Source organism: Paenibacillus methanolicus, from assembly GCF_008124765.1.
Lineage (GTDB): Bacteria > Bacillota > Bacilli > Paenibacillales > Paenibacillaceae > Paenibacillus_Z > Paenibacillus_Z methanolicus.
The window spans coordinates 634,385-738,075 of the sequence record NZ_VNHS01000003.1 but is presented as its reverse complement, the minus strand read 5'-3'; the positions used below and the strand labels follow the sequence as shown (position 1 = coordinate 738,075).

The 103,691-nt window shown below is 54.1% G+C and carries 72 protein-coding genes and 1 pseudogene (1 of these 73 cut by a window edge); 60 read left to right on the top strand and 13 right to left on the bottom strand.

Translation table 11 applies throughout. The features are described 5' to 3' along the window. Both BCM02_RS11625 and BCM02_RS11620 read right to left on the bottom strand, forming a co-directional pair. Nucleotides 1-965: IS1182 family transposase (locus BCM02_RS11625; protein ID WP_246183335.1), on the bottom strand; the 965-nt coding region annotated here is incomplete at its 3' end. 681 nt (nt 966-1,646) lie between these two features. Then, the gene (locus BCM02_RS11620; RefSeq protein ID WP_148929208.1) at nt 1,647-3,893 is read right to left on the bottom strand and encodes an AraC family transcriptional regulator; all 2,247 of its coding nucleotides are present in this window, start codon (nt 3,891-3,893) and stop codon (nt 1,647-1,649) included. A gap of 239 nt (nt 3,894-4,132) precedes the next feature. Between BCM02_RS11620 and BCM02_RS11615 the strand changes: the two genes are divergently transcribed. The 7 genes and pseudogenes from BCM02_RS11615 (at nt 4,133) to BCM02_RS36470 (ending at nt 18,190) form a co-directional block, all read left to right on the top strand. Then, on the top strand, nt 4,133-5,023 hold the full coding sequence (locus tag BCM02_RS11615; protein ID WP_148929207.1) for a carbohydrate ABC transporter permease: 891 nt from the start codon (nt 4,133-4,135) through the stop codon (nt 5,021-5,023). A gap of 62 nt (nt 5,024-5,085) precedes the next feature. Then, nucleotides 5,086-6,654 (top strand): ABC transporter substrate-binding protein, encoded by a 1,569-nt coding sequence (locus tag BCM02_RS11610; protein ID WP_187434160.1) that lies wholly within the window; start codon nt 5,086-5,088, stop codon nt 6,652-6,654. Between the two features lie 76 nt (nt 6,655-6,730). After that, nucleotides 6,731-7,651 carry an ABC transporter permease gene (locus BCM02_RS11605; protein ID WP_342791303.1) on the top strand — a complete coding sequence of 307 codons (921 nt, stop codon included), beginning with the start codon at nt 6,731-6,733 and terminating at the stop codon, nt 7,649-7,651. Between the two features lie 119 nt (nt 7,652-7,770). After that, nucleotides 7,771-14,910: a DUF4962 domain-containing protein gene (locus tag BCM02_RS11600; RefSeq protein WP_187434159.1), complete on the top strand. Its 7,140-nt coding sequence runs from the start codon at nt 7,771-7,773 to the stop codon at nt 14,908-14,910. A gap of 500 nt (nt 14,911-15,410) precedes the next feature. After that, a complete protein-coding gene (locus BCM02_RS11595) occupies nt 15,411-16,076 on the top strand; it encodes a TetR/AcrR family transcriptional regulator (protein WP_148929204.1) in 666 nt (221 codons plus the stop codon). A gap of 113 nt (nt 16,077-16,189) precedes the next feature. Then, nucleotides 16,190-16,891, top strand: a complete 702-nt coding sequence (locus BCM02_RS11590; RefSeq protein WP_148929203.1) for a pentapeptide repeat-containing protein — start codon at nt 16,190-16,192, stop codon at nt 16,889-16,891. Between the two features lie 130 nt (nt 16,892-17,021). After that, a pseudogene (locus BCM02_RS36470) lies at nt 17,022-18,190 on the top strand (serine hydrolase domain-containing protein). A gap of 712 nt (nt 18,191-18,902) precedes the next feature. On the opposite strand, the gene BCM02_RS11580 reads toward BCM02_RS36470, so the two are convergent. The 3 genes from BCM02_RS11580 to BCM02_RS11570 all read right to left on the bottom strand — a co-directional run bounded on the left by BCM02_RS11580 (nt 18,903) and on the right by BCM02_RS11570 (nt 22,193). Further along, a complete protein-coding gene (locus BCM02_RS11580) occupies nt 18,903-19,751 on the bottom strand; it encodes an alpha/beta hydrolase (protein ID WP_246183334.1) in 849 nt (282 codons plus the stop codon). Nucleotides 19,752-19,832: 81 nt separating this feature from the next. Continuing rightward, nucleotides 19,833-20,990 (bottom strand): alpha/beta hydrolase-fold protein, encoded by a 1,158-nt coding sequence (locus BCM02_RS11575; RefSeq protein ID WP_148929201.1) that lies wholly within the window; start codon nt 20,988-20,990, stop codon nt 19,833-19,835. Nucleotides 20,991-21,164: 174 nt separating this feature from the next. Further along, nucleotides 21,165-22,193, bottom strand: coding sequence for a LacI family DNA-binding transcriptional regulator (locus BCM02_RS11570; RefSeq protein WP_148929200.1), 1,029 nt, complete (start codon nt 22,191-22,193; stop codon nt 21,165-21,167). Between the two features lie 288 nt (nt 22,194-22,481). Here BCM02_RS11570 and BCM02_RS11565 point away from each other — a divergent pair, with 288 nt between their 5' ends. The 15 genes from BCM02_RS11565 to BCM02_RS11495 all read left to right on the top strand — a co-directional run bounded on the left by BCM02_RS11565 (nt 22,482) and on the right by BCM02_RS11495 (nt 47,052). After that, on the top strand, nt 22,482-24,179 hold the full coding sequence (locus tag BCM02_RS11565; RefSeq protein WP_148929275.1) for an RICIN domain-containing protein: 1,698 nt from the start codon (nt 22,482-22,484) through the stop codon (nt 24,177-24,179). A gap of 211 nt (nt 24,180-24,390) precedes the next feature. After that, a complete protein-coding gene (locus BCM02_RS11560) occupies nt 24,391-25,398 on the top strand; it encodes a glycoside hydrolase family 43 protein (RefSeq protein WP_148929199.1) in 1,008 nt (335 codons plus the stop codon). A 697-nt stretch (nt 25,399-26,095) separates the two neighbouring features. Then, the gene (locus tag BCM02_RS11555) at nt 26,096-27,736 is read left to right on the top strand and encodes an extracellular solute-binding protein (protein WP_246183333.1); all 1,641 of its coding nucleotides are present in this window, start codon (nt 26,096-26,098) and stop codon (nt 27,734-27,736) included. A gap of 47 nt (nt 27,737-27,783) precedes the next feature. Next, nucleotides 27,784-29,532 carry a sensor histidine kinase gene (locus BCM02_RS11550; protein WP_246183332.1) on the top strand — a complete coding sequence of 583 codons (1,749 nt, stop codon included), beginning with the start codon at nt 27,784-27,786 and terminating at the stop codon, nt 29,530-29,532. Then, a complete protein-coding gene (locus BCM02_RS11545) occupies nt 29,525-31,156 on the top strand; it encodes a response regulator transcription factor (protein WP_148929197.1) in 1,632 nt (543 codons plus the stop codon). Before BCM02_RS11550 ends, BCM02_RS11545 begins: the two co-directional genes overlap by 8 nt. A 180-nt stretch (nt 31,157-31,336) precedes the next feature. Beyond that, on the top strand, nt 31,337-32,779 hold the full coding sequence (locus tag BCM02_RS11540; RefSeq protein ID WP_148929196.1) for a glycoside hydrolase family 43 protein: 1,443 nt from the start codon (nt 31,337-31,339) through the stop codon (nt 32,777-32,779). Nucleotides 32,780-32,872: 93 nt separating this feature from the next. Beyond that, nucleotides 32,873-33,835, top strand: coding sequence for a hypothetical protein (locus BCM02_RS11535; protein ID WP_148929195.1), 963 nt, complete (start codon nt 32,873-32,875; stop codon nt 33,833-33,835). A gap of 803 nt (nt 33,836-34,638) precedes the next feature. Continuing rightward, nucleotides 34,639-36,171, top strand: coding sequence for a glycoside hydrolase family 43 protein (locus BCM02_RS11530; RefSeq protein WP_148929194.1), 1,533 nt, complete (start codon nt 34,639-34,641; stop codon nt 36,169-36,171). A gap of 409 nt (nt 36,172-36,580) precedes the next feature. Continuing rightward, entirely contained in the window at nt 36,581-37,315 is a 735-nt protein-coding gene (locus BCM02_RS11525) for an ABC transporter ATP-binding protein (protein ID WP_148929273.1), read from the top strand. Beyond that, the gene (locus tag BCM02_RS11520) at nt 37,278-38,333 is read left to right on the top strand and encodes an efflux RND transporter periplasmic adaptor subunit (RefSeq protein WP_148929193.1); all 1,056 of its coding nucleotides are present in this window, start codon (nt 37,278-37,280) and stop codon (nt 38,331-38,333) included. Before BCM02_RS11525 ends, BCM02_RS11520 begins: the two co-directional genes overlap by 38 nt. 68 nt (nt 38,334-38,401) lie before the next feature. Further along, the gene (locus tag BCM02_RS11515; protein WP_148929192.1) at nt 38,402-41,269 is read left to right on the top strand and encodes an ABC transporter permease; all 2,868 of its coding nucleotides are present in this window, start codon (nt 38,402-38,404) and stop codon (nt 41,267-41,269) included. A 3-nt stretch (nt 41,270-41,272) separates the two neighbouring features. Then, a complete protein-coding gene (locus BCM02_RS11510; RefSeq protein ID WP_148929191.1) occupies nt 41,273-42,154 on the top strand; it encodes an ABC transporter ATP-binding protein in 882 nt (293 codons plus the stop codon). Nucleotides 42,155-42,330: 176 nt separating this feature from the next. Further along, nucleotides 42,331-45,009 carry an endo-1,4-beta-xylanase gene (locus BCM02_RS11505; RefSeq protein WP_148929190.1) on the top strand — a complete coding sequence of 893 codons (2,679 nt, stop codon included), beginning with the start codon at nt 42,331-42,333 and terminating at the stop codon, nt 45,007-45,009. A 71-nt stretch (nt 45,010-45,080) separates the two neighbouring features. Beyond that, nucleotides 45,081-46,091, top strand: a complete 1,011-nt coding sequence (locus BCM02_RS11500; protein WP_246183331.1) for an endo-1,4-beta-xylanase — start codon at nt 45,081-45,083, stop codon at nt 46,089-46,091. Nucleotides 46,092-46,293: 202 nt separating this feature from the next. Beyond that, nucleotides 46,294-47,052, top strand: coding sequence for an SDR family oxidoreductase (locus BCM02_RS11495; RefSeq protein WP_148929189.1), 759 nt, complete (start codon nt 46,294-46,296; stop codon nt 47,050-47,052). 56 nt (nt 47,053-47,108) lie between these two features. Here BCM02_RS11495 and BCM02_RS11490 read toward each other — a convergent pair whose 3' ends face one another. Continuing rightward, nucleotides 47,109-47,492 carry a MerR family transcriptional regulator gene (locus BCM02_RS11490; protein ID WP_148929188.1) on the bottom strand — a complete coding sequence of 128 codons (384 nt, stop codon included), beginning with the start codon at nt 47,490-47,492 and terminating at the stop codon, nt 47,109-47,111. A 96-nt stretch (nt 47,493-47,588) separates the two neighbouring features. Here BCM02_RS11490 and BCM02_RS11485 point away from each other — a divergent pair, with 96 nt between their 5' ends. The 22 genes from BCM02_RS11485 to BCM02_RS11380 all read left to right on the top strand — a co-directional run bounded on the left by BCM02_RS11485 (nt 47,589) and on the right by BCM02_RS11380 (nt 73,579). After that, on the top strand, nt 47,589-48,548 hold the full coding sequence (locus BCM02_RS11485; RefSeq protein WP_148929187.1) for an NAD(P)-dependent oxidoreductase: 960 nt from the start codon (nt 47,589-47,591) through the stop codon (nt 48,546-48,548). Between the two features lie 236 nt (nt 48,549-48,784). Next, nucleotides 48,785-50,977, top strand: a complete 2,193-nt coding sequence (locus BCM02_RS11480; protein ID WP_148929186.1) for an ABC transporter ATP-binding protein — start codon at nt 48,785-48,787, stop codon at nt 50,975-50,977. Next, nucleotides 50,977-51,474, top strand: coding sequence for a DUF1854 domain-containing protein (locus BCM02_RS11475; RefSeq protein WP_148929185.1), 498 nt, complete (start codon nt 50,977-50,979; stop codon nt 51,472-51,474). Before BCM02_RS11480 ends, BCM02_RS11475 begins: the two co-directional genes overlap by 1 nt. A gap of 158 nt (nt 51,475-51,632) precedes the next feature. Beyond that, nucleotides 51,633-53,252 (top strand): sigma-70 family RNA polymerase sigma factor, encoded by a 1,620-nt coding sequence (locus BCM02_RS11470; protein ID WP_148929184.1) that lies wholly within the window; start codon nt 51,633-51,635, stop codon nt 53,250-53,252. Nucleotides 53,253-53,352: 100 nt separating this feature from the next. Continuing rightward, nucleotides 53,353-53,775: an HIT family protein gene (locus BCM02_RS11465; protein ID WP_148929183.1), complete on the top strand. Its 423-nt coding sequence runs from the start codon at nt 53,353-53,355 to the stop codon at nt 53,773-53,775. Between the two features lie 192 nt (nt 53,776-53,967). After that, a complete protein-coding gene (locus BCM02_RS11460) occupies nt 53,968-54,723 on the top strand; it encodes an IclR family transcriptional regulator (protein ID WP_148929182.1) in 756 nt (251 codons plus the stop codon). Nucleotides 54,724-54,820: 97 nt separating this feature from the next. Then, a complete protein-coding gene (locus BCM02_RS11455; RefSeq protein WP_148929181.1) occupies nt 54,821-55,714 on the top strand; it encodes a fumarylacetoacetate hydrolase family protein in 894 nt (297 codons plus the stop codon). Between the two features lie 26 nt (nt 55,715-55,740). Continuing rightward, nucleotides 55,741-57,216, top strand: a complete 1,476-nt coding sequence (gene gucD, locus BCM02_RS11450; RefSeq protein ID WP_148929180.1) for an alpha-ketoglutaric semialdehyde dehydrogenase GucD — start codon at nt 55,741-55,743, stop codon at nt 57,214-57,216. Nucleotides 57,217-57,235: 19 nt separating this feature from the next. Further along, a complete protein-coding gene (locus BCM02_RS11445; RefSeq protein WP_148929179.1) occupies nt 57,236-59,260 on the top strand; it encodes a YjhG/YagF family D-xylonate dehydratase in 2,025 nt (674 codons plus the stop codon). 40 nt (nt 59,261-59,300) lie between these two features. Continuing rightward, a complete protein-coding gene (locus BCM02_RS11440) occupies nt 59,301-61,598 on the top strand; it encodes a glycoside hydrolase family 95 protein (protein ID WP_246183330.1) in 2,298 nt (765 codons plus the stop codon). 318 nt (nt 61,599-61,916) lie between these two features. Then, complete coding sequence (locus BCM02_RS11435; RefSeq protein WP_148929178.1) at nt 61,917-62,897, top strand: UDP-glucuronic acid decarboxylase family protein; 981 nt, start codon at nt 61,917-61,919, stop codon at nt 62,895-62,897. Between the two features lie 12 nt (nt 62,898-62,909). Further along, on the top strand, nt 62,910-63,161 hold the full coding sequence (locus BCM02_RS11430) for an acyl carrier protein (protein WP_148929177.1): 252 nt from the start codon (nt 62,910-62,912) through the stop codon (nt 63,159-63,161). Then, nucleotides 63,158-64,516 (top strand): ATP-grasp domain-containing protein, encoded by a 1,359-nt coding sequence (locus BCM02_RS11425; protein ID WP_148929176.1) that lies wholly within the window; start codon nt 63,158-63,160, stop codon nt 64,514-64,516. The genes BCM02_RS11430 and BCM02_RS11425 overlap by 4 nt, the downstream gene beginning before the upstream one ends. A 44-nt stretch (nt 64,517-64,560) precedes the next feature. Beyond that, nucleotides 64,561-65,676 carry a UDP-glucuronosyltransferase gene (locus BCM02_RS11420; protein ID WP_148929175.1) on the top strand — a complete coding sequence of 372 codons (1,116 nt, stop codon included), beginning with the start codon at nt 64,561-64,563 and terminating at the stop codon, nt 65,674-65,676. Nucleotides 65,677-65,703: 27 nt separating this feature from the next. Then, entirely contained in the window at nt 65,704-66,792 is a 1,089-nt protein-coding gene (locus BCM02_RS11415; RefSeq protein WP_148929174.1) for a radical SAM protein, read from the top strand. A gap of 132 nt (nt 66,793-66,924) precedes the next feature. Next, nucleotides 66,925-68,013 carry a radical SAM/SPASM domain-containing protein gene (locus tag BCM02_RS11410; RefSeq protein WP_246183329.1) on the top strand — a complete coding sequence of 363 codons (1,089 nt, stop codon included), beginning with the start codon at nt 66,925-66,927 and terminating at the stop codon, nt 68,011-68,013. A 32-nt stretch (nt 68,014-68,045) separates the two neighbouring features. Continuing rightward, entirely contained in the window at nt 68,046-69,050 is a 1,005-nt protein-coding gene (locus BCM02_RS11405; protein ID WP_148929172.1) for an ABC transporter ATP-binding protein, read from the top strand. Beyond that, nucleotides 69,028-69,837, top strand: a complete 810-nt coding sequence (locus BCM02_RS11400; RefSeq protein WP_187434158.1) for an ABC transporter permease — start codon at nt 69,028-69,030, stop codon at nt 69,835-69,837. The genes BCM02_RS11405 and BCM02_RS11400 overlap by 23 nt, the downstream gene beginning before the upstream one ends. Nucleotides 69,838-69,841: 4 nt before the next feature. Continuing rightward, nucleotides 69,842-70,654 carry an ABC transporter permease gene (locus BCM02_RS11395; RefSeq protein WP_148929170.1) on the top strand — a complete coding sequence of 271 codons (813 nt, stop codon included), beginning with the start codon at nt 69,842-69,844 and terminating at the stop codon, nt 70,652-70,654. A gap of 40 nt (nt 70,655-70,694) precedes the next feature. After that, nucleotides 70,695-71,552 (top strand): FkbM family methyltransferase, encoded by an 858-nt coding sequence (locus BCM02_RS11390; RefSeq protein ID WP_187434157.1) that lies wholly within the window; start codon nt 70,695-70,697, stop codon nt 71,550-71,552. A 22-nt stretch (nt 71,553-71,574) separates the two neighbouring features. Further along, nucleotides 71,575-72,528, top strand: coding sequence for a class I SAM-dependent methyltransferase (locus BCM02_RS11385; protein ID WP_187434156.1), 954 nt, complete (start codon nt 71,575-71,577; stop codon nt 72,526-72,528). Between the two features lie 10 nt (nt 72,529-72,538). Next, nucleotides 72,539-73,579 carry a hypothetical protein gene (locus BCM02_RS11380; RefSeq protein ID WP_148929167.1) on the top strand — a complete coding sequence of 347 codons (1,041 nt, stop codon included), beginning with the start codon at nt 72,539-72,541 and terminating at the stop codon, nt 73,577-73,579. A 185-nt stretch (nt 73,580-73,764) separates the two neighbouring features. Here BCM02_RS11380 and BCM02_RS11375 read toward each other — a convergent pair whose 3' ends face one another. From BCM02_RS11375 to BCM02_RS11350, 6 genes are all read right to left on the bottom strand, one after another. Continuing rightward, complete coding sequence (locus BCM02_RS11375) at nt 73,765-75,180, bottom strand: family 43 glycosylhydrolase (RefSeq protein ID WP_148929166.1); 1,416 nt, start codon at nt 75,178-75,180, stop codon at nt 73,765-73,767. Nucleotides 75,181-75,222: 42 nt separating this feature from the next. After that, nucleotides 75,223-76,131 carry a carbohydrate ABC transporter permease gene (locus tag BCM02_RS11370; protein ID WP_148929165.1) on the bottom strand — a complete coding sequence of 303 codons (909 nt, stop codon included), beginning with the start codon at nt 76,129-76,131 and terminating at the stop codon, nt 75,223-75,225. Nucleotides 76,132-76,149: 18 nt separating this feature from the next. After that, a complete protein-coding gene (locus BCM02_RS11365) occupies nt 76,150-77,109 on the bottom strand; it encodes an ABC transporter permease (RefSeq protein WP_246183328.1) in 960 nt (319 codons plus the stop codon). A 110-nt stretch (nt 77,110-77,219) separates the two neighbouring features. Continuing rightward, on the bottom strand, nt 77,220-78,923 hold the full coding sequence (locus BCM02_RS11360; RefSeq protein WP_246183327.1) for an ABC transporter substrate-binding protein: 1,704 nt from the start codon (nt 78,921-78,923) through the stop codon (nt 77,220-77,222). Between the two features lie 123 nt (nt 78,924-79,046). After that, nucleotides 79,047-80,792, bottom strand: coding sequence for a sensor histidine kinase (locus BCM02_RS11355; RefSeq protein ID WP_148929163.1), 1,746 nt, complete (start codon nt 80,790-80,792; stop codon nt 79,047-79,049). Between the two features lie 11 nt (nt 80,793-80,803). After that, complete coding sequence (locus BCM02_RS11350; protein WP_148929162.1) at nt 80,804-82,369, bottom strand: response regulator transcription factor; 1,566 nt, start codon at nt 82,367-82,369, stop codon at nt 80,804-80,806. 243 nt (nt 82,370-82,612) lie between these two features. Between BCM02_RS11350 and BCM02_RS11345 the strand changes: the two genes are divergently transcribed. The 5 genes from BCM02_RS11345 to BCM02_RS11325 all read left to right on the top strand — a co-directional run bounded on the left by BCM02_RS11345 (nt 82,613) and on the right by BCM02_RS11325 (nt 86,479). Beyond that, the gene (locus tag BCM02_RS11345; RefSeq protein ID WP_148929161.1) at nt 82,613-83,317 is read left to right on the top strand and encodes a phosphotransferase family protein; all 705 of its coding nucleotides are present in this window, start codon (nt 82,613-82,615) and stop codon (nt 83,315-83,317) included. 63 nt (nt 83,318-83,380) lie between these two features. Then, nucleotides 83,381-83,854: a hypothetical protein gene (locus tag BCM02_RS11340; RefSeq protein ID WP_148929160.1), complete on the top strand. Its 474-nt coding sequence runs from the start codon at nt 83,381-83,383 to the stop codon at nt 83,852-83,854. 263 nt (nt 83,855-84,117) lie between these two features. Next, nucleotides 84,118-85,128: a sigma-70 family RNA polymerase sigma factor gene (locus BCM02_RS11335; protein WP_187434155.1), complete on the top strand. Its 1,011-nt coding sequence runs from the start codon at nt 84,118-84,120 to the stop codon at nt 85,126-85,128. Nucleotides 85,129-85,288: 160 nt separating this feature from the next. Then, nucleotides 85,289-85,756 carry a GNAT family N-acetyltransferase gene (locus BCM02_RS11330; protein WP_148929158.1) on the top strand — a complete coding sequence of 156 codons (468 nt, stop codon included), beginning with the start codon at nt 85,289-85,291 and terminating at the stop codon, nt 85,754-85,756. A 66-nt stretch (nt 85,757-85,822) separates the two neighbouring features. After that, complete coding sequence (locus BCM02_RS11325; protein ID WP_148929269.1) at nt 85,823-86,479, top strand: hypothetical protein; 657 nt, start codon at nt 85,823-85,825, stop codon at nt 86,477-86,479. A gap of 123 nt (nt 86,480-86,602) precedes the next feature. On the opposite strand, the gene BCM02_RS11320 is transcribed toward BCM02_RS11325, so the two are convergent. Then, complete coding sequence (locus BCM02_RS11320; RefSeq protein ID WP_148929157.1) at nt 86,603-87,352, bottom strand: helix-turn-helix domain-containing protein; 750 nt, start codon at nt 87,350-87,352, stop codon at nt 86,603-86,605. 272 nt (nt 87,353-87,624) lie between these two features. Between BCM02_RS11320 and BCM02_RS11315 the strand changes: the two genes are divergently transcribed. From BCM02_RS11315 to BCM02_RS11265, 11 genes are all read left to right on the top strand, one after another. Continuing rightward, nucleotides 87,625-89,061 (top strand): extracellular solute-binding protein, encoded by a 1,437-nt coding sequence (locus BCM02_RS11315; RefSeq protein ID WP_246183326.1) that lies wholly within the window; start codon nt 87,625-87,627, stop codon nt 89,059-89,061. A 101-nt stretch (nt 89,062-89,162) separates the two neighbouring features. Next, nucleotides 89,163-92,054, top strand: a complete 2,892-nt coding sequence (locus BCM02_RS11310; protein WP_148929156.1) for an extracellular solute-binding protein — start codon at nt 89,163-89,165, stop codon at nt 92,052-92,054. A 17-nt stretch (nt 92,055-92,071) separates the two neighbouring features. Then, complete coding sequence (locus tag BCM02_RS11305; RefSeq protein ID WP_246183325.1) at nt 92,072-93,034, top strand: carbohydrate ABC transporter permease; 963 nt, start codon at nt 92,072-92,074, stop codon at nt 93,032-93,034. 15 nt (nt 93,035-93,049) lie between these two features. Continuing rightward, complete coding sequence (locus tag BCM02_RS11300; RefSeq protein ID WP_187434169.1) at nt 93,050-93,913, top strand: carbohydrate ABC transporter permease; 864 nt, start codon at nt 93,050-93,052, stop codon at nt 93,911-93,913. A 17-nt stretch (nt 93,914-93,930) separates the two neighbouring features. Beyond that, nucleotides 93,931-95,403 (top strand): NHL repeat-containing protein, encoded by a 1,473-nt coding sequence (locus BCM02_RS11295; RefSeq protein ID WP_148929266.1) that lies wholly within the window; start codon nt 93,931-93,933, stop codon nt 95,401-95,403. A 28-nt stretch (nt 95,404-95,431) separates the two neighbouring features. Further along, the gene (locus tag BCM02_RS11290; RefSeq protein WP_148929265.1) at nt 95,432-96,019 is read left to right on the top strand and encodes a YIP1 family protein; all 588 of its coding nucleotides are present in this window, start codon (nt 95,432-95,434) and stop codon (nt 96,017-96,019) included. Between the two features lie 16 nt (nt 96,020-96,035). Next, nucleotides 96,036-98,588, top strand: coding sequence for a DUF5696 domain-containing protein (locus BCM02_RS11285; protein WP_148929154.1), 2,553 nt, complete (start codon nt 96,036-96,038; stop codon nt 98,586-98,588). Further along, entirely contained in the window at nt 98,585-99,496 is a 912-nt protein-coding gene (locus BCM02_RS11280) for a carbohydrate ABC transporter permease (protein WP_148929153.1), read from the top strand. Before BCM02_RS11285 ends, BCM02_RS11280 begins: the two co-directional genes overlap by 4 nt. A gap of 16 nt (nt 99,497-99,512) precedes the next feature. Then, complete coding sequence (locus BCM02_RS11275) at nt 99,513-100,460, top strand: carbohydrate ABC transporter permease (protein ID WP_148929264.1); 948 nt, start codon at nt 99,513-99,515, stop codon at nt 100,458-100,460. Between the two features lie 248 nt (nt 100,461-100,708). Continuing rightward, on the top strand, nt 100,709-102,352 hold the full coding sequence (locus BCM02_RS11270; RefSeq protein ID WP_148929263.1) for an SGNH/GDSL hydrolase family protein: 1,644 nt from the start codon (nt 100,709-100,711) through the stop codon (nt 102,350-102,352). Between the two features lie 40 nt (nt 102,353-102,392). Continuing rightward, on the top strand, nt 102,393-103,691 hold the 5' portion of the coding sequence (locus BCM02_RS11265) for an alpha-glucuronidase family glycosyl hydrolase (RefSeq protein ID WP_148929152.1). The gene runs 765 nt beyond the window's last position; only the first 1,299 of its 2,064 coding nucleotides appear in the window; it begins with the start codon at nt 102,393-102,395; its stop codon lies off the right edge, out of view.

Sequence of the window (103,691 nt, the reverse complement as noted above, 5' to 3'; positions counted from 1 at the left end):
TCTTCTCCGCCATAGCCGGCGTCCGCAATGATTGTGCTAGGCAGTGCACCTAATGCGTGTTTCACTTTCTCCAGATGCGGCTTCAGGCATCTGGTATCCGTTGGACGCTGGTGAACGCTGTATCCCAGGATGAATTGGTTCTCGGTTCCGATCTGTACATTGTAGCCGGGTTTGAGCTGACCATTTCGCATATGGTCTTCTTTCATGCGCATGAAGGTGGCGTCTGGATCTGTTTTGCTGAAACTGTTGCGGCTCCCCAAGATGGTTTGCTGGGATTCGTACTTTTGGAGTCGCGGCAGCAGGTCTTTACGAAGGATGCGAACTGTTTTCTTGAGCGGCTTGTCCTTTGGTTTCGCTTCGAGTCGTTGTTCGAGCTGCTGCACCGCATGTTCCAGCTTCTCGCTCGTCATGTCTGCTGCTTCACCAAGCTCACTTAGATCCAGACCGCGGAGGACTTGGTCTTCCTGCTTCTCCGCTTCTTCGATGGTCGCGAACAAGGTCTGTACTTTCTCCTGCAGTTTCATTTTGTGTTTAATGACCGCCTTACCCCAGACGAAGGTGTAACGGTTCGCATTGGCTTCGATCTTGGTCCCATCGACGAAGTAATGCTCGAGTTTGACGTACTTGGCTTCGACGAGAAACTGAAGAACGGCGGTGAAAATGGATTCCAATACGTCTTTCATGCGCTCGGAACGAAAGCGATTAATGGTGCGGAAGTCTGGGCGCTGCCGCGCGGCCAGCCACATGAACATGATGTTCTCCCGAACAGCTTTAGCAATTTGGCGCGAGGAGTAAATCCGCTGCGTGTAGGCGTAGATGATGATCTTCGTCAGCATTTTGGGGTGGTAGCTGTCCCGACCGCCGCCGGGATAGGCCTTGGTGAAGAGGTTCATATTTAAGCGGTCGACCGCATCATTGACGATGCGAACGAGATGGTTTTGAGGGATATCTTCTTGCAAGTCCATTGGCAAGGACAGTTAGTCCATGGTATATTCTTTGTACAAAAGAAGCCTCTCCTTTGGTTGGATGGTTGGTGGTACTTCCATTCTAACAAGGACAGGCTTTTTTTGTTTTGAAATTTTGAGTGGTTACCTCAAACGGAGAGGTGAATGCTGCTTTCCCTTCCAGGGAACGCAAGCCAATCACCTTTGGTCGCATGATTCTGGAGAAGCGTCAGCGTTCGCCTTTGTGAGCGGATTCCTACCTTAGCCAAATACATTCAAGGAATCCGGGAACAACAGCGATCGGAAGAACATGCGACCGCGCAGTGGATACGGTAACCAAAGATGTTGTAAGAAAACGGGGGTGTCTCATCGTCATCATTTGATGACTTTTGGGACACCCCCTTTTTTTGTTGCACGATTGACTTGGATTAAAGGAATACTGCATGTGCATAAATATTCATCGGATGTATACTGAATTAACGAGCACTTACGTTTTTTTCTAATGAATTCGGGAATAAAGGCGTTGGCCTGCACCGCGATTGCCGCATTGACCGATGCGGCATGATCGAGACGGCGAAGGCCTAGCTGCAGGAGCGGCTTGCCGGCGCAGCATATGGTTGCCCGATTCCGAAGGAGAGCAACCGCCTAAGCTCCGGCCGCAGCGGGTGGGGTGAAATAAGATACGACAATTAACGAAATCATCTATTCACTCGCATTCTGGCGATATTCGGCTGGCGTAATCCCGGCATATTTTTTGAACACCTTATAGAAGTAGGTGCTTTGATTATAGCCGGTCCTCTGCGAGATCTCCTCAATCGAATGAGGCGTGGAGGCGAGCAGTTCCTTCGCCCGGACGATCCGGAATTCATTGACATAATCGGGGAGTGACTTATTGGTAATCTGCTTGAAGATACGCCCCAGATAGGCAGGGGACAGATCCAGGAGCTCTGCGATTTTGTTTAAGGATAATTCCCGGTCGGCATAATTCTGCTGAATGATTCGGTCAATGGAAGCGATCAAGCTGTCATGCTTGGCGCTTTTTTTGTCTTTGAAGCCGAAGCATAACTGATCGATCAACTCGCAGAAATGCATCCGAACCTCCTGCAGCGTCTCCAGCTTATGCATCTGATTGATGAACGCGCCAAAATCATAATCTGCTCTTCGGCCTGCGCTCTTGTCCATGTGGGCCGATATCGTACTGATCGAGAAGGCCAATTGGTTAAACAGCATGTTGTACGCGACGTAGGGGGAGGAGGTGACGGAATCCACGATTTCGCCGAACCATCGCTTCGACTCTGCTGCTTTACCCAGCTTAAGCGTCTCCAGCATGTTGCTCTCCAGCTGGGCGGGATAGATGAAGGGAGCCGGCGCGTCCGAACCATGCAGACGATTATGCAGGATACAACGATAGCCAACCATGAATTTCCATCCTAACTGCTGGTGGGCTTCTTTATACAAGTCGGATACTTCGGTCAGACGGTCACCAATTTGGCTAATGGAAGCAGAAATGGACAGATTGAGATAGTGCTCGACGGAATTCTGCACGTTATGTACGGCATCGATCAATGCATGTTCGTCCTGAAGACGCCCGTTCAGAAGTATAGCAATGCTCTTCTCATCGTCATCGATACATTCGCAGCGCCCCAGTCTGGTGAACCATTCGGATGCGATATTCATCACGCCATACTTGAGCAGCAGCCGGTCTTTATAGGGATACTGACGTGAAATCGAGTCGAAACGGTCGATAACGAAAAGGATAACCGCATAATCTCTGGCAGGATCCAGGGCGAGATCCAATTCCTGGAGCTCCTTCTCCAGATCATGAGGCTTCATATTCGCGCTATGATGCAGCAGCTGGCGCAGAAAATTCTGCTTCCATTTATCAAGATGAGTGTGCTTTTCTTTCATCAGCACGTTCAATCTGACGATGACCTTATCGATAGGCTTATACAGCGATTTCGACAGGAAGAAGGAAATGCCAAGCCCGATCAGCAGAATGACGAAGCAGATCAGAAGCACTGTATTCTTCATCGTCTCGATCTTTCCCAATATCGTCTCGTAAGGCAGCACCCGTATGAAGATCCAATTCGTGACCTCATGCTTCGAATAGACGACGAGCGATTTGACCCCTTCCACTTCATCGACAAAATAATCGGAGGCTTGACTGTCAGAGGCAGCCAACACCTTGTTCACATAGGGCTTATTCTGCAAATTAGCCAAGAAAGGCATCGTATCGGTGCTGGTGACCAGCGTACCCGCACTGTCAATGATAAACGTGGATCCAGTCTGATCTTTATCCAGGCTTAGGATCGCTTCCTTCATCCATCGCTCAGGGACGTTCAGGATGATGACATTGTCGAGCTCCTTGGATTGTCCCAGCAGATCGTAAAATACGAATGTATACACGTTGGCGGTTTTGGTGTCTTGGAAGGGAGTCTGAACAGGTATTGCCCGGGGAATAGGCGCAAGGCGTTTATAGCTGCTGAAGTTCTCGATCAGTTTGCGGGCGTCCCCATCATAGAAATCCTCGAAGCTTTGAACGGCATTGACATAGGAAGGGGTGGAGGCGTAGAACGTCTTCGAGCTCTTGCTGTAAAGGTAAATGGAATGGAAGAAATAGTTCACATTCAAGTAAGTATTGAGATGATTCAGAGCGGCGGTAATCTCCGCGCTCCCCGGCGAAGGATAATGCAGCAGCCGGTCGAAGCGAGGGTCCTCATAAAGCTGAAGCGCATAATTGGTGGAGTTCTCAATCATTGACTTGGCGCCGTAGCTCGTCTGGGACAAGCTGTTCTTCTCCGAAGCATATAGGTTCGATAAGGCGATCTTCTCGAAGCTGGAATAGAGCGTGAAGGACAAGGTGACGACGGTAAGGAGGATGCAAACGATGAGGGACAGAAAGATGCTGGCGTAGAGCCTGTTCGGTGCGCGGGCTGCAATCAATTTCATCCGTTATCCATGCTCCTTCGTTATGGAGAATCGATGTTGTCATTATTATAAAGAAATTTAGAAGAACGGGTAAGCCCATGTACAAAAAATGTAAAGCGGAGCAGATTCGTATAGCGGGATTCCACAAAAAAGCACAGCAGTTTCAACGGTTTTTGAAGTATACGGGGCGCGGGGCCGTCGTCTACTATGGGATTAGGAAACCGGTTGACCTGTACAACGCCATATCGACGGAGGGATCCATGAAGAGCAAGTTGACGTTAGAGAAAATGGGGTTCAATCTGGTCGGCTATCTGTTGATCATGTTGTTCGCGGCGATGTGTTTAATCCCCTTCCTTATGATTGCGGTCGGTTCCATAACCGAGGAGTCGCACATTATTAAGAACGGTTACAGCTTATTCCCGCAACGCTTTTCTTTGGATGCTTATCAGTTCATCTTCGATAATCCGCGGCAGATCGCATCCGCCTATCAGATCACGCTGCTCGTCACGGTCATAGGCACGTTAGCAGGGCTGTTCATAACGGCGATGACCGCTTATGTGCTGGGACGGAAAGACTTCACGTACCGGAATATGTTTGCCTTCTATTTCTTTTTCACCACGCTATTCTCGGGCGGACTTGTGCCTTGGTATATCCTGATCGTGAAGTACCTAGGGTGGAAGGATTCGCTGCTTGCCTTGATCGTGCCTTCTCTGTTGAATGTGTTCTACATCATTATTATGAGAAGCTTCATCAGCTCGACCATCCCTGATGCAATCAGCGAGTCGGCCAAGATGGATGGCGCGGGAGACTTCCGCATCTTCGTCTCCGTCATCTTGCCTCTGTCCAAGCCGGCGCTGGCTACAATCGGCCTGTTCATTGCCTTGAATTATTGGAATGATTGGTATCACGCCACGTTATTCATCAACAAAGAGCATCTGTATCCGCTGCAATATTTTCTTTACCAAGTGTTGAACAGCATGTCGTTCGCGAATGCCTCGGTTGCATCGCAAGGGGCGGTCGTCATGGAGACGCCGAAGGAGTCGTTCAAGCTGGCGATGACGGTTATTGCCACCGGGCCAATCGTGCTGCTGTATCCGTTTGTGCAGAAGTACTTTATTCAAGGCATTACGATCGGTTCGGTAAAAGGATGACCCCGGCTTCGGCCGCTCATCATACATGCGAGATCCAAGTAAAAAGGGGGCGGAATGGATCGATGAAACCTGTAAAGCTGCTGATGGTGCTTAGCTTAGCTCTGGTCATGTTTGCGGCAGGCTGTTCGAACAACGCGGAGAAGGAAAATGCACCGCCGGCATCGAGCGCCGACACCGGCAAAAGCACGAACACATCGTCTGAAGCGGGCAAGCCGGATATTAGCGAAGAAGTGAAGCTGAAGATGTACCTGGTTGGCGAACAGCCCAAAGATATAGGGCTTATCTACGATGAAATCAATAAGATGCTCAAACGCGATATCAATGCAACGGTCGAGCCTATTTTCCTCTCCTGGGGAGATTACCTGCAGAAGTACCCGCTGCTGTTCGCAACAGGCGAGGAATTTGACTTGGTGTTCTCCGCGAACTGGGTTAAATATGGCGAGCAGGCGTTGAAAGGCGCATACCTTGAGCTCACGCCGGAGCTGCTGAACACGTATGCTCCGCTGACGATGAAGGAAATGCCACCGGAGGCCTGGGAACAAGCAAAGGTGAAAGGCAAAATCTATATGGCTCCTGCCTCGACGAAGGACTTCTCGATGGCTGTCGTTGGCGTCAGAGGGGATTTACGGGAGAAGCACAACATCCCGCCGCTCAAAACGATCGACGATTTCGAGAAATATCTGGACGCCATAGCCAAGAATGAGCCGAATCTGGTTCCTTTTGATGAAGGAATCGGCGCCTATACCCTATACGATTTCATTGTCGGAACCGAATTTACGCCCAAGTACGTGATCGGTAATTCGCATGTGACGGTGGACTTGAAGGACGCCTCTGGCAAGCTGGTCGACATTGCGCAGACGCCGCAATATTTGGAATTCGCGAAGAAAATGGCCGATTGGAGCAAGAAGGGCTACTGGTCGCAGAATGCGATGCTTAACAAGACGCCGATCCCGGAATCTTTCCTGGCCGGGAAGAGCGCCTCGATGGCCGGCAATATTCAAAGTATGAGTCTGAATGTAACGGCTGCCAATCAGCAGCATCCGGAATGGAAGGTCGAGCTGTTTGATCTGTATAACGGTAAAGCGACTTACGTGAATCCGTACATCGGCAACGGCATGTCCATCAACGCGAATTCCAAGCATCCGGAACGAGCTTTGATGCTGCTCGATTTGCTGCGGAATAACGAGGCGTACTTCAATCTGACGACCTATGGCATCAAAGGCAAGCATTACGAATTGACATCCGATAACAAAGTGAAGGCGCTGGGCGGCACCGATTCCGGCTACAGAGTCGATGCTGGTTCGCCGTGGGGTTGGAGAACGCAAGGACTGATCAAGCCGCTTGCCGATGAACCCGATGAGGTTGCGGCGATTAAAGAAGCATGGACGAAAAGCGCGATTACGAATCCGCTGCTTAATTTCGTGCTCGATACGTCGAACATCAAGAATGAATTGGCCGCGATCAAGAATGTGAAGGACCAATACATGCTGCCCATTACGCTTGGCATCGTGAACGACCCGGTGGAGGCCGTGAACACGCTTAACGCCAAGTTTAAGGAAGCAGGCCTCGATAAGCTGAAGGTTGAAGCGCAGAGGCAGATCGATGAGTATCTGAAGAATGTGAAGAAATAGAGGGAACAAGGACGAGAGAGGCTGCAAGATCAACCAACAGTCGCTCTCGTTCTTTCGTTACTTAGGAGGCGTCCGTATGCGGATGAAGCGCATAGCGCACGATTTGCGGAAAAATCGCACGATGTACGTGATGATGCTGCCCGCTTTCGTATTCTTTCTCGTCTTTAGTTATTTCCCGATGGCGGGCATGATCGTGGCCTTCAAATCCTACACATATACGGATGGCATCTTCGGCAGTCCATGGGCAGGCTTCGAAAATTTCGAATTCTTCTTTCAATCCGGCAAAGCATGGCTGGTGACGAAGAATACGATCGTGTATAACGTGGTCTTCATGATTGTGAACAACGTGCTGGAAATTACGATTGCGGTGATTCTGTTCGAGCTGGCAGGCAAGGTGTTCAAAAAAATATTGCAGTCGGTGATCTTCCTCCCTTATTTCATTTCATGGGTGGTCGCCGGAGCCATCGTCTATAACTTCCTCAATTATGAGTTCGGCTCGATTAATACGCTGTTGAAGTCGCTCGGCTTCCCGCCGGTCAACTTTTATAATACGCCAGGCTTATGGCCGTATATCTTGGTCTTCTTCAGCGCTTGGAAGGCAGTTGGGTATGGCACCGTCATCTATCTGGCGAGCATCGCCGGCATTGATACGGAAATGTACGAGGCCGCCAAAATCGACGGTGCGAACGTGCTGCAGCGAATCTTCTATATTACCCTCCCGTCGATCGTCCCGACGATGATCGTCCTCCTGCTGCTCAAGGTCAGCCAAATTGCCAGAGGCGACTTCGGCCTGTTCTACCAGCTCATCGGGAATAACGGGCTGCTATACGACAAGACGGACATTATCGACACCTTCTCCTTCCGCTCGCTGCTGGATATGCAGGAATTCGGGATGGCTGCTGCGGTTGGCCTGTACCAGTCCGTGCTCTGCTTCCTGATCATTCTGATGACGAATGAAGCTGTGAAGCGGGTGAATAAGGAGAGCTCATTGTTCTAATCGAGGAAGGCGATGAGAGGGGGGATGCGCTGGAATTGTTACCTAGCGGCATGGAAGAAGAACCGGATTTGGGGGATGACCATTATTTGAATAGGAGTTGATCAGGGAAGATGACTGCCTTGTATTCAAATCGCCGGTTGGCGATGGTGATGGCGTTCATGTTGGTATTCAGCTGGTTTAGCGTGCTGCCATTACAACGTGCATCTGCAGCAGATGCAGATTGGCCTGCTTCGGTCTTGTCAGGGCTCAATATGCCGTTCGGGCCGACGGACTCCCTCACCACGACGCAGAACCCGCCTGACTTCAGATGGCCCTACATCAACGGGGCGGACAACTATCAGCTGCAGGTTAGCCGAAGCTCCACGATGGCGAGCGTCGCGTATGATCAACAGACGCAAGCCGTGAACTTCTACAATTTTAATGAAACGTTCGAGGCGGGCACCTGGTTTTGGCGTGTCCGTTATCACCAGCCGGATGGCGGCTGGTCGGCATGGAGCGATATTCGTAAATTCAGGATCGACGAGCAGAATGTCCCGTTCCTGGTTCCTCCTGTCGAAGAGTTGGTCGGCAACATCAGCCAGACACACCCCCGCATATGGACGAATTCAACGACGCTTGCTGAATTTCGGAACCTTCGCAACACGACCGGTCAAGCGGTGTTTCAGCGGATTAACCACTTGGTCAATACGGATGTGAACCTTTGCACACAGGATCCGACGAAGTGTGAGTTTGTCGAACCTACATTCCCGGTAACGCACACCCAAGAGGAATTCGTCGCCGCCGCATCGGCGCTGCGCAATTACACGGAGCCGCTGGCCAGCAAGATGCTGAATGCGTCGTTCATCTATTTGCTGACAGGCTCGCCGCAGGTCGGCCAATATGCGAAGGACCGGCTGCTCGATATCGCCAGCTGGGATCATGAAGGAGCGACGAGCTACGCGAACCAGGACCAGATTTACCGGCTCATCGCGCTCAATTCCGCGATCGCTTACGACTGGCTGTACGATATTCTCACCGAACAGGAGAAACAGACGGTCCTGGGCATGGTGAAGGAGCGTACGCAGACGATGGTGGATAAGCTCGTCGTGCAACACCCGATTCAGAAGAACCCGTATAACTCGCACGGCTGGACGGCGTTCGGCTTCATCGGGATCATCGCGACGGCATTGATCACGGACTTGGATGAAGCGGAGACGTGGTTTAAGCAAGTCGTTCCTGCGTATATCAATATCCTGCCTCCTTGGGGCGGCGAGAACGGAGGATGGTCGCAAGGCACTGGTTATTGGCAGTGGTCGTCAACGCTAAGCAAGCAGTTTACAGATGTCCTCCTGATTGCAAGCGGATTCAATTTGTACGATAAAGCTTTTTCCCGCAATGAAGGCCTTTATCCGCTGTACGCGTTCCCGAAAGGCAGTACGAAAGGGATATTCGGCCACGACAGCGAATATATCCCCGGCGCGCCAAGCGTGACGCTTCTTAACCGGCTTGCGCAAATGTACGGCGATCCCCGGCTGAAATGGGGGGCTGAAGCGATCGGGTCCGGCATGAATTCGGATCTCTACACGTATTTCTACGGGGATCAGAGCCTAGCTTCAAGACCGCCAGTGGACCTGCCGGACTCCAGATGGTTCCAGGATATCGGCCTCGTCACGATGCATTCCAATTTATACGATCCGGACCGGGTGTCGCTCTATTTCAAGTCGAGCCCATTCGGCACCTATAACCATAGCTTAGCGGATCAGAATGGCATCATCGTGAACGCCTTCGGTGAATCGCTTGCTGTCGAGAGCGGTTTCTATGACTACTACGATAGCCCACACGATAAGAATTTTGCGAAGCAGACGTTAGCGGCGAACGCGATTACGATCGATGGCAAGAAAGGCCAGCTGTACGACAATATCAATGCGGACGGCAAGATCATGAGCTTCGTCACGCACCCGGACTTTGACGCAGCAAGCGGCGATGCGGTCTCTGCCTACGGGGGTAAGCTGAACAAGGCGAACCGCAGCATTCTGTATGTCAGACCCGATATGTTTGTCGTGATCGATCAGCTGGAATCGGCGAACCCGGAAGGGTCGGAATTCGAATGGCGTCTGCATGCCGACGATGTGCTCGACATGGATGCCGATCAGGCCGGCGCGACGATCTGGAAGAGAGACGCGGGGCTGAAGGTTCGTTTCCAGGCGCCAGCTGGATTGCGGTCGACGCTTGAGGACAAATACTTGGACGCAAACGGCATTGAAAGGAAGCCGTATGAAAAGTCGGCTTTTGCGAATCGAAGCCAGCTGCACGCGGCTTTCATTACGCCGAAGACGCAAGCGACGACCTTCGTCTCCACCATGGAAGCCTTCAAGCGGGGGACGGATCCTCAGGACGTGTTGACGGAGAATCATGATGACTACACGAAGCTGACGTTTAGCGATGGAACCGTTGTATACGTTCGTTTGACTGCAGCGGGTGAAGTGGACACGGGCAGCCTGCAATTTGACGGGACAGCGGTGGCGATTAAAGGCAATTCCGCGGTGCTGCTCGAAGGAACCAAACTGACGAGGGATGGCAATGTGCTCATTCAGAGTTCCAGCCCGGCAACGGTGGCGTATGGCGGCGGAGATCTCTCCGTGTCAAGTTCATCGGATACGCAGGTTGAACTGTACGCGCCTGGAACATCTCATGTACGCCATACGGATGGATCGGATATCCCGCAGGGGGGATCGGTGTCAGAGGCAGTCGGCATGCGCGGCGTGCATTGGGACACAGCAGGCAGTAAGCTCGAACTCCACGTGGAGAAAGGCCAGCATGCGTTCAAGCTGAATGAGGTGACATTGCCGCAGCCGCTGGATCCTGTGTCGATTACAACCGAGATTGATGGTATCCAGAAACAGGTGACGCTGCAAGCGCACAGCGATAAGCAGGGGGTTGCTGTCGCTTGGGGTAAGCTTAACAACACAGCAGGCTTATATCGTGTAACGGAAGCGCCGGAAGGCTTTATTTTCGAGAAGCATGGCAGCCCGAAGGACGTCTATCTGGAGGCGAATGCCAGCATTATCATTCGCGGGCCTGTCGGCCCTGTTAAGCTGAGCAAAGTTGGCGGAAGCAATTCTACGCAGGCCGAGGTGTGGACGGACCCGGAAACGATGAGGAATACATTAGCCTTCAATTGGATCGAGGCCGAGACTGCGGTCGAAATGGACCCCGGGGTCAGCGTCTATTCAACAAGACCGTTCCTGTCCGGCGGGCAAGGTCTGGGCAACTGGACGCAAACGGGACAGAAGGTCCGATGGACCTTTAACGTGCCCAAAGCAGGTACCTACGATCTGGTGATGAAGTATGTCGCCTTCGGATTGAGTCCGGGGGAGGCTTCGGGCAGGAGTCTCATGGTCGGGAGCCAAGCAACGGCCTTCGAAGCTCCTCCGACCTTCGACTACGGGACGCAGCCGCAATATTGGCAAGGACTTCGCGTCAAGATCGGCCAGCAATTGGGGGCAGGACCTGTCGATATTACGATGTGGAACGACAAGGGAGGCATAAATCTAGACTGGATCGGCCTGATCGAGCGGAAAGCCGATGAGGTGCGTCCGACCACACCAGAGGATGTCCATATCGTTTCGCTGACGGACACATCGGCAACCATCGGCTGGAGCGCTTCGACAGATCAAGCAGCGGTGAAGGAATACATCGTGTATGTCGACGGCGTGAAGAACAAGACCGTTCCGAGCGAGGTGCAGACGGCAACCATAAGCGGTCTAGAGGCCGGCAAGAGCTATGCCATCACGGTCGAAGCGGTCGATACGAGCGACAATCGTTCCTTGGCAAGCGCGGTTCTCCAAGTGACGACGGAGGATGAGAATGCGCCTGTGTGGGAGGCGTCATCGGCGCTACTGCCTCAGCATCTATTCTCGGATACGGCTAGACTGACCTGGAGTCCCGCGACGGATAATTCGGGATCCGTGGCCTCGTATTCGGTTTATCGCAAGGACGGAGCGCAAGCCTCCTTCGTGAAGGTGGCAACGGTAAGCGGTACTGCGCAGGAGTATGATGCGACTGTTCTGCAGCCTGGCGGAACCTATACATTCCAAGTGCAGGCAACAGATGCGAAAGGCAATGAATCGGCGGATGGCCCGAGCAGAACGATCACGCTGCCCGCAGCTGGCGCAAGCGGCGAGTACTATGAGTCCTTCGACGACAAGGCGGAGGGGATCGTAACCAGCGGCAGCGGTTGGACGGTGAGCACGAATGCCCAAACTTCGGTGTCGGTCGTGCCAACCCCGGATTCCATCGGGAAGGCGCTGCAGCTGACAGACAACCACGACACGACAGATTACACCGAAAGTCCGATCGTTCTTCGAACGAATGCCGCGCTTAGCGGCAAGGTAACGTTCGAAACGAAATTCATGTTTAACAAAGTGAACAGTGACATCGGGAACTTCGAGATGTGGCTGCGCGGCTCCGGCAAGGATGTCGTGCGGTTGAACGGCTTCTCGGATGGTACGATCGGATTCTCGAAACCAGTCTCGGGGACGAATACGTCAGTCAAGATCCCGAATGCCAGCTTCCGGCTTCCGCGCGATCAGTGGATCAAACTCCGGATCGATCTGGATATGGAGGCGAAGTCCTACGATCTCACCATGCAGATGGACGCCTTCAAAACCGTGACCGGCGAAGTTGACGCCCCTGCCGTGCTTGATCGGGCAACAGGCACGTACACGGTAACCGGAATCCCGTTCTACAACAATAATACCTCCGTCTCGGAGATCAGTGCGTTCCGGTTCAGCACGTTCAACTATACGAGCAAATTCTTATTCGATTACGTCACGTTGCACAATGCTGCTCCGGTTGCGCCGACAGGACCGGTCTGGGGAGATGCGGCTGCGCTTCAGCCCGTTCATCTCTTCCCAAGCGCGGCAAGGCTGGCATGGGATCCGGCGACGGCTGCCACTGGCTCCGTAGCCTCGTATACGATCTATCGGCAGGACAGCGCGCAATCGTCCTTCGCGAAGGCGGCGGAAGTAGACGGCATTACGCATACCTATGACGCAACCGGCCTTGCGCCCGGAGGAACGTATACGTTCCGGGTTCAGGCGAAGGATGCACAGGGCACGGAAACGCTTGATGGTCCGAGCACGACAGTGACGCTGCCTGCCGCTGGCAGAAGCGGCGAATACTATGAATCGTTCGATAATTGGGCCGCCGGGAATGTGACGAATGGCAACGGCTGGGCGGTGAGCACGAACAGCGGGTCATCCGTGTCGGTCGTACCGTCGCCGGAAGGAACCGGCAACGTCCTGCAGCTGAACGATAATTATGCGTTATCGGATACCGATTCGACGGAAAGCCCTGTTGCGGCTAGGACGAATGCGGCGCTAAGCGGCAAGGTTTCGTTCGAGACGAGATTCATGTTCAATAAGGTATCCAGCGACATCCCTAATTTCGAGATCAAACTGCGCGGCGGCGGATCTGATCTTGTACGTTTCATCGCCTTCTCAGACGGTACATTCGGTTATTCGAAGATGAATGGAACGACGTCAACAGCAGTCAAAATCCCGAAAGCCGCCGGCATGGCGCTGCCGCGCGACCAGTGGATCAACCTTCGCATCGAGCTGGATACAGCCGCGAAGACGTATGATCTGATCATGCAGGCGGATGCCTTCAAGAGCTACACGGGCGCGGTAGATGCGCCAGGTATGTTGGATAAGGCAAGCGGCACATATCGCGTCAGTGGAATTCCGTTCTATACGAACACGGCGAGTGCTATCGATACCTTCCGCTTCGGATCGTACCGGTTTACGAGCAAGATATTGTTCGATTATATCGCGATTTACAAGAATACGCAGACGCCTGCCGCGGCTCCGGCAGACGCCGTCCTTACGGCGAACCAGACGGCGCCGACCAATACGGATGTCACGGTGGCGATTCAATATCCATCGGACGCGGCGATCAAGGAGTATAAGCTCGGCGCGAACGGCTCTTGGACGGCGTATACGGCGCCTATCGTCTTGACGGACAACACGACCGTCTATGCGAGAGGAACGTCTTCCGCAGGCGCGGTGTCCAATACGACGAGTTACACGGTGGGCAACATTGACCGTACTGCTCCAGTTACAACCCTTAGCGGATCACCTGCGCAGCCGGATGGCCCAAGCGGAACTTACGCAAGTCCGGTCACGATCACTTTGACGGCGAGCGACAGCTTATCCGGTGTAGCGAAGACGGAGATCAGCCAAGATAATGGGGTTACTTGGCAGAGCTATACGGCGCCAGTTACGTTCGGACAGAGCGGCACCTATACGCTGCTCTATAAGTCGACCGACCTGGCTGGCAACGTCGAGGCTCCGCGGCAGTTTGCTTTTACGCTGAATACGAATGTCGTCAAGGTACAGCTCAAGGACAGTCAAGGCCATCCGCTAAGCGGCGGCCAAGTCTCCTATTATGACGGAGGCTGGAAGGACTTCGGCATCACTGACGCTTCCGGTTCGGTAAGCAAGTCGCTGCCTCACAAGTCGTATACGTTCGCGATGACCTATGAAGGCGCAGCAAAGCAGATCGTGCAGGATACATCGGACAGCGCCGTCGTCAGCTTCCAGACGACGAACGTCAACGTGCAGTTGAAGGACAGTCAAGGCCATCCGATGGATCAAGGCGAGATCTCTTATTATGCGGGCGGCTGGCGAACGTTCGGAACGACGAGCGGCGGAGAGGCAAGCAAGGAGCTGCTGCCCGGCTCCTATACGTTCGCGATGACCTATGGGGGCGCGGTCAAGCAGATCGTGCAGGATATCACCGACAACGCCATTGTCAGCTTCCAGACGGTGAAGGTGAAGGTTCAGCTGAAAGACAGTCAAGGCAATCCGCTGGATCAAGGCGAGATCGCTTATTACGCCGGCGGCTGGCGAACGTTCGGAACGACGGGCGGGGGAGAGGCGGTCAAAGAGCTGCTGCCCGGTTCTTATACGTTCGCGATGACGTACGGAGGCGCGGTCATGCAGAAGGCGCAGGATATATCAGCTAACGCGAGCGCCATCGTCAGCTTCCAGACGGTGAAGGTGAAGGTTCAGCTGAAGGACAGTCAAGGCCACCCGCTGGACGGAGGCGAGGCTTCCTATTATGCGAGCGGCTGGCAGCCGATTGGCATGACAAGCGGCGGAGAGGCAAGCAAGGAGTTGTTGCCCGGCTCCTATACGTTCGCGATGACGTATGAGGGCGCGGTCAAGCAGATCGAGCAGAATATCGCTGCAAGTCCGGCGGTTTTGTTCCAGCAGTGAGTATATTGGCAAAAATGAATGGTCGATTTGTTTAACGAGTCAGCTTAAGGCTGGAGAAGCATAGGGGAGATTTCGGCATGAAATCTCCCTTCTTGCTAGAAGGAGAGCGTTCGATTGGCAGCATTGTTCTGGAGAAGCAGCTTGGCTGAAATCGAGTGCCGTCAGGCATATTCGGAGCATGCGGCCGGTTAACCGGGCATAAGGCAGGCAAGGCGATTACTGAATGTCGATATGCTGAACGTCAGCTTCATCTGTTATGTTCGTTTCGCGTGTGAGCGCTCGCCGTCGTCGCTTGTTTGTTGTCGGGTGACAAGAGCATATATGTTTAAAAGTCGCGGAAATGCGACTTTTTTTACCCCAACAAGGTTGATTCTCAATAATATGGTTATTCGTGAGGCGTCTTAGGTGCGATCTGCCCTGAACGGCTATCTGCTTACGCCCGAACACCCAAATCAATTATTTAATACATACCAACCGAACGTATGCAAGGGGAGAGACGAATGGCAAGTTATAAATATCCTGAAGAGACAATCAACCAAATCCTAACCGTAGCTCTTAACCTGTTCATTCAAAAAGGATACGAGCAGACATCCATTCAGGATATCATCAACGAGCTGGGCGGGCTGACAAAAGGTGCGATTTACTATCACTTCAAGTCGAAAGAGGAGATCTTGGAGGCCGTCACCAACCATTTGTTCAAAGGTGTTGACGAGATGCTGTCGGGTGTCCGGGACGACAAGGAGCTGAGCGGACTGGAAAAGCTTCGCAAAATTTCCCGCGTCTCTCTCGACAATCCCGCCCAAGACGAATTGGCATCGGTGGCACCGAACCTCTTGCGCAATCCGAAGATGCTGGCGGCACGGATCGAGAACATCATCCATAAAGCCGTACCCATCTACATCCAGCCCATTATCGAACAGGGTATGATAGACGGATCGATCCGAACCGAATACCCTAGGGAGCTTAGCGAGGTGCTGATGATTCTCGCCAACATATGGCTAAACCCGACGGTCATCCAAGCTTCGCCCGAGATGATGTTGCGCAAGTTAAGGTTTTTCGATGAAATATTGAAAGGCCTGGGGCTTGATCTGTTCGATGAACAAATGCTTCTACGACTCGAGGAATTGTTTCGTTTGTCAGCTAGAGAAGTCAGCAAAGAAACCTAAACTGCCGAAAAGGCAGCTTAATTTTAAGTCTATCCATACCGCCGGTTGGTATGAATGGGTGATCAAGGTTCAAACGTGTGTTAGAAAACCTATTATAAGGAGATGGGAATGCAATGAATCAGAAATTGACAATGACCACCCGCTCGTTGGAACCGCAAGTCGTGACCAACTTTAGCGGAAGCAGCCTGGCGAAGAGTGACTTAGCGGGCGTTACGGCCCATAAAGGACAGTTTAAGGGCAGCGCGCTCTACGGTTCCGACTTTTCGGGTGCGGATTTGACCGGCAGCACGTTTAAGAGAAGCGACGTACGCGAAGCCAACTTTGACGGCACGAATCTGACGGACTGCAATCTGTCTGCGCTTGACCTGACAAATGCAAGCTTCAATAAGACGATTCTTGTACGAACGAACTTCAGCAGCGCGAATCTTAACGGAGCCAAATTCACGGGCGTAAGGCTGACCGACGTCACGTTAACGACGACGGATCTTAAAAAAACGATATTTGAAGGCTGTTTGTTTGACATGGTTGACTTCAAGTACTCCGATCTGAGCGGGCAGCGTTTCGACGGACAGACGTTTATCGGCGTGAAGTTTGACAGAGCGGGATTAAGCAACGCTTCGTTCAAGGGCGCTACATTAAATAATGTTTCTTTCCACCCGGGGTTTACCTTTACTAAGAAGCACTATCGCATGATCAAAACGATCTGCTTTGACGGCGCGACGATGGATAAACTGACATTTGCTGCTCTCAAAGGCATGGATGCCAATTTGTCAAAAGTCACAGTCAAAAATCCAACAAGCAGCTCCAAGTGCTGAAAGGTGACATTTCGGAGTCGTCTATAGTGAAAGAACACAAGCGGATTCTTTGATAAAGGAAAACGCCAAGCGGGGAGAGAGTCTATTTAAAACAATAGGACTAATAAAAAAGTAAAGTGAGGGAAACGAAATGGAAAAGAAAACAACAGAAGATATTAGTTTGTCAGAAAATAGGAAAGAAAAAAGATCCGCTGCCGGGCAGGATCGCCCGGAGCTGCAGAAGGCCGTCCAGGAGATCGTCGATTCCGGTTTCCTCGGGGTGCAGCTGCGCGTGCACGATGAGCAGGGCGAGTGGGTCGGCAGCGCCGGGGTGAGCAGGCTGGGCGAGGCGGCGAAGCCGCCTACAAACGGGCACTTCCGGATAGGCAGCAACACCAAGACCTTCACCGCGACCGTGGTGCTGCAGTTGGTTGCCGAGGGCAGGATCGGGGTGGACGACCCGGTTGTTGACTACCTGCCCGCGTTCGGGCTGGACCGGCGGATCACGGTGCGGATGCTGCTGCAACACACCAGCGGGGTGTTCAACTACACCGGCGAGTACTACGAAGACGGGACGGTCGTGCCGGGGATCCCCTGGCAGGGCCAGGAGTAGGTAGACAACCGGTTCAAGACCTACCGGCCGGAGGAGCTGGTACGGCTGGCCTTGTCCAAGCCGGTGCGATTCGAGCCGGGAACGGACTGGAGCTATTCCAACACCAACTACGTGCTGGCCAGGCTGCTGATCGAGAAGGTCACCGGCAGCGCGCTCGCCGAGGAGATGCGCGGCTGATTCTGGGACCGCTTGGGCTGTCGGGTACCGTGGTACCAGACACCCAGCCGGAGATCCCCGGACCGCACGCTCACGCCTACTATCGGTACGAGGACGCCGGCGAGCAGAAGACGATCGACGTCACCCGCCAGAACCCCTCCTGGATCTCCACCGGCGGTGACATGATCTCGACCACCCAGGATCTCCACACGTTCATCTCCGCGCTATTGGGCGGCAAGCTCCTCCCGGCCCCGCTGCTGGCCGAGATGTGCAAGCCGCATCCCAAAATCCCCTATGGCTTGGGGGTGTTCGTGCAGGACGCCGGCCCGAACGGCGACGGTACCATCATCACTCACAACGGCGGCATTTCGGGCTACGCGGCACTGATGTACAGCACGCCCGACGGCAGCAAGACCCTGACCGCCTCCTTGAACTATGTGGACGACGTCGCAATGTCCCTGGCAGTGGCGTTCCAGAAGGCGACGCAGAGGCTTGTCGAAGAGGTGTTCGGCGGCGGGGCGGTTGACAAGGCCGAGCCGGCCAGTAAATAGAGCTGGGCACCGTGGCCCCGTACGCCTTGAGGCTGGACTCCTTCCGGTTGTGCATGGGGTAGAGCGCTCCCCGGGTTGACCAAGTTGAGTGAAATAACTGCTAATCCAGTGAATGACTCGGATCGGCAGTACGGATGTTCTACAATTTTACTTTTCTTAGCAGCATTTATTGTCCCGATAGTTGGTTTAATTGTGGAGGGGTCTTTGCATTAGTGATGAACCTAATAAACAAGATGTAGGAAAGGCTCTTCATTAATTGCCGCGTAAATCGCCGCATTTTATGTTATGGAATGAGGTTGGGATTTTGTGGATGTGATGTTGCTATCAAAAAGCTGGACCCGTCGCTCGAGGAAGTGTACAGCTTCGGTGTCGTACGGGAGGATGTGCGGGGAGAGCTGTTCGATGGCGCCACATGCGCCGTGTGCTATTGCAAGGTCGGCAGGGAATCGTACGAACGGATGAAGTCCAGAATCGAAGTGATTGAGCGTAATGAGCACCTAGTACAAATATAATCTTCTTGGCTTGTTCGGCATTCTGCTAGGAACTGAAGCCGAGCGAACCTTAAGAATCGAGTAGGCCAATGCCCAATCGCATAGGCCTACTCGATTTTGCCATGCAATTGACTTTGAGTTTTACAACGTCGTATTGCGTTTTGACTCCGCTCGAGTGTTTGAGAGCGAGTCCCAATATTTTTGAATTAAATCGAGCTCGACTACCTAAATATCCGCTGCGCAAACTGATACAGCCCGTTCTTCCAAACCGGCCAGTCGTGGCCGCCCGCTTCCTCCAGCCATAAATGAGGGACCTGCTTCTCCTTCAGGAAAGCCGTTGTCCGCTCGCTCACGAAGAGGAGATTGTCCGCGTCGCCGCATGAAATCCATAGTAGGTGGAGCGTCTTCGAGGCTTCATCCGCGTTAGGGAGCAGCTCGACGGGCTCAAGCGTGTTGGGAGCAGGGGAGAAGGCGCCGATCCAGGCGAACCGATCAAGATGGCGAAGACCGATATTCAGCGATTGGCCGCCTCCCATGGATAGTCCGGCAATCGCGCGGTTGTCGCGCTTCGTCAGGACGGGATAATTCGCTTCGATGTAAGGAATAAGATCGTTCAGCAAGTCGTCCTCGAATGTCGTGAATGCGGCAATCTTATCCTCGGCGAAGAGATCGCCTTCGGCACGGTCGTTCGCCATGGCTCGCCCGTTCGGGAAGACGACGATAACTTCGGCGAGATTCTTCTGCGCGTAGAGGTTGTCGAGAATGTGCTGAGGACTTCCGTTATTAAACCACTCCCGCTCATCGCCGCCAATGCCGTGAAGCAGGTACAGGACATTGTACGTTTTGTCTCTCGAGAAGCCGGGCGGCGTATAGACGAGAGCCTGACGCTTGGTTCCGACGGTCCCGGAATCGTAGGTAATCGCGTCGATCTTCCCCCGTGCAGTATCCGGTTGTTCTTGATCAAACCCGGTAGCCGGAGGCGCGATGCTCCCCGCGATTGCGGCTTCAACCGCGGCTTCCGACGAATGCGCGGCAGCCGGTTGTTGTTCTTCAGGCCATAATTGATTCACAAGGATCCCCCCAGCCGCAGCTACGCAGATGAATGCCGCGGCAATATAATAGATTCGCTTTTTCATGCCGATAGCCCCGTACTACGACCGAAAGACAAGCTGCAGGAACGCGCGCGCGCTTCGACGCCAGACGTGCCAGTCGTGACCGCCCGGACATGTGTACAAATGGCTGCGGATACCGATCTCAATCAGGCGCCGATGTTCGCGGACAATCGCCTCATACCAGTCTTCCTGCTCGCCCATGGCCAGGAAGAACAGCTTCACCTTGTCGTTGAAAGCTTCCGGGTGTTCGAACAACTCGCGATGATTGAACAGGCTGTCGGCTTTGTAATCCAGCATGCCGCTGAATAAACCGATCCAGGCGAAATCGTCGAGATGACGAAAGGTCGTCCGGAGGGTCTGGAAAGCCCCCATCGATAAGCCCGCCATCGCCCGGTGTTCGCGATCGGTCTTGACGCGGAAATGGCTCTCGATAAAAGGGATGCAATCTTCCATCAGGACGGCATCGAAATCGCCGGGGAGGAAGTTGCTCAATTCGCCATCTTGGAAAGCATAGCCGCTGTTCATGACGACGATCATCTCCTCGCATTGCCCGGAAGCGATCAGATTATCCAGGATGTAATTGATTTTGCCCTGCCAAATCCAGCCGGTCTCGTTCTCGCCGCCGCCATGCTGCAAATAAAGGACGGGATACGCGCGGTCGGTCTGCCGGTCATAGCCCGGCGGCGTATATACCCAGCAATTACGCGTCCGCCGCGTGACGGACGATTCATACAATTCCATTCGAATCGAACCGTGCGGCACGGGCTGAAGCAAGTAGAAATCGCTTTCATGATCAGGGACTTCGTAGAAGTTGATCGGTTGAAAACAGCCATAGCCATAAGGGGCGAGGGTACTTGTCGCCATCGCGCCGTTGACGAAATAGTGATGGTAATGGAACCCGGCCGGGATACCGGTTAACGTAACCGTCCAATAACCGTCCCCGCAAGGCGCGAGATCGTGCCGCGGACCGCCGAGATGCGCGACCTGAACCGATTGCGCATCCGGCGCAAAATAATGGAACACGACGTCGCCGTCCTCCGTAACCGACACCCCGGGCTTCTCCTCCACATACGGAACCTTGTTCAGCTCCGAATCCACCTGCGACCAATCCACCTTGCGGAGGATGGGATCAAAAAATAAAGCATGGGCATGAAGGGCTTGGTTCAGACGCAAATCGTTTCTCTCCAGCGTGGACATGAACGCGCCTCCTTTTAACTAAAACGTTTTAGCAAGATTAAGATAACGAATGGTTCCTGAATTTGTCAATAGAAAAAGCTGCTGTACGAAGTCGCGTACAGCAACTCTTATGGAGAAACACGCGCACGCCCGACGAAGCAAAGGAGAGTAATGGCCTTTTCACCGTATAGGAACCTACGGCAAGGGGGGACAGCTCTCGCGGAATACGAAAGGCGTCTCAAACCGCTCGGCATGCGGCGAATGAAGCTGGCCCTTCAGTATCCCCATCAGTAAGTCGACGCAAGCGCTCGCCATCGCTTCGACCGGCAGGATCAGCGAGGAGAGCGCGGGAAGAGTGAAACGCTCATGCTCGCTGTCTCCGTAAGTGACGATCTCCATCTCCTCCGGAATGCGGACGCCGGCCCGATGCAAGACCGGTAGCGCGCCAACGGCCATAATTCCATTGGGGAAGAACAAGGCGGTCGGAAGCTCGCTTGATTCGATGAGCGTGGAGGCAGCTTCTTGCCCGCCGAGCATGGACATCGGCACCTGGAAGTTGAACGCCTCCGGCAGTTCCAGGCCTAGCTCCCGGGCACGGTCCATAAATCCCGTTCTTCGGCTGGTTATCGAGACGGTCTGAGCGTCGGGGGCGATCATGCCGACGCGCTTATGGCCTTTGGCGGCGAACAACGCCGCCGTCTTACGGCCTGCTTCAACATCATCGACGTAGACCGAGCTGTAATTCGATAGCCGCCGATTAAAGACGACGATAGGCGATCGAATGCGGTTCTCCTCCAGAAACTGAATGTCGGAATCGGAAACCCCTGTCAAAATGACGCCGTTAAACAACTCGCCGGCGGTCAGCAAATTAGAAGCATGCAATTCGGATTGGCGGTAGGGCTGCACCATAACCTCGAATTCATGTTTGCCGAGCAGACTGTTCTGAATGCCGACGAAGAATCGGCCCAATAATTCGCTCGGAAAATCGGACGCCCAAAAAACCGCTATCGTCGGCACCCGATCCTGGCCGGATTTACGCAAGCGCCGGGCCGAAACATTCGGGCGGTAATCCAGCTCCCGCGCGGCTTGCAAAATTTTCTCTTCCGTTGCGGGCGAGATGCGAAGCTCTTTGGCCCTTCCGTTCAACACGAGCGATACGGTTCCGGCGGACACGCCGGCCAATTCCGCGATTTCCTTCAGACCTGCCATGAGAACCACAACCATTCTATGTAAACTCGTTCGAGCACTTTTGGGCGCCAAATCACTACTTGCTAGTATACCATTGCCACGCGGAAGAGACACGAAGCCGGCTAGCTCGATGAGCTGCTTGACTTACAAATCGTTCATGCTTAACGAGTTCATCGAACGACTAAACTTAAACCGGTCATGGATGCATAGTTCGACAGGTTGTCGACCCATCGCCCCTGCTATAAAATCTCAACTGTAAGCGCATTCAACATAGTGTTGTTTGCGTTTGCTATTCTAGATAATCGCGAAGGAGATGGTGGATTGATGAAGAGGTTTGGCATGGCGATCAAGCTGTTGCTGCTCATGGTGATGGTGGCATCGCCGCTGCTTGGCGCGGGTCCGGCCGAAGCGTGGACGGGCATGCCGATGTCCAAGCTGCACGTGAGCGGCAATCAGCTGGTGAACGGCAGCGGGCAGCCCGTGCTGCTGAGCGGTTGGCACCAGCCGACAGGGGCGTATTGGACGTATCAGAACAGCAGTTATTATTTGAACCAGCACGGCGGAAATCGGCATGCCGCGATTTTGGCATACTTGAAGGATATCACGGACACGTTCACGACCACGTCGGCGAAGTACGGCAACAACCACGGCTGGTATATGAACCAGGTTCGCCTGTTCATCGACCGGGAAGACATGGGCGATGTCGCGGCGGGAACGTATAATTTCGCGGGCTTGCAGGCCGTGACGCAGAACGTGATCATCCCGTATATCGCCTATGCCAAGACGAAAGGGCTGTACGTGACGCTTGGCCTTGATTTCACCCTGCAGAACAATCAGGCGACCACGCCAGCCAATTTGGACAAATTCAATCAGATTTGGGGCTATCTCGCCTCGCAGCCTGCCATCAAGAGCGCGGATAACGTCATGTTCGAGCTCGTCAACGAGCCGGTGTTGTCGTATGCGAACGGAGGGTGGGGCGGCAATCCGATCGAGTCCGATTTCGTCGCCCATTGGAACGCGCTGCGGGATTTCCAGAATTCCATGATCGCCACCATTCGGAGCAAGGGCGCGGACAATGTGATCTGGGCCGCGGGACTCGGCTGGGATCAATATTATCAGCTGTGCGCGACCAACCCGCTGACGGATCCGCTGAACAATGTCGGCTATTCGGTCCATTGGTATCCAGGCTACGGCGCGAATGACAATTATTCGGTGCTTCAGCAGCAGTGGGACGCGAATATTAAACCATGCGCCGACAATTATCCGATCAACATTACGGAGACGACTTGGTTTAAATGGAAGTCGGGGGATTCCGAGTATTGGAAACTGTTCGACGGAACCAATGCGGGCTTCGGCAAAAACACCAAGGCGATCTTCACGGCCGCGGGCAATGTCAGCATTGCCGTCCATATGAACGGATTCCTGCTCAATCCCGGCACGAGAAGCTCGTTCGCCGATCCGACGGCCGGCCTCATGTATGACGGCGATGCGACGAGAGACGGCATGGCCCGGTTCATCTTCGAGTGGTACTATGAGCGGGCGCAGTTCAACCCTTGGAACGGAGTTTGGAACGGGATCACGTCCGGAGCGACCTACAAACTGATTAACCGCGCGTCGGGCAAAGCCATCGACGTGCCTAGCGGACAGAACACCAACGGCTTGCAGCTGCAGCAGTGGACGGACAACAACGCAACCGCGCAGCGGTGGGTCGCGGATGATCTGGGGACTTATAACAATGTGTACCGGCTGCGGAGCGTCAGTTCCTCGGACAACAAAGTGATGGATGTGCGCAACGGGACGAAAAACAACGGCGAAGCGATTCAGCTTTGGTCCGATCTGAGCAATGCGGCGCAGAAATTCAGGCTGATCAAGCTGAGCAACGGGTATTGGAGCATCCTTAACGTGAACAGCAATAGAGCGGTTGAGGTCGCCGGATCCTCTACGGCGGACGGAGCGAAGCTCCAGCAGAATCTGTATCGCGGCGATTTCAACCAGCAGTGGCAATTAGTTAAGATTGAGTAGTAAGGTGCTAGAATACCCCGTTCCGGCTTGCCGGAGCGGGGTATTCGTATGCGGTGAAGAAGCGAAAAGATCTAAAATTTATAGGGTAAACATCTAAAGGTTGTGGGATTGTCTCATCGGTTCGCAAGCGCTACACTTTATCGAGAAGATTATCGCTATCACTCGGCGGAGGAGCGCGATAAGACCTCTAGCCTATAGGAGGCAATAGACAATGAATAACAGACCGAAACCAAATGAGCCGCTCGTGACGCATATTTTCACGGCTGACCCTTCCGCGCACGTCTTCGAGGGCAAGATCTATATCTACCCGTCGCACGATCTGGACCACGATGGCCCGGACAATGACAATGGTGACCAGTACGCGATGGAGGATTATCATATTCTGTCCATGGATGATTTCGATTCTCCCGTCGTCGACCATGGAGAAGCGCTGCATCTACGGGATATTCCGTGGGCTTCCAAGCAGTTGTGGGCGCCGGATGCCGCCTTCAAGAACAATACGTACTACCTGTTCTTCCCCGCGCGAGACCAAGATGGCATCTTCCGGATTGGCGTAGCTACGAGCGCATCGCCGAGCGGACCTTTCTCGCCGGAGCCTCATTACATCGAAGGAAGCTTCAGCATTGATCCGGCCGTATTCGTCGATGAAGACGATCAAGCTTATATGTATTTCGGCGGGCTGTGGGGAGGTCAACTGGAGAAGTGGCAGACCGGAAGCTTCGTGGCGGATGCGGCCGGTCCTGATCCCGGCGCGCCTGCGCTCGGCCCGCGCGTCGCGCGATTAAGCGAGGATATGCGCCGTTTTCAGGAAGAGCCGCTGGAGATTGCGATCATGGACGAGGATGGTCAACCGATCTTGGCCGGCGACGAGGATCGTCGTTATTTCGAGGGTCCATGGGTGCACAAATACAACGGGTGGTACTATTTATCCTACTCGACGGGGACAACGCATAAGCTCGTCTATGCGGTAAGCCGCGATCCCCTAGGGCCCTACACGTTTAAAGGCACCATCCTGACGCCCGTCATTGGCTGGACAACGCATCACTCCATCGTGGAGTTTGGTGGCAAGTGGTATCTCTTCTACCACGACTGTTCGCTCTCGGATGGCGTCAACCATAAACGGTGCGTGAAATTCGCGGAACTTCGCTATAACGAAGACGGTACGATTCAAACCATCGACCCTTATGCATCGTCGATCGAACCGGTCAAGCAAATATAATCGAATCGAACACAATCGGAAGGCTGCCGAACATGGCTGCCTTTCTTTTGTTGTTAAGGAAATTAGGATGTATTAGACTTGCTCATAAAGTAAAGCGTGTCCGCAAAAGCGGATGAAAGCGAAGGTCAGCACTCATGTAGCAAGAATGAATCAAACGAACAGAATACCGCTTCCAGGCTATGCGAATCAAACGAAGCTCGAAAAGAAGCTTTGTCCGACTGGACAAGAGCGGGTTAATTACGAAGGACACATCGGAGACGACCGCGTACCGAGTCACGCTAATTAGCAGCGTCCAAAGGTGACGTGGCCAAAGTTGACAGGCTTATGTCTTAAGACTGACATCAAAACCTACTGAAGCTTTGTCCGACAGGACAAAAGCGTGCCCCGCTCAAGCCCACCCGCCGACCGCGAACAATGGTGGCTGAACGAAGAAGGGAGTCCAGAGGGCGAAGCCCTTTGGTTCCCCTCAGCGGAGGGGGAAGGGGGAGGGAGGAGCATTGCAGCGGAGGGGGAAGGGGGAGGGCGTTCACGCAGCCCAAGAAGGAGATTCGGAATACGAATCGTATTTTAAGTAAAGAACGGGTAACGAAACAAAGAGATGCTTATTGTGCAGCAAGGCCGCAGCTTCCATAATGTAAGCATATCGCCTGCGGATATCATTCACTGAAATGGGGTTAACCTGTTGCGGTATCCTGTCATGAAGAAGGTCAAGCTCATGCTTGCCGCCTGTTTGTCCGTGCAGCTGCTGGTTGCATGCGATCATAACCATACGGAGGAAGAAGAGCAAGAGACCGCATATCCGGACACGGGGCTTAGCAAGTATGATCCGCCGATCGAGCTGACGTTCGTCAGAGAGGGCGAAGACGAGTTAATGAAAGCGCTGCCGGGCGAGACGGTCGCGGACAATAGATGGACGCGGCTTTATGAAGAGGCGCTCGGCATCAAGATCAAATATGATTGGGTCGAACAAGGCGATCTGTACAGGCAGAAACTGGGCGTCGCGTTAGCCTCGGGGAATATCCCGGATGTCGTCAAAGTCAATGCGGAGCAGCTGCGAACGCTCACCAACCAGGGCATGATTCAAGAGTTGACCGACGTGTTCGATACCTACGCTACGCCGCTGACCAAGAAGGTGCTAAGCGAGGAAGGAACGGGACCGTTCGATTCGGCGACGATCGACGGCAAACTGATGGCCATCCCGGACACGAGCTCTTCGATCGAGGGGGCGATGTTTCTATGGATACGCACCGATTGGTTGAATCGGCTCGGCTTGCAACCGCCCAGTACAATGGATGACGTATTGATGATTTCGAAAGCGTTTACAGAAAATGACCCGGATCAAAACGGCGTGGACGATACATACGGCCTCGCGCTTACGCAATATTTGTGGGATCCCGTAATGGGCATCGGCGGATTTATGGCCGGCTATGGCGCATCGCCTACGATGTGGATCAAAGATGCATCCGGCAAACTGGTCTACGGCGGCATTCAGCCCGAGGCGAAGTCGGCGCTGAAGGCGCTGCAAGAGATGTACCGGAGCGGTCAAATCGATGCCGATTTCGGCTTCAAGGATGGCGAGCAGGAAGGGAAATTAATTGCATCCGGCAAGCTCGGGATGTTCTATGGCGTGCAGTGGGGTTCGTTCGTCGCGCAATCCAGCCGCAAGGACGGCGCAATCGCGGCCGAGTGGCAGGCGTTCCCCATCGTCTCGGTTTCCGGCGAGAAGCCGAAGGTCCCGCTGCCGTTCAGCACTTATCAGTATTTGGCGGTCAAAAAAAGCTACGAGCATCCGGAAGCGCTCGTGAAGCTCATGAATTTGCATCTGGAGAAGAACTGGGGCGAAACGGCCGAATACGAAACGTACTACAGCACGCCGCAGCCGGTCTGGAAGTTGTCGCCCGTCACGCCGTATCCGCTCATGAAGAATTTGGAGGCTTTCCGCCAAGTAGAGGTAGCGCGCCGGACGGGAGATACCTCCCTATTAAAGGATGAAGCGAAAGCGATCCACAAAAACATCGAAGTCTATAAAGCCGGGGGCGCGGATCGCGAAACCGGCTGGGGCTGGGAACGGACCTATGGCCCGGAAGGCGCCTTCTCGGTGCTTGAACAATATATCGAGCATGACCAGCTGTCGTATGAAAGTTTCACCGGCCCGCCGACGGCAACGGTGATCGAGAAAGAAACGGTGCTTCGCAACCTACAAATCGAAGCGTTCCGAAATATCATCCTTGGCCGACCCATCGAAGAGTTCGACCGGTTTGCGGCAGAATGGCGCAAGCTGGGGGGCGATCAAATGACGGCGGAAGTCAATCAGGCGATGGTAAGCCGCAAACCTTGAATCATCAGAATCTCATCCAGGCATCAAGCAGCAACGGAGGCGTTTACTTGCTCAGATTCCCCGTTAATTCGTTTCGCAATACGATTTTCATCCGGTTAGTTCTAACCTACTTAATTGTCATCCTGCCGATCATCCTATTAGGCGTGTACTTGTATAACTGGAGCTACAAGAATGCAAGCCAGGAGATATCGCGGGCGACGCTGATGCAGCTGAATTACTATTTGGAGGACGTCAACCGCGAGATGGAATGGCTGGAGATCCAGCAGTATGATCTGCTTCAGGACAATGACCTGAACAAGCTCGCCATTACGTGGGAGATGATGGACAGCATCGAAAGAACGACGGGCATGAATTACTTGAAGCACCGGCTGACCTCCATCAAGAATAGCAGCCCTTATATCAAGGATGTGTTCATTCATCTACAGACCATTCGGAAGACCGTCTCGGCTGCCCATGACGTGAACGATTTCGACGAGGAGAGCTTCAGATATCTGAAAAGCGCGCTGGACAAGAAAGAAAGCCGGCTGCTGGTCTGGAATAACGCGCTTCATCTCAGCGCGGCGAAAGACAGCGGTAAGCGCGATAAGGATCCAATCTTCATCGTGCAGATCGAGCTGGACCCGGAGAAGCTGAAGGAATCGCTCGCGCAGCTCAACATGTATCCGGAAAGCGGATCGTTCCTCATTGTCGACAATGCAGGCTATACGCTCGCAAGCGATCGGCAGGCAGACGCGCTGATGCGGCAATATTTGAAGGCGGTCGAGCACGGCAAGGCCAGTACTTTATTGCTGGATCTGGAGGACGGCGTCTATCACTTTAACCGAGCCTACTCCGATAAATTAGGCGTATCCATCGTGACCTTCCTACCGGAGGAAACCGTCGGCAGACCGCTCAGCAAATTCGAGACGTGGGCCTGGTTGTTCGCCATTATGTCTTTCGTGGCGATCGTCATTTATGCATATTCGACATATCGTTTCGTACATAAACCGCTGCTGGTTCTCGTTCAAAGCTTCAGACGAATGGAAGGAGGTGCATTGGATATTCCGATCGAGCATGAACAGAAAGATGAATTCGGCTACTTGTATCATCGCTTCAACCACATGCTGAAGAAATTGCAGGCGCTGATCGATCAGGATTTCAAGCAGAAGCTGATGATGCAGAAGGCGGAGCTCAAGCAACTGCAGTCGCAAATCAATCCGCACTTCCTATACAATAGCTTCTTCATTCTCAATTCCTTGGCCAGAACCGGAGATACGGACCGGATCGAGCTGTTCACGAATATGCTTGGCGAATACTTCCGGTTCATCACGCGCAATAGCGAGGATAATGTCCTGTTGTCCGAGGAAGTCAAGCATTCCCGGATGTATACCGATATTCAGACGCTGCGGTTCTCCAGGCGGATCAAGGTCCGATTCGACGAGCTGCCGGCCGAAATGGCGAACATCCGGGTGCCCCGTCTCATCATTCAGCCGATTATCGAGAATGCCTATGAGCACAGCCTGGAGAAAATGGATGGCGAAGGCCAACTTCGCGTCACCTTCGAGCTGGATGAAGCGGAGGCGCGCATCATCGTGGAGAATAACGGAGTCGCCCTCGACGACGACCGGATCGATGCGTTAAGCAAGCGGCTGTCCAGCACGCCGGAATCGTTCGAGATGACGGGCATGATCAACATTCACAGGCGAATCGCGTTAACCTATGGCGAAGAGAGCGGTTTGTTTCTATCCAGAAGCGACCTTAAGGGGTTAAAGGTCGTCATTCGAATCAAGGCGAAGGAGGAGGATTGGATTGCTTAGGCTGCTCATCGTCGATGATGAAGATATCATTACGGATGGACTATTCGAGGTGTTCCACAAGTTGATGCCGGACAAACTGGACGTCTGCAAAGCTTATTCCGGCAAAGAAGCGCTCCAGTGGCTGCAGCGGACCCGGATCGATATCGTGCTGACGGATATTAGCATGCCGGGCATGAGCGGCCTTGAGCTGTCCGAAGAAATCCGGATGTACTGGCCACGGTGCAAGATCGTCTTCCTGACCGGCTACAGCGAATTCGATTACGCGTATCAAGCGATTCAAATGCAGAATGCCCGGTATTTGCTCAAGACGGAAGGCTATGGCAAAGTCACGGAGGTCGTGCAGGACGTCATCCGGGAGATTCACCACGGCACGCAGATGAGCGCGTTAGTCGAGCAGTCGTTGGAGCAGCGGTACGCGCTGGAATTCGCGGCGCAAGGCGACTATATCCGCCATCTGCTTCAGGAGAGCCATGTGCTTTGCCAAGACCGCGATGTCCTCGTGGACGAATTTCGCAAGCTGAACATGCCGTTGGAGCCGACGCTTCCGGTCGCGATGGTCAGCGCTCAGCTGGCCTACCCGGAAGGGACGACCTATTCCGAACGCAGCGAGATGGTGAGCCAGGCGAGAATGATCTGGAATTCGTATTTCTCGGGGCAGACCCGTCATATCGGCATCGTCGACAAGCATGGGGATTTGTTGTGGCTGCTGCAGCCTTCCGAGGAAGCGGAAGAGAAGTTCTACGGCCACCTGATCCGATATCTGCAAGGAACGCTGGAGCTTATATCCGAGACGTGCTTAGAATCGTTGAATCTGACGATCACCTTCATCATCGGCAGCTCGTCCTGCGAATGGGCTTCGATCACCAAGCAGGCCGAGCGCCTTCGCCAGCTGCAGCAGATGAAGCTGGCCGACGGACTGCCTCTGATTACGACCGATCGGATCGAGCGGGAGGTGCCTTCCGAACAGAAGGATACCGGCCGGATTGCCCAGAAGGCGGAGGTGCTGGCGGCGCACCTGGAAGCCGGCAAGCGAGAGCGATTTTACGAAACGCTGGCGGACATGACAGGCTGCATGCTCCATCCCTGCGCGAATGTGCAGCGAACGGTAGAAGCCTATTATTCCATTGCGCTCGTGCTGCTGTCCGCGATCAACCGCTCCGGGCTGCAAGAGCAGTTTGGGGATTACGGCAAGCTGATGCGTCTGGATGAGCACCCGTCTTTAAAGGAAGGGATTCATTATTTGAATCAGATTGCGGATCGCCTGTTCAGCTTCAAGCAACAGGACGAAGCCGAAAAAGCGACCTCGGTGATCGACCGGATCTGCCAATACATCGAAGCGCATTTGAGCGAGGATTTGTCCCTGGTTCGGCTGGCCGAAATCAATTACTTCAATCCGTCCTACCTATCCCGTTTCTTTAAACAGGAGAAGGGGATCAATTTATCGGAATATATCGATCAGTGTCGGCTTCGCCAAGCCAAGGAGCTGCTCAAGGCAAGCGAGCTGAAGGTTCGCGAGGTGTCCGTCTACGTGGGCTATGAAGCCGCGCATTCCTTCACGCGGTTCTTCAAGAAGGCGACCGGGATGACGCCGCAGGAATACCGGGATTCGTACCATGCGGGTTAGAAAGCGGAAGGGGACGACAGGTCAGAACCATACCAATGCCGACTGTCGTCTTCGCGGCCTACCCGGCTAATAAGACGGAGCGTTGCCCGGTCTTAAGGAAGAGCAAGAGGAAGCGGGTCTTCCTATTCTCTAAACCAAGTTTTCTCATGTTAATAGACATATATAAGGAGGAGTTTATTCATGAATCAAGCCAATCCGACCCCCTTCACCGCAGCGGTGGGCAAAATTCCGCACGCCGGCAACCCGCTCGTGTCCCACAAATTCGGTGCAGACCCTTATGCATTGGTCTTCGATGGACGCGTCTATCTGTATATGACGAACGATGTGCTGGAATATGATGCCGATGGCAACGTGAAGGACAATACCTATGGCAATATCAACAAAATCGGGGTCATCTCCTCCGACGATCTGGTGAACTGGACCGATCATGGCAACATCGTTGCGGCCGGACCGGAAGGGGCGGCGAAGTGGGCGACGCAATCGTGGGCGCCGGCGGCGGCACACAAGGTGATTGAAGGCAAGGATAGATTCTTCCTGTACTTCGCCAACAATGCGAGCGGCATCGGCGTGCTGACGAGCGACAGCCCGATCGGCCCATGGGTCGACCCGCTCGGCGAAGCGTTAATCTTGAGATCGACGCCGGGCGTCGAAGCGGTAACGTGGCTGTTTGATCCTGCCGTTCTGGTGGATGACGATGGGAGCGCCTATATTTACTTTGGCGGCGGGGTCCCCGAAGGAAAGGACGAGCGGCCCGATACGGCTCGCGTCATGCGGCTCGGCGACGATATGATCAGCGTGGTCGGCGAGGCCGTAACGATCCCGGCTCCTTATATGTTCGAGGATGCGGGCATCAATAAAGTCGGAGGGACTTATTACTATACATACTGCTCGAACTTCTTCAAAGGCGAGCGCGCGGAAGGCAGTCCGCCGGCAGGGGAAATCGCGTACATGACGAGCGATAATCCGATGGGCCCTTGGACGTACCACGGCTCGATCCTCAAAAATCCGGAGCGCTTCTTCGGCGTCGGCGGCAACAATCACCATGCCGTCTTCTCGTTCGGCGACGCTTGGTATATCGCCTACCATGCCCAGACGTTATCGAAAGCGCTCGGCGTATCGAACGGCTATCGTTCCACGCATCTGAATCAGGTCGTTTTCCACGACGGCGCGATCCTGGAGATTCAAGCGGATTATGAGGGCGTCCGGCAGACGAAGGATTTCGATCCGTACGTCCGCGCAGCGGCGGCAACGATGGCCTGGAGCGCGGGCGTGACGACGGAATCGATTGTTCGCGCCGGAGACCCGTCGAATTCCGTGCAGGCCGTGGCCGATATTGATAACGGGGACTGGATCGCGTTGTCCCGCGTGAATTTCGGCGCGGCGGGCGCCTCCTCGTTCCAAGCATCCTTCCTAAGCGAAGCGGGAGGCTCGATCGAGCTTCGTCTGGATCAAGCGGACGGGGAGCTGATCGGCACGCTGGACGTACCGGCCGCAAGCGATGCGGCGTGGATGGAAGAGGACACCAAAGTAACGGGCGCCCAAGGCGTACGCGATTTGTACCTGGTGTTCAAAGGGGAGCCGGGCGCGAAGCTGTTTAAGCTGGGGCATTGGCAGTTTGGCTAGTAAGGACGAACAGTAAAGAACTTGACATCTTGTAAAGGCTGCCGGCATGATCGGCGGCCTTTTGTTTCCGTACGGATAAAGGAGGTGCCGCGCATGCATGCAGAATTCCTGTTTAACGAATTCATGACTGCCACGGAGACTGAACCTTCGGCTTTACATGAAGTGCTGTTAAAAGCGGCTTGTAAGCAGATCCATAAGGAGCTTGAGGAGACCAACTATACGATCGAATGTGTCCGGTTAGCACATCGGATATTCGGATATTTGGGGGACGAGGGTTTGCATAAGCGTTTGGCTTTAATGCGCGCCTTCTTGAATATCAACGCGTCGAAGCGGATGGAAGATCAATTCTGGGCGAACTGGGAGCTTGTCGACAATCTCGCGCTATTAATACAGTACAAGGCAATGATAGATGAACAGAAGCGGTTTCTAAAGTGGGCAAAGAAACACATGCCGCCAGACGATTGGCTGAAGGTCATGCATGATAGCACGCAAGCGATTGGTTGGGTACAAGAAGGGCAGGCAGACGCGTGGTTTACCATTTATGTCGAGCTTATTCAATGCGTTGAGCCAACCGCTGCAAATCGTCATTCTCGCATCTTGTATGTTGAAACGGCAACAGGCCTTCTCATTTTCCATGCAAACAAGCACTCGGAGGCGTATGTAGAGATCGAACGATTCAGCTGCATCATACACGAAGATCTATTATGGGCGGAGTATACGAATTTTCTCGTTCGTTTGATGTCTTATCGGTTGGCGCTATCCAGCGCATTAGGCGACTGGTTGACTTATGAAAAGACGGTGAATGAAGCGATGATGGTTATCATCCGTGAGATCAACAAGTATAACAACACAAACGATTCAGCAGCTTTGGAGAAAGTCTGCGATATGGCACATGATACCGGCGCTTGTCTGATATGGGAGAAGCGTTATAGGCAGGCAATGCCGTTGTTTGAATATGCGCTTCATAACCAAGGCACCGGGATCACGCATTATTATTATGCGATCTGTGTATGGGGTCGAGCAGCGGGACAGGATCGCCGCGCTGCATCATCTTAGGTTAGCCGAAACGAAGGTGAAAGGAAACGGGGGCCTGCGCTTAAGATATAAGCACATGTTCCTCGAGCAGGAAGAGTTCAGCGAACTGTGGGAGGACTATGAGTTTTTGTCTGCTTTTCTGGGATGACGATCTGTCGATTATCTCATTTCCGTTTGTCGCAGACCCGGATCGCCCAGTCTCTGAATCTCGGCGAAGAGTAATCGGGAACCTTCATGCTCAACAGGCGGTATGGCTAATGCAACCAGCTGTCGAGAGGTTGAACACACCTCCATACCTTCAGCAAAAATGGAGATTCATTACCGGATATCTCGCTGTTGGCGAAGCTCGCCGACTTCCTCGGCTGTACCACGGATTATTTGCTTGGCAGAGGCGGCGAACTGCAGCACGTTCTGCCGCAAATCAGGGCAGAGCTGGGAAAGCTGACGGAAGAAGTTCGTAGATCGCGTACGCGGCGGGTATAAGCTGAACCATAAAGGCGATATGGCATTGAGGCTTCTCATCATCCTGCATCGGGCGATCAGTAAGCCGGGTTCATTTTCGTTTACCTTTGCGCAAGATTAACTCCGATCAAGCCTTTGATGTGGTTGCAAGTTGTCTATAATTGACATTGGCGGTTCCGACTGGGACTGCTTTTTTACGTTCGTGCCCAATCATGCTCTATATATTGCCAGGTGACTATACAAGGTTCGACAGGTTGTTGTCTGGCTGCGTAAGAGCTAAAATTTCCGTAACAAAGGCGAGTAGATGAAAAAACGATGAAATCAATTCCAATAGCAATGCATAGGCAAGGAGTGAACGAACGATGAACAGTACGGCGAACGAGGTCAGCGGAACCGTCATCAGGAACCCGGTCATATGGGCGGATGTTCCGGACCCCAGCGTCATCCGAGTGGGAACGACCTACTATATGGTCAGCACGAGCATGCATTCGATGCCCGGATGCCCAATCATGAAGTCGGAGAACCTTATGGACTGGGAGATTGTCAATTACGTGTACGAGACGCTTGAGGACAACGATGCCCATCATTTGCGCAATGGCCAATACGTCTATGGCAAAGGCGCGTGGGCCGCAAGTCTGCGCGAGCATGAGGGCACGTTCTATGTATGTTTCTCCAGTCTCGATATGAACCGGTTCTATATATACCGGACAACCGATATCGAGCACGGACAATGGGAGCGCTCCGTCATTTTAGGTCTCCACCATGATCCGGCCCTGTTATTCGATGATGGCCGCGTGTTCGTGTTCCATGGCAACGGCAATATTCGAATTGTGGAGCTGACGTCGGACGCCACCGAGCTGAAGAAAGATGGCATTAACCAGCAGCTGCTGGAGACGGAGCGGGACGGGATCGGTCTGCGCTGCGAGGGCTGCCATGCTTATAAGCGGAATGGCTACTATTATCTGTTCTTTATTGAATGGCCAAGAACCGGGAACGGCCGGCGCAGACAGATCTGTTATCGATCTCGGGCGCTTCAGGGTCCTTACGAACGCAAAGTGGTGCTCGATGACGACATGGGGTATTTCAACAACGGCGTCGCGCAAGGCGGGATCGTGGATGCGCCGGACAGTACTTGGTATGCGGTGCTGTTCCAGGATCACGGCGCGGTCGGGAGGATTCCATGCGTCGTCCCGGTGTCCTGGATCGAGGATTGGCCGGTTTTCGGACGGGACGGCGCGGTGCCGGAGGCGTTCGACGCGCCGCTGCCAAGATCTGGCGCGAAGCCGCTCGTGATTAGCGATGAATTCGAGTATGACGACAATCGATTGGCGTTGAATTGGCAGTGGAACCACAATCCGGACAATCGGCTCTGGTCCGTGACGGCAAGGCCGGGGTGGCTGCGCCTGATGACCGGGAGCCAAGCCAGCAGCGTGCTCTTCGCCCGCAATACGCTGACCCAGCGCACGGAGGGACCAGCTTGCAGCGGCAGTACGCGCATGGACTTCTCCCGTATGAAGCCAGGCGATTACGCCGGTCTGGTCGCGATGCAGAATCGTTTCGGAACGGTAGGGATCCGAATCGCGGCGAACGGCGACCCTTGCGTGGAGATGTGCGTCAACCGCGGCGACGGCGGCGAAGAAACGGCGGAGCAGGTTCGTTTTGCGGGCAAGCGGATTTATTTGAAGATCGATTTTAATTTCCGCAACAACACCGACATCGCCCGTTTCTACTATTCCATGGATGGCGCGGCATGGATTCAGATCGGAGATCAGCTGGAGATGAAATACACGCTCGATCACTTCATGGGCTACCGGATCGGTTTATTTAACTATGCATCCGTACGAAGCGGAGGGTGTGCGGATTTCGATTACTTCCGTTATAGCAGGGAAGCATAGCGATTCGCTGTATTTAGCGACGAGCAAGCAAGAAATAGCGAGAAGCCGAGGCAAGGAGGCTTCTCTTTTTTTCTTATAAAAACAGTTATATAAGTTGAACTCATAAGACAATCAAGAAGAGAAGCAAAGAGATGAATCTGGAGAAGCGTCAGCGGTCGCCTTTGTGAACGGATTCCTACCCTATTGAATCTCAATCAAGGAATCCGAGAACAACAGCGATCGTAAGAACATCTCTGTTGCGAAGCGACTTGATTGTAAGTTATCCAAGTTCAACTTATATAATCTACATCTCCACAGGTCATCTCCGGGTTACGAAGTAAAGAATTGAACGTTGTTGCGCGCCGAGCGGCTTTCTTATAATGAAAGCGCAACCAAGAGCTGCAAGGGTGAACAAGGGGGTATTGCCGTGATCGCATTAGAAGAGAATCCAAGAGGAGCCGAGAGCGAAGCGCTTCTTCAGGCAATCGGCATCAAGCGGGTGTTCGGCAGAGGGAATGCCGCCGTCACGGCGCTCGCGGACGTTCATTTGACGGTTCCGGCCGGGGCGATGGTCGCGCTAAAGGGAAGGTCCGGATCGGGCAAGACGACGCTGCTCAATATATTAAGCGCGCTTGACGAACCGACGGAAGGGCAAGTCTTGCTGCGGGGAAAGGAAATTACGGGGTTGTCCAGCGCCGAACGGAGCGCTATGCGCCGCAAGCAGATCGGGCTGGTGTTCCAGTCGTTCGGGCTGATTCCGCTCATGTCCGCCTACGAGAACGTCGAATTCGGTCTGCGGATCGCGGGTACGCCGAAGAGGGGCAACCGGGAAGCAGCCGAGCGGGCGCTCGCGCGGGTCGGCATGAAGGAGCGGATGAAGCATCGGCCGATGGAGCTCTCCGGCGGCGAGCAGCAGCGCGTGGCGATTGCCCGCGCGATCGCGCATGAGCCGGGCTTGTTGATTGCCGATGAGCCGACCGCGGAGCTGGATAGCAAGATGGGGCTGCAGGTGATGCGCGTCTTTCGGGATCTGGTGAATCACGCCGGGATGACGATAATTCTGACGACGCATGATCCCGGCATTATGGAACTTGTCGATCACGTGATTGCATTGGAGGATGGGAGAATTGGTTCGCAGACGACGAATAACGCACCGCTTATCTAATCGGACGGCCCGCTTGAAGCCTGCATCCATCCTGCTGCTTGCCATGCTTGCGCTCTCCGGGTGTTCGCTGCTTCCCCGCGAAGATGTCGTGCTTCAGCCGCCGCTCGTGGAGCCGGCGCGGGAGGAATTGGACCTTGTGGCTGTCGGACGCGGCAGTATCAAGACGTTCTTGAAAGGCAATGCGACCTTCGAATCGTCGAATGTGAAGGCGCTCTCGTTCAAGGATGGCGGACAGCTGAAATCGATCAACGTCACGCTCGGTCAAGAGGTGAAGGCCGGCGAACTGCTCGGCGAGCTGGAGACGGGGGATTTGGATTTGCAGTTGGGGCTGCAGCGGCTAAGCGTGGAACGAACGCAGCTGCTCTACGGGCAAGCAAGGACGAACGACGCGAGCGCCACGGAAATTCGGCTGAAGGAAATCGATATGGAGCGGGAGAAAATGTCGCTTGCCGCGATGGAAAGCCGGCTGGATAAGGCGCGACTGTATGCGCCGATTACCGGGACCGTCATCTTCATCGAGCAGGTAAAGACCGGCGAGCGCGTGAATGCCTATCAGCCGATCATAACGGTCGCGGATTCGAACAGCATGCGGCTTACCTATACGGCGGCCAATTCGAAGGACGTGCTTCCGGTCGAAGCGGGCATGCCGGTCAGGCTGAAGTACAAAGGGAAGGATTACGCCGGCAAAGTACTGCAGTCGCCTTCGAACGTGCCGGCAGGCGCCGACCCGTCCAAGGCCGAGAAGAACGCGGTGACGATTATGATCGGGATGGACAATCCGCCGGCCGGAATACAGATCGGACATAGCGCCGAGATCACCATCGAGCTGCAGAAGAGAGAGAATGCCATCGTGCTGCCGCGTTCGGCGCTTCGATCCTATATGGGCCGATTCTATGTGCAGGTATCGGAAGGCGAGCTTCGCAAAGAAGTGGATGTCGAAGTCGGCTTGACGACGCCGACCGAGGTGGAGATCGTCAAAGGGTTGAAAGAAGGCGACAAGGTGATCGTAAATCAGTAACATGTAAAGCACGAAGCAAGCGATACAGATGCCCGGCGTTCGACCGGGCGCCAGAATGAGGTGTACGCATGGCTTTATGGACGATGATCCTCCGCAAGATGGCGAAGAATAAATGGCTGCAGCTGAATTTATGGTTCGGCCTTACGGTATGCGTAGCCTTATTCAGTTCCATGCCGCTCTATTCGGAGGCCATTCTGCAGCGGACGCTGATCAAGGAGCTGGAACGCATCCAGAGTCAAAGCGGCGCGTATCCGGGCTTCGTCAGAATCAGTACATCCGTGTCCGCGTCGAAGATGGACGAGAAGACGAGGGCGGCGATCGTCCGTGCCGATCAGTACGTGCAGCGGATTCCTCAGCGGATGGGGCTCGAGGCGCTGTCCGTCTACCGGCAGCGGTTCACGCAGAGGATGAAGGTGTACGGCGCGGATGCCACTGGGCAGGAGAAACAGTCGCAGAAGACGGCCGGCGGCTTCAAGGCGTTATCCGACGCGGAGAAGCGCGTCCGCCTGATCGACGGACGGATGCCCGAAGTTCGGGAAGACGGCATCTTCGAAGCGCTGGTTACGCAAAAGTTTCTGATCTCCGCCAAGCGGAAGCTGACGGAAGAGCTGATCGCGGAGTCGCCGGAAGGAGAACGATTCCGCGTCATCCCCGTCGGCATTATCGATACGGATCCGGCCGCCGATCCGTATCTGCCGTTCCTGACCACGGAAGTGCCGGATGGCTTCCTGATTCCGTTCGCGCAGTTCGAGAAGGAATTTACGCTTGGCGGCAAGGCTCGGGTGTCCGATCTGGAGTGGCGCTTGGCGCTGAATTACAATCAGCTGACGGTCGATCACGTCGAGGCGTTCATGCAGGCGAGCAAAGAAATCAAGCGTTATTTCCGCGGGCGTCTCGGCGTGGACGAGATCAACATCCCGGCCGGCGAGACCGTGTCCTCCTATGCAGGCAAGCAGGAAAAGCTGGACGTCATGATGCTGTCGCTCTACGCCCCGGTTATGCTGATGCTGGCTTTCTATCTGTACATGGCGGCGAATCTGGTCATCGATCGGCAGAAGACGGAGATTGCCGTGCTCCGCAGCCGCGGAGCGAGCCGGCTGCAGATTATGGCGTCGTTCACCGCGGAAAGCCTGCTGCTTGGAGGCGGCGCGCTGGCGGTTGGGCCGTTCCTTGGCGTGACGTTCACGAAGCTGCTCGGCGCCTCGAACGGCTTCCTGTCGTTCGTGCAGCGCTCCGCCCTGGAAGTGACGCTGACCAGCACAGCCTATAAAGTCGCGGCGCTGGCGGTAGCCGGAGCGATTCTGCTTATCCTCATCCCGGCCTTCATGGCGACGCGCGTCACGATCGTAGGCCATAAACAGCAGATGGCAAGGTTAACGAAAATGTCGTTCTGGCACAAGACGGGCCTTGACCTCGTTCTTGTCGGCATCGCGGTCTATCTGCTGTACAACTTTAACAATAGGCAGGAGGATCTGAAGCGGCTCGCGCTCGATCAGGGGGCGCTGCAGGTCGATCCGCTCTTGTTTCTCATGCCGGCGCTGTTCGCGCTGGGAGGCGGGATGCTCGTCCTCCGGGTTTACCCGTGGTTGATCCGTCTGCTCTTCCGGGCTGGGCGCGGCATATGGCCGCCAGCTCTATATAGCACGCTGATTCAGATCAGCCGCTCTTCCGGGCAATATTTGACCATCAAAGTGTTTCTCGTCATGACCGTCGCAACCGGCCTCTTCAGCGCCAATGCCGCCCGCACGATCAATGACAATATGGAAAGCAAAATCCGATACAACGTCGGCGCCGATATGGCGCTAACGACGCGTTGGGAGAGCGATGCGCCTGCCCCGGTCTACGCGGGCGGCGCGCAGCAGGCGCAGACCGATCTTGGGATCGCGGAGACGAGAAGGACGCAATATACGGAACCGCCGTTCCAGCCGTTTCGGGAGCTGAAGGGCGTGGAGGCAGCCGCAAGAGTGTTTAAGAAGGAAGCTCGTTTCACGGCCGGAAGCGAGAAGGTCAGCGGCGCGGCGACGCTGCTAGGCATCGATACGGCGGAATTCGGCCGAACGGCCTGGATGAAGAACGGGCTGTTGGAATACCCGATCAACAGCTATTTGAATGTGATCGCGCCGAACCCGAAGGCCGTACTCATCTCCCGGTCGCTCGCCGAGGAAGCGAAGGTGGCCCCGGGCGATCCGATTCGCCTCGCCTGGGACGGTCTTGATCAAGCGCAATTTACCGTTTATGGCATCGTCGACTACTGGCCGAGTTGGAACCCGCTCCCTGCCGGCGGCGAGGGAGAAGCGGACAACGCGGCAATACCTCATCTCGTTGTCGGTCATTTAACCGCGATTCAGAATCGACTGGCCGTCGAGCCTTACGAAGTATGGCTCAAGCTCCGGGATGGCGTATCCAGCCAGCAGATCTACGACCAATTAGCGGCGAATAAGCTGAGCGTCACAAGTCTCCGCGATGCCCGAGCAGAGCTCGTTACTTCCAAAAACGATCCGTTTCGCCTGGCGATCAACGGCGTCATGACCCTTGGCTTCGTCATTTCCATGCTGATCAGCTTCTTCGGTTTCCTGCTCTTCTGGCTGCTCAATCTATCGGGTAGAACGTTGCAATATGGGGTGCTTCGCGCGATGGGCATTCCGTTCCCGCAAATTATCGGCATGCTCGTTAGCGAGCAGTTCCTCACCTCCGGGGCGGCGGTCTTGATCGGCGTTATCATCGGCAATGCGACCAGCGAATTGTTCGTGCCGCTGTTCGAGATATCCTTCGCGACGACGGAGCAGGTGCCGCCGTTCGCCGTCGTCTATCGGCTTCGCGATTACGTGCAGCTGTACGGCATCGTCGGGTTTACGCTGACGGTCGGCCTGCTCATACTCGGGTATCGGTTGTCGCGGACGCGAATTGCCCAAGCACTGAAGCTCGGAGAGGAGTAAGCGATGATTCGCAGCGAAGGATTAATGAAGATTTACAAGACGGCCGATTTGGAGGTGGTCGCCCTGCAGGGGCTCGATCTTCTAGTCGAGGACGGCGAGCTGATGGCGATCATCGGCAATTCCGGCAGCGGGAAGTCAACGCTGCTCAATATGCTGGGCGGCCTGGATAAACCATCGGCCGGCAAGCTGTTCGTTGACGGCAAGGACCTTGTGAGCTTGAACGAGCGGGAACTGGTGAAATACAAGCGCGAGACGGTCGGCTTCGTCTGGCAAAGCAATGCGCGCAACCTGATTCCGTATCTGACCACGCTGGAAAATGTGGAGCTGCCCATCCTGCTTCGGGGCAAACGCCGCCGTGCGCGGGCGATCGAGCTGCTGGAAGCCGTCGGTCTTAGCCATCGGCTGAACAATCGGCTCAGCGAGCTATCCGGGGGCGAGCAGCAGCGGGTGGCGATCGCCATCGCGCTGGCGAACGAGCCGAAGCTGCTGCTGGCCGACGAGCCCACCGGCTCGCTGGACACCCAGACGTCCAATCAGGTGCTCGATCTGTTCCGGACGCTGAACCAGACGACCGGCATAACGGTTGTCATCGTGACCCATGATCCGGAACTGGCCCGCAAGGTGGACCGGGTCGTTCAGATCCGCGATGGCAAGACGTCGGCGGAAATGGTCCGCAAGGTCTCGTATGCCGACGAGTTGGCGCAGCTGGACGCCGAATATGCCGCAGAGGAGCAGGAGAGTCATGTCGAGTATGCCGTACTCGATCAGGCGGGACGGCTGCAAATTCCGGCAGGCTACCTCGACTCGGAGGGCTTCAAGAACGCGAACAAAGTCCGCGTGGAGAAGGAGGAGGGACGCATCGTGCTGCTTCCGCCGGAGGGGTAAGCAGACCAATGGTTCAACAGGTATATTCACGCCGATCGGCGGGTAGTTGCCGATTTTTGAACGCGATACACTTTATGAGGGTGCAGGCAGGCTGCCTGTCCGAATGATGCCATGGAAGCGTCCTCGCAGAGGGCGGTTTTATGGAATAAAAGTGGAAAGGCGAGGTGTAGTTCGTGATGAAGAAAGGATGGAAGCGCGGTCTTTCGCTCATGCTTGCAACCGCTCTCATGCTGACAAGCGTATCGGTGGGCATAATTGCGAAGCAGACGAAAGCGGAGGCCGTCGAAGCGACGCCGGCCTTGCGAGTCGCAACCGATTTCGAAGACGGCACCGTACAGAGCTGGAGCGGCCGAGGCGGCTCGGAGGTATTGACCGCCGAGGCGGCGGCCGCTCATTCGGGGGCATACGGGCTCTCGGTCACCGGACGAACGGAGGGCTGGCACGGTCCAACGCTGGATCTCAAGACATACATGCAGGAAGGGGCGACGTACGCCTTATCCGCTTGGGTGCGTTTGCCGGCGGGACAGCCGGCTTCGGATGTCTCGATGCTCATGCAGCGGCAGACGGACGGGAGCGCATTCTATGAAGCCGTGGCCGCCAAGACCGTAACGGACGGCGCTTGGGTGAAAATATCCGGCTCGTATACGCTGCAGCATCCGGCCGAACAGCTGGCCGTCTATATCGAATCATTCGGCGCTCCGACGCTTGCGTTCTACGTGGACGATGTGTCGATCGAGCGGGCAGCGGATCCGGTGCCGATCGAGATCGAGAAGGATATACCAAATCTTAAGGATGTATTCGCCGATGATTTCCTGCTCGGCTCGGCGCTGCTCGTGAATGAAATTCAGGACCCGAACGGGCCGGATGCGCAGCTCCTTCAGAAGCATTTTAACTCCTTGACCGCCGGCAATGAGCTCAAGTGGGACGCGACGGAGCCGCAGGAAGGACAATTCGACTTCACGCGCGCGGACAAGATTGTGGATTTTGCTACAGCGAACAGCATTGCGTCGCGCGGCCATACGCTGATTTGGCACAGTCAGACCCCGAATTGGGTGTTCTATGACGCGGAGGGCAAGCTGGCCAGCAAGGAGCTCTTGTTCGCGCGGATGAAGAAACATATCGAGACCGTGGTCGGCCGGTACAAAGGGGAAATCTACGCCTGGGACGTCGTCAATGAAGTGCTTGAGCCCGGCGATAAGCAGCCTGGCGGACTTCGCAACAGTCTGTGGTATCAGATTGCCGGCGAGGAATTCATCGAGAAAGCGTTCGTCTATGCGCACGAGGCGGATCCGGACGCGAAGCTGTTCATTAACGATTACAACACGAATATGCCGGAGAAACGGCAAAATCTATATGATCTGATCAAGCGTCTGAAGACGAAAGGCATTCCGGTCGACGGCGTCGGACACCAGACGCACATCGGCATCGAGTATCCGACGGTGCAGGAAATTGACGATCAGTTCCAAGCCTTCCGCGATCTGGGCATCGAGCAGCAGGTGACCGAGCTGGACATGAGCGTGTATACGAATGACGCGGACGCCTATGAAACTTTCCCGCTGGAGCTTCAACTGAAGCAGGCGAAACGCTACAAGGAAATCTTCGACGTGTTCAAGAAACACGCGGATCAGCTGACGGCCGTCATCTTCTGGGGCAAGGATGACCTTAACACCTGGCTGAGAACGTTCCCGGTTACGCGCAACAACTGGCCGCTCTTGTTCGATGAGCGGCTGCAGGCCAAGTACGCCTACTGGGCGATCGTCGATCCGAGCAAGCTGCCGGTCGAAACCCAGCGCGCGACGGCGATCGGCGCGACCGTGGCGGTCGACGGCAAATTGGAGGCCATCTGGAATCGGACGCCTCAGTTGACTATCCAGCAGCAGGATATTACTAAGGGAACCTTCAAGCTGCTCTGGGATAAGAAGAAGCTCTACGTCACGGTCGACGTATCGGATGCAACGAACAACGGCAATGACGCGATAGAGGTATTTATCGACGGCAACAACGGCAAGACGACCGCCTATGAAGCGGACGACAAGAAATATACGTTCCGGCGCAGCGGAGCCAATCCTGGGAAGACGGCCGAATACAAAACGATTAAAACCGATGGCGGCTACCGGATTGAAGCGGCCATTTCGATTGCGGGACTATCGATTGATAAAGAGCTCGGATTCGACGTGCGAATTGTTGATCGATCGGGCAGCGCCGTTACGACGACATCCTGGAACGATCGGACCGGCTCGCAGGATACGGATACGTCCAAATTCGGCGTCGCGAAGCTGGCCGAAGGACCGCAATTGACGGAAGCGACGAAAGGGACGCCTGTCGTCGACGGCACGATCGACGCCGTATGGAAGCAAGCGAAAGCCATTAAGACGGAGCGCTGGGTAAGCGGCAACAGCGGATCGACGGCAACCGTACGGACAATGTGGGATGCGGGAAGGCTCTATGTGCTGGCCGAAGTAACCGATGCGCTGCTGTCGAAAGCGAGCGCCAATGTATGGGAGCAGGATTCGGTGGAAATATTCGTCGATCAGAACAATGCGGCGAGCGCCTCGTATCAAGCGGATGACGGGCAATACCGCATTAACTTCGATAATGAACAGAGCGTGAGTCCGTCCGCGCTTGCCGGGAATCTGGTATCGGCCGTGAAGCGGACGACGACGGGCTATATCGTGGAAGCCTCCATTGCTTGGAACGGAACGCCGCCAAAGGCGGGCAGCATGATCGGCTTCGATGTACAGGTGAATAACGATGAAGACGGCGACGGGGACCGCGACAGCATCGCGATCTGGAATGACCGGACGGGGCTTTCCTATCAGAATACGTTCGGTTTTGGCGCGCTGAACCTGAAGTAATGAAAAGCGAACGAACAAGCGAAAACTCGTGAATAGGACGATCGACTTCAACTTGAAGAGGTGGCGGAACAATGGCAGATGCGGGTAACATGATTGCGAACGAATCGCTTGCGGAAGCATTCAAGGATGATTTTCTGATCGGCGCGGCGGTGAATAGCCGCACGATCGTAAGCCAGCGGGATCTGCTGCTTCAACACTACAACAGCTTGACGGCCGAGAACGAAATGAAGTTCGAGAGCCTGCATCCCGCCGAGGAGACGTATACGTTCGAGGCTGCCGACGAAATCGCCGCTTTCGCCCGGCAGAACGGGAAGCAGCTGCGCGGCCATACGCTGGTGTGGCATAACCAGACGCCGGATTGGGTATTCGACGACGGTCATGGCGGATCGGCGGACCGCAATACCGTGCTCGCCCGCATGAAGGCCCACATCGACACGGTCGTGGGCCGCTACAAGGGGACGGTCTACTGCTGGGACGTCGTCAACGAAGCGGTCACCGATAGCGGGGAAGAATGGCTTCGGCCATCGAAATGGCTGCATACCGTCGGCGAGGACTTTATCGCGCAAGCCTTCCGGTTCGCGCATGAAGCCGACCCGGACGCGCAGCTGTTCTACAACGATTACAACGAATGCAATCCAGGCAAGCGGGAGAAAATCTACCGGCTCGTCAAGTCGCTGCAGGAGCAGGGCGCGCCGATCCACGGCATCGGATTGCAGGGGCACTGGAATTTGATCGATCCCTCGCTCGACGAGATCCGGGCGGCCATCGAACGGTATGCTTCCCTTGGCGTGAAGCTGCAAATTACGGAGATGGATGTGTCGATGTTTGCCTTCGACGACCAGCGTACCGACCTGACCGCGCCGACGGACGAGATGCTCCGCCTGCAGGAGCAGCGCTATGGACAGTTCTTCCGGCTGTTCCGCGACTACAAGGACGTGCTGACGGGCGTGACATTCTGGGGCGCGGCGGACGACTATACGTGGCTGGATTATTTCCCGGTGCGCGGACGCAAGAACTGGCCGCTGTTGTTCGATACGAACCAGCAGCCGAAAGGGGCCTATCGGGAAGTTGTAAGTTTGTAGAATAAGTTACATCCATGGCAGCCCCCAATGATTCTCAAATCATAGGGGCTGTTTTTTTGCGTTCCACACCGAGGTGTATTTTCGTATCGGCTGCTGAGAAGAAATGAAAAATCACCTGTTGACCTTCACGCTAGCGTGAACCTCTATACTGATTCCAGAAAGACAAAACATACGAAAACATGAAGCAGGGAGGAACAATAGGATGAGGGAGTATGAAGGCAAGAAAGCCGTTATAACGGGCGGTACCCATGGCATGGGGATGGCAGTGGCCAAAGCTTTGCTGGCGGGAGGAGCCGAAGTCATACTGACAGGACGCAGTCCGAAGAACGTGGAAGAAGCCAGACGGGAGTTAGGCGAACGGGCGCATGTCATTCAGTCCGATGTATCGCGTATGGAGGAGATCCAAGCATTAAGCGATTACGTTACGGAACGATTTGGGGAGATTGACTTCCTCCACATCAATGCAGGAATCGCGCTGCTGGAACCATTCGAGACCGTGACCGAAAGCTCGTATGACAAGACGTTCGCGATTAATACGAAGGGGGCATTCTTTACGGTACAGCGTCTGTCTCCCTTGATTCGAAAAAGCGGATCGATCGTATTCACGTCATCCGTGGCAGATGAGGGCGGTAACCCGGGAATGAGCGTGTATGGCGCTTCAAAAGCAGCTTTGCGGTCGCTTGCGTCAGGTTTCGCCGCCGAACTGTTACCGCGAGGCGTTCGCGTCAATGTGGTTAGTCCAGGATTTATCAAAACGCCGACGATGGGCGTGGCGGGTTTCTCCGAAACCGAACGGACCGCCTTCGAGGAGCTTGGCGACCGGATTACGCCGATGAAACGTCATGGTTCTTCGGAGGAGGTGGCCAAGGCTGTGCTGTTCCTCGCCTTTGAGGCCACCTTCACGACAGGCGCCAAACTATCGGTAGACGGGGGTCTGGGACAAGGCCTTTCAGTGGAATAAACGAACGGAATCATAGCGATTCCCGCCAGGTCAATTCCGAGAAGCTGTTCCGCGCATTAGACGGATATCCGCAAGTCTCCTTTATTTTTGCCGGCTACCGTCAGCTCAACTTGCCGCTCCAACAGCTTCTTTAATTGCAGCATGGATTCGATCTGGCGGTTTACCTTGCGAAGCTTTCCTTCGTAGATTTCCAGCATTTCTTCGCAGTATTCGTAATCATCCGGCGATGCGACTTCGCACGTGAACAGGCTCCGTATTTCATCCGCCGTTAATCCCAGCTTCAAGTACAGCTGGATCGAATGGATCCGGTCAACGGCCGATGCTTTGAAATCACGGTAATCGTTGTCGAGTCTCTCGGCTTGCAACAGCCCTTTCTCCTCGTAATGGCGTATGGCGCGTGCGCTGACATTGGTAAGACGAGCTAATTCGCTGATTCTCATTCTTTCCGGACCTCCCTCGCTCGATATTATTTCGATTATATGCCGGGTGTGCCGTAGAAAGAAAGCGTACCTTATTCATGAAGGAGTGGAAATAAAATGAACGGAAACTCATTTGCAAAGGCTTCGGTTCATAAATATAGTGAAGGTCTGATTCCCGTATCCGTAATCGGGCTTGGGAATATGGGGCAGGCGCTGGCGGCAACCTTTCTTGCGGCCGGCCATCCTGTGACAGTCTGGAATCGTTCGGCGGGGAAGGATGAGCGGCTCGTCGGCAACGGGGCGGGCCGGGCTGAGACGGCAGCCGACGCCGTCGCGGCAAGCCGTATTATCGTGGTCTGCTTGTCGACTTATGAGGTTGTGCGAAGCACGTTCATGCCTTTGAAGACAGAGCTCGCCGGCCGCGTCATCGTCAATTTGACCACCGGTACCCCGGATGACGCTCGGCGTATGAGCGCATGGGCCGAAGAGGCGGGAATCGATTATTTGGATGGGGCGATTATGGCGATCCCCCCCATGATCGGCAGTCCGGAAGCGCTTCTTCTTTATGGCGGCCGTAAGGAGCTTTTCGAGGCTTATCAGCCCGTGCTGCGGCTGTTGGGCGGACATACGACCTATCTGAGCGAAGACCCCGGTGTGGCGTTGCTGCATGACCTTGCGATGCTGACGATGATGTACGGTGCCTGGTACAGCTATTTTCATGCCCATGCGCTGCTGCGAACGGCCCATATTTCTGCGGAGGCGTTCTTGCCGTATTCAAGCAATTGGCTGCAGCACTTGATTGTTCCTATGCTGACCAATATGGAGGCGGCCCGCAAACTTGATGAAGGCGATTACGCCACGGACATATCCAATATGACGATCAACAAGCTCGGGCTGGACAACATCGTCAAGAGCAGTCAGGAATTGGGCGTGCCAGCCGATTGGCTGCTTCCTATCCAAGCCGTCGCCGATCAGATGGTGGCCATGGGCTACGGGAATGATGGGTTCGATCGGGTCATCGAAGCCATGACGAATCACCGGTCGCACGGCGGCGATCCGGCGGATGCCATCGAGTGATTGATCCTATTTTTCTGGTTCTCTCGGCAGCTTAGACTTGGCAACCATTAGCCGCTTGTTCCCATATAGGGAGTAAGCGGTTTTTTCGGCTTGTTAGCATCTGCTTTTATTTAGGGTGAATTTAAATTGACAGGTAAAAGAACAGATAGTTGACAGGTTGTTGCCTGCACATGTAACCGCTAAACTTTCAATATTATGGAAGAAACTACACGAAGTGAACCAACTGGGAGGAGACTATGGCGACACTCGATCCGTTACCGGAACAATACCAGAAGCAGCTGCAGGGTAAGCTGCTGTTTACCGCCAAAACCGATTTGCTCCCTAATGGCCATTTTGGCGTGCAATGGATTGCCATCACCGAAGAAGACATTATGGTATGGCACCAGGAAGGTCCGCCCACGCTGCGCTTGAAGATTACGCAGCTGAAGGAAGCGAGAGCCGTCGGCGCGATCGGGGGAGGTACGCTTATCGTCGACACGCATGAAGGTCCGGTCGTTGTTGGCCGATATACGGCTGCGCTGACGCCTGTTTTTAATTTTGCCGCGAAACTGCTTGGCGCATTGGCGAAGCGTGAAGAACTGCCGGTCCTCTCGGAGCGTGATTTGCCGCGCAACTGCCCAACCTGCGGGAATCCGCTTGGCGAAGGGACGCAGATCTGCCATCTATGCGCGAAGAAGAGCACGGCAGCCCTCCGAATGCTTCGTTATGCGAAGCCTTACAGGCTTCAGCTGGTCAGCGCGGCGCTATTGCTTATTCTCACGACGCTGGTTGAGCTCGTCCCTCCCTATTTGACCAAGGTGATCATTGATGACGTGCTTCAAACCAAAGACATGGGCCCAACCTTAATGCTGCTAATTGTAGGGTTAGGCGTAACGATGCTCGCGATGACCGCGATGCAAACGGTACGCGGATACATTGGGATGTGGGTCGGCTCAAAGCTTATGCGAGATATCCGCAAAGAGATATTCGGGTCGTTGATGAGACTGTCGCTGGCTTACTTCGATCGGAGGCAAACCTCGCAATTCATTAGCCGCGTGAATCAGGACGCCGAGGAGATGCGGCAGTTTATGACCGACGGCGTCGTGTTTGTATGCGGCCACACGCTGCGTATTGCCGCCATCTTTATCATCATGTGCGGGTTGGACTGGAGGCTGTCTTTGTTCGCGCTGCTGCCCGTACCGATCATCGTAGCGTTTTCCTTGACGATCTGGCCAAGAATCGGACGCCTCATGTATCAGCAGTGGCGAGCCATCTTCCGCGTGAACATTCTGGTGGGGGAATCGTTGCAAGGGATTCGCGTCGTCAAGGCGTTCGGCCGGGAGAGGGAGGAGATGACCCGTTACGAAGAAGCGAACGCCGACGTGATGAAGAAGAACATCAAGACGGAGGGACTTTGGCAAATTATACACCCGTTGTTCAGCTTAATCGCGGGACTCGGGACGCTGTTGATCTGGTATAACGGGGGAAGCAAGGTGCTGCATGACGAGATGCAGCTAGGCGTGCTATTGGCGCTTGTCGCTTATCTGGGCATGCTGTTCGGTCCGCTCCAATGGGTTAGCCAGATGATCAATTGGGTCGGTAATGCGATGACGGCGGCTCATCGGGTCTTTGAAATTATGGATACGCCTTCCGAGGTGCCGGATGTAGATGAACCACTGCCTCTAGGCGTCGTTAAAGGCGAGGTGATGTTTGAGGATGTCACCTACGGCTACGAGAAGCATCATCCCGTGCTGAAGGGGATCCATCTTCAGGTGAAAGCTGGCGAGATGATTGGCCTGGTCGGACATTCGGGGGCCGGCAAGTCGACCTTCATTAATCTGTTATGCCGGTTCTATGATACGGATGAAGGGATCATTCGAATAGATGGCGTCCCTATTCGCAGCATTAGCCAGTCGGACCTCAGAAAGCAAATCGGGGTCGTCCTCCAGGAGACGTTCTTGTTTGACGGCACGATCGCGGATAATATTGCCTATTCCAAACCGGACGCAACGCCGGAAGAGATCATGCGCGCGGCGAAGATTGCCAACGCGCACGATTTTATCGTTCGGCTAGCGGATGGATACGATACGCGGGTCGGCGAACGCGGTCATAAGTTATCCGGCGGCGAGAAGCAGCGCGTGGCGATCGCACGTGCCATTATTCACGATCCGCGCATTCTTATACTCGACGAGGCGACGGCTTCCGTAGATACCGAGACGGAGCGGCAGATCCAGGAGGCGATAGCCCGGCTTGTGCAGGGCCGGACAACGTTCGCGATCGCGCATCGGTTGTCTACCTTGCGCAACGCCGATCGGCTCGTCGTGCTGGACCGGGGCAAAATCGTTGAAGTCGGCACGCATGAGGAGCTGCTCGTACAAGAAGACGGCCTCTATCGCAAGCTTGTGGACGCACAGAAAGAGTTGGCCCAAATGAAGGGGGCGGAGGGCTGATGGCAGACCGCTATGATATCAGGCTTTTGAAGCCGGACGATGTGTATTTGAGCAGGGGCGAGGGCGGCGTACTTCAGGGCGTTGTGGATGGCAAGCCGTATGACGAGTTGATTGTCCATAGGACGTTCCCATTTCGGCATCCGTCAGCCTATATCTCGATCCGCACGACGAAGGATGAAGAGCTGGGAATCGTTCGCGATATAAGGGAGCTTCACTCGGAGAGCGCAGCTGAACTTCGGAAGGAGCTTCAATTTCGGTATTTTATACCGCAGGTTATTCGCATCGATAGCATCCAACGAAAATCGGATTTGTGGCTGTGGAAGCTGCAGACGGATCTTGGGCCGACCCGATTGGCGATGCGCAATCTCCATGAGCATATTCAGTACCCCGGAGGAAACCGCGCGATCTTGATCGACATCAACGGCAAACGATGCGAGATTTCCGACTGGCGGACGCTTGATTCGCATAGTCGGCGGCTGCTGGAGGAAGTGCTGTAGTCTGGCAGTCGCGGCACAACGAATGGCAGAAAAGTCATTCATATCCCCCTTTCAAAGATGATAGATGAACCGATTTTTTTCCTAAACTACCCAACCTTTTTCATTTTCGCCGCAGTATGTAGTTGAGTGCCATTCGATAAGAAGGAGCTTTTTAGTGCATGGAAAAACATCAAGCCGACCGTGTCATCATGGACTATATCAAGCCGTTATTTGGGTTTGCACTGAACAAGACGGGAAAGATCGCCGAAGCCGAAGAGTTGGCCGGGAGAATTACGCTGGAGGTGTATCAGGCGCTTCTGAAGAAGGCCGACCTTCAGGATCCGAACAGCTATATTTTTAAAATCGCGCATTATGTGTGGGCGAGATTCGTCGGCGAGAAAACGAGAGCATCCAACCAATTGCGGATGGATGACAAGGAGCTGATTTCCAGAAACGAGGACTTCGACACGATCATCCATCAAGAAACAGCTGGTCTTTTGCGGAGGGAAATCGCCGTTTTATCTCATCAACAGCGGGAGATCGTCGTCAAGTACTATTACGGTGGGATGAAAATTAGCGAAATCGCGGCTGCGTTAGGTCTATCCAGCGGCACGGTCAAATGGCACTTATTCGAAGCGAAAAAGGAGCTGAAACACAAGATGAACGCCATCCGATCAATGGGCAATCTCGGCATCAACCCGATTCGAATGACAGGTTTGGGGCATAGCGGATCCCCGGGCAAGAAAGGCGACACCGCCGACTTTCTGGCGACGGCGATTAGACAGAACATCGCTTTCGCTGCTTATCAGAAGCCGCTCACGGTCCATGAAATCGCTGAAGAACTAGGGATTTCGCCTGTATTTGTCAAGGATGAAATCGAAGAGCTGGAGCAATACGGATTTTTGGATCAACTGCCGGGCGGGAAATACCGCGCGAATCTGTACATTGAAGATCCATCCCGGAACAAAAGCGAGGCACTGCATCGGTTGTTTGAAGCGTATGCCGAGATTGCCGTCGAGGAATATTTCAAAACGTTTTTTTCAATGGCAGACGTATTCCGAAAGACCGGCGTCTACATACCTGGCGGGGACATCCATTTACTGTTGTGGAGCCTCATCCCTTATGCCGGCAAACAGCTAAGCTTCAAAGAACTTGATCGGGTGAGCCATCAGGAGGTTTCGGTCAGCCGACAAGATGGGGGCCATTACGCCGCCTTTGCGAAGATCGTAAGAGCGTTTGACGTCAGCTTTGACCGAAGCCTCTATTTTTTCTGCGGCGATATGAATCGGGATTCCGATGAGCTCACATTACAGGGATGGCAGATCGATATGTATTGGTGCGGCAGGTTGGGCGGCTGGAGAGATAATCTGAGCTCGGATTTCATCAGCTTGATGCACGTGATCCATGGACATTTGCCGCAAAATCATGCGAACATTGATGCTTATCGCCGACTATTCGACAAGCACTATTTACGACAAACGGACTCCGGCCTTGAAGTCAATATTGTGTACTGCAAAGATAAGCAAACAGGAGAACGTCTGCATGAGGCGATCCCGCATCCGTCCGAACGAATTCAAGAAGCCGCCGCCAAATTGGATGAGGCGGTCTATCAATTGAATCGCGAAGGTCAGCCAGAACATGCGCATAAGTATGTGCGCTACTGGTCGCAGAACAGCATGGCGTCGGGAACCATGCGCGCCTACATACTCAAGCATTTGGTCGACATCGGCATGTTGAAAATACCTGATCCGCACCGGCAAAAAGGGATGTGCACGATCTTGTTTATGGGTCAAAGCTAACTCGTGCTTGCCGATATGTTGATGCAGCAGACAGCTTGTTACCCTTCTAACTGATTATGCTAGTTTAATAATCAATTCTGTTGCAAAGGGGGCCACTCAAATGTCATGTTTTATTTGCGATAAACATCTTGGCACTTCTAACCAACCACCTGGTGGATATTTTTATGAAGATGAGCATTGGAAAGTCTGTCATTTTCCCGTAGACCAATCCTGTGTTGGGCGTATTGTATTGGAATCGAAGCGCCATTTTCTGGATTTTTCAGAAATGACAGAGGAAGAGACTATTTCTTACGGAGTAGCATTAAAGCAATTATACTTAGCGCTCAAGCAGGTCACAGGAGCAGAACGGGTCTACTCGCTTCTAACTATAGATGGAGTTCCTCATTTTCATGCGCATCTTGTTCCCAGAGGGTACGATAGCATGTCAAGAGGGATAGAATACTTACGACAAGAATCATCATGTACTGAAAAAGAGGCTCTTCAAGTGGTTCATAAACTAAATGCCATTCTAAATTCTAGGTAACTCCCTCATTACGATGACTGATCCAATTAACTGGGAACTATAGCCCAATGCAACACGACGGGGGTAACGAACGAAATCTGACCTGATCCAGCCCTAAACCTCTGTCTGTTCAATCAGGAGGCGTTCATGCTACAATTATAATATCAGAACGTTATTCTATATTATAAAACCCAAGTAGGTGTCCATTACGTCATGCCGATCATTCAATCCCTCGACAGAGCGCTCCGCATCATCGACCTATTCGATGAACAGACCCGAGAGCTGAAGATCACCGAGATTAGCGCACGGGTCGATCTGCATAAGAGTACCGTGCATTCGCTATTGAAGACGCTTCAGATGCACGGGTATATCGAACAAGACCAGCATGGGCTGTATCGGCTCGGCATGCGATTCTTGGAGAAGGGGCAATTGCTGCTCGCAAGCTTCGATATTCGGGAGATCGCGAACCGGCCGCTTCAAGCGCTGTCCGGCGAGACGGGGCAGACCGTTCACCTCGTTATTCGGGACGGCGCGGAGGGCGTCTACATCGACAAAGTCGAAGGCAGCAAGGCGGCTATTCGTTACTCCCGGATCGGGCGTCGGGTACCGCTGCACAGCAGCGCCGTCGGCAAGGTGCTCGCGGCGTTCATGCCGGAGCTTGAGCTCGATCGTTTGTTGCAAGGTTACGAGTATACGGCGCATACGCCGCGAACGATCGCGAGCGAAGCAGAATTCCGAGAGGAACTGCGGGCCGTTCGAAGCGCCGGCATCGCTTACGACCGGGAAGAGAACGAGCCGGGCGTGCGCTGCGCCGCAGCTCCGGTGTTCGACCACGGGGGTCGCGTCGCGGCGGCGATCAGTATCTCGACGATGGCAGCCACGGTTGACGACGAAACGCTGGAAGCGTTAGCGCTTCGTCTACGCGATACGGCATCGCGAATTTCGCAGGGAATAGGTTATCGCCCCTAAGCGCGCGAGAACGAGGCGGCTGCCGCCGCTTCTTCTTATAAGCAATTTTCAGAACTTAGTTTTATAATGTAAAACAATATGCGGGAGGGAATCGAATATGCGTATTTTTCGTTATCGGGAGGTTTCACGCATCGTACTGGGCGTTCTGATGGAGGACGGAGCGGCTTACCGGCTGAACGCGCCCGATCTGATGTCGCTGGTGAGCGAGGCGAGCAAGGCCGGGGTCACGAACGAGGCTTACATTAAGTCGCTTGTGCAGGACCTCTCTCCGATCCAAGCGGCGCCGGAGTCGCTGGCCCTTCTGACGCCGCTGGATGCGCCGGAGGTATGGGCAGCCGGCGTGACCTATCAGCGCAGCCGCGAGGCGCGTAATTACGAGGCCACAGCAGGCAAGCTGGACGCGAGCACGTTCTACGACAAGGTATATGACGCCCAGCGGCCGGAATTGTTCATGAAATCGACCGCGGCGCGTACGGTGGGACCAGGCGATCGGGTCTGCTTGCGGAGCGATTCGTCGTGGCAGGTGCCCGAGGCGGAGCTCGGCCTCGTGCTGGACCGTTCCGGCGCCATCGTCGGGTACACGACCGGCAACGATATGAGCTGCCGCGATATCGAGGGCGAGAACCCGCTCTATCTGCCGCAGGCCAAAATTTGGCGAAATTCCTGCGCGATCGGCCCCTTCGTCAGGTTGACGGAGACGGTAGCGGATCCGTACAATCTCGCGATCTCGTGCCGCATATACCGCGATGGCGTCAAGGTGGTTGACGAATCAGCCAATACCGGACAATTAAAGCGCCGGCTGGAGGAGCTCGTCGGGTATTTGAAGCGCGACAATGCGCTCTACGACGGAACGGTGCTGCTGACGGGTACTTGTCTGGTGCCGCCCAACCATTTTACGCTTGCGTCCGGCGACCGGATCGAGATCGAGATTGCGGGCATCGGCACGTTGGTGAACACGGCCGTTTATACGCATGAGCTGGAGACGGCGTAAGACGCGAACTTAAGGAGGAGAACGGGATGACAGCAGTCCATGAGAATCAAGATGCGGTGACAATCGATAACTATATCGGCGGCGACTGGAGGGCGCCGGCGGCGGGCGAACGAATGCCGAGTCTCAATCCGGCGAAGCGGGGAGAGGTCGTCGGGATGGCCGCGGCTTCGGACCTGACCGATCTGGATGAAGCGGTTAAGGCGGCCGATGCGGCGCTGCGCGCCTGGCGCAAGCTGACCGGCGCGCAGCGCGGCGCCTTGCTGTTCAAAGCGGCGGACCTTCTCGAGAGCCGTATGGAGACGGTGGGCCGGGCGATGACCCGCGAGATGGGCAAGACATTGGGCGAAGCGAAGGGCGAGACGGCCCGCGGCGCGGCGATACTGCGTTATTACGCAGGCGAAGGCATGCGGCCGATCGGCGACGTCATCCCATCGACCGACGCGGAGGCGCTGATGTTCACGACGCGCGCGCCGCTTGGCGTCGTCGGGGTCATCTCGCCGTGGAATTTCCCGGTGGCTATTCCGGTCTGGAAGATGGCGCCGGCTCTCATCTACGGCAATACGGTCGTATGGAAGCCGGCAGTCGAGACCGCGGCGACCGCGGCCTTGGTCATGCAGTGCTTCCATGATGCCGGATTCTCGGCAGGCGTGGTGAACATGGTGCTGGGCGACGGCGCCGTGATCGGTCAGGGCATCGCCGCGCATCCGGGCATTCACGCCGTCACGTTCACGGGCTCGAACCGCGTAGGCAAGCAGGTCGGTCAGGCCGCGCTGGCGCGCGGAGCGAAGTATCAGCTGGAGATGGGCGGCAAGAATCCGATCATCGTGGCCGCGGATGCGGATCTCGATCTCGCGGTCGATGCGACAATCAGCGGGGGGCTGCGCTCGACCGGCCAGAAATGCACGGCGACGAGCCGCGTCATCGTGCTCAGCGGCGTCTACGAGACGTTCAGAGAGAAGCTGCTCGCGAAGGTGAAGGCGCTGCGGGTCGGCGACGGCTTGGACGCGGAGACATGGCTTGGGCCTTGCGCCAGCGCGAAGCAGTACGAGACCGTCATGCGGTACATAAACAAGGGAATCGAAGAAGGCGCCGAACTATTGACCGGCGGCAAGCAACCGGATGACCCGGCGCTGTCGGAAGGCTACTTCGTCGCGCCGGCCGTGTTCGATAAGGTGACGCCGACGATGACGATCGCGCGCGAGGAGATCTTCGGTCCGGTACTGGCCTTGATCGAAGCCCGCGATATGGCGGAGGCGATCGCGCTCGCGAACGACACGGAATACGGACTCAGCGCCTCGCTCTATACGCGCGACCTGGGCAGCGCGCTCTCCTTCATTCAAGAGACGGACGCGGGACTCGTACGGGTCAACGCGGAGACGGCCGGGGTAGAGCTGCAGGCGCCGTTCGGCGGCATGAAGGGATCCAGCTCCCATTCGCGCGAGCAGGGACAGGCCGCGATCGAATTCTACACATCGGTGAAGACCGTGTTCATGAAGCCGTAACCGGGAGGGGAGAAGCGGGATGAATGAACGGATCAGGAACGTAATGGGGAAGGACGACGAGACGTACTTCGAGGTGGCGACGCATGCGCCGGGTCCGGTCGGCGCGCTGCCGCTGACGCCGGAGATGCTCCTTCACGCGCCGAGCGGGGATCTGTTCGGGTGGAGCCAGAACGTCGGAATGGGATGGCAGCCTGAACGGCTGAAGGGCCGTGAAGTGCTCCTCCTCGGCACGCAAGGCGGCATCCGCAACGAGGACGGCACGCCGGCGGCACTGGGGTATCATACCGGCCATTGGGAGATCGGCCTGCTGATGAAGGCGGCGGCCGAGGAGATTACGAAAGCGGGCCATATCCCGTTCGCGGGCTACGTCAGCGATCCATGCGACGGGCGTTCCCAGGGAACGTCCGGGATGTTCGATTCGCTTCCCTACCGCAACGACGCGGCGATCGTCATGCGGCGGCTGATCCGCTCGCTGCCGACGCGCGCGGCAGTCGTCGGCGTGGCGACTTGCGATAAGGGGCTGCCGGCGATGATGCTGGCGCTTGCCGGCATGAAGCGCCTGCCCGGCGTCATCGTGCCGGGAGGCGTGACGCTGCCGCCCACGCAAGGCGAAGACGCGGGCAAGATTCAGACGATCGGCGCGCGCTATGCCAATGGGGAGCTGTCGCTGGAAGAGGCGGCCGATCTCGGCTGCCGAGCGTGCGCGACGCCAGGCGGCGGCTGCCAGTTCCTCGGCACGGCCGGGACCGCGCAGGTCGTCGCGGAGGCATTGGGGCTAACCGTGCCGCATGCCGCGCTCGCGCCGTCCGGGCAGCCGGTCTGGACCGAGATGGCGCGCCAGTCCGCGCGCGCGGCGATGGCGCTCGCGGCGAGCGGCATGACGATGAATGAGCTGTTGACCGATGCTTCCATCCGCAATGCGATGGTCGTGCATGCGGCCTTCGGCGGCTCCACGAATCTGCTTCTGCATATCCCCGCGATCGCGGCCGCTGCCGGTCTCGCCGTGCCGGACGTTGCCGATTGGGCGGCGGTTAACCGCGCCGTGCCGCGACTCGTCAGCGTGCTGCCGAACGGCCCTATCCCGCATCCGACCGTTCGCGCGTTCCTCGCCGGAGGGGTGCCGGAGGTCATGCTGCATCTCCGCAAACTCGGCGTTCTGGATGAAGCCGTCATGACGGCTTCCGGCGTCACGCTGGGCGAGACGCTGGACTGGTGGGAGACGTCGGAGCGGCGGCAGCGCATGCGCGCCTATCTCGCGGACCGGGAGGGCATCGATCCGGATACCGTCATTTACAGCCCTGAGCGGGCTCGCGCAGCCGGACTTGCCCCGACCGTCACGTTCCCGACCGGCAATATCGCTCCGGAGGGCGCTGTTATTAAGTCGACCGCGATCGATCCGTCGGTACTGGACGAAGCGGGCGTGTTCCGGCATGTGGGCCGGGTCAAGGTGTTCACGGCCGAGCGCGCAGCGATTCGCGCGATCAAGACCGGCGGCATAGCGGCCGGCGACATCCTGGCGCTGGTCGGCCGCGGGCCTTCGGGCACCGGCATGGAGGAGACGTACCAGCTGACATCGGCGCTTAAGCATCTGTCGTACGGCAAACAAGTATCGCTCCTGACCGATGCGCGATTCTCCGGCGTGTCGACCGGCGCCTGCATCGGCCATATCGGACCGGAAGCGCTCGCCGGGGGACCTATCGGCCGTCTGCGCGACGGCGATTGGATCGACATTCGGATCGACACCCGCAAGCTTACGGGAAGCATCCACATGGTCGGCTGCGGGGAATCGCCGGAGACGCCGGATGCAGGCTCGGCCATTCTGGCTGCGCGAACGCCGCATCCCGGCTTGGCGGAAGACCCCGATCTGCCGGATGATACCCGCCTGTGGGCGGCGCTTCAAGCCGTCAGCGGCGGAACGTGGAAGGGCTGCGTCTACGATACGGACCGCATTATTCAGACGCTCGAAGCCGGCATGCGCGCGCTCGCGTCAGAAACCGGCGAGGCAGCGGCCATTTCGGTTGAAACAAAGGGACCAGGGGCGTGAATATGTTCCTTCAATCTAGTGGAAAGCAGGTAAGCAGGCAATGGATGAAGCAATGAAGCTATGGTATACCCGTCCGGCGGGAACCTGGAACGAAGCGCTGCCCATCGGGAACGGCCGGTTGGGCGCGATGATATTCGGCCGGACGAGCGAAGAGCGGATCCAGCTGAACGAAGACTCCGTCTGGTCCGGCGGCCCTATGGACCGTAACAACCCGGACGCGCCGAGGCATCTGCCCGAGGTTCGGCGGCTGCTTGCGGAGGGGCGGCTGGCCGAAGGGCAGCGGCTGGCGGCCATGGCGTTGTCCGGCACGCCGGAGAGTCAGCGCCATTACGAACCGCTGGGCGATCTCATGCTCGAATTCGGACACGACGAGGCGGACGTGTCGGAATACCGCCGGGAACTCGATCTGGTGCATGCGATTGCTTCCGTCACCTATGAATGGCGCGATATCCGGTTCGAGCGCGAGCATCTCGCGAGCTACCCGGATGGCGTCATTGCCGTTCGGATCGCGGCGAACCGCAGCGGCGCGGTATCGTTCCGGCTGCGGTTCACGCGCGGACGGCAGCGGTGCCTCGACAGCCTGCGGAGCGAGGCGGGCGGCCTGCTCGTCATGAAAGCGGGCATCGGCGGCCCGGACGGCATCGGCGTCTGTTCGATTGCCAGCGTACAAACCGTCGGCGGGAAGGTCGAGAATTACGGAGAGTTTCTGGTCGTCGACCAAGCAGACGAGGCTGTCATTCTCGCCGCCGCAGGCACGACGTTTCGGCACGCGGATCCGGAGGCATGCGCCCGCGAGACGATCATGGCCGCTCGCAACCTCGGCTATGGCAAGCTGCGGGAGAGACATGTCGAGGATTATAGCCCGTTGTTCGGCCGCGTCACGTTGTCGTTGGGCGGTGCGACTGCCGATGCGCGGCCGACGGACGAACGGCTCGCCGAGCTGCAGGCCGGCGGCGAGGACCGCGGCTTGTCGGAGCTGTACTTCCAGTATGGTCGTTATCTGCTCATCGCGAGCAGTCGTTCCGGTTCGCTGCCCGCCAATCTGCAAGGGATCTGGAACGAGCATTTCACGCCGCCATGGGATTCGAAGTATACGATTAACATAAACGCGCAGATGAACTATTGGCCTGCGGAAGCATGCAACTTGGCCGAATGCCACGAGCCGCTGTTCGATCTGATCGAGCGGATGCGCCCCAACGGCCGGGAGACGGCACGGCGGATGTACGGCTGCGGCGGGTTCGTTGCCCACCATAATACCGACTTGTGGGGGGACACGGCGCCTCAGGACATCTATATACCCGCCACGATCTGGCCGATGGGCGCGGCTTGGCTGTGCCTTCACTTATGGGAGCATTACCAGTTCGCGCTCGATCGCTCGTTCCTCGGGAAGGCGTACGCAACGATGAAGGAGTCCGCGGTCTTCTTCCTGGATTACCTGACGGAGACGACCGACGGGAAGCTCGTCACGACCCCGTCCGTCTCGCCGGAGAACACGTACCGGCTGGAGAACGGGGAGGAGGGCGCGCTGTGCATCGGTCCTTCGATGGACAGCCAAATCATCGACGAGTTGTTCGGCGCTTGCATCGAAGCGGCCGAATTGCTCGGTATCGATGATTCGTTCCGGGAACTGCTGGCCGAGGTCCGGTCGCGTCTGCCTCAGCCGAAGATCGGCCGATACGGGCAGCTGCAGGAATGGATGGAGGATTACGAAGAGACGGAGCCGGGTCATCGGCACATCTCGCACTTGTTCGCGCTGCATCCCGGATCGCGAATTACGCCGCGGAAGACGCCCGAGCTTGCGGCGGCCGCTCGGACGACGTTGACGCGCCGGCTCACGCATGGCGGCGGTCACACCGGATGGAGCCGGGCTTGGATGATCAACATGTGGGCGCGGCTGCGCGACGGCGAGGAAGCGTACGGCAATTTCGCCGCGCTGCTCCGCGATTCGACGCTGCCGAACCTATTCGATAATCATCCGCCGTTCCAGATCGACGGCAACTTCGGCGGCACGGCCGGCGTCGCCGAGATGCTCCTGCAGAGCCATGAAGGCGTCATCGATCTGCTGCCCGCGCTTCCCTCGGCATGGCCGACCGGCTCCGTCAAGGGGTTGCGCGCGCGAGGCGGCTTCGAGGTCGATATCGAATGGGCGGACGGTGAATTGCTTAACGGTATTATTCGCGCGAATTCAGCGGGGGGATGCCGGATCAGGTCGGAAGGGCGGCGGTTGACGATCAAGACGGAAGCCGGCGCGTCCATCTCGACCGTGGCGGACGGGGATACGATCGCTTTCGAAGCGTCCGTCGGAACGGTCTATGTCGTGATGCCGTTCATGTTCTAATCCATGGTGGATGGATTAAACAAATACTCGTGAAATAGGCGAATGACTGCTCATTCGCCTATTTCACGTATTCTGGGAACGGGTAGCATTAGGCGGGCCAAATGCTTGACGTTCGGCGGCTTCTCCAAGCAGTCGGTCTATCGGCTATTTCAGCGTTTGTTGAAGAACTATAATTTGAAAGGTAATATTCATGAATCTATTGGGTGATGAACGAAAGTCTCTTCAGCTAAGATAAGTGAAGAGGAAAAAAATGGTTCATTAAACGTTTAACGCCTCTACATCTGAATGACCCGATCATCTAGATGGAACATCGATTGAATGGAGAGCGGTTTCGCAAAACCACAAGCATATGGGGGGATAATAATAATCATTGTATTAACGGGAGTCGCAGGGTTCATCGGATCGAATCTTGCCGATAGGCTGTTGCGGGAAGGCCATACCGTTATCGGTGTCGATAATTTTCTGACCGGGTCTTCCGCCAACATGGACAATCTCTTGCGGTCGCCAAATTTTGAGTTCATCGAACACGACGTTATTTTTCCCCTCGTAATTGAAGGACCTGTCGATTGGGTGATGCATTTCGCAAGTCCTGCCAGTCCGCCCAAATATTTGGCCTTTCCGATCGAAACGATGCGGGTCAGCAGCGAAGGAACGATGCATCTGCTGCATCTGGCCAAAGAAAAGCAGGCCGGTTTCTTCCTGGCTTCAACAAGCGAGATTTACGGAAACCCCAGTGTTCACCCGCAGCCGGAGAGCTACTATGGCAACGTGAATTCGGTTGGAGCAAGAAGCTGCTACAACGAGGCGAAGCGGTATGCGGAGGCGATCACCTATTGGATGAACAGGATATACGGCATACCGGTAAGGGTCATTCGGATTTTCAACACATTCGGCCCGAAGATGGATTTGAATGACGGACGCGTCATTACCAATTTTATTAATCAAATCCTGGCCAAGCAAAACCTCACGATTTATGGCGACGGCAGACAGACGAGAAGCTTCCAGTATATCGACGATCTGCTGGAAGGGATTGTGCGATTGATGAGTACCGCGTACGAACGGCCCGTCAATTTGGGGAATCCGGAGGAGGTCACCATACTTGAGGTCGCTGAGCTATTGAAGGAACTCATGAAGTCCAACGCGCAGATCGAGTTCCTCCCGCTGCCGGAAGACGACCCAAGGAGAAGGAAGCCGGATATTACCGTTTCGCGGACGATTATGGCCTGGGAACCGGCGATCAGTTTGCGCGAGGCCCTTACTAGAACGATCCATTATTACCAAGGCCAATATATCCATTAAGTGGGGGTACCTATGGAACAACAGATCATTGCGATAATAAGCGAAATCAAGGATGATGCCGAGCTGGCGCTAAGCTTGAACGAGCATTCCAACATCATGGAGGACGGGGGGCTGGACTCCCTGCAAATGATTACTTTCATTTTGAAAGTGGAAGAGCAGTTCGGTATTGAAATCGATTTTGAACAATTCGACTTCACGCTTGTGGAATCGGTCACGACCTTCTGCCGTTATATCTCCGACCTGAAGACAATCTCATCGGTATGAACGATAGACGCAAGGGCGAACTCATCATCGGGACGTTCGACGCGGAGCGCTTCTGGCGCGACCCTAATCTGGCCATGTTGCCGTCGTTTCGCGATCCCGAAATGGAGAATGTCGTGGCGGCCATGGATGAGCTGCTCTTCCCCTTTTGCGAGGCGCAGGATAGGCTCGTTACCCGCTATCGAATGAACGCTTGCCACAAAGCGTATTTGCATGAGCTCGGATTTGAATTTCATTCCAATTCAACCGATCTCGAAGAGCCTGAAGCGGGAAGCGCAGCCAGAACCGCCAATATATTCGACCTGATCACATTAGCCGATCGAATGGGCGACATGGATCCCCAATGGCTGGATGGCGCCCGGTTGTCACCCTTTGCCGTCATTCCGGGGGCGGATCGCGCTGCCGCGCGTTATGGGTTGAAACAGGATTTCCCAGCTGTCGAAACGGTTCAAACTGTAAATTCGAAGCTGTTTTCAACCGAATTGAACCGCCGCCTTGGTCTTCGGTCCGATAGCCAAACGGTCTATTCGCATGAAGAGCTGCTGGCAAGCGGCTTGACGCTGCTGCGTCAGGGACCCTTGCTGATCAAAGACGAATTTGGCGTATCCGGGAAAGGGAATTTGCTGATCGAGTCGGAAGGGATGCTGCGACGAGTGACATCCTATCTCGGCGATCAGCACAGCAAGGGAAGAACGGTCCGGTTTATTATTGAGCCGTTCCTCCGCAAGGAACTGGATTTCTCCTGTCAATTCCACATCGATCAGGATGGCGCTTACCGGCTTATTTCGGTGCAGAAATTGGTCAATCGCCATTTTGCTTACCAAGGCTCCGTTACGGCCGACGATACGCTGCTTCATGTGTTGCGGGAAGCGGAGTATTTTGAAGTGATGAAACTGGCGGCTCGCGAGCTTTACCGGGCCGGTTATCACGGCGACGTATGCGTCGATTCCATGCTGTTGACAGACGGCCGCATCGTTCCGATCGTCGAGGTGAACGCCAGAAGATCGATGAGTCTGATCAAGCATTACGTAGACCGTTACCTGGAGAAGCACTCTGCAGCCGGGAGCATGACGCATGTGACGGTGCAGTTTGCTTGCGACGTGACGTTCGATCAATTGCTGGAAACGCTGGATCGCGAAGGGGTTCTCTACAAGCCTGATCGAGGGTTCGGCATCTTGCCGTTAAGCGCGAATACGCTCTTTATTAACAAAGTCGTCAGCGAGCGCAGAGGGATCCGGAATAAGCAGGTGAAAGGCAGATTGTATTATTCATTAGTCGGGGGGGAACAGGATCGCGAAGGATTGTCCGCTAAGGTCAAGGAGGTGCTGTCGTCGTTATCCTTCAAAATCGTTGGCTGATGCAGTCCGAAGCGCTTGATACCACGAATGGAGGAAGAAGGCTTATGGGTGGGCGGAAAGTAACGATCCTATGCTCGGGTTTCGGGTTGGGGTTCTATATTCCCGGACTATTAGTTGCAAGCGCTTTCAATAAAAGGGGTATCGCGACCGAAGCGCTCGTGTTCGAAAGCTATTTGGAACAAGACAAGATGGATCATATTGCAGACAGCAGGAGCGCTTACCACCATAATTTCGCCCTTGCGAATGTATCGGCCCGCATGCCGATGGATATCCGGGGCAGCATGGATTATGCCCGGGTCGAGCTATTGCTGGACGCGTGGAAAGCGGAAGACCGGCGCGAATTCATATCGCTATCCGGACATTGGGTCTATATTCTGGACCTGTATCGGGAGAAGATGCTGCCCAAACCCATTCATGTCGACCTGCTCTACGTCGATTCGGATCTGGCCCCGTCTTGGAAAAGCCTGAAGAAGTTTCATCCTCGCTATAACGAGTTTTATTATGATGCATGTCTCTATGATACCGACAAGATGGAGATTCGCTGCGAAATCCCGGTCTCTCTCGACGAGCCGCTGCCCTTCGGATCGAGAAAGCGGAGGCTTGTCGTCCATGGCGGGGGCTGGGGGATGGGCACTTATCAAAGTAAAGTGCCGGAGCTTGCGGGCAGAAACTACGGGCTTGATATCGTCGCTTACGATTGGAAGGAAGCGAAGCCCGATCCCGGCCACCGATATTGGATGAACGATCCGAAGTGGTGCGCATGGGTGAAGAGCGCGAACGACCTGCACGAGTTTCCGCCCTACATCGAGATATCGGAAGAAGAGACGAACGCCTTCGCCGCAAAGGCTGATCATCATTGGCTATTCGACGTCGCTTCGGAGGCGATGGCCATCGTGGCCAAGCCGGGGGCGGGCACATTGATCGATTCGCTTGCCTCCGCTACCCCTCTTATTCTGCTGGAGCCGTTCGGAAGTCACGAGCAGCGCAATTTGGAATTATGGGAGTCGCTTGGGTTCGGAATTCGCTACGAGAAGTGGCGGGAGATGGATTTTGCCGTAGAGATCCTGAAGGAGATGCATCATGCGATCATGAACAGACCTGGAGAACGGACGAATTATGTGGATCATTATTGTTCGAGAGTCGCGTTAACGAACGGATAAGATTGCAATGGCGGAAGGGATCGTGCGATGAGCGTAAACAAATTGAGCGTGGCCCAAGAAACCGTAAGCTACCCGAGATGGATCGTCTTACAGTTGCTGGAGGAGTGTAATTTACGATGCAAGATGTGCTATGAGTGGGGACTCGAAGGGCCTTACAAAAGCAAGAAAACGTTAGCGCAGCTGGATCCGGATGTGATCAAAAAGATTATCGTCGCGTGCAGCCCGGGCAAGCCGTATTACGATTTCTTCGGCGGCGAGCCGCTGATGTACCCGTGGCTGAGCGACATTCTGGCCATGATCCAGCATTATGGAAGCGTTGCGGACTTCCCCACGAACGGCACCTTGCTCGAGCAGCATGCCGAGATGCTTGTCGAGACGGCCCCCAATAAAATCTGGATGTCGCTCGACGGTCCCGAGGCAATCAACGACCGGCAGCGGGGCAAAGGCGTGTTCAAGAAAGTGATCAAGGGGATCGAGAAGCTCTATGAGCTTCGGGAGAGCAAAGGCAAGCAGTTTCCGAAGATGGGCGTTTCCTTCATCATTACGCCATTGAACTATATGTACATCGAGGAGTTCTTCTTCAAGCATATCGACTTGTCGATGTTGGACCATATCAGCATGGAAGTACAGCTCTATGCAACGGAAGAGCAGTATGCCCAATATGTGGAGGTTCTTCGAGAGGAATTCGATGTTCATGGCGCTCCTTATGCCAAGGGGATGGTATGGCGGGACATCAGCTCGTTCAGCCAGATCGATATCCCGGAATTGACGAGACAGCTCCATGCGGTGAAGGAATATTGCTTGAACAACCGCATTCATGTGATTACGTATCCGAAGACGATTGATGAACCGAATTTGCGCAACTATTTCTCGGGGCAATTCGATCAGATGGCCGATAAACGAAACCGCTGCTCGCTTCCATGGGTTTATGCGGAGATTACGGCAAGGGGCGACGTTTCGCCCTGCCATGCTTTCTATGATTTGACCTTTGGCAACGTGAACGACGAGAATCTGCTCGATATCTGGAATAGCGGCAAGTACAAAGAATATCGCGCGTATATGAAAAAAAATATGCTTCCGATTTGCACGGCTTGTTCAAGGTATTATATTTACTGATCGATGCGAGCGACCCCATACTTTGATGAAGGGTGTGTTCCTATGAATCCGAAATCGGAGATCAAACATTCACCCAAGGATTTAGAAATATTGAAACGTACCATCAAGAATACCGTGGAAACAAAGCGGAACATGGCGAAAACGAAAGGTTACGCGACGCCGTTGCCGGAGTCGGTCGGGATTAAACTGACGAACCAATGCAACTTGCGCTGCAAGCACTGCTATCAATGGAACGACACTGGCTACCACCACTTCATGACGCCGGAGCAGCAGCGGGAACAACTCGATTACGGGCTGCTGGAGAAGCTGATCCTCGAGACGGAACCAGCCAAGTCAAGGCTCTACATCTGGGGCGGCGAACCGCTCGTATACAGCCATTTCGACCGTTTGGCCGACCTGCTTGAAGCCCATCCTCGCGAAACGACGATCTGCACGAACGCGATGCTGATCGAGCGAAAACTGGACGCTTTGCTGCGTATTTCCGATAACCTGGAGCTGCTTATCGCGCTCGATGGATTCGAAGAGGAGAATGACGCGCTTCGCGGCAAAGGGGTGTTCAACAAGGCGATAGACGCCATCCGGATGCTAGTCCAGCTGCGTAAGGAAAACCGATTCAGGGGCAAAATCTCGATCCATACCGTCGTGAACGATGCCATGACCGGCAAACTTTACGATCTGCTGGACTTTCTGGAGGGCGTCGGCGTAGATCTGGTCATGGTCTGCTTCCCGTGGTATATCTCGGATGAATGCACGCAGGGGATGGACGATTACTTCGACCGGACGTTCGACTTTCTTCCGGCGAGCGAGCACAAGGGGGAACGAAGCTGGCACGCCTTTAACTACAAGCTGGACCCGGAGCGCATACCTGCTTTGATGAGCGAGCTGGACCGGGTTAACAACCGGACATGGAAGATGCGTTTGCGCTACCAGCCGAATCTGGATCAGGACCAGATCGAAGATTTCGTGCTCGGCAAAGAGGTGGTGGGCAAAGGCACGATGAACAAGAAGTGCCTGGCGCTGTCGAATCGGATGGATATTACGCCCGACGGAACGATTATCGCGTGCAAATTTTTCAAGGAGTTCGAGATCGGCCGATTACATGAAGCCTCCGTACAAGAATTATGGCATAGCATGACCTACGGAAGGATACGGGAAATGATGGACGAACGACTGACACCGGCGTGTTCCAAGTGCAGCGTCTTGCATTTGCACGGTGTTTAGCTATTCCAGATCAACATAAATGGGGTGCACCGGTGAGCATCATCCAAGTCGAACGCTTATCCAAGAACTTCAACTACTATGAAAAAGAATTGGGGTTCAAAAAATCCCTGAAAAATTTAGTGAAGCGAAATACGCTGATCAAAGAGGCGGTCAGCGAAATATCATTCGCGATCGAGCAAGGCGAGATGGTCGGATTCTTGGGCCCGAACGGTTCCGGCAAAACGACGACGCTGAAGATGCTGTCCGGCATCTTGTATCCGACAAGCGGCCAGGCGAAGGTGTTCGGCTATGTCCCTTGGGAACGGAAGAAAGAATTCAAGATGCAGTTCTCGATCGTGATGGGGCAGAAATCGCAGTTGTGGTGGGATCTGCCGGCGAACGAATCGTTGTATCTGAATAAATGTATCTATGAGCTCGAGGATAAGCCATACAACCTTGTCTTGGATGAGCTTACGGAGATGCTTGACGTAAAGGACCTGCTCAACATCCAGGTGCGGAGGCTGTCGCTTGGCGAACGGATGAAGATGGAGCTGATCGCGTCGCTGATCCACCGGCCCAAGGTGATTTTCCTGGATGAGCCGACAATCGGACTCGATCTGATTTCGCAGAAGCGCATTCGGGAGTTCCTGAAGCATTATAACCAGCAGACGAAAGCAACGGTCATTCTGACGAGCCACTACATGGCGGATATCGAGGATCTGTGCAAACGAACGATCATCATTAATCACGGGAAGATCGTATACGACGGCGACCTGCGGCGCGTGAACGAGTTGTTTCATGCCAAGAAGATCATCAAGCTGCAATTTACGGACGAAGTGCCGAGGCAAGCGCTGCTCGATTATGGCACGATCATGCAGCATGACGGCATGAATGCCGTCATGGAGATCGATAAGCATGACCTCCAGCGGCTTTCCAAGATGATGCTGGACCGGTTCCCGATCCTTGATTTCACGATTGAAGATATCCCGGTCGAGCAAGGGATCGAAAGCTTGTATCAGAAGGATGGGGTCAGCCATGAAAGCTTTGCGGAAGTATAAAAGGACGTACATCCTCGCTCTTCAGAGCGCGATGGAGTACCGGACCGATTTCCTGCTGAGCCTCATCAGCGGAAGCTTCATCATTCTCGTCCAATGCTTCCTCTGGACCGCCGTGTATCGCAGCTCGCCGCATGAGATTATCAACGGCTATACCTATTCCCAGATGATGATTTATTCCGTGCTGTCCGGCGTCGTCTCCAAGCTGGTTTCTGCCGGCTTCGAAGGGGAAATCGCGAATGATATCAAGACGGGCGGACTGAGCAAATTCATTGCTCAGCCCATCCATTATTTCAGCTATCGGATTTGTAATTTTTTCGGGGGGAAAACGGTTCAAACCGGTGTCGTCCTTATTCTATTTGCGATCCTGATGATCGTATTTACCCGGATTTGGGAGTTTCATCTTAGAGGGGAGCAGATCGTGCTGTTCTTGGTCGGCATTCTGTTCGGACTACTCATCAACTTCCTCCTCTTCTATTCGATTAGCGCGCTCGCGTTCATCATTACGGAGGTTTGGGGCGTTTTTATCGCGTTCGGACAAGGCGTCTACCTGCTCAGCGGCGCTATCTTTCCGCTTACTATTTTCGGAGATACGGTATCTAGCATCTCCAGCTATTTGCCGTTTCAATATGTCGTGTTCTTCCCGGTTAACATCATCAACGGGAGTATGACGGGTCATGAGATCGTGCGCGGGCTTCTCGTACAGGCGGTCTGGGTGATCGCGCTTATGATCATTTCCAAGTTCTCGTGGGATGCCGGGATGAGGAAATATGTAGCCGTTGGAGGTTAGGTCGGTGAGTGTCAGCTTAACGGAGATCCGGAAGCATGTGCGCATGTTCTTTATTTTCGCCAAGAACAGCTTGGTCGGTTACATGGAATACAGAGCGAATTTCTACTCCGGCTTGATCATGGAGACCGTATTTCTGTTTTCCAAGCTGATCTATATCTTCTTTGTGTTCCAGCTCGGGATCGAAATCAACGGGATCTCCCCGGACGAGATGATGATCTTCACCGGGACCTATACGATCATGATCGCGATCTATACGGGGCTATTTATGGATAACTTCTATCGATTCGCCGGTCATATCCGCAACGGGACGCTGGACTTGTATATGACGAAGCCGCTCTCGCTGCAGTTCATGATTTCATTCCGGCAGGTCAACTTCGCGTTTCCGATCCCGAACCTGATCGCCGGCATTACGATGGTCGTGCTGGCGTGGCGGCGTCTGGACATCGAACCAAGCTTTATCCACCTGGCCGGATATATCGGCGCGATCTTGAGCGGCACGGTCGTGATGTATGCGGTGCTTCTGATTCCGCAGCTGCTGTCCTTCTGGACGGTGAAATCCGGCGCGATTTTCGACATGCTCGACAAATGCTGGGATCTGAACAATATGCCCATGTACATCTACCCCAAATGGCTGCGGAGAATAGGGCTGTATGTCGTGCCGATCTTGTTCATCGTCAACATGCCGTCGGTTTATTTGATCGAGCGATTGAATGCGTTCCTCGGCATATGGATTTTTGCGGCTCCGGTTATCTCGCTTATCGCGGTTAGGCTGTTCTGGAAACTGGCCGTCAAACGCTATGAAAGCGCCAGCAGTTAGTGAAATGCCCAATAAACAGAACGATGAGAAGGTGATTCGAATGAGCAGAACGGAGCAGGAGCGCCATCCGTCGCAGACAGGGGCTATCGCAAAGAAACGGCTGCCCAACGGGATCGAAATCTATCCAAACAACGAAGGCGAGACCGAGTTCCTCTACAACGAGATTTTCCGCAAGGAGATGTATTTCAAGCACGGCATTACGCTCCCGGATAACGGCACGGTCATGGACGTCGGGGCTAATATCGGCATGTTTACCCTGTTTGTCAGCAGCAAGAGCAACTGCAGGGTTTATGCCTTTGAGCCGATCCCTCCGACGTTTAACCTCTTGATGATGAATACGAGCTCGCTGCCTCGCGTAACGACGGTTAACGTCGGACTTTCCAACGAGATCAAGGAAGCGGAGTTTGCCTATTTTCCTACGATGTCCACGGATTCCGTCCAGATCAAATACCGGGAGAACCACGATCAAGATCTCCGATACGGGCTAATCAACCATTACAGGAACGATTTTGCCGACCCGCGCGTGCTAAACCGGTTTGTCGATCATCTGATGACGCCGAAGCTCCTTAATGAACAGATCTATCGATGCAAGCTAACGACGATCTCCGAAATGATCCGCTATTACGATCTGAACCAGATTGATCTGCTCAAAATCGACGTGGAAAAGAGCGAGTTCGAGGTGCTGGAAGGCATCCATCCGGAAGATTGGGGGAAAATCAACCAAATCGTGATGGAGGTACACGGATTGGACGGGGAGCAGATCGGCAGGCTCGAGAACCTATTCCGAACCAACGGCTTCCATGTCTTGATCGATTACTACGAAGACTTGAACATCCCGGATTACTACAATGTGTATGCGTTCAATGAAATGCACAAACCGGCCGCGAAAGACGTATGAGAAGCGATTGTTGGGGGTAGTCATGGTACAGCATCTGCATGCAAGGTTGGTATGCTCCGGCTGTAAGGGCGAGCTGGCCCAATCGGATACCGCTCTGCAATGCCGCCGCTGCCAAGCGGCGTATACGATCGAGCATCGTTATGTATCGATGCTCGACCGGCGCGAGCAGGTTGACCGCCCTTCCGATTGGGATCGTAAAGCGGGCGAGATTCGGGATTATGCCGAGATTTCGAATTCCCTTGCGCTTTCCGGCATCGGCCGGTTCGCGACATTTTTAAACTATGGTTACGTCCCGACAGGGAATGAGCAGCATGCGGCGATCGAACCCGACGAGGTATGGAATCGAAATTCAGTCAAGCTGCTGCTCGAGGTAGTGGGCGGGACGGCGATCCGGGAGCGAGACGTTATCGACATCGGATGCGGCAGGGGAGGGAATATAGCGGCTTTGCATAAATATTTCAAGCCGCTCTCCATGGTCGGTCTAGACATCTGCCCGGCGAATATCGCGTATTGCAGTGCCAAATCCAGGTTGACGGAAGCTTCCTATCTCGTCGGCGACGCCGAAAATATTCCGTTCGCGGACGAGAGTTTCGATGTCGTGTTGAATATCGAATCCGCGCATGCCTATCCGAATCGAGCGCGATTCTATCAAGAGGTGTACCGGATCTTGAGACATGGCGGCGTATTCCTGTATACGGAGCTGATGCTGGAAGAAGAAGTCGTACAGAACGTGAGGCTGTTAGAGGAAGCGGGCTTGTCCGTGATCCGCAATCAGGATGTGACCTCGAATGTCCTTCTATCGTGCGACGAGAACGCCGAGCAGCGTACGGGCGCGCAAGGGATCGCGAACAACGCCAACGCGAGCACGAAGATGGAAGACATCAACGATTTCATCGCATTGCCCGGCTCGAAGAAATATGAAGAGATGAAGGAGGGAACGCGGCAATACCGGATGATGAACCTAGTTAAGAGGTGATGATAAATTTATGGAGGAAATGGTTTCTCTGGATAACTTTCAACCATTCGACGGGATGAAAAAAATGTTTCCTCATCATAATTTTCCTTATTTTAATTGTGAATACAATTTGTATTTAACGCTTGCCGGTTATTTCAAAAAAGATTCGTTGCCGATTTTAAATAATGTTGTTAGTATTTATCGATTCGATAAACAAAAAATAACAACAAAAGGATATTTCAAGCTAGAAGTGTTGAATCTCGAAGAAGGGGATACGTTACTTGCGAAAATGGGAATCTCGATTCGCAGAAAATCTCCTGACATCGATGCCTTACAAGATGAGATCATAAGCTCGATTTCGAATGGTCATCCCATATCCATTTTTATTGATTTGTTTTATCAACGCGGGCGGGAATTTTATTTTAACAAACAACATGGACTGCATCCCGTTTTAGTTTATGGCTTTCATCTTACCCAGAAGGAAATCTATACGGTTGATGATATTACGGAATACAGACGCTATTCTTTACCGTTCTCGGAATTTAAGAATGGATGCATGAGTGTGGAACACCTCAAAATGCCAAACTATTATTGGGAATATGCGCTAAAGTCCCCCGCTGATCAGGATGGCTTGCTAAATAAGAAGTTGGCGCGATCGAACATCCATGAATTTGTGGAGAATATGTACAGGTATCAAAATGAAATAACGGAAAGCTTGAAAAATATCTTGATGTTGGCGAAAAATTTCGAATTCGTGATAACAAACGAAACGATTATAGAAACGCTAAGCAGTACGATTTACCGAAAATGTTCGGAGAAATATAGGTTAAATACGCTCTATAAGTACAACATGGATCATCGAAATGCGAAAAATACAATGGACTCGTTGTTGGACCAAATTATTGATGACTGGATGTTAATAAGGATCTATTGTACGAAAGCCATCCATTCCAAAAAGTTCACCAAGGAAATCGTTGACAAGTGTGCGGGCATATTGGAGAGAATTTATGTAAATGAAACGCATTTTAATAATCAGTTTTTCTTCATGTTACAGGCTGCGGAATCGTTATGATGCCGCAGTAGTATCACCAATTAATCTCGGTCTAATAGGCGAATGATTGCTCATCCGCTTATTTGGCCTATTCTGGTGTGATTTTCAGGCGGGTCGAACACGGGACGCGAAAATGGCAGCCTGACGCGAGGTCAGGCTGCCATTCGTTTCTTTGCATACAACGCTTTTAGCAATCGGTAAATTGACTATTCCAGCTCGAATGACGCCAGACTCGCGTTGCCGATGCCTCTGTACGCGAAGTATAACGCTTGAACGCCGTCCGGAACCGCGATGTCGGCTTCGTACGTCGTCCAGACATTCGTGAACTCGACCGGAATTGCTCCAAGCGAGGGTCCGTCCCATGCCGTCTTGACCTCGAAGCGGCCTTGGGCATATCCGCGAACTTCAATCTTCACGCGCTTCACGCCCTCGCATCGGAAGTACTTGAACCCCGCCGTTGCGGAATCCCGCATATTCGCGATATAACCGATCTCTTCGTCCCCGTCCTTGCCGTCTTGGGTGATCTTCGGGAATCGGCCGTCCATCCACGCGCCGTGCGTGCCTGAGTAACTCTCTTCCGTTTCCGTGAACAGGTGGCAGGCTAGATAGGCCGGATACCGGCCGCGGCCGAGGAGCGGGCCGCCGTTCGGACCGCTCGTCGTGATCTCGACTTGCGGTATGGTACCGTCCTCCAGAATCGCGATCGGCTCGATGCAGCCCTGGCGGCTGAAGCTCGTGCCGTTCGTATGACGGTGATAGAAGATGTACCATTGACCGTCTGCTTCCACCAAGCCGCCGTGATTGTTGCCGCCATAATACATGGGCTTGCTCGCCGGCTTGTACGAATCGATATGCATGTCGTTGTTGCTTACGATGACGCCGCGGTATTCCAAGCCTCTCGTCGGATGCTTGCTGGTCGCGTAGCACAGCTCATGCATGACGACGGAGGAATAGACGAAATAATACGTATCGCCGCGCTTGCGGATGGAAGGCGCTTCGAAGAACGCATGCCCTTCATAGCCGGATCCTTGGCTGTACGGCTCGCTGGGCATGATGAACACCGGTTCTTCGACGATCGTCCGCATATCCGGCCCGATAACGGTGGCCATCGCGCCCTTGCGCGACTTGTCGCCGATCGCGCAGAACCCGGTATACAGGTAAGTGAGGTCGCCTTCCGTCAAGACGCCCGGATCGAATTGCGGCTGATCGCCTGCCCGCTCGCCCAGTCGCGTCCCGTCGGCGTACTGCACGTATCCGTAGAATTCATACTTGCCTGCAGGCGTATCGCAGACGGCGACCGAGACGACGGACACCTTATCCAGGACATAGTACAGATAATACCGTCCGTCCGGTCCTAGGGTGACGTCGGGGGCATAGAGACACATGCGTCCGTCCGGGTTCAGCGGATCGTCCGTCTTCTCGTAGATCACGCCTTCATATCGCCAGTCCGCCAGATCGTTCGCGGGCGCCGACCAGCAGACGTAATCGTTCAGACAGAAGACATGCCCGTTATAACGGTCATGCGATCCGTATACATAAACGCGGTCCTGGAACACATGGGGCTCGCCGTCGGGGATATACTCCCAGGACGGCAAGTAAGGATTTACGCCTTGTTTCTTCATTTGATTGATTTCCACTCCTCCGGTATGAATCCGCTTGATCGATTATCCTTTTACGCCGCCGACGATCATGCCCTTGACGAAATACTTCTGCAGAAACGGATAGACCATAATAATCGGCAAGCTCGCCACGATCGTCATCGTCGCGCGAACCGATGTCGGCGTTACGATATCCGCGCTCCCTTGAGCGTCGGCGTACTGGTCGGCGGCCGAGGAGCCCGTATCGGACGTGGACAAGATCTTCACCAGCTCGTATTGCAGCGTACTGAGGTCATGCCTGGAAGAGTTGTATAGGAACACGTCGAACCAGGAGTTCCATTGATAGACGGCCACGAACAGCGATACGGTCGCCAGCGCAGGCATGGTCAGCGGAAGCACGATGCGGAGAAAGGTCGTGAGATCGCCCGCGCCGTCCATTTTGGCCGATTCCATAATGCCTTCCGGCAAGCCTTCGATGAAAGATCGAATGACGATCATATTGAACACGCCGATGATGCCCGGAATAATGTAGACCCAGAAGCTGTTCAGCATGCCGAGCTCTTTAATGAGCAGATAATTCGGAATCAAGCCGCCGCTGAAATACATCGTAAAGATGAAGGTAATGGCAATGAATTTCTTCAATTTATATTCGGGACGACTGATCGCGTAAGCCAGCATCGCCGTGCAAAATACGGAAACGGCCGTCCCGACGATCGTCCGTGCCGCGGAAATGAAGGTTGCGTAGAACACGTTCGATTCGTTAAACACGTACGCATAGTTGCGGAGCGTCCATTCGCGCGGCCAAAAATAGATGTCGCCGCGAATGGAGTCGTTGGCGTCGTTGAACGACAAGGCGAACATATTAATGAAAGGATACAAGGTGACGAAGACCAAAATAATCATGAAGATATAATTGCCCGCGTCGAATATTCGATCGCCAATGGAAGAGAATCGAGTCGAATTCGTTTTCAGCATCGTTTCACCGCCTTTCAACTAGTACAATCTGCTTTCGCCAAGCCGTTTGGCGAGGTTGTTGGCCACGATCAGGAAGATGAAGCTGACCACCGTTTTGAACATGCCGGCTGCCGTCGCCAATCCATAGTTGTTCATTTGGATCCCGTACTTCAACACGAATATGTCAAGATTTTCCGAATATTCGACATTCATGCCGTTGCCAAGCAAATACTGAGGCTCGAAACCGGACTCCAGGATGTGGCCCAGGTTCATGATGAGCAAGATGACGATGACGGGCTTCATGCCCGGAAGCGTGATATGCCACATTTGTTGTAACCGTGACGCGCCGTCGATGCGGGCGGCTTCGTACTGCGTCGGATCAATGGTCGTAATGGCAGCCAAGTAAATAATCGTGTTAAAACCAACGTTCTTCCATACTTCGGTCACGCCGAGAATGCCCCAGAAATATTCGCCGACGCCCAGCCACAATATGGGCTTATCGATCATGTTGAACTGGAGGAGCAATACATTGATAATGCCCTCCGGCGCAAGCGCCGTTTGGACGATATTAGCGGCAACGACCCATGAAATGAAATGCGGCAAATAACTGATCGTCTGCACCGTCCGCTTGAAGGCGATTCTGCGGAGCTCATTCAGGAGAAGCGCCAATCCGATAGCCGTCACGAATCCCAGCACGAGATTAATCGAGCTCATCACGAGCGTATTGCGCAACACGAGGTAAAACTGCTGTTCCTGAAACAAAGCGGTAAAGTTATCCCAGCCCACCCAAGCCTGATCGAAAATATCTCGGCCCAGCCGGTATTTCTGAAAAGCAATCGTCCAGCCCCAGAGCGGAACGTATTTAAACACGATGACCCACGCAAGAAAAGGCAGCGACATGAGCATTAACATTTTCTGCTTGGACAAGGCTTTGAAAAATGCGACTAGGCGCGAATCGTCAGAAGTCGATCCTGTCAGCTGCACGGGTTGTTTCTCCACTCGATCCGTCTCCCTTCCGGCAATACCTGATCTGTCGCGAGCATAATTAGACGGGAAAAGCGAATGGCCTCGCTTTTCCCGGTTTTCTACGCGTATTTAGAAGCCGTCTTTTACCACTTTCCTGCGACTCGATCCTTCACCTTGGCGGTCATGAACGCCTCGAAGCCGGCCGCATCCAGTTTGCCGAACTCTTTGAGATAGTCATTCCAGACGGAATCGAATTGTCCTTCGGGGGCAAGCGCCAGCTTCGGATAATACTTCTGCTGAAGATCCGCGGCTTTCTGATTGAAAATATCTTCGGGAGAATTTTGCTCCTTTTCGATACTCCAAGCCGGATACCATGGTCTTTCCACCGGTTTGGCGAAGAAATCGGAGAAGGTTGCGATACCGTATGCATCAAGCAGCGCCCGGTCGCCATCCGTATAATTGATGTTCGCGACTTCAGGCTGGGAGAAAGGGCGATGCGCATTACCGTCCTCGTACACGGAGTTGTCGCCGTAACGCGGCCATTCATAATCGAAGTAAGCCCAGCCGTACTTCCGTTTGTATTCGTTATCGTTGCGATTGGCTAATTGCTCGTCGCTCATGACATAACGACCTTTTTCGTTCACGGAGTAGGTGACGTCTTTTTCTCCCCATTGGACAAGCTTCTGGTTCTCATCCGTCAGCAGGTTATCCCAATATTTGATGATGCGAACCGGATCCTTGGCGCTTACGCTAATGCCGAGACCGCGGTTGTTGACGAAGGAAGGAGGGTCCATGTAGGCATCCGTAATGCTCTCGTCGAATACGATCGGAAGGGATACATACCGCAGATCGTCGTTGCCGGCCTTCTTGAGGTTGTTGATGGCATCGCCGATCTGCCAGGTGTAGCCGCTGAATCCGAGCACGCGGCCGGAAGTCAGCTTGGCCTTGAATTGGTCTCCGTTCGCGGTGAAGCTCTCCGGATCAAGCAAGCCTTTCAAGTTCATCTCGTATAACGACTGCAGCCATTGCTTCTCGTAATCGGTTCCCTGATACAGCTTGGCTTCATGCGTCTTCATATCGACCATTACATTACCGTCGTTCGGATAACCGGCTAGATGCATTGGGGCATTGGTTACCGTATAGAATTGACCCGGTTCGCCGGCGAATGTCGCGTAGCCGATCGTATCTTTGCCATCCACGGTCGGATATTTGGCTTGATACTTCTCGATGAGTTCAAAATATTGATCAAGCGTCTTGACTTTCGGGTAGCCGAATTCCTTCAGCACGCGGCGTTGAATCCAGATGCTGCTGCCCGCATCCGGATCCGTCAAGTAGCCGCCGATGTTGGCCGTGAAAGGCAGGATATAGATGTTGCCGTCTTCATTCGTGATCTTGTCCATATAAGGGCCATAGACGCGCTTGATGTTAGGACCATGCTTCTCGATCAGATCATTGAGCGGAATCAAGGCTTCGGCATCCAAGAGCATCGCAAGTTCGCCTACCGGCGAGATGACATCCGGATAGGCGCCGCCGGCAATCATGACGCCTGCTTTCGTGGTCGGGTCTCCGGCGACGAACTCCATTTTCCAATCGACGCCGGTTTGCTCCTGGAGGATTTTGCCGATCGTGGTTTCGCTGGCAAGCACGTCTTTATTCGTTCCGAATGCGAAATAACTGAAGGTGACCGGGTCTGTGCTGACCTCTTCGGTCTTCTCGTCGGTCGCGGAGCTGCTGTTCGTGTTGTTGGTCTTTGCTCCCTCGCCATTATTCGACGAGCAACCGGCAAGGAGGAGTGATACGGCCGTTACCACGGCCAGGCTGGTAGGAAGCCACTTTTTGTTGCGCACTTCAAATCCCCTCTCTTTCTCAACTTGTGTAAGCACTTTCATTGTAGAAGAAAAAGAAACCGTTTGTTATATAGCAAACCTTAGGTTGGTCTTTGAATAGTTAAGAACTTGGTTGGTGGGAGCTTAATCTGTTCGGGTAATGGGAAGACGCAGCGTGATTCGCGTTCCTTTATTCGGAGCGCTGGCAATGGCGAAGTTGAACGATTCGCCATAGTAGATTTTTAGACGCGTCATGACATTTTTCATGCCGATGGAATCGCCCATGGCATCCTCCTCGTGAATGTACCGGTGAAGCTCGTCGATATTCGCTTGCGCGATGCCGCTTCCATTGTCCGATATGAGGAAGATAATCTGATCTTGCTCCTGCGCGATCTGAATCGTAATGTATCCGATGCCGGGTATGTTCTCGATCCCGTGAATACTTGCATTTTCCACGAACGGCAAAAACGCCATCTTCGGAATTTCAATATCCATCACGGATTGATCGACCTCGATATGAAACTCCAGCTTGCTGTCGAACCGATATTTTTGAATTTCCAAGAAGCACTCGATCAATTCCAATTCCTCGCGAATCGTGACGAAGCTTCGCTTCCATATGATCGATTTTCGAAAGATGGTCGCCATGTTCTGAATCGTCTTGGCCGTCTGCGATTCGCCGTTCATTAGACTTCGCATCCGGATGGTCTCAAGCGCATTAAACAAAAAATGAGGGTTGATCTGACTGTGGAGCGCGTGTAATTGGGCTTGCCGCTGCCGCAGTTCGAGCTCTTTTTTCTGGATCTCGGACACATACACGTCATTGATCAAGTTTTCGATCCGCGCGCTCATCCGATTGAATTCCACCGCTAATTGGCCGACTTCATCCCGTTCCTGATAATAGGGGACGCGTTCGAAGTTATTGCCGCGTACGGATTTCATGTGTTTCAGAATCGCTTGAATGCGCGTATGGATCGAGCGGGAGAAGATTAAGATGACGATCGTGGGCACGAAGAAATTAATCCCCGCAAACCAAAGGATAAACCGGCCGGATTGCCTGACATCATACAGGATGTTCGCTTCGTCGAGGACGCCGTATACCTTCCAGCCTCCCAGATAACGGCTGGACTGATATTGCTTGGCGAGGATAATGGCCTTATCCGGCTTCGGTATCTCATCGAGATGGAGCTTCCGATCCGCGGCGATCAGCTCGCTGGGCCGACCGCTTGCCAGTCGGCCGTAACGCGCCTCGTTGGATGGATCCAGCAAATAGATATCGCCTTCAAAGCCGGATAGATCGAATATTTGCTCGACGTAATTTTGATTCAAATCGATTTTGACCACATTGTCATAGGCCGCGTATCGGCGGTCCGTCAGCTTCTGAATGACGCTGATGCGCTCGTGCGTCACGTACAGATGCGGAAACGCGTTATTGTAATTCGCGATTTGGCGATACCAATCCGCCTCCCGTATGTCATCCTCCAGCTTGATAATATGACTCGACGTCAGAATCGTCGGATTGTCGCTTATGATCGTCACGGAGCTAATCGTTTTGTACTCTTTTTCCGCGCGATTGAACAGATTGGATACGCCGTTTAGCGATTCTACGTAGCGATCGTAGGAGGCATGGTCGATATTCAGATGATCGCCCAGCTGATGGTCGATCGAATACAAATAAGAGATACCCGCCGCATCGTCGATCAGGGCTCCTAATTCGGACTGCAGTAAAGTAATCGCTTGTTCCGCATCCGCCGTTTTCTGTTTTTTGACATTAAGCGTCGTCACATGGTAGAACGTCACGTTGGTCAGCACGATCGGCAGGAAGACGCATATCACGTAGATGACGATCAGCTTGTTTCGGAGCTTCAAATGGTCTAATCGAAAGTTGAGCAAGAGGGGCCTCCTTAGGATGGATCGATCATTTTATTGCGATAATCCGACGGCGTCATGTTCTCCAGCTTCTCGAATTGGGTGGCGAAGTAATCCGCGTTCTGAAAGCCGACCAGCTCCGCGATTTCGTACATGCGTTTTTTCGTTTGCCGCAGCAGCCGTTTGGCCTCCTCGATGCGAAGCGTCAACAGGTATTCATTGAAGTACATGCCGTAATGTTTGCGGAACAGCTGTCCAAGATAGACCGGGTTCATATGAAATTCGGCGGCAATGCCCTTCAGATAGATGTTTTCCCTGAAGTGGCCATCGATATATTTTTTCACTTTTTCAATATTGCCTTTGCTTTTTTCCCCGCGTTGCTTGGCGATATATTCGGCGGCCTCCTCGATGAAGTTCATGAACACAACCCTCAGCTGGTCCAAGTTACGGTATTTCGTCTGCCAATTCAGCAGGTCCGTAAGCCATGCCAGCTCTTCTTCATTGCCTTCGAGTTGCCGAATAATGTTGATCGTGGCAATCATGCTTCGCCTTACGGTATTCGCGACCGCGCCGGGGGTGAAATACCGTTCCTCAAAGGCCATGAAAATCGCATCAATCGCGTCGCTAAACCCTTCCTTATGATTGGCTTCAACCTCATAAAGCAGCTTGCTGTGCAGTTCTTCGTCGACATCATAATAATACAAGGGGAGTTCTAACAGCTCCGCCGCCATAAAGATGCCGTCAAAACCCGCGGCAAACCGATATTTCAAGCATTCGTCGGCGCTGGCGCGGGAATGAACGATCTTCTTCAATTGATCGACCTTACGGCCGACAAACAAAGCGACTTCCGTTGATAAATGGTTCTCCAAGCCTTGAAGCAGCTTCGCGTAGCCCATCCGCGCAGAGCCGAATCGCTCGGCTTGCCACGATGGCGGCACGATAAATCCGTATTGATTGTACGCGCGTACATGAATGAGCAGAGATTGCCCTTCGAGATGGAAAAATCGCTGGAGCACATGTTGCAAGGGCTGCATGTAGTCCATCTCCCGATGAGGGAGCTTGTCCTGTATTTCCGCAATGACATAGGTATAGGGGGAGGTCAGAGGAAGCTCGAGCGTGTGCGCAATTTGCGTCATCACCTGCTCGTCCGGTTCGGCCTGGACCAAGCTGTCGATAATGATCTCGACAAGCGGCTTCTCTCTTGTCATCGATAACAGTTGTTTCTGATTCAGCGTAGTCGCGATTCTTCTTAGGGTCGCTACCATCTCCTGTTCATCGACCGGCTTCAGTATGTAGTCGGACACCTTGTAACGGAAGGCTTGCTGAGCATACGAGAAATCCGGATATCCGCTTAAAATGATAAATATCGGCTGATGACTTCCCGCTTCATTCACCTGCCGGATGAGCTCCAGACCGTCAAGCACGGGCATTCGTATATCTACAATGACCAGATCGGGGAGTAGATGTTGGATAAGGGTTAACGCCTGCGCGCCGTTCTCCGCTTCGCCGCAGATTTCAAATTGCAGCGACGACCAATCGATTAGATTGACTAAGCCTTTGCGTACGAAAATTTCGTCATCGACAATCAGTACCTTATGCATGAGCCTTCCTCCTCGCAAGACCTCAACGTAGGTCGTTTATGCAATCCATGCCAATTCCAAACATGCGTACCGTCATTTGCTAGGGGATGCGGTAAAGGTATTATACTTGGTTCCCCTGTCATATGTGTAAAGTTATCTTAAGATATTCACGACCTATTTCCCACCCATATCCAATGTTATGATTTCCATATCAGATGCGCAGCTGATACGTTCTAAATAGCCAATTGAAAAGGAGATCAAAAAATGGGGAAGGACAATTTCATTAAAGCGATGCTTTCCGAAAAGGTTAGCATGACACCCAATGGTTTCGTTGCGGATCAATTAAGTCCTGAAGAATTTGCAGGCAGCTACGAATTGTTTTTTGACAAGATTCTTGAAATCAGTTCGTCGGATATAACCGGAGTAGAGGGCTATGGCGAGTTTAATGAAGATTGTAGAACAGAGTATCAGACCTGCAGGGAATTTCTGGTCGATACCTTTGCTGAAAATAAAGAGGGGTATTGGTTTAATTGGACGGAATTGTTTCATACGACGGTTTTGGAGCGAGAATTTTTTGATCGATACTATAAGGAAATGGAGAACAGAATTCGATATTGTGAAGATAACCGTTATTTGGTGAATAACAACACGTTTTTCGTCAATATGATCACGGACGGCAAGACCATAGTCGGATTCCCCGATTGGAGCAGATCCGGTATAGGTGATTTCCTTTTGGATTTCGTCATCATGGATCTTAATAAGCCTTATTTGAAGATACCCGAACTGTTGGCGGCGTATTGCAAGAAAAGGGGGCTAATCATCCCCGATTATAAAGAAAGGTTTCTATGCATGGCTTATTATAAGGGGCTTGATACCTTGCGCTGGCATGCATCAATCGATGATACGGAATCCTGCACGTCCATTATGAAATCCGTCAGTGAACTGAAAGATCGATTATATGCCTTATAGATGGTGATGGGATGAAATACGAAAATTACGATTTCGGAACTTGCCGACGAATACTATTTATCCTTGGATTCCGTTAAGAAAATCGTCTATTCGAAGAAAATCGAAAAACATGTAACCTATGCTCCGACCCTAGGTTCAGCCATTCAATATACGAATGTCGGTATGCTCGAAGAATGGATTCAATGTTATTTGCTGCTCACCCGAAAAGCGGCTCCCACACTAGATGCTTTGACGAAGGATGAATATCTATATTTCGGAGTGGTAAAGTTTCCGCTGCGGCTCATTCAGCCTAATGGAGTAGATAGTGGGGGGAGCCTCTCAAATGGCACTGCGGAGCATCTAGCCGATTCACCGCCGATGCTTGTGCGGTACGAAGAAGGGAAATTTCATTGCATCGAGCAGTTGGATTTATTGGCCGAATTAAAGCAACGTAAAGTGAATACATTCCCGACTATCATCGTGATGAAAAGAAATGATGACTATAAAAGGTTCATGAAATACTATGGCACCATTTTTCATTATGTCGATCATGTATGAATTTGATCCAAACCAAGGAGCAGTTTGCCGCCGCCGCGTCAGCTGCTCCTTTCTCGCTTTAAAGTAAAGGACAGAATGGCCCCAGTATGTGGTAATGTTGGTGTGGACTGATTTTTGGCTTTCAGGATATGGACGATAAGGGTTCAAATAATTCCAATGGTTAATCGGATGCAGGCGTTATTCCCGTAAAAGTATGATAAACAAGACGGTTTCTTCTCCCATCTTCCGTCTATGTGAGGAGACTGCTCGAAAGGAGGGCAAATGTGACTAGCACGGATTCGGAACTGGTGGCCAAGGTGCGAAACGGGGACATCGATGCGTTCAGTGAACTCATCGGGAAATATGCCAATGCCGTGTACGGAGTGGCATACAGCAAGGTAGGTGATTTCCACACCGCACAGGATGTTGCCCAGGAGGTCTTTGTTAAGATCTTCAGGAAATTGGAACACTTGAAAGAACCCGAAAAATTGAGAAGTTGGATCTATTCTGTGACTGCAAGGGAGTGCATGGACTGGTTCCGATCAAACAAATATGAAGCTGTTTATCAACGAGCAGAAGCAATTGATGCTGTGCAATTAGAGACGACCGAAGACGCATTGCTGAAGAAAGAGTTCCGCAATGAAGTTTGGAATGCGTTAAACACCTTATCCGAAGCAAACCGTATCGTCACCGTTCTTTATTACATCGACGATTACAAGGCAAGGGAAATTGGCGATTTCCTTGGCCTATCAGTTGAAGCAGTCGAGAGCAGACTCCGCAGGTCAAAAACGTTATTGAAAAAGGAGATGCTGAGCATGGTGAATGAAAACCTCAACCGGAACAAATTGAATGATGAATTTAGGAAGAAGATCTTTCAAGACAAAAGAATGCCCGAAACTCTATTCCGTCGTGTCGTCATGGAAGAAAGCGGCTTTGACGATATAGATATGTCTAAAGCGAACTTTGTCAATATCAATCTGGAAAACTCCAAGTTTGATAATATCAACATGAGCAAGGCCGTCTTTCATGATATCAACATGCACCTTGCGAAATTTGATGATGTTGGTTTGTGGGAAATTGAAGTTTCTAACTGTGAAATGGGAGGTGCTCATTTCCATGATGTTTCTTTACAGGGGAAGGCAAATACGTTTGAACGTTGCGAACTTAATGGTACTTCGTTCCTGAATTGCAACCTTTCCAATGTTGACATTCGGGATTGTAACATATCTGGCTTGAGAATCAACGGGATCTCCATAGACATACTCCTGGAAAGCTATAATAGGGGAGCTAATTAAACCATAGCTAAGTGATCGCGAAAGGGAGGTGCACATTGCCGCCCTTTTTTTTTCCTTTTCGATTGTTTCTTACTATAAACAGAAAGGTTGTTAGTAGTTGTTCGATTGCTATACACTCTAAGGCAGATTGGTTCGCATCTGTCAGGGGGGGGATGGATCAATGGAATTTAGAGAAATAACGTGGGACAACTTTATTGAATGTATCGAAGTGCAGGTTACAGAGGAGCAGAAACGCTTTATCTCCTCCAACCAACATACACTCGCGGAAGCTTATGTTGCTTCAAAAGAGGGTCAGGACATTATTACATTTGCGATTTATAAAGAAGACATGATGGTCGGCTTTATTATGATGTATTATGACGATGGAAATGGCAATTTCGAGTACAGCAGCTATGGAGTTTTTAAAATGATGATCGATCGCCGTTATCAAGGCAAAGGATACGGCAAAGAAGCTATGATAAATGCTATCGAATATGCTCAAGTATTTCCTCGCAGGAAAGCGAGGGTTATTGAGCTTACCTATAAACCTGATAACATGATTGCGAGACATCTATATTCATCGCTAGGTTTTGTTGAGACCGGGAATACCCATCCTTCTGGTGAAGTATACGCGGAGTTTGTCCTTTAGGATGATGAACGCGTTACGCAATGGAGTTTACAGATCGTATATTGAGGTGGTTATGAATTGGGACAAATGCGAGGGATTATTTTAGAAGGCTTCTCACATGCGGGAAAAACATCGGTGTTGAAAGCACTAAAGAAAATACAGGCCCTAGATGAATTATCAGAGCGTAGTGTGATTGTTCTTAGCGAGCATTATTCTCAAGTCCTGCATAATGTTGGTGGGACTTTAGTGAAATCGACTTATGAAGAGCATCTTCAACTTCTGAATGATAGAGTAGCAATCTTAAGACAGTTAACAGAGTGGGCAACCAAAATAGGCACTGCTTCTCGGAGAGCCCGTGGCATATTCTTTATCCTAGAGAGATTTCATTTAAATCATCGAGTTGCCTATCCAGATAGATCCTTGTATGAGATCGAAACATTAGAACAAGAGCTTGTAAATTACGGAGCCATGTGTGCTCTATTGACAATATCCCCCGAAACAGCCGAACGACGAATTCAGAGTAGAACACCTGAAGAATGGGTCAATAAGAAAAGTGAGGAGATCTCAGCAGCAGTAAATGAGCTTGTAGCAACGCAATCCGCACTTCGTATCGTTTCTAAGCAATCGGCCATCCCTACGTTAGAAATCAATACAGATCATAAAGAATGGGATAACTATGCTAAAGATATAATTGGTAAATTAGATAAGGTCATTCAGCTTTCAGAACCCTCAATCGGCGTCTAACAGGTGAGTGTTCGGGTAGGAACTATCTTCACTGAAGCGCCTCGACATGAAATCACAGAACAAGGCCATCCTGTCTGAGACACCGGATGGCCTTGTTCATCTTCCATGGATCAACGATCGGGATTACGCCGTAATCGAGCTCTGCTTCCGATACTCGTTCGCGCTCGCCCCGGTGTACGCCTTGAACTTCTTATAGAACCAATCGATCTCGGTATAACCGACTTCGCTTGCGATTTCGTAGATGCGCATGTCCGTTTGCTCGAGCAGCAATTTGGCCTTCTCCATGCGCTGCTGTAGGAGATACTCGTTGAACGACATGTTCTCGTGGTCTTTGAATTTCTGGCCCAGGTAGGCGCAATTGAAATGCAGAAGGGCCGAAATTTTCTTAAGCGTAATGTTCTGGTTCAACTGCTCTTGTACGTATTGCTTGACGATATCGATGATCGACATTTCCGGAGCTCTCTTCGGCAGCGCTTTCAAGGATAGCTGCAGAGGAGAAGCGTCATCCAGCTGCTTCTTCACCCATAGCAGGCTTGCCGTGACATCCGCGGCTTGAACCGGTTCCGCAATGTAATCGCTTACTTGAAAGGCCAAAGCTCGCCTGACCATATGGAAATCGTCAGAGCCGCCAATGAGGATGATCGGGACCGTGCTCTTCTGGCGAATATGCTCGCAGGTTCGCATCCCGTCGGCATGCGCGGCCTTGAGACTGATCAGAACGAGGGAGACCTGCTCGCTTGCCAGCAGCGCTAGCGCCTCCGAGGCATCGTCCGCATACGCTCGGATGTCGAAGCCCAGACGCTTCCAGTCCAGTAGTTGGTCGGTTTCTTCTCTTGAACGTCGATTCGGATCAACAAGCAGTACCTTATACACGGCTAGAACCTCGCTTCCAATCGATTAATGAGCATCTCACGGTCAGCTGTACCATGCTTTTATTATGTTCAACCCGCCTTAGGGAAGACAATGTGCATTTCTTTATCCGTCTACCATTTGTTTACCTATTGCAAATGCGGGTGCCGCGAGAAGCCGCGATTGAGGCGGATTCCTATAGTTCGTCGGGTAGTCGAACTAAATAGCGGCAGGTTGTTCGGTCAAAATGTAAGCGCTACACTTTTCCCTGTAATCCAAATTCAGGGGGGATCAACGTGCGATTGAAAAAAGCAGCTTTACTCTGCACAAGCTTGATGCTGACCTTTGCATTGGCCGCTTGCAGCGGCGGTTCGGGCAGCACGGAGAACGCGGGCGGCAGCGGGAACGGCAATGCGGCAGCCGAGAACGGGAATACGAACGGCGGAGCTGGGACGAACGATCCGGCAACCGCGAATAACGCAAGCGGCAACGCGGGCGGCAATACGCCCGGCAACGCCGAAGAGGATCTGGGAACGCCGGAGATGGATTTCGATATGGGTGGCCGAACAATCAAGGTCGTCTCCTGGTGGGATATGGCGATTCCGGAAGACAATCCGGACAATATCCAGAAGAAGAAGAACCTGGACGAGCTGATGAAGAAACATAACTTCAAAATCGAGTACGTCGCGATCGACTACGGCGAGTATCAGCAGAAGGTCGTGGCGTCGCTGCTTGCGGGCGAGCCGATCGGCGATATCGTCCGCTTGGGCAAAACGTATTCGATTCCGACGCTGGTCAAGCAAGACCTGCTGTGGCCGGTCGATGAATATACGAAGAATACGAAAGTATTCAATCAGAAGGTCACGAACGAGTTCATGCAGTATGAAGGCAGAGGTTACGGGTTCACGGAAAGCCAATCCAACCTGATTACGGGCATCTACTACAACCGCACCCTCATGAATCAGCTGGGCATGAAGCCGCTTCAAGACTATGTCAACGAGGACAACTGGAACTGGGATACGTTCATCCAAGTCGCCAAGGAAGCGAACAAGGACACGAATAATGACGGCAAGCTCGATACGTGGGGACTTGCGCAAGGCGGTCTGATGGACCAATCGCTGTATTCCAACGAAGCCAGCCTTACGCTCGGCGATAAGCAGAATATGGAAGACCCGAAGACCGTCGAAGCGTTCGACTTCCTCTCGCGCATCGCGACGGAGAAAGTGGCCAGGCCGACGGAAGGCGGCGACTGGACGGAGCCGGGCCAATTCTTCCGCCAAGGCAACACCTTGATGTATGCGGGCGCAGGCTATGAAGTAAGCGGCCTGAAGACGGATATGAAGGATTATGATATCGGCTTCGTGCCGTTCCCGAAAGGTCCTAGCGCGACTGCTTATCATTCCGGCGAGGCGCTCTTCCAAGCGTTGACGATTCCGAAGAAGGTCGAGAATCCGGATCAGCTCTTGTACATCTGGGAGAAAATCAACGATATCGATTCCATCTACGATTATCCGGATCAAGCTTCGCTCGAGAGCAACTTTACCAACGAGGACGACATTCAGAATTCGCGCACGGCGGCGGACGGCATGCTCGTGCTTGACCACAATACGTATCCGAAACTGCCTTACTACGACATCATCGGCGAGCTGACCGCCGGCAATTCGGTATCGACCGTCATCAACAAGTTCAAAGCGCCGGTTCAAGCGGCCATTGACGAAGTGTACAAAAAGTAACGGTTAATGTTAACGGAATGGAGACAGTCCCCTTTTTAGAACTCTCTAGAACGGGGACTGTTGTCCAATAAGGACCGCTTGCTGCCGGGAGGGGAGAAGAGTTGAACGTTAGAGGGAAAAAGCTCGGGATTGCCATACTGGTTGTAGTCGTATTTTTTTTGTCCATCTGGGCGTTCTATCCTTCGGATCGGGCGGATCGCGCCATGGGCATGAGCGATTTCGAGGCGATTGTCGATGCCGGCGAGACGGGCGGGTACGACGGTTATTTGAAATCGCACGAGAGCGCGGAGCGCCCCGATCGGGTGATCCGCATCGAAGGCGAGCGCTATGCCGAAGCGGCGGGCGAGGGCGTTCGAATCGCGGACCGGCCGGAAGGCTTGGACGGCACGGCCGTCATTACGCCGGATACCGGTTCCATCAGCTGGGATGTACAGGTGGATCAACCTGGACTGTACAACGTCCGCATTCATTATTACCCGCTAGAGGGAAAAAGCTCGGCCATCGAAAGACAATTCGCCATTAACGGGCAGGTGCCGTTCAAAGGCGCGGAGATGCTCGCGTTTGACCGGTTGTGGGGCAACAAAGAAGCGGAGATCGGGCGCGACGACAGAGGCAACGACCTGCGCCCGAGACAAGTGGAGAAAGCGCAATGGCAGACAGCGCCATTTGAAGATAGCGAAGGCTATTATGACGAACCGTATGCATTCTATTTCGACAAAGGCGTGCAGCGATTGTCGCTCGCGGCATCCCGAGAGCCGATGGCGATCGATTACATCGAGCTGTATCAGGAGAGAGACGTCAAGCCGTACGCGGAGCTCAAACAAGAATATGAGGCGAAAGGGCTTGCGCCGGTCAAGGAGCTATCCCTGAAGATTCAGGCCGAGAAGGCCGTAAGCAAGTCTTCGCCAACGTTATCTCCGTTATCCGACCGGTCCAGCCCATCCGTAATTCCGTATGACGTGTCCAAGATCCGAATCAATACGATCGGCGGGCTCAATTGGAAGCTGCCCGGGCAGTGGATCGAGTGGAACGTGGAGGTGCCGGAGGACGGCTTGTACCAAATCGCGCTCAAGCGCAAACAGGACCAGCTCCGGGGCGTGTACAGCACGCGGAGCCTGATGATCGACGGCGAATACCCGTTCAAGGAAATGAAGCGGATCCGGTTCGGCTTCGACACGGATTGGCGGATGGACGTGCTCGGCGGCGAGGAACCGTACTTGTTCCATCTGACCAAAGGCGCGCATAAGATCCGGATGTCGGTGTCCTTGGGCGAAATTGCGCCGCTGCTGCGCACGGTCGAATCGAGCGTCCTCAAGCTGAACGAGATGTACCGGAAGATCCTGATTATTACGTCGAATACGCCGGATCCCTACCGGGACTATGAGCTGGAGAAGCGCATTCCGGATATGATAAGCGTGTTTCGGGAGCAGGCCGATACCATTCAGAGCGTCGCGGATTACCTCGAACAGACGACGGGCGAACGTAGCGACAAGGTGGCGGTTCTGCACACGATGGTGCGGCAACTGAAAGAAATGGCGGATAAGCCGGAGACGGTCGCCCGGCGTATGAACGCCTTCAAGATCAATGTCGGCGGACTTGGCACATGGATTCTGACCGTCCGCGAGCAGCCGCTTACCTTGGACTACTTGGTCGTCTCTTCGCCGCAAGCGAAGCTGCCGAAGGCGGAAGCATCGACGTGGGAGCGGCTGAAGCACGAGCTGGGCGGCTATATCGCTTCCTACACCGAGGACTATGACAGCATCGGCAATACGGGGGAAGGCAGCCGTTCCATCACGGTCTGGATTACGACCGGCCGCGATCAGGCCCAGGTGCTGAAGAATCTCATCGACGACACTTTTACCCCCGAATCGAATATTTCGGTCAAATTGAGGCTCGTCCCGCCGAACATTCTGCTGCCGGCGACGCTGGCCAGCGAAGGACCGGACGTGGCCATGCAGATCGGCGAAGACGTGCCGGTCAACTACGCGATGCGAAGCGCGGCCGCGGACTTGACCGATTTTGCGGATTTCGAGGAGGTTGCCTCGCGTTTCCGCCAGAGCGGGCTCGCGCCTTATTCCTACAACGACGGCGTATATGCGCTACCGGAGCAGCAGACGTTCCCGATGCTGTTCTATCGCAAAGATATTTTGGCCGATCTTGGGCTTACGCCGCCGAAGACCTGGCAGGATGTCTATAACATGATTTCCGTGCTGCAGAAGCACAACATGGAGTTCTGGCTGCCGATCGATACGGCGGTCAATAACGCGACGCTCGTGCCGAATGCGACCTTCGCGACTTTGCTCTATCAGAACGGCGGGAATTTCTACCAACCGGATAGCAAGAAGAGCGCGCTCGATTCCGATATTGCCATGGAAGCGTTCAAGACGTGGACGAAATTCTATACGAACTACAAATTCCCGCTGCTGGCGGACTTCCCGAACCGGTTCCGGACAGGGGAGATGCCGATCGGGATTGCCGATTATACGACCTATAACTCGCTAACCGTCATGGCGCCGGAAATCAAAGGCTTGTGGGATTTCACGATGGTTCCCGGCACGGAGCAAGCGGACGGCGAGGTGGATCACACGGTCGCCAGCCATACGACCGCGGTCATGATGCTCCAGCATGCGGCCGACAAGGAAGCGGCTTGGGCGTTCATGAAATGGTGGACGGATAAGGATACCCAGGTTGCGTACGGACGGGAGATGGAAGGCTTAATGGGGGAAGCGGCCCGTTATCCGACCGCGAATACGGAAGCGCTGATGGAGCTGCCTTGGCCGATGAAGGACTATCGGAATCTGGAGAACCAGTGGCAATGGGTCGAAGGCATCCCGCAGGTGCCGGGCGGCTACTTCACCGGCCGTCATCTGGATAACGCGTTCCGCAAGGTCGTCAACGCCGGCGAGAACCCGCGCGAGGCGCTGTCCGATTATATCCTGTACATGAACGACGAGATCGCGATTAAGAGAAAGGAATTCAATTTACCGAATTAGTCAGGGGGTGAAAGCCGGTGCAAGCAGAACCATCAACGCGCGGGGCCGTTCCCGATCTCGCTTATCCTCCTCGCAAGACAGGCAGATTAGCGCAGTTGGCAAGAGAGCTGGGCAAGAACAAGCACTATTATATTTTGATGAGTCCGTACATGATCATTTTCTTCCTGTTCACGGTCATACCGGTCGTATTCTCGCTGGCGCTCAGCTTCTTCTACTTCAACATGCTGGAGTTCCCGCGCTTCGTCGGCTGGCAGAACTACGCGAGGCTGTTTCTGAACGACGACGTGTTCATGATGGCGCTCAAGAACACGTTCATGTTCGCGGTCGTGACCGGTCCGGTCAGCTATTTCGCCTGCTTCCTGTTCGCGTGGATCATTAACGAGCTGTCGCCGAAGGTCCGCGCCGTCATGACGCTGATCTTCTACGCGCCGTCGATCTCGGGCAACGTGTTCTTTATTTGGCTGATCGTGTTCTCCGGCGACAGCTATGGCTATCTGAATGGATTCTTGATCAAATACGGCTTCATGCTGGAGCCGATTCAGTGGCTGACGAACGAGCGGTATATTCTGGCGATCGTCATTATCGTTCAACTGTGGCTCAGTCTCGGCACGAGCTTCCTTGCCTTCATCGCGGGCTTGCAGACGATCGACCGATCGCTCATCGAAGCGGGGACGGTCGACGGCATCAAGAACCGCTGGCAGGAGCTCTGGTTCATTACGCTTCCGTCGATGCGGCCACAGCTGATGTTCGGGGCGGTGCTGCAGATTACCGGCGCCTTCGCGGTTGCCGAAATCTCGATCGCGCTGGCCGGATTCCCGAGCGTCAACTACGCGGCGCATACGGTCGTGACCCACTTGATGGACTTCGGCACGATCCGCTTCGAGATGGGCTACGCGTCGGCCATCGCGACCGTTCTATTCGGTCTCATGATCGGCACGAACATGTTGACGCAGAAGTTGCTGCGAAAGGTAGGCGATTGAATCTTGGTGACCAAAATGATCGGGGTCTTCCGGGCGCCCAAAAAGCTCAACCGCTCCTTTACCGTCAGCTTCATCCTGTTCGTCTTCCTGGCCGTATTCGGCGCGTTCATGGGCTTGCCCTTGGTATTCGCCATCAATAACGCGTTCAAGCCGCTCGATGAATTGTTTATTTTCCCGCCGAGGGTGTTCGTGAGCAATCCGACGATGGATAACTTCTACGATCTGATCGCCTTGATGGGCAATTCCTGGGTGCCGTTGTCCCGTTATATCGGCAACACGCTGCTCATCACGCTGGTCGGAACGGCCGGACATATTCTGCTTGCTTCGGCGGCCGCTTATCCGCTGGCCAAATACCGGTTCCCGGGTTCCAAGTTGCTGTTCTCGATCGTCGTCTTGTCGCTCATGTTCTCCGGGCATGTCACGGCCATCCCGAACTACATGGTCATGTCCTGGCTCGGGTGGATCAACACGCATGCCTCGATCATCGTGCCGTCGCTGGCGTTTCCGCTCGGCCTGTTCCTCATGAAGCAGTTCATGGAGCAAATACCGGACGCCTTGCTGGAAGCGGCCAAGATCGACGGGGCCAGCGAGTACCGCATTTACTGGACCATCGTCATGCCGAATGTCAAGCCGGCCTGGTTAACGCTGATGATTCTTCAGTTCCCCATGCTGTGGGGGACCGACGGCGGCAGCTTCATCTACAGCGAGAACTTGAAGACGCTCCACTACGCGCTCGGCCAAATTACGCAAGGCGGAATCGCCAGGGCGGGCGTCGGCGCCGCCGTCGCGCTCATCCTGATGGTGGTTCCGATTACGCTCTTCATCATCTCCCAGAGCAGCGTCATCCAGACGATGGCGACTTCCGGGATGAAGGAGTAGAAGGGAGTCAGAGCATGATGCTTAAACGGATTACGCGCCTAAGAGGATGCCTTCTCCTTGCGATGTGCTGCCTCGTCGGATTCGGCGCGTTCGGAGCGGGCGCCCGCCAAGTCCATGCGGACGACGGCGCAAGCTCCTACAATTATTCGTTCTGGGGCGATACGGTCGCCTCGCCCAAAGCTTACGAGGCGACCGCCTTATTGAACGGCGCGAAGCTTGGGACCGGACCGCTGAAGGACCCGTCCGATCTGTTCGTAAGCGCCGACGAGCGGATCTATGTGCTGGATGCCGGCAACAATCGCGTGCTTGTCCTGGATCGGCAATTCAAACTCGTTCGCATCATCGATTCGTTCGAACGAGACGGGAAGAAGGAAGCCTTCCTGAACCCGCAAGGGCTGTTCGTGACCGATCGGAACGAGCTGATCGTGGCGGACACGGGCAACAAGCGCGTCGTTCATCTGGATTCGGACGACAATGTCGTGAAGGTCATCGACTCGCCCCAATCCGAGCTGCTGGCGGAAGGATTCAACTTCGAACCGGTTCGGGTGGTCGCGGACAAGGCGCAGCGGATCTACGTCATGGCGGCCGGCGTATTCGACGGGTTCATGGAATTTAGCGCTTCGGGCGACTTTACGTCCTTTATCGGCGCCAACCGGGTCAATTTCGATCCGACCGATTATTTGTGGAAGATGCTCTCAACCAGGGCGCAGCGCAGCCAGATGGTCATGTTCACGCCGACGGAATTCACGAACCTGGACATGAACGACGAAGGGTTTATTTACGCCACCAATGGTCAGGCGAGCGATAATGTGAAGAAGCTGAACGCGCAGGGCAGCGACATCCTCCGGCGCGAGGGATATTTCCCGCCGGAAGGCGATATCCGCTTCACGACGCTCGACGGTCCTACCCGCTTGGCGGACATCGACGTTGCGGACAGCGAGATCTTCGCGATCCTCGACGCGACGAGGGGCCGGATCTTCACCTACAGCGGCGACGGCCATTTCATGTACGTATTCGGCGGCATCGGCAATCAGCTCGGCGAATTCCATACGCCGGTCGCGATCGAACGAGTCGGGGACGATTACATCGTGCTGGACAAAGCGCTTGGCGAACTGACGGTATTCCAGACGACGGAATATGGACGGACGCTGAACGAAGCGGTTCGCAGCTATTATAAGGGCGAGGAGGAGAAGGCGTACGAGTTGTTCCAGAAGACGATCAACATGAACGCCAATCTGGAGTTCGCTTATGCGGGCATCGGCAAGGCGCTGCTTCGCCAAGGGGAGTATGGCGAGGCGATGAACTATTTCAAGCAGAGCATGGATCAGCGGGGATATTCGAAAGCGTTCCTTCTCTATCGCAAGCAAGTGCTGCGGGAACACTTCACGGCGATTATGACCGTCGTTGCCGTGCTTGTACTCGCGCTCTTCCTGATCAGAAGGTACTTGAAGCGCAAAGGAGGGAAGAAGATTGTTCCGATGGAAGCGTGAGTTGGTTAGTTATCCGTTCTATCTCATTATGCATCCGTTCAACGGCTATTGGGATTTGAAATACGAGCGCGGCAAGAAGACGAATCTGATCCTGTCCTTCGCGATTCTCGTTCTGCTCGCGCTGACGAATATTATGCGGACGCAATACAGCGGCTTTCTCGTCAACGTGGTGAACCCGGACAACATGAACAGCCTGATGGAGATCGTCTATGTGGTCGTCCCCGTCTTATTCTGGTGCGTGGCGAATTGGTCGCTCACGACGCTGATGGACGGGGAAGGGAAATTCGAAGAGATCTTCACCTCGACCTGCTTTGCCTTGATTCCGCTCGTGCTGATTCATTTTCCGTGGATTTGGCTTAGCAACGTCATTTCGCTGCAGGAGACCAGCTTCTATCACTTCTCCGGCAGCGTGGCCATGGCGTGGTTCCTGTTCCTGATGTTCGTCGGCAACATGACGGTGCACCAGTATTCGCCGATGAAGACGATCGCGACCGGAATGTTGACGATCTTGGCGATGGGATTTATGGCATTCTTGTGCATGCTGTTCTTTAGCTTGATGCAGCAGATTGTCGCGTTTATTTCGATTATTTATCAAGAAATCGTACTTCGCAGCTAAGGGAGGGGGCATGGACATGGGGTTCGCTAGATATACCCTGCTCGGCGCATGCTTCCTAGCCGGAATCATGATGACAGGCTGCTCCGATGTCCAGTCGGGCAGCAAGGCGCAAGAGGGGAGCGAGGCCGTGGCCGCGTTTACGCAAGGCAAGGCCTTGAACGCTTCCTTCACGGATTCCCGGGTAAGCGGCATGAAGGGGGTTGCCGAGAACGAGCAACTTCGTCTGTTCGTCGAGGAAGCGACCGGCGCGATCGCCGTTCTTCATAAACGGACGGGCGAGGTGTGGTACAGCAACCCGCTCGAACGAAGCGCGGATAAGCTCGCCGCGGGCGTGAACAAGGACTTATTGTCCGCGCAGCTGAAGCTTGACTTCTATAACAGCTTCGGGCAGATCAATGCCATCAATACGTACACGGATAGCGTCAAATATAAGCAAATCAAGTTCGAAGCGATCGTGGGCGGCGTAAGCGTCAGCTACCAATTCGGCACCGCCCAGAAGACGGCGGAGGATCTGCCCAAGCTGCTGAGCGTCGCGCGCTTCGAGGAGCTGAGCGGGAAGCTGGATAAAGCCGGTCAGCGCGCGCTCAAGATCGCGTACACGGAGAACGCGGATCAATCGGCGTACGAGCGGAACGATAGCGCGCTGAACGGGCTGCAGCTGGAGAGGGCGCTGGCCGCGATCGAGAAAGCCGGTTATACGGACGAGGATTTGCAGCAGGATATGGCGGAGCTGAACTTCACGCAGGAGAAGCCGGCGCCCCGAATATTCCAAGCGACGATGAACTATACGCTCGATGACGACAGTCTTGTCGTGCATGTACCGGTCGACGGCATTCGGTATCCGGCGGAATATCCGGTGAATATGATCTCCGTCCTCAGCTTCTTCGGCGCGGGCGACGCGAGCGATAAAGGCTCGTTGTTCGTCCCGGACGGCGCGGGCGCGCTCATCCATTTCAACAACGGGAAGACGCAGTATCCAGCCTACCAGCAGTTCGTCTACGGTGCGGATCAAACGCTGGACAGAACCGAAAACGCGGCCAGAGAGCAGGAAGTCAGACTTCCCGTATTCGGCGTCATCCGGGAGGGCCGCGCCTTTCTTGGCATTATTGAAGAAGGCGCCGCGGCGGCCACGATTAACGCGGATATCGCGGGCCGGCTGAACGGCTACAATTACGTCTATCCCAGCTTCTATGTCGTGAACAAAGGCGAGGTCACGCTGGATGCGAACGGCCAGCAGCGATCGCTTCCGAAGTTTCAAGAACATCCTATGAAGAGCGATTATAAGGTGCGATACGCGTTTCTAAGCGGCGAGGAGGCTTCCTATACCGGCATGGCGCGCTATTATCAACGGTATCTCGAGAAGAGCGGGGGCTTGCCCAAGCCGGCCGCGGGCGAGGAGGCGGGCGATGTTCCCTTCTACCTGCAGTTGGTCGGCGGCATCACCAAGAAGAAGCATATCGTCGGCATTCCGTATAAGTCGCTGGAGTCGTTGACGACTTGGGAGCAGGCGCAGTTCATCGTAAGCGAGATGCAGAAGCGCGAGATCGCCAATATTAAGCTCCGATATGCAGGCTGGTTCAACGACGGCCTCGACCATAAAGTGCCGGACTCGATTAAGGTCGACGGCGAGATCGGCGGCAGCAAAGGCATGCGGAATTTCATCGCTTTCGCCAAAGACAAGGGGGTATCGTTCTATCCGGACGTAGCGCTCTTAGTTGCGAACTCGGGCTCGGATTTCGATCAGAACAAGGAAGCGTCGCGAACGCTGCGGGATGTGCCGGCCGAACTTTATCCCCTGGATCTGGCCTTGAACCGGCGCGACAGACAGAAGTCTCCTTCCTACGTGATCTCGCCAAGGGTGGTCCCGGACTACGTGGAATCGACGCTTGAGGGCCTACGCGACTATCAGGCGGGCGGGATTGCGCTGCGCGATATGGCCGATTCCCTGAGCAGCGAATATCGGGAGGGGAAGCAGATTGACCGGACGGAATCCGAGGAGATATCGAAGGCAGCTTTGATTAAGATACGAGAAGAGAACGATCGCGTGATGGCAAGCGGGGGCAACGCCTATGCGCTTCCCTACTTGACGGATATTACGAACGCGCCGTTAGCCAGCAGCCGCTTCAAGCTGGAGGATGAGGAAATTCCGTTCTATCCGATGGTCGTCCGCGGGCATGTCGACTATGCGGGAGCGCCGTTCAATTTATCCGCCTTTACGAATGAGAAGCAGGCGGTGTTGAAAAGCCTGGAGTACGGCGCGAATGTCTATTTCGAGTGGATCTACGAGCCGAACTACAAGGTGAAGGATACGGAATTTAACCAACTCTATGCCGTTAACTATGGACTGTGGATCGACAAGGCCGCTCATATTTATCAGGAAATCAATCAGGTTCTGAAGCCCGTTCAGGGCAAGCGGATCGCCGGGCATGAGAAGCTGGACGAGGGCGTATTCAAGACGGTATACGAGAACGGCTACTACGTGATCGTCAATTATAACCGCGCCACGGTCACGGTGGACGGCAAGACGATTGAAGCCGAGAGTTACGCCGCGGGTGGTGAACGCACATGAAAAGCATCTTGAAGCTCGGCATGAAGCAGCGCACCTACGCGGAGCAAAAGTCGCTATGGGGCTTTCTCTTCGTCCTGCCCTGGCTGCTGGGGTTTATCTTCTTCTTCATTATTCCGTTCATCTCTTCCTTTCGTTACAGTTTGAGCGCGATTGAAGCAAGCTCGGAAGGGATGAAGATCGATTTCGTCGGATTCTCCAACTATACGGAGGCGCTCACGGTCAACACGAGCTTTAACCGGATCTTGACGGAATCGATCCTGAACATGGTCGTCAACGTGCCGCTCATCGTCATCTTCAGCTTGTTCCTGGCCGTTCTCTTGAATCAGAAGTTCTTCGGCCGGGCCATCGCGAGGTCGATCTTCTTCCTGCCGGTCATTCTGGCTTCGGGGGTCATTATGACGTTGGAATCGAGCAGCCTGATCCAGGCGGTCAATGACCAGAATGCGGGTTCCGGCATTCTTAGCGGATTAGGTTCCTATGAGCTGGCATCCATGATGATGAATGCCGGCGTCAGCGAGACGATCACCGACTACTTGACGGGCGCGGTGGACCGCATTTATCAGGTCGTGAGCCAATCGGGCGTGCAAATTCTCATCTTCCTGGCCGGCATCCAGTCGATCTCGCCCCAGCTGTACGAAGCGTCCAAGATGGAAGGGGCGACGGGCTATGAAGCGTTCTGGAAGATTACGTTCCCGATGGTCAGCCCGCTCATTCTGGTCAATATGATCTATACGATTATCGACTCCTTCGCGCGCAACGACATGACGGAATTGATCCGGGAGACGGGCTTCACGACGTTTAACTTCGGCCTTAGCTCGGCGATGGCTTGGCTCTATTTCGTCGCGATCATGATCATTCTCTTGGTCAGCTCGTATCTGGTGTCCAAGAGGGTCTTCTACCAAGAATAGAGGGAGCGTGAGTATATTGATATTCGCCCGATTGTTATCGGCGGAGAGCTGGAAGAGAGGGCTGTGGTCGTTCGTCAGGCTGGCGCTGATCGTCGGCTTGTCGTTCGTGATCCTCTATCCGATCCTGCAGAAAATCTCGACGGCCATCAAGGACAAATCCGATCTGTACTCGCCGATCGTCGTCTGGATTCCGGCGAATTATACGCTGGACAATTTCAAACAGGCGATCTCGATCATGGATTATTGGCATACCTTGCTGAATACGTTCGTGCTTTCGTCGTCGACGACGATTCTGACCGCGGCTTCCTGCGCGCTGGCCGGTTACGGGTTCGCACGGCTCAAATTTAGGGGAAGCGGGCTGCTGTTCGGCGGCGTGATCCTGACGATCATGGTTCCGCCGACGACGATTCTGATCCCGATTTACTTGAATCTGAAAGACTTCACGCTCATGGGCATCATCCCTTTGCTGACCGGCAAATCGCTTAATCTGCTCAATACGTATTGGCCGTTCATCTTGACGTCGATTACGGCTAATTCGTTGAAGGCCGGCCTGTACATCTTCATATTCCGGCAGTTCTTCCGAGGGATTCCGAAGGAGGTCGAGGAAGCGGCCTATATGGACGGCGCCGGGGTCGGCCAGACGTTCCTGCGAATTATGCTGCCGAACGCGGTTCCGGCGATCGTGACCGTGACGCTCTTCTCCTTCGTCTGGCAGTGGAACGATAGCTTCTTCACGACCACTTATTTGACGTCCAGCAAAGTCATGTCGACGCAGCTCGGCTCCTTGCCGTATAACTTGTCGATCTTCCTCTCGGGCGGCGAGAATTCGAAGGCGGACCCGTTCTATATGAGCATGGTGCAGGATACCGGAATATTGCTGGCGATATTGCCGCTGATCATTCTATACCTGTTCGTGCAGCGTTATTTCGTGGAAAGCATCGAACGGACCGGGCTCGTCGGATAGTCGCAGGCCTAACGTCTACCGCAGCATCCAGCAGGGCTTCCGGGATAGGAGGTCCGCTGGATGCTTCTTCGCGGAGATAAGGATAGACTTGAAGGACTCTTTAGGCAAGACATAAGTTCGAGCAGGGGAAAGGGGAGTAGGGCGTGGAGGACATTCGTTCGGCAGAGTTAGCAGGAAGCGGCAAAGATGGCCCAACGGCGCCGCAAGATGCGGAAGCCAAGCGCAGCGGGTTCTATATTATCTACGACATGGCGATCGAGGCTGCGGCACGGGGAAACGACAACAACAGCCAAGAATTCTACCTGGAAGGCGAGCAGCTCATCAACCTGGCGAGAGTCGCGGGCGGCGTAACCGATGACGCGATCTTGATGCTTCTGAGGGACTGCGCCGGTTTTCGCAAGCTGGTGCACAGTATCGGCGTGAACGTGAAGGCGGGGAAAGATACGTCGGCTTCCTCCGTCGCGTTCGTGCTCGAGAATTGGGGAAAGACGAGCAAATACGAGACGGGGACGCGCCTTCGCATTCCATGTCCGGCCGATGGTACGGAGATGATCATGAAGCTGGATGAAGTCGACTGGTCGGCGGACGACGACGTTCCGGGCAAAATCGTATTCGAATTCGAGGATGCCGGCGCTTTGGCTACCGCCAGTGTAATGCTATATCTACACGAACCTTACGAGGTCCAGGAGATGCTTCCGGAGTCGCCGGTCAAGGTGGACTCGGAAGACTATCAAGCGATGATCGCGAAATCCTTGGTTAGTCCAGGGAATAACAAGAGGCTGAAAGCGGCGATCGACAAAGCCAAACGAGGCGAAGCGGTTACCATCGCCTACATCGGCGGTTCGATTACGCACGGCGCCGGTGCGAAGCCGCTCCATACGGACTGTTACGCTTACAAGTCTTATCTGGCGTTCAAGCAAATGTTCGGCAGACCGGACCGAGACCATATTCGATTCATCAAGGCCGGCGTAGGCGGGACGCCGTCCGAGCTAGGCGTCGTCCGCTATGACCGAGATGTCCTACGCGACGGTACCGCAGAGCCGGATATCGTCATCGTGGAGTTCGCCGTCAATGATGCCGGAGACGAAACGAAGGGCAACTGCTACGAAAGCCTCTGCCTGAAAATCCTTAGCGCGGCGAACAAGCCTGCCGTCGTGCTGTTATTCAGCGTCTTCGTCAACGATTGGAACCTTCAAGATAGGCTTGCCCCGATCGGCTGGCATTACGGGCTCCCGATGGTCAGCGTAAAGGATGCGGTCGTCGATCAGTTCCGATTGAATAAGGAAGAGGGCAATGTCATCAGCAAGCGGCAATTTTTCTATGATATCTATCATCCGACCAATACGGGCCATACGGTCATGGCGGATTGCTTGCGTTATCTGTTCGCCGTAACCGACCGGTCCGAGGAGGATCGCGAGGATATTGCGCTGGATCAACCGCCGCTGATCGGCAGCGATTTCGCGCGGATGCGTCTGCTCGACAGAGCCAATTACACCGACATCGCCAGCATCCAAGCGGGCAGCTTCACGGACACCGATACCGATCTGCAGATGGCGGAGATGGACGATCATCCCTTGGGCACGCCACAATTTCCGAACAACTGGATGCACGCGGGCGTATCCGGCCAGGGAAGCTTCACGATGACGATTACGAGCCGAAATCTCATTCTCGTCTTTAAAGACTCGGGTCGCACCGACTTCGGCAGCGCGGAAATAGGGGTGGACGGGCGAATGGCGAGACTCGCAGATCCGCATGAGATTAACTGGACGCATTGCAATGCCGTTCTTCTCTATCAAGAGAAGACGCCGCGCGAGCATCATGTGGAGATCCGAATGGCTTCCGGCCATGAACATCAAAAATTTACGATTCTGGGGTTCGGCTATACGATGTAGCGCATCCATCGAGATGCACGAACGAGCGGAGGTATGGAATATGAACGATGCGGCGAATTGGGATCGCTGCTGGCTGCGATTCAACCCCATATCGGACCGAGATCGACTGGCAGAATACCGGCAATGGGGGCAGGAGATTGCCGTCGCCGATCCGGCGGACGACGTGCTCCAGACCGCGGCGGCAGAGCTGATGGACGGACTAGAAGCCATGCTCGGCGTACGGCCCCGTAGATCTGCTGCTTCCACGGGAAAGGGAGGCATTCGGCTCGGCATTCGCGGGCAAATGGACGATAGGCCGATCGAGCCGGCGGCACAGGCCGGATCCGGGGACGGATACGTCATTAGAAGCATGCCGGCAGCAGATGAGCACGGGCTGATCGTGTCAGGGCAATCGGCTAAAGGGGCTTTGTATGCGGTCTATCATCTCCTTCGGTTGATGCAATGCGGCGAGGATCTGACCGGTCTAATGCTATCGGAGGCGCCGTCGAACGAATTACGGATGCTTAATCAGTGGGATAACATGGATGGTTCGATTGAACGCGGCTATGCAGGCCGGTCTATTTTCTACCGGAATAACGAGTTTGTACCCGATATGTCCCGTATTCGCGACTATGCCCGCCTGTTGGCGTCCGTTGGAATCAATGCGATTGCGATCAACAACGTCAACGTGCACGCGGTCGAAAGCCTGTTGATAACGGAAAAGCTGTTACCGGATGTCGTCAGAGTCGCGGACATTTTCAGGCGATACGGCATCTCCACGTTCCTGAGCGTCAACTTCGCAAGTCCTATTCAGCTCGGTGGCCTATTCAGCGCGGACCCGCTGGATGAGAGCGTCAGACGCTTCTGGAAGGAGAAGGTCGAAGACATCTATCGGGCCATTCCGGACTTTGGCGGCTTCCTGGTGAAAGCCGACTCCGAAGGACGGCCCGGGCCGTTCACCTACGGCCGCGATCATGCCGACGGCGCCAACATGCTGGCGGATGCGCTGGCGCCATACGGAGGCCTGGTCATCTGGCGTTGCTTCGTCTACAACTGCCAGCAGGATTGGCGCGACCGGACGACGGACCGGGCCAGAGCCGCGTACGACCATTTTACGCCGCTGGATGGGAAGTTTCGGGACAATGTCCTGCTGCAGATCAAGAACGGTCCAATGGATTTCCAGGTTCGCGAGCCCGTCTCCCCGCTATTCGGCGCGATGCCCGCGACGAATCAGATGCTGGAGCTGCAGATCACCCAAGAATATACGGGGCAGCAGCGCCACCTGTGCTACTTGGTCCCGCAGTGGAAAGAAGTGCTGGACTTCGACACGCATGCGCGCGGAGCCGGCAGCTCCGTCGCC

Excerpts from the sequence above, each read along its gene's own strand:
- BCM02_RS11385 (WP_187434156.1), top strand. The coding sequence starts at position 71,575 with ATGGTACAGCATCTGCATGCAAGGTTGGTATGCTCCGGCTGTAAGGGC.
- BCM02_RS11435 (WP_148929178.1), top strand. The coding sequence starts at position 61,917 with ATGGAGAGCGGTTTCGCAAAACCACAAGCATATGGGGGGATAATAATA.
- BCM02_RS11485 (WP_148929187.1), top strand. The coding sequence starts at position 47,589 with ATGAACGGAAACTCATTTGCAAAGGCTTCGGTTCATAAATATAGTGAA.
- BCM02_RS11375 (WP_148929166.1), bottom strand. The coding sequence starts at position 75,180 with ATGAAGAAACAAGGCGTAAATCCTTACTTGCCGTCCTGGGAGTATATC.
- BCM02_RS11350 (WP_148929162.1), bottom strand. The coding sequence starts at position 82,369 with ATGCATAAGGTACTGATTGTCGATGACGAAATTTTCGTACGCAAAGGC.
- BCM02_RS11420 (WP_148929175.1), top strand. The coding sequence starts at position 64,561 with ATGGGTGGGCGGAAAGTAACGATCCTATGCTCGGGTTTCGGGTTGGGG.
- BCM02_RS11540 (WP_148929196.1), top strand. The coding sequence starts at position 31,337 with ATGAATCAAGCCAATCCGACCCCCTTCACCGCAGCGGTGGGCAAAATT.
- BCM02_RS11495 (WP_148929189.1), top strand. The coding sequence starts at position 46,294 with ATGAGGGAGTATGAAGGCAAGAAAGCCGTTATAACGGGCGGTACCCAT.
- BCM02_RS11615 (WP_148929207.1), top strand. The coding sequence starts at position 4,133 with ATGAAGAGCAAGTTGACGTTAGAGAAAATGGGGTTCAATCTGGTCGGC.
- BCM02_RS11610 (WP_187434160.1), top strand. The coding sequence starts at position 5,086 with ATGAAACCTGTAAAGCTGCTGATGGTGCTTAGCTTAGCTCTGGTCATG.
- BCM02_RS11480 (WP_148929186.1), top strand. The coding sequence starts at position 48,785 with ATGGCGACACTCGATCCGTTACCGGAACAATACCAGAAGCAGCTGCAG.
- BCM02_RS11620 (WP_148929208.1), bottom strand. The coding sequence starts at position 3,893 with ATGAAATTGATTGCAGCCCGCGCACCGAACAGGCTCTACGCCAGCATC.
- BCM02_RS11470 (WP_148929184.1), top strand. The coding sequence starts at position 51,633 with ATGGAAAAACATCAAGCCGACCGTGTCATCATGGACTATATCAAGCCG.
- BCM02_RS11455 (WP_148929181.1), top strand. The coding sequence starts at position 54,821 with ATGCGTATTTTTCGTTATCGGGAGGTTTCACGCATCGTACTGGGCGTT.
- BCM02_RS11410 (WP_246183329.1), top strand. The coding sequence starts at position 66,925 with ATGGCGAAAACGAAAGGTTACGCGACGCCGTTGCCGGAGTCGGTCGGG.
- BCM02_RS11560 (WP_148929199.1), top strand. The coding sequence starts at position 24,391 with ATGAATAACAGACCGAAACCAAATGAGCCGCTCGTGACGCATATTTTC.
- BCM02_RS11290 (WP_148929265.1), top strand. The coding sequence starts at position 95,432 with ATGCATCCGTTCAACGGCTATTGGGATTTGAAATACGAGCGCGGCAAG.
- BCM02_RS11445 (WP_148929179.1), top strand. The coding sequence starts at position 57,236 with ATGAATGAACGGATCAGGAACGTAATGGGGAAGGACGACGAGACGTAC.
- BCM02_RS11515 (WP_148929192.1), top strand. The coding sequence starts at position 38,402 with ATGGCTTTATGGACGATGATCCTCCGCAAGATGGCGAAGAATAAATGG.
- BCM02_RS11605 (WP_342791303.1), top strand. The coding sequence starts at position 6,731 with ATGCGGATGAAGCGCATAGCGCACGATTTGCGGAAAAATCGCACGATG.
- BCM02_RS11530 (WP_148929194.1), top strand. The coding sequence starts at position 34,639 with ATGAACAGTACGGCGAACGAGGTCAGCGGAACCGTCATCAGGAACCCG.
- BCM02_RS11285 (WP_148929154.1), top strand. The coding sequence starts at position 96,036 with ATGGGGTTCGCTAGATATACCCTGCTCGGCGCATGCTTCCTAGCCGGA.
- BCM02_RS11570 (WP_148929200.1), bottom strand. The coding sequence starts at position 22,193 with ATGGTTGTGGTTCTCATGGCAGGTCTGAAGGAAATCGCGGAATTGGCC.
- BCM02_RS11490 (WP_148929188.1), bottom strand. The coding sequence starts at position 47,492 with ATGAGAATCAGCGAATTAGCTCGTCTTACCAATGTCAGCGCACGCGCC.
- BCM02_RS11400 (WP_187434158.1), top strand. The coding sequence starts at position 69,028 with ATGAAAGCTTTGCGGAAGTATAAAAGGACGTACATCCTCGCTCTTCAG.
- BCM02_RS11280 (WP_148929153.1), top strand. The coding sequence starts at position 98,585 with ATGAAAAGCATCTTGAAGCTCGGCATGAAGCAGCGCACCTACGCGGAG.
- BCM02_RS11415 (WP_148929174.1), top strand. The coding sequence starts at position 65,704 with ATGAGCGTAAACAAATTGAGCGTGGCCCAAGAAACCGTAAGCTACCCG.
- BCM02_RS11465 (WP_148929183.1), top strand. The coding sequence starts at position 53,353 with ATGTCATGTTTTATTTGCGATAAACATCTTGGCACTTCTAACCAACCA.
- BCM02_RS11430 (WP_148929177.1), top strand. The coding sequence starts at position 62,910 with ATGGAACAACAGATCATTGCGATAATAAGCGAAATCAAGGATGATGCC.
- BCM02_RS11390 (WP_187434157.1), top strand. The coding sequence starts at position 70,695 with ATGAGCAGAACGGAGCAGGAGCGCCATCCGTCGCAGACAGGGGCTATC.
- BCM02_RS11500 (WP_246183331.1), top strand. The coding sequence starts at position 45,081 with ATGGCAGATGCGGGTAACATGATTGCGAACGAATCGCTTGCGGAAGCA.
- BCM02_RS11535 (WP_148929195.1), top strand. The coding sequence starts at position 32,873 with ATGCATGCAGAATTCCTGTTTAACGAATTCATGACTGCCACGGAGACT.
- BCM02_RS11270 (WP_148929263.1), top strand. The coding sequence starts at position 100,709 with ATGGCGATCGAGGCTGCGGCACGGGGAAACGACAACAACAGCCAAGAA.
- BCM02_RS11595 (WP_148929204.1), top strand. The coding sequence starts at position 15,411 with ATGGCAAGTTATAAATATCCTGAAGAGACAATCAACCAAATCCTAACC.
- BCM02_RS11345 (WP_148929161.1), top strand. The coding sequence starts at position 82,613 with ATGGGGAAGGACAATTTCATTAAAGCGATGCTTTCCGAAAAGGTTAGC.
- BCM02_RS11575 (WP_148929201.1), bottom strand. The coding sequence starts at position 20,990 with ATGTCCACGCTGGAGAGAAACGATTTGCGTCTGAACCAAGCCCTTCAT.
- BCM02_RS11325 (WP_148929269.1), top strand. The coding sequence starts at position 85,823 with ATGCGAGGGATTATTTTAGAAGGCTTCTCACATGCGGGAAAAACATCG.
- BCM02_RS11440 (WP_246183330.1), top strand. The coding sequence starts at position 59,301 with ATGGATGAAGCAATGAAGCTATGGTATACCCGTCCGGCGGGAACCTGG.
- BCM02_RS11505 (WP_148929190.1), top strand. The coding sequence starts at position 42,331 with ATGAAGAAAGGATGGAAGCGCGGTCTTTCGCTCATGCTTGCAACCGCT.
- BCM02_RS11555 (WP_246183333.1), top strand. The coding sequence starts at position 26,096 with ATGAAGAAGGTCAAGCTCATGCTTGCCGCCTGTTTGTCCGTGCAGCTG.
- BCM02_RS11330 (WP_148929158.1), top strand. The coding sequence starts at position 85,289 with ATGGAATTTAGAGAAATAACGTGGGACAACTTTATTGAATGTATCGAA.
- BCM02_RS11590 (WP_148929203.1), top strand. The coding sequence starts at position 16,190 with ATGAATCAGAAATTGACAATGACCACCCGCTCGTTGGAACCGCAAGTC.
- BCM02_RS11380 (WP_148929167.1), top strand. The coding sequence starts at position 72,539 with ATGGAGGAAATGGTTTCTCTGGATAACTTTCAACCATTCGACGGGATG.
- BCM02_RS11565 (WP_148929275.1), top strand. The coding sequence starts at position 22,482 with ATGAAGAGGTTTGGCATGGCGATCAAGCTGTTGCTGCTCATGGTGATG.
- BCM02_RS11510 (WP_148929191.1), top strand. The coding sequence starts at position 41,273 with ATGATTCGCAGCGAAGGATTAATGAAGATTTACAAGACGGCCGATTTG.
- BCM02_RS11370 (WP_148929165.1), bottom strand. The coding sequence starts at position 76,131 with ATGCTGAAAACGAATTCGACTCGATTCTCTTCCATTGGCGATCGAATA.
- BCM02_RS11300 (WP_187434169.1), top strand. The coding sequence starts at position 93,050 with ATGATCGGGGTCTTCCGGGCGCCCAAAAAGCTCAACCGCTCCTTTACC.
- BCM02_RS11475 (WP_148929185.1), top strand. The coding sequence starts at position 50,977 with ATGGCAGACCGCTATGATATCAGGCTTTTGAAGCCGGACGATGTGTAT.
- BCM02_RS11295 (WP_148929266.1), top strand. The coding sequence starts at position 93,931 with ATGCTTAAACGGATTACGCGCCTAAGAGGATGCCTTCTCCTTGCGATG.
- BCM02_RS11425 (WP_148929176.1), top strand. The coding sequence starts at position 63,158 with ATGAACGATAGACGCAAGGGCGAACTCATCATCGGGACGTTCGACGCG.
- gucD (WP_148929180.1), top strand. The coding sequence starts at position 55,741 with ATGACAGCAGTCCATGAGAATCAAGATGCGGTGACAATCGATAACTAT.
- BCM02_RS11460 (WP_148929182.1), top strand. The coding sequence starts at position 53,968 with ATGCCGATCATTCAATCCCTCGACAGAGCGCTCCGCATCATCGACCTA.